Annotated in this window: 112 protein-coding genes, 1 tRNA gene, 1 rRNA gene, 1 pseudogene and 2 riboswitches (1 of these 117 cut by a window edge); of the genes and pseudogenes, 35 read left to right on the top strand and 80 right to left on the bottom strand. The window is 67.4% G+C overall.

Annotated features, from left to right (window positions below):
- The 3 genes in view from AU188_RS23240 to AU188_RS23230 are tightly spaced (at most 48 nt apart) and all read left to right on the top strand, a layout consistent with a single transcriptional unit that may run on beyond the window.
- On the top strand, positions 1-773 hold the 3' portion of the coding sequence (locus AU188_RS23240; RefSeq protein WP_172799580.1) for a 3-methyladenine DNA glycosylase. 97 nt of this gene lie to the left of the window's left edge; 773 of the gene's 870 nt are visible here — the last part of the coding sequence; the start codon falls outside the window, past its left edge; the stop codon is at positions 771-773.
- 48 nt (positions 774-821) lie between these two features.
- Positions 822-3,035 carry a malate synthase G gene (locus AU188_RS23235; protein ID WP_059165935.1) on the top strand — a complete coding sequence of 738 codons (2,214 nt, stop codon included), beginning with the start codon at positions 822-824 and terminating at the stop codon, positions 3,033-3,035.
- Positions 3,036-3,071: 36 nt separating this feature from the next.
- Positions 3,072-5,126 (top strand): vWA domain-containing protein, encoded by a 2,055-nt coding sequence (locus AU188_RS23230; RefSeq protein ID WP_059165827.1) that lies wholly within the window; start codon positions 3,072-3,074, stop codon positions 5,124-5,126.
- A 46-nt stretch (positions 5,127-5,172) separates the two neighbouring features.
- Here AU188_RS23230 and gcvP read toward each other — a convergent pair whose 3' ends face one another.
- From gcvP to AU188_RS23165, 13 genes are all read right to left on the bottom strand, one after another.
- Complete coding sequence (gene gcvP, locus AU188_RS23225) at positions 5,173-8,040, bottom strand: aminomethyl-transferring glycine dehydrogenase (RefSeq protein ID WP_172799579.1); 2,868 nt, start codon at positions 8,038-8,040, stop codon at positions 5,173-5,175.
- A 17-nt stretch (positions 8,041-8,057) separates the two neighbouring features.
- Positions 8,058-8,203: riboswitch (glycine riboswitch) on the bottom strand.
- Positions 8,204-8,301: riboswitch (glycine riboswitch) on the bottom strand.
- Positions 8,302-8,435: 134 nt separating this feature from the next.
- On the bottom strand, positions 8,436-9,071 hold the full coding sequence (locus AU188_RS23220) for a MerR family transcriptional regulator (protein ID WP_059165826.1): 636 nt from the start codon (positions 9,069-9,071) through the stop codon (positions 8,436-8,438).
- Positions 9,072-9,296: 225 nt separating this feature from the next.
- A complete protein-coding gene (locus AU188_RS23215; RefSeq protein WP_059098552.1) occupies positions 9,297-9,791 on the bottom strand; it encodes a bifunctional nuclease family protein in 495 nt (164 codons plus the stop codon).
- 60 nt (positions 9,792-9,851) lie between these two features.
- Complete coding sequence (ftsR, locus tag AU188_RS23210) at positions 9,852-10,586, bottom strand: transcriptional regulator FtsR (protein ID WP_059165825.1); 735 nt, start codon at positions 10,584-10,586, stop codon at positions 9,852-9,854.
- A complete protein-coding gene (gene garA / locus AU188_RS23205) occupies positions 10,587-11,066 on the bottom strand; it encodes a glycogen accumulation regulator GarA (RefSeq protein WP_059165824.1) in 480 nt (159 codons plus the stop codon).
- Positions 11,067-11,198: 132 nt separating this feature from the next.
- Complete coding sequence (gene gcvH / locus AU188_RS23200) at positions 11,199-11,594, bottom strand: glycine cleavage system protein GcvH (protein ID WP_059165823.1); 396 nt, start codon at positions 11,592-11,594, stop codon at positions 11,199-11,201.
- 45 nt (positions 11,595-11,639) lie between these two features.
- The gene (locus AU188_RS23195) at positions 11,640-12,452 is read right to left on the bottom strand and encodes a DUF881 domain-containing protein (protein WP_059165822.1); all 813 of its coding nucleotides are present in this window, start codon (positions 12,450-12,452) and stop codon (positions 11,640-11,642) included.
- 3 nt (positions 12,453-12,455) lie between these two features.
- A complete protein-coding gene (locus AU188_RS23190; RefSeq protein WP_059098557.1) occupies positions 12,456-12,788 on the bottom strand; it encodes a small basic family protein in 333 nt (110 codons plus the stop codon).
- 22 nt (positions 12,789-12,810) lie between these two features.
- Positions 12,811-13,725, bottom strand: a complete 915-nt coding sequence (locus tag AU188_RS23185; protein WP_059165821.1) for a DUF881 domain-containing protein — start codon at positions 13,723-13,725, stop codon at positions 12,811-12,813.
- A gap of 31 nt (positions 13,726-13,756) precedes the next feature.
- On the bottom strand, positions 13,757-14,377 hold the full coding sequence (locus AU188_RS23180; RefSeq protein WP_059165820.1) for a CDP-alcohol phosphatidyltransferase family protein: 621 nt from the start codon (positions 14,375-14,377) through the stop codon (positions 13,757-13,759).
- A gap of 9 nt (positions 14,378-14,386) precedes the next feature.
- On the bottom strand, positions 14,387-16,711 hold the full coding sequence (secA2, locus tag AU188_RS23175) for an accessory Sec system translocase SecA2 (RefSeq protein ID WP_059165819.1): 2,325 nt from the start codon (positions 16,709-16,711) through the stop codon (positions 14,387-14,389).
- Positions 16,712-16,759: 48 nt separating this feature from the next.
- Positions 16,760-17,590 carry a GNAT family N-acetyltransferase gene (locus AU188_RS23170; RefSeq protein ID WP_059165818.1) on the bottom strand — a complete coding sequence of 277 codons (831 nt, stop codon included), beginning with the start codon at positions 17,588-17,590 and terminating at the stop codon, positions 16,760-16,762.
- Between the two features lie 65 nt (positions 17,591-17,655).
- Positions 17,656-19,308 (bottom strand): acetolactate synthase, encoded by a 1,653-nt coding sequence (locus AU188_RS23165; protein WP_059165817.1) that lies wholly within the window; start codon positions 19,306-19,308, stop codon positions 17,656-17,658.
- Between the two features lie 111 nt (positions 19,309-19,419).
- Here AU188_RS23165 and AU188_RS23160 point away from each other — a divergent pair, with 111 nt between their 5' ends.
- Positions 19,420-21,336, top strand: a complete 1,917-nt coding sequence (locus AU188_RS23160; protein ID WP_502687636.1) for an ABC transporter ATP-binding protein/permease — start codon at positions 19,420-19,422, stop codon at positions 21,334-21,336.
- Here the strand turns inward: AU188_RS23160 and AU188_RS23155 are convergent.
- The 10 genes from AU188_RS23155 to AU188_RS23110 all read right to left on the bottom strand — a co-directional run bounded on the left by AU188_RS23155 (position 21,333) and on the right by AU188_RS23110 (position 30,873).
- The gene (locus tag AU188_RS23155; RefSeq protein WP_082686767.1) at positions 21,333-22,808 is read right to left on the bottom strand and encodes an FAD-binding protein; all 1,476 of its coding nucleotides are present in this window, start codon (positions 22,806-22,808) and stop codon (positions 21,333-21,335) included. The two genes, AU188_RS23160 and AU188_RS23155, sit on opposite strands and share 4 nt — an antisense overlap.
- An 8-nt stretch (positions 22,809-22,816) precedes the next feature.
- Positions 22,817-23,299: a VOC family protein gene (locus AU188_RS23150; protein ID WP_059165814.1), complete on the bottom strand. Its 483-nt coding sequence runs from the start codon at positions 23,297-23,299 to the stop codon at positions 22,817-22,819.
- Positions 23,300-23,348: 49 nt separating this feature from the next.
- Complete coding sequence (locus AU188_RS23145; RefSeq protein ID WP_059165813.1) at positions 23,349-23,987, bottom strand: SRPBCC family protein; 639 nt, start codon at positions 23,985-23,987, stop codon at positions 23,349-23,351.
- Positions 23,984-24,322 carry an ArsR/SmtB family transcription factor gene (locus AU188_RS23140; protein WP_059098567.1) on the bottom strand — a complete coding sequence of 113 codons (339 nt, stop codon included), beginning with the start codon at positions 24,320-24,322 and terminating at the stop codon, positions 23,984-23,986. The genes AU188_RS23145 and AU188_RS23140 overlap by 4 nt, the downstream gene beginning before the upstream one ends.
- Positions 24,323-24,374: 52 nt before the next feature.
- Positions 24,375-25,067: an Rv1815 family serine proteinase gene (locus AU188_RS23135; RefSeq protein ID WP_059165812.1), complete on the bottom strand. Its 693-nt coding sequence runs from the start codon at positions 25,065-25,067 to the stop codon at positions 24,375-24,377.
- A 183-nt stretch (positions 25,068-25,250) separates the two neighbouring features.
- Complete coding sequence (locus AU188_RS23130; protein WP_059165811.1) at positions 25,251-26,666, bottom strand: NAD(P)/FAD-dependent oxidoreductase; 1,416 nt, start codon at positions 26,664-26,666, stop codon at positions 25,251-25,253.
- A gap of 10 nt (positions 26,667-26,676) precedes the next feature.
- Positions 26,677-27,846 (bottom strand): cation:proton antiporter, encoded by a 1,170-nt coding sequence (locus AU188_RS23125; protein ID WP_059165810.1) that lies wholly within the window; start codon positions 27,844-27,846, stop codon positions 26,677-26,679.
- A 4-nt stretch (positions 27,847-27,850) separates the two neighbouring features.
- Positions 27,851-28,333, bottom strand: coding sequence for a cation:proton antiporter regulatory subunit (locus tag AU188_RS23120; RefSeq protein ID WP_059165809.1), 483 nt, complete (start codon positions 28,331-28,333; stop codon positions 27,851-27,853).
- A gap of 28 nt (positions 28,334-28,361) precedes the next feature.
- The gene (locus AU188_RS23115) at positions 28,362-29,246 is read right to left on the bottom strand and encodes a sterol desaturase family protein (protein ID WP_059165933.1); all 885 of its coding nucleotides are present in this window, start codon (positions 29,244-29,246) and stop codon (positions 28,362-28,364) included.
- Positions 29,247-29,316: 70 nt separating this feature from the next.
- Positions 29,317-30,873 (bottom strand): carboxylesterase/lipase family protein, encoded by a 1,557-nt coding sequence (locus tag AU188_RS23110; RefSeq protein WP_059165808.1) that lies wholly within the window; start codon positions 30,871-30,873, stop codon positions 29,317-29,319.
- Between the two features lie 76 nt (positions 30,874-30,949).
- On the opposite strand from AU188_RS23110, the gene AU188_RS23105 reads away from it, so the two are divergent.
- Complete coding sequence (locus tag AU188_RS23105; protein ID WP_059165807.1) at positions 30,950-31,282, top strand: DMT family transporter; 333 nt, start codon at positions 30,950-30,952, stop codon at positions 31,280-31,282.
- Positions 31,282-31,605, top strand: coding sequence for a DMT family transporter (locus tag AU188_RS23100; protein ID WP_059165806.1), 324 nt, complete (start codon positions 31,282-31,284; stop codon positions 31,603-31,605). Before AU188_RS23105 ends, AU188_RS23100 begins: the two co-directional genes overlap by 1 nt.
- Here AU188_RS23100 and AU188_RS23095 read toward each other — a convergent pair.
- On the bottom strand, positions 31,574-32,773 hold the full coding sequence (locus AU188_RS23095; protein ID WP_059165932.1) for an MFS transporter: 1,200 nt from the start codon (positions 32,771-32,773) through the stop codon (positions 31,574-31,576). The two genes, AU188_RS23100 and AU188_RS23095, sit on opposite strands and share 32 nt — an antisense overlap.
- 137 nt (positions 32,774-32,910) lie before the next feature.
- Between AU188_RS23095 and malQ the strand changes: the two genes are divergently transcribed.
- Both malQ and AU188_RS23085 read left to right on the top strand, forming a co-directional pair.
- Entirely contained in the window at positions 32,911-35,055 is a 2,145-nt protein-coding gene (gene malQ, locus AU188_RS23090; RefSeq protein ID WP_059165805.1) for a 4-alpha-glucanotransferase, read from the top strand.
- A gap of 77 nt (positions 35,056-35,132) precedes the next feature.
- Positions 35,133-35,543, top strand: coding sequence for a hypothetical protein (locus AU188_RS23085; RefSeq protein WP_059165804.1), 411 nt, complete (start codon positions 35,133-35,135; stop codon positions 35,541-35,543).
- Positions 35,544-35,547: 4 nt separating this feature from the next.
- Here AU188_RS23085 and AU188_RS23080 read toward each other — a convergent pair whose 3' ends face one another.
- Both AU188_RS23080 and AU188_RS23075 read right to left on the bottom strand, forming a co-directional pair.
- Positions 35,548-35,982 carry an SRPBCC family protein gene (locus AU188_RS23080; RefSeq protein ID WP_059165803.1) on the bottom strand — a complete coding sequence of 145 codons (435 nt, stop codon included), beginning with the start codon at positions 35,980-35,982 and terminating at the stop codon, positions 35,548-35,550.
- Complete coding sequence (locus AU188_RS23075) at positions 35,979-36,824, bottom strand: 1-acyl-sn-glycerol-3-phosphate acyltransferase (RefSeq protein ID WP_059165802.1); 846 nt, start codon at positions 36,822-36,824, stop codon at positions 35,979-35,981. Before AU188_RS23075 ends, AU188_RS23080 begins: the two co-directional genes overlap by 4 nt.
- Positions 36,825-36,918: 94 nt before the next feature.
- Between AU188_RS23075 and AU188_RS23070 the strand changes: the two genes are divergently transcribed.
- The 5 genes and pseudogenes from AU188_RS23070 to AU188_RS25135 form a co-directional block, all read left to right on the top strand.
- The gene (locus tag AU188_RS23070) at positions 36,919-37,818 is read left to right on the top strand and encodes a metal-dependent hydrolase (RefSeq protein ID WP_059165801.1); all 900 of its coding nucleotides are present in this window, start codon (positions 36,919-36,921) and stop codon (positions 37,816-37,818) included.
- The gene (locus AU188_RS23065) at positions 37,818-38,924 is read left to right on the top strand and encodes a PDR/VanB family oxidoreductase (protein WP_059165800.1); all 1,107 of its coding nucleotides are present in this window, start codon (positions 37,818-37,820) and stop codon (positions 38,922-38,924) included. Before AU188_RS23070 ends, AU188_RS23065 begins: the two co-directional genes overlap by 1 nt.
- 23 nt (positions 38,925-38,947) lie before the next feature.
- On the top strand, positions 38,948-40,354 hold the full coding sequence (locus tag AU188_RS23060) for a serine/threonine-protein kinase (RefSeq protein WP_059165799.1): 1,407 nt from the start codon (positions 38,948-38,950) through the stop codon (positions 40,352-40,354).
- Positions 40,351-41,226 (top strand): LLM class F420-dependent oxidoreductase, encoded by an 876-nt coding sequence (locus AU188_RS23055; protein WP_059165798.1) that lies wholly within the window; start codon positions 40,351-40,353, stop codon positions 41,224-41,226. Before AU188_RS23060 ends, AU188_RS23055 begins: the two co-directional genes overlap by 4 nt.
- A pseudogene (locus AU188_RS25135) lies at positions 41,223-41,615 on the top strand (nuclear transport factor 2 family protein); the annotation flags it as partial. The gene AU188_RS23055 and the pseudogene AU188_RS25135, both read left to right, overlap by 4 nt.
- 22 nt (positions 41,616-41,637) lie before the next feature.
- Here the strand turns inward: AU188_RS25135 and AU188_RS23045 are convergent.
- Genes AU188_RS23045 through AU188_RS23035 form a run of 3 tightly spaced genes read right to left on the bottom strand, consistent with a single transcriptional unit; the run spans position 41,638 to position 43,721 of the window.
- On the bottom strand, positions 41,638-42,129 hold the full coding sequence (locus tag AU188_RS23045) for an NUDIX hydrolase (protein WP_059165796.1): 492 nt from the start codon (positions 42,127-42,129) through the stop codon (positions 41,638-41,640).
- A gap of 56 nt (positions 42,130-42,185) precedes the next feature.
- Positions 42,186-42,377, bottom strand: coding sequence for a hypothetical protein (locus AU188_RS23040; RefSeq protein ID WP_059165795.1), 192 nt, complete (start codon positions 42,375-42,377; stop codon positions 42,186-42,188).
- A gap of 33 nt (positions 42,378-42,410) precedes the next feature.
- Entirely contained in the window at positions 42,411-43,721 is a 1,311-nt protein-coding gene (locus tag AU188_RS23035; protein WP_059165794.1) for an NAD(P)/FAD-dependent oxidoreductase, read from the bottom strand.
- Positions 43,722-43,766: 45 nt separating this feature from the next.
- Here AU188_RS23035 and AU188_RS23030 point away from each other — a divergent pair, with 45 nt between their 5' ends.
- The gene (locus tag AU188_RS23030; protein WP_059165793.1) at positions 43,767-44,552 is read left to right on the top strand and encodes a hypothetical protein; all 786 of its coding nucleotides are present in this window, start codon (positions 43,767-43,769) and stop codon (positions 44,550-44,552) included.
- Positions 44,553-44,672: 120 nt separating this feature from the next.
- On the opposite strand, the gene AU188_RS23025 is transcribed toward AU188_RS23030, so the two are convergent.
- The 4 genes from AU188_RS23025 to AU188_RS23010 form a co-directional block, all read right to left on the bottom strand.
- Entirely contained in the window at positions 44,673-45,038 is a 366-nt protein-coding gene (locus tag AU188_RS23025; protein WP_059165792.1) for a DUF732 domain-containing protein, read from the bottom strand.
- A gap of 25 nt (positions 45,039-45,063) precedes the next feature.
- Positions 45,064-45,648 carry a hypothetical protein gene (locus AU188_RS23020; RefSeq protein ID WP_082686760.1) on the bottom strand — a complete coding sequence of 195 codons (585 nt, stop codon included), beginning with the start codon at positions 45,646-45,648 and terminating at the stop codon, positions 45,064-45,066.
- Between the two features lie 84 nt (positions 45,649-45,732).
- Positions 45,733-45,915 carry a hypothetical protein gene (locus AU188_RS23015; RefSeq protein ID WP_059165791.1) on the bottom strand — a complete coding sequence of 61 codons (183 nt, stop codon included), beginning with the start codon at positions 45,913-45,915 and terminating at the stop codon, positions 45,733-45,735.
- A gap of 33 nt (positions 45,916-45,948) precedes the next feature.
- Positions 45,949-46,755: a nuclear transport factor 2 family protein gene (locus AU188_RS23010; RefSeq protein WP_059165790.1), complete on the bottom strand. Its 807-nt coding sequence runs from the start codon at positions 46,753-46,755 to the stop codon at positions 45,949-45,951.
- A 103-nt stretch (positions 46,756-46,858) separates the two neighbouring features.
- On the opposite strand from AU188_RS23010, the gene AU188_RS23005 reads away from it, so the two are divergent.
- On the top strand, positions 46,859-47,266 hold the full coding sequence (locus AU188_RS23005) for an Rv0313 family protein (protein WP_059165789.1): 408 nt from the start codon (positions 46,859-46,861) through the stop codon (positions 47,264-47,266).
- Here AU188_RS23005 and AU188_RS23000 read toward each other — a convergent pair.
- The gene (locus tag AU188_RS23000; RefSeq protein WP_059165930.1) at positions 47,263-47,709 is read right to left on the bottom strand and encodes a hypothetical protein; all 447 of its coding nucleotides are present in this window, start codon (positions 47,707-47,709) and stop codon (positions 47,263-47,265) included. The two genes, AU188_RS23005 and AU188_RS23000, sit on opposite strands and share 4 nt — an antisense overlap.
- A gap of 31 nt (positions 47,710-47,740) precedes the next feature.
- Positions 47,741-48,733 (bottom strand): alpha/beta hydrolase, encoded by a 993-nt coding sequence (locus tag AU188_RS22995; protein ID WP_059165788.1) that lies wholly within the window; start codon positions 48,731-48,733, stop codon positions 47,741-47,743.
- Between the two features lie 137 nt (positions 48,734-48,870).
- Between AU188_RS22995 and AU188_RS22990 the strand changes: the two genes are divergently transcribed.
- Positions 48,871-50,007 carry an aromatic ring-hydroxylating oxygenase subunit alpha gene (locus AU188_RS22990; protein WP_059165787.1) on the top strand — a complete coding sequence of 379 codons (1,137 nt, stop codon included), beginning with the start codon at positions 48,871-48,873 and terminating at the stop codon, positions 50,005-50,007.
- Positions 50,008-50,011: 4 nt separating this feature from the next.
- Here AU188_RS22990 and AU188_RS22985 read toward each other — a convergent pair whose 3' ends face one another.
- A complete protein-coding gene (locus AU188_RS22985) occupies positions 50,012-51,328 on the bottom strand; it encodes a lipocalin-like domain-containing protein (protein ID WP_059165929.1) in 1,317 nt (438 codons plus the stop codon).
- A gap of 94 nt (positions 51,329-51,422) precedes the next feature.
- Here AU188_RS22985 and AU188_RS22980 point away from each other — a divergent pair, with 94 nt between their 5' ends.
- Positions 51,423-52,940 carry an aldehyde dehydrogenase gene (locus tag AU188_RS22980; protein ID WP_082686759.1) on the top strand — a complete coding sequence of 506 codons (1,518 nt, stop codon included), beginning with the start codon at positions 51,423-51,425 and terminating at the stop codon, positions 52,938-52,940.
- Here the strand turns inward: AU188_RS22980 and AU188_RS22975 are convergent.
- Genes AU188_RS22975 through AU188_RS22955 form a run of 5 tightly spaced genes read right to left on the bottom strand, consistent with a single transcriptional unit; the run spans position 52,873 to position 56,944 of the window.
- Positions 52,873-53,286 (bottom strand): MaoC/PaaZ C-terminal domain-containing protein, encoded by a 414-nt coding sequence (locus AU188_RS22975; RefSeq protein ID WP_059165928.1) that lies wholly within the window; start codon positions 53,284-53,286, stop codon positions 52,873-52,875. The two genes, AU188_RS22980 and AU188_RS22975, sit on opposite strands and share 68 nt — an antisense overlap.
- A complete protein-coding gene (locus AU188_RS22970) occupies positions 53,286-53,759 on the bottom strand; it encodes an FAS1-like dehydratase domain-containing protein (protein ID WP_059165927.1) in 474 nt (157 codons plus the stop codon). The genes AU188_RS22975 and AU188_RS22970 overlap by 1 nt, the downstream gene beginning before the upstream one ends.
- A 53-nt stretch (positions 53,760-53,812) precedes the next feature.
- Entirely contained in the window at positions 53,813-54,226 is a 414-nt protein-coding gene (locus AU188_RS22965) for a nuclear transport factor 2 family protein (RefSeq protein ID WP_059165786.1), read from the bottom strand.
- A 10-nt stretch (positions 54,227-54,236) separates the two neighbouring features.
- Complete coding sequence (locus AU188_RS22960) at positions 54,237-55,814, bottom strand: AMP-binding protein (RefSeq protein WP_156426800.1); 1,578 nt, start codon at positions 55,812-55,814, stop codon at positions 54,237-54,239.
- Positions 55,815-55,828: 14 nt separating this feature from the next.
- The gene (locus AU188_RS22955; protein WP_059165784.1) at positions 55,829-56,944 is read right to left on the bottom strand and encodes a Rieske 2Fe-2S domain-containing protein; all 1,116 of its coding nucleotides are present in this window, start codon (positions 56,942-56,944) and stop codon (positions 55,829-55,831) included.
- Between the two features lie 134 nt (positions 56,945-57,078).
- Between AU188_RS22955 and AU188_RS22950 the strand changes: the two genes are divergently transcribed.
- Positions 57,079-58,317 (top strand): cytochrome P450, encoded by a 1,239-nt coding sequence (locus AU188_RS22950; RefSeq protein WP_059165783.1) that lies wholly within the window; start codon positions 57,079-57,081, stop codon positions 58,315-58,317.
- A 2-nt stretch (positions 58,318-58,319) separates the two neighbouring features.
- Here AU188_RS22950 and AU188_RS22945 read toward each other — a convergent pair whose 3' ends face one another.
- Entirely contained in the window at positions 58,320-60,620 is a 2,301-nt protein-coding gene (locus AU188_RS22945; protein WP_059165782.1) for a CaiB/BaiF CoA-transferase family protein, read from the bottom strand.
- Positions 60,621-60,725: 105 nt separating this feature from the next.
- On the opposite strand from AU188_RS22945, the gene AU188_RS22940 reads away from it, so the two are divergent.
- Both AU188_RS22940 and AU188_RS22935 read left to right on the top strand, forming a co-directional pair.
- Positions 60,726-61,535: a FadR/GntR family transcriptional regulator gene (locus AU188_RS22940; RefSeq protein ID WP_059165781.1), complete on the top strand. Its 810-nt coding sequence runs from the start codon at positions 60,726-60,728 to the stop codon at positions 61,533-61,535.
- A 10-nt stretch (positions 61,536-61,545) separates the two neighbouring features.
- Positions 61,546-62,259 carry an SDR family oxidoreductase gene (locus tag AU188_RS22935; protein WP_059165780.1) on the top strand — a complete coding sequence of 238 codons (714 nt, stop codon included), beginning with the start codon at positions 61,546-61,548 and terminating at the stop codon, positions 62,257-62,259.
- Here AU188_RS22935 and AU188_RS22930 read toward each other — a convergent pair.
- Genes AU188_RS22930 through AU188_RS22920 form a run of 3 tightly spaced genes read right to left on the bottom strand, consistent with a single transcriptional unit; the run spans position 62,252 to position 64,817 of the window.
- The gene (locus AU188_RS22930) at positions 62,252-63,391 is read right to left on the bottom strand and encodes an amidohydrolase family protein (RefSeq protein WP_059165779.1); all 1,140 of its coding nucleotides are present in this window, start codon (positions 63,389-63,391) and stop codon (positions 62,252-62,254) included. The genes AU188_RS22935 and AU188_RS22930 overlap by 8 nt on opposite strands.
- Complete coding sequence (locus AU188_RS22925; protein WP_059165778.1) at positions 63,388-64,464, bottom strand: amidohydrolase family protein; 1,077 nt, start codon at positions 64,462-64,464, stop codon at positions 63,388-63,390. The genes AU188_RS22930 and AU188_RS22925 overlap by 4 nt, the downstream gene beginning before the upstream one ends.
- A complete protein-coding gene (locus tag AU188_RS22920; protein ID WP_059165777.1) occupies positions 64,461-64,817 on the bottom strand; it encodes a Rieske (2Fe-2S) protein in 357 nt (118 codons plus the stop codon). Before AU188_RS22920 ends, AU188_RS22925 begins: the two co-directional genes overlap by 4 nt.
- 86 nt (positions 64,818-64,903) lie before the next feature.
- On the opposite strand from AU188_RS22920, the gene AU188_RS22915 reads away from it, so the two are divergent.
- Both AU188_RS22915 and AU188_RS22910 read left to right on the top strand, forming a co-directional pair.
- Complete coding sequence (locus AU188_RS22915; RefSeq protein ID WP_059165776.1) at positions 64,904-66,109, top strand: cytochrome P450; 1,206 nt, start codon at positions 64,904-64,906, stop codon at positions 66,107-66,109.
- Positions 66,106-67,263, top strand: coding sequence for a Zn-dependent alcohol dehydrogenase (locus AU188_RS22910; protein WP_059165775.1), 1,158 nt, complete (start codon positions 66,106-66,108; stop codon positions 67,261-67,263). The genes AU188_RS22915 and AU188_RS22910 overlap by 4 nt, the downstream gene beginning before the upstream one ends.
- Positions 67,264-67,350: 87 nt before the next feature.
- Here the strand turns inward: AU188_RS22910 and AU188_RS22905 are convergent, their stop codons facing one another.
- From AU188_RS22905 to AU188_RS22875, 7 genes are read right to left on the bottom strand one after another with little or no spacing between them, the layout of a single operon-like run.
- Entirely contained in the window at positions 67,351-68,859 is a 1,509-nt protein-coding gene (locus AU188_RS22905) for an acyl-CoA synthetase (protein WP_059165774.1), read from the bottom strand.
- Entirely contained in the window at positions 68,860-69,723 is an 864-nt protein-coding gene (locus AU188_RS22900) for an enoyl-CoA hydratase/isomerase family protein (protein ID WP_059165773.1), read from the bottom strand.
- A gap of 13 nt (positions 69,724-69,736) precedes the next feature.
- On the bottom strand, positions 69,737-69,973 hold the full coding sequence (locus AU188_RS22895; RefSeq protein WP_059165926.1) for a lipoyl domain-containing protein: 237 nt from the start codon (positions 69,971-69,973) through the stop codon (positions 69,737-69,739).
- Positions 69,966-70,964 (bottom strand): alpha-ketoacid dehydrogenase subunit beta, encoded by a 999-nt coding sequence (locus AU188_RS22890; protein WP_059165925.1) that lies wholly within the window; start codon positions 70,962-70,964, stop codon positions 69,966-69,968. The genes AU188_RS22895 and AU188_RS22890 overlap by 8 nt, the downstream gene beginning before the upstream one ends.
- Positions 70,965-70,975: 11 nt before the next feature.
- On the bottom strand, positions 70,976-71,956 hold the full coding sequence (locus AU188_RS22885) for a thiamine pyrophosphate-dependent dehydrogenase E1 component subunit alpha (protein WP_059165772.1): 981 nt from the start codon (positions 71,954-71,956) through the stop codon (positions 70,976-70,978).
- On the bottom strand, positions 71,953-72,279 hold the full coding sequence (locus tag AU188_RS22880) for a DUF4286 family protein (RefSeq protein ID WP_286137640.1): 327 nt from the start codon (positions 72,277-72,279) through the stop codon (positions 71,953-71,955). Before AU188_RS22880 ends, AU188_RS22885 begins: the two co-directional genes overlap by 4 nt.
- A 7-nt stretch (positions 72,280-72,286) precedes the next feature.
- Positions 72,287-73,150: a mycofactocin-coupled SDR family oxidoreductase gene (locus AU188_RS22875; protein ID WP_059165771.1), complete on the bottom strand. Its 864-nt coding sequence runs from the start codon at positions 73,148-73,150 to the stop codon at positions 72,287-72,289.
- Between the two features lie 92 nt (positions 73,151-73,242).
- On the opposite strand from AU188_RS22875, the gene AU188_RS22870 reads away from it, so the two are divergent.
- Genes AU188_RS22870 through AU188_RS22855 form a run of 4 tightly spaced genes read left to right on the top strand, consistent with a single transcriptional unit; the run spans position 73,243 to position 77,580 of the window.
- Positions 73,243-74,397, top strand: a complete 1,155-nt coding sequence (locus AU188_RS22870) for an acyl-CoA dehydrogenase family protein (RefSeq protein WP_059165770.1) — start codon at positions 73,243-73,245, stop codon at positions 74,395-74,397.
- A gap of 16 nt (positions 74,398-74,413) precedes the next feature.
- Positions 74,414-75,517: an acyl-CoA dehydrogenase family protein gene (locus tag AU188_RS22865; protein WP_059165769.1), complete on the top strand. Its 1,104-nt coding sequence runs from the start codon at positions 74,414-74,416 to the stop codon at positions 75,515-75,517.
- Positions 75,514-76,734, top strand: coding sequence for a CaiB/BaiF CoA transferase family protein (locus AU188_RS22860; protein ID WP_059165768.1), 1,221 nt, complete (start codon positions 75,514-75,516; stop codon positions 76,732-76,734). The genes AU188_RS22865 and AU188_RS22860 overlap by 4 nt, the downstream gene beginning before the upstream one ends.
- 9 nt (positions 76,735-76,743) lie before the next feature.
- Positions 76,744-77,580: an enoyl-CoA hydratase/isomerase family protein gene (locus AU188_RS22855; RefSeq protein ID WP_059165767.1), complete on the top strand. Its 837-nt coding sequence runs from the start codon at positions 76,744-76,746 to the stop codon at positions 77,578-77,580.
- On the opposite strand, the gene AU188_RS22850 is transcribed toward AU188_RS22855, so the two are convergent.
- The 4 genes from AU188_RS22850 to AU188_RS22835 form a co-directional block, all read right to left on the bottom strand.
- Positions 77,581-79,242: an FAD-binding protein gene (locus AU188_RS22850; RefSeq protein ID WP_059165766.1), complete on the bottom strand. Its 1,662-nt coding sequence runs from the start codon at positions 79,240-79,242 to the stop codon at positions 77,581-77,583.
- Entirely contained in the window at positions 79,236-80,588 is a 1,353-nt protein-coding gene (locus AU188_RS22845) for an aromatic ring-hydroxylating oxygenase subunit alpha (protein ID WP_059165765.1), read from the bottom strand. Before AU188_RS22845 ends, AU188_RS22850 begins: the two co-directional genes overlap by 7 nt.
- A gap of 372 nt (positions 80,589-80,960) precedes the next feature.
- The gene (locus AU188_RS22840) at positions 80,961-82,166 is read right to left on the bottom strand and encodes a cytochrome P450 (RefSeq protein ID WP_059165764.1); all 1,206 of its coding nucleotides are present in this window, start codon (positions 82,164-82,166) and stop codon (positions 80,961-80,963) included.
- A gap of 8 nt (positions 82,167-82,174) precedes the next feature.
- Complete coding sequence (locus AU188_RS22835) at positions 82,175-83,011, bottom strand: mycofactocin-coupled SDR family oxidoreductase (protein WP_059165763.1); 837 nt, start codon at positions 83,009-83,011, stop codon at positions 82,175-82,177.
- Positions 83,012-83,064: 53 nt separating this feature from the next.
- Between AU188_RS22835 and AU188_RS22830 the strand changes: the two genes are divergently transcribed.
- From AU188_RS22830 to AU188_RS22805, 6 genes are all read left to right on the top strand, one after another.
- Entirely contained in the window at positions 83,065-83,661 is a 597-nt protein-coding gene (locus AU188_RS22830) for a TetR/AcrR family transcriptional regulator (protein ID WP_082686756.1), read from the top strand.
- A 160-nt stretch (positions 83,662-83,821) separates the two neighbouring features.
- Positions 83,822-84,250 carry an MmpS family transport accessory protein gene (locus tag AU188_RS22825; RefSeq protein ID WP_059165762.1) on the top strand — a complete coding sequence of 143 codons (429 nt, stop codon included), beginning with the start codon at positions 83,822-83,824 and terminating at the stop codon, positions 84,248-84,250.
- Positions 84,247-87,153, top strand: coding sequence for an MMPL/RND family transporter (locus tag AU188_RS22820; RefSeq protein WP_059165761.1), 2,907 nt, complete (start codon positions 84,247-84,249; stop codon positions 87,151-87,153). Before AU188_RS22825 ends, AU188_RS22820 begins: the two co-directional genes overlap by 4 nt.
- Positions 87,150-87,497: a DUF732 domain-containing protein gene (locus AU188_RS22815; RefSeq protein WP_059165760.1), complete on the top strand. Its 348-nt coding sequence runs from the start codon at positions 87,150-87,152 to the stop codon at positions 87,495-87,497. Before AU188_RS22820 ends, AU188_RS22815 begins: the two co-directional genes overlap by 4 nt.
- A 44-nt stretch (positions 87,498-87,541) precedes the next feature.
- A complete protein-coding gene (locus AU188_RS22810; RefSeq protein WP_082686764.1) occupies positions 87,542-87,934 on the top strand; it encodes a DUF5078 domain-containing protein in 393 nt (130 codons plus the stop codon).
- A 101-nt stretch (positions 87,935-88,035) separates the two neighbouring features.
- Positions 88,036-90,903: an MMPL/RND family transporter gene (locus AU188_RS22805; RefSeq protein WP_059165759.1), complete on the top strand. Its 2,868-nt coding sequence runs from the start codon at positions 88,036-88,038 to the stop codon at positions 90,901-90,903.
- On the opposite strand, the gene AU188_RS22800 is transcribed toward AU188_RS22805, so the two are convergent.
- Together AU188_RS22800 and AU188_RS25125 are read right to left on the bottom strand one after the other, a co-directional pair.
- Complete coding sequence (locus AU188_RS22800) at positions 90,791-92,149, bottom strand: acyltransferase family protein (RefSeq protein ID WP_059165758.1); 1,359 nt, start codon at positions 92,147-92,149, stop codon at positions 90,791-90,793. The genes AU188_RS22805 and AU188_RS22800 overlap by 113 nt on opposite strands.
- 64 nt (positions 92,150-92,213) lie before the next feature.
- Positions 92,214-92,549 carry a hypothetical protein gene (locus AU188_RS25125; protein ID WP_082686755.1) on the bottom strand — a complete coding sequence of 112 codons (336 nt, stop codon included), beginning with the start codon at positions 92,547-92,549 and terminating at the stop codon, positions 92,214-92,216.
- Positions 92,550-92,749: 200 nt separating this feature from the next.
- Between AU188_RS25125 and AU188_RS22795 the strand changes: the two genes are divergently transcribed.
- Positions 92,750-93,049, top strand: coding sequence for a hypothetical protein (locus AU188_RS22795; RefSeq protein ID WP_059165757.1), 300 nt, complete (start codon positions 92,750-92,752; stop codon positions 93,047-93,049).
- Between the two features lie 298 nt (positions 93,050-93,347).
- On the top strand, positions 93,348-94,031 hold the full coding sequence (locus AU188_RS22790) for a sensor domain-containing protein (RefSeq protein ID WP_059165756.1): 684 nt from the start codon (positions 93,348-93,350) through the stop codon (positions 94,029-94,031).
- A gap of 118 nt (positions 94,032-94,149) precedes the next feature.
- On the opposite strand, the gene AU188_RS22785 is transcribed toward AU188_RS22790, so the two are convergent.
- The 10 genes from AU188_RS22785 to AU188_RS22740 all read right to left on the bottom strand — a co-directional run bounded on the left by AU188_RS22785 (position 94,150) and on the right by AU188_RS22740 (position 102,161).
- Entirely contained in the window at positions 94,150-94,470 is a 321-nt protein-coding gene (locus AU188_RS22785) for a hypothetical protein (RefSeq protein WP_156426796.1), read from the bottom strand.
- 260 nt (positions 94,471-94,730) lie between these two features.
- A tRNA-Pro gene (locus AU188_RS22780) sits at positions 94,731-94,804 on the bottom strand.
- Positions 94,805-94,888: 84 nt separating this feature from the next.
- Positions 94,889-95,803 (bottom strand): sulfite exporter TauE/SafE family protein, encoded by a 915-nt coding sequence (locus AU188_RS22775; RefSeq protein ID WP_059165754.1) that lies wholly within the window; start codon positions 95,801-95,803, stop codon positions 94,889-94,891.
- A 225-nt stretch (positions 95,804-96,028) separates the two neighbouring features.
- The gene (locus AU188_RS22770; protein ID WP_059165753.1) at positions 96,029-96,796 is read right to left on the bottom strand and encodes a sulfite exporter TauE/SafE family protein; all 768 of its coding nucleotides are present in this window, start codon (positions 96,794-96,796) and stop codon (positions 96,029-96,031) included.
- A gap of 95 nt (positions 96,797-96,891) precedes the next feature.
- Entirely contained in the window at positions 96,892-98,310 is a 1,419-nt protein-coding gene (gene der, locus AU188_RS22765; RefSeq protein WP_059165752.1) for a ribosome biogenesis GTPase Der, read from the bottom strand.
- Positions 98,307-98,990, bottom strand: a complete 684-nt coding sequence (cmk, locus tag AU188_RS22760) for a (d)CMP kinase (protein WP_059165751.1) — start codon at positions 98,988-98,990, stop codon at positions 98,307-98,309. The genes der and cmk overlap by 4 nt, the downstream gene beginning before the upstream one ends.
- Positions 98,987-99,730, bottom strand: coding sequence for a pseudouridine synthase (locus AU188_RS22755; RefSeq protein ID WP_059165750.1), 744 nt, complete (start codon positions 99,728-99,730; stop codon positions 98,987-98,989). The genes cmk and AU188_RS22755 overlap by 4 nt, the downstream gene beginning before the upstream one ends.
- Positions 99,723-100,361, bottom strand: coding sequence for an SMC-Scp complex subunit ScpB (gene scpB, locus AU188_RS22750; protein WP_286137654.1), 639 nt, complete (start codon positions 100,359-100,361; stop codon positions 99,723-99,725). The genes AU188_RS22755 and scpB overlap by 8 nt, the downstream gene beginning before the upstream one ends.
- A gap of 82 nt (positions 100,362-100,443) precedes the next feature.
- A complete protein-coding gene (locus AU188_RS22745; protein ID WP_059165748.1) occupies positions 100,444-101,292 on the bottom strand; it encodes a segregation/condensation protein A in 849 nt (282 codons plus the stop codon).
- Positions 101,289-102,161: a ParA family protein gene (locus AU188_RS22740; RefSeq protein WP_059165747.1), complete on the bottom strand. Its 873-nt coding sequence runs from the start codon at positions 102,159-102,161 to the stop codon at positions 101,289-101,291. The genes AU188_RS22745 and AU188_RS22740 overlap by 4 nt, the downstream gene beginning before the upstream one ends.
- A gap of 138 nt (positions 102,162-102,299) precedes the next feature.
- Between AU188_RS22740 and AU188_RS22735 the strand changes: the two genes are divergently transcribed.
- Positions 102,300-103,061: an O-methyltransferase gene (locus tag AU188_RS22735; protein ID WP_059165746.1), complete on the top strand. Its 762-nt coding sequence runs from the start codon at positions 102,300-102,302 to the stop codon at positions 103,059-103,061.
- Positions 103,062-103,124: 63 nt separating this feature from the next.
- On the opposite strand, the gene xerD is transcribed toward AU188_RS22735, so the two are convergent.
- The 12 genes from xerD to rrf form a co-directional block, all read right to left on the bottom strand.
- Positions 103,125-104,072: a site-specific tyrosine recombinase XerD gene (xerD, locus tag AU188_RS22730; protein WP_059165745.1), complete on the bottom strand. Its 948-nt coding sequence runs from the start codon at positions 104,070-104,072 to the stop codon at positions 103,125-103,127.
- On the bottom strand, positions 104,069-104,689 hold the full coding sequence (locus AU188_RS22725) for an NUDIX domain-containing protein (protein WP_059165744.1): 621 nt from the start codon (positions 104,687-104,689) through the stop codon (positions 104,069-104,071). Before AU188_RS22725 ends, xerD begins: the two co-directional genes overlap by 4 nt.
- The gene (pyrG, locus tag AU188_RS22720) at positions 104,682-106,445 is read right to left on the bottom strand and encodes a CTP synthase (RefSeq protein WP_059165743.1); all 1,764 of its coding nucleotides are present in this window, start codon (positions 106,443-106,445) and stop codon (positions 104,682-104,684) included. Before pyrG ends, AU188_RS22725 begins: the two co-directional genes overlap by 8 nt.
- A 165-nt stretch (positions 106,446-106,610) precedes the next feature.
- Positions 106,611-107,552, bottom strand: coding sequence for a copper transporter (locus AU188_RS22715; RefSeq protein WP_059165742.1), 942 nt, complete (start codon positions 107,550-107,552; stop codon positions 106,611-106,613).
- Between the two features lies 1 nt (position 107,553).
- A complete protein-coding gene (gene steA, locus AU188_RS22710) occupies positions 107,554-108,738 on the bottom strand; it encodes a putative cytokinetic ring protein SteA (protein ID WP_059165741.1) in 1,185 nt (394 codons plus the stop codon).
- Positions 108,739-108,820: 82 nt separating this feature from the next.
- The gene (recN, locus tag AU188_RS22705; protein WP_059165740.1) at positions 108,821-110,593 is read right to left on the bottom strand and encodes a DNA repair protein RecN; all 1,773 of its coding nucleotides are present in this window, start codon (positions 110,591-110,593) and stop codon (positions 108,821-108,823) included.
- A complete protein-coding gene (locus AU188_RS22700) occupies positions 110,593-111,516 on the bottom strand; it encodes an NAD kinase (RefSeq protein WP_059165739.1) in 924 nt (307 codons plus the stop codon). The genes recN and AU188_RS22700 overlap by 1 nt, the downstream gene beginning before the upstream one ends.
- On the bottom strand, positions 111,513-112,322 hold the full coding sequence (locus tag AU188_RS22695; RefSeq protein ID WP_059165738.1) for a TlyA family RNA methyltransferase: 810 nt from the start codon (positions 112,320-112,322) through the stop codon (positions 111,513-111,515). Before AU188_RS22695 ends, AU188_RS22700 begins: the two co-directional genes overlap by 4 nt.
- A gap of 5 nt (positions 112,323-112,327) precedes the next feature.
- Positions 112,328-112,513 carry a hypothetical protein gene (locus AU188_RS22690; RefSeq protein WP_059098670.1) on the bottom strand — a complete coding sequence of 62 codons (186 nt, stop codon included), beginning with the start codon at positions 112,511-112,513 and terminating at the stop codon, positions 112,328-112,330.
- 8 nt (positions 112,514-112,521) lie between these two features.
- Positions 112,522-113,544: an HAD-IIA family hydrolase gene (locus tag AU188_RS22685; RefSeq protein WP_059165737.1), complete on the bottom strand. Its 1,023-nt coding sequence runs from the start codon at positions 113,542-113,544 to the stop codon at positions 112,522-112,524.
- Between the two features lies 1 nt (position 113,545).
- Positions 113,546-114,328, bottom strand: a complete 783-nt coding sequence (locus tag AU188_RS22680; protein ID WP_082686753.1) for a tetratricopeptide repeat protein — start codon at positions 114,326-114,328, stop codon at positions 113,546-113,548.
- Positions 114,329-114,430: 102 nt separating this feature from the next.
- Positions 114,431-114,545, bottom strand: a 5S ribosomal RNA gene (rrf, locus tag AU188_RS22675).
- Between the last annotated feature and the right edge of the window lie 23 nt (positions 114,546-114,568).

Here is a 114,568-nt window from a genome sequence, read left to right as displayed (position 1 = left end):
CCGGCGAGACGCATCCGGTCTGGGACTTCCTGTTCACCTACTACAGCCTGCGGCCTGGACGGTTGCGGACCTGGCATCCCGGGTTCGGGATCGCGCTGGCGGGTGCGGCCGCGCAGCGATACCTGCGCCGCACGGGTTACCGGCCGGACGGCGACGCGGTGACGGTCACCGGCGACTACCTGCTGGCGCGGCTGGACACCGTCCGATTCATCGGCCGTCTGCTGCGCGCGACGGCGGCGCGCCCAGCACGGCTGAACTGCTTCGGGCTGCACGAGTGGGCGATGGTCTACCGCGCGCCGACGGTGCGCCACGACCGGGTGCCGCTGCGTCTCGGCGCCGCGGGCACCGACACGGTCGTCGAGTCGATGCCGTTGCGGTGCACCCACTTTGACGCGTTCCGGTTCTTCACCGGGCCGGCCACCCGGCGAAACGCCGAGCAGCTCACCCGGGCGGGCCAGACCGCCAGCGAACAGCCGGGCTGCCTACACGCGGCGATGGATCTCTTCAAGTGGGCGGTCAAGTTGGGACCGCTGGTCCCGTCGGAGTTCGTGATGGACTGCCTGGACCTGGCGGCCGACGCCCGCGCGCTCGACATGCAGGCCAGTCCCTATGATCTCCGCGACTACGGATTCGAGCCGATCGCGATCGAGACGCCGGCGGGTCGAGCCGAATACGTCCGGCTCCAGCAGACGGTTGCTGAGCGGGCCGCGCCGCTGCGGGCCGCCCTTGCCGATCGGTGTGACCGGCTACTGACGACCGCGGCTGGCGGATAGCGCCAGTTACCGGTGGGTAAGCTGGTTCGACAGCTTGAGGGAGGAATGATGACCGATCGCGTGACGGTTGGGAACCTGCGCGTGGCCCAGGTGTTGTACGACTTCGTCAACAACGAGGCGCTGCCGGGCACCGATATCGACCCCGACACCTTCTGGTCCGGGGTGGACAAGGTCGTCGCCGACCTGACGCCGAAGAACGACGAGCTGCTCGCCCGGCGGGACGAGCTGCAGGCCCGGATCGACAAATGGCACCGGCAGCGGGTGATCGAGCCGCTCGACCCCGACGCGTACAAGGCGTTCCTCACCGAGATCGGGTACCTGCTGCCCGAGCCCGACGACTTCACCATCACCACCGCGGGCGTCGACGACGAGATCACCACGACCGCCGGTCCTCAGCTGGTGGTGCCGATCCTCAACGCCCGCTTCGCGCTGAACGCCGCGAACGCCCGGTGGGGCTCGCTCTACGACGCGCTCTACGGCACCGACGTGATCCCAGAGGACGACGGCGCCGAGAAGGGCGGCAGCTACAACAAAATTCGCGGCGACAAGGTCATCGCCTATGCCCGCCGCTTCCTCGACGGTGCCGTGCCGCTGGCGTCCGGCTCCTGGAGTGAGGCCACCGGGCTGAAGATCGACGACGGTCAGCTGCTCGTCGATCTGGGCGACGGGAACTCGGTCGGACTCGCAACGCCCGAGCAGTTCGTCGGCTACACCGGCGAGCTGGGCTCCCCGCAGTGGTCGGTCCTGTTGCGCAACAACGGCCTGCACATCGAGGTTCTCGTCGACCCCCGGTCGCCCGTCGGCTCCACCGACGCCGCAGGCATCAAGGACGTGGTGCTGGAGTCGGCGGTCACCACGATCATGGACTTCGAGGACTCGGTGGCCGCCGTCGACGCCGATGACAAGGTGCTCGGCTACCGCAACTGGCTCGGGCTCAACCGCGGCGACCTCACCGAAGAGGTGAGCAAAGGCGGTGAGACGTTCACCCGCAAGCTCAACGAGGACCGCACCTACACCACCCCGGATGGCGGCGAGTTGACGCTGCCCGGTCGAAGCCTGCTGTTCGTGCGCAACGTCGGTCACCTGATGACCAACGACGCGATCCTCATGAAGGCGAACGGCGCCGACGGGGAGCAATACCAGGAGGTGTTCGAAGGTATCCAGGACGCGCTGTTCACCAGCCTGATCGCGATGCACGGATTGAAGGCCGACGACGACAACGGGCCGCTGGTCAACAGCCGGACCGGCTCGGTGTACATCGTCAAGCCGAAGATGCACGGCCCGGACGAGGTGGCCTACACCGTCGAGCTGTTCAGCCGCGTCGAGGACGTGCTCGGATTGCCGGCCAACACGCTCAAGATCGGCATCATGGACGAGGAGCGGCGCACCACAGTCAACCTGAAGGCGTGCATCAAGGCGGCCGCAGACCGGGTGGTCTTCATCAACACCGGTTTCCTCGACCGCACCGGCGACGAGATCCACACCTCGATGGAGGCGGGTCCGATGATCCGCAAGGGCGCGATGAAGAGCACCCAGTGGATCCAGGCGTACGAGGACCAGAACGTCGACCTCGGCCTCGCGACCGGCTTCTCCGGCAGGGCCCAGATCGGCAAGGGCATGTGGGCGATGACGGACCTGATGGCCGACATGGTCGAGCAGAAGATCGGCCAGCCCAAGGCAGGGGCCACCACCGCGTGGGTCCCCTCGCCGACCGCGGCCACCCTGCACGCCATGCACTACCACGAAGTCGACGTCTACGCGGTGCACAAGGAGCTCGAGGGCAAGAAGCGCACCAGCATCGACCAGCTGCTGACCGTGCCGCTGGCCAAGGAGCTGGCCTGGGCGCCGGAGGAGATCCGCGAGGAGGTCGACAACAACTGCCAGTCGATCCTCGGCTACGTGGTGCGCTGGATCGACGCCGGGGTCGGTTGCTCGAAGGTGCCCGACATCCACAACGTTGCGCTGATGGAAGACCGCGCCACACTTAGGATTTCGAGCCAGCTGCTGGCGAACTGGCTGCGCCACGGCGTCATCACGCCCGACGACGTGGTCGCCAGCCTCAAGCGGATGGCAGCCGTCGTCGACAAGCAGAATGAGCAGGATCCCGAATTCAAGCCGATGGCAACGGATCCGGACCACAGCATCGCGTTCCAGGCCGCGCAGGAGCTGATCCTGTCCGGCGCCGAGCAGCCGAATGGCTACACCGAACCGATCCTGCATCGCCGGCGGCGCGAATATAAGGCCGCAAGCGACGGTGCGTGATCCGGTGACTGGTCGACGTCGCGGGTAAGGGCGGAAGTGGGCAGGCACAGCAAACCGGATCCCGAAGATTCGGCAGGTGAGGACCGACACGACGAGTCCCGGACCGAGCGATTCGACCGGTTCGGCGGGATCGAACCCGAACGCGGTGCGGGCTATTTCGGGGGATTCGGTTATCCCGACGATCGTCCCGAGCACTCGGATGACCACCCGGACGACTACTCGGATCACTACGAGGACTACGAGGACGACGGCGGATCCGAGTATCCCGAGTCGCAGAGCGGCAGCGGATCGACTCCCCCACCGGGCATTCCGCCCAGGTCGGGTCCGCAGCACAGCGGCGACTGGGAGGGCGGTGAATGGACCGGCAGCCATCGCGCGGTGACCGCCGGCAGGCGCGGCGTCAGCGTCGGCGTCATCGCCGCGCTCGTCGCCGTCGTGGTCGCCGTCGGCGCGGTCATCCTGTGGCGTTTCTTCGGGGACGCGTTGTCCGACCGCAGCGATCAGGCCGCTGCGCGCTGCGTGGACGGCGAACTGGCCGTCGCGGTGGTCGCCGACCCGGCCATCGCCGCGCACATCCAGACACTGGCCGACCGCTACAACGAAACCGCTGCCCCGGTCGCCGACCGGTGCGTCAAGATCGGCGTCAAACCGGCCGAATCCGACCAGGTGGTCAACGGGTTCATCGGTTCCTGGCCCGCCGAGCTCGGCGATCGGCCGGCCCTGTGGATCCCCGGAAGCTCGGTGTCCGCCGCCCGACTCGAGGCTTCCGCGGGCGCCCAGACGATCATCGACAGCCGCTCGCTGGTCACCTCGCCGGTGCTGCTGGCCGTGCGGCCGCAACTCAAAGGCGCTCTCGCACAGCAGAACTGGTCGACGCTGCCGCGGCTGCAGGCCAGCCCGGCGTCGTTGGAGCAGTTGAACCTCCCAGGCTGGGGTTCCCTTCGCCTGTCGCTGCCGCTCAGCGGCGACAGCGATGCGTCGTATCTGGCCGCCGAGGCGGTCGCCGCGGCCTCGGCGCCGGCCGGTGCGCCGCCGAGCGACGGCACGCGAGCGGTGAACACGCTGGTGGCCAATCAGCCGAAGCTGGCGGACAAGAAGGCCTCGACTGCGATGGACGCGCTGCTCAACGCGGCTGATCCGGCCACCGCGCCGGTGCACGCCGTCGTCACCACCGAACAGCAGCTGTACCAGCGCAGCGCCGGGTTGCCGGACGCGGGCAGGACAGTTGCCTCGTGGCTGCCGCCCGGCCCACCGGCCGTCGCCGATTTCCCGACCGTGCTACTGGAAGGCGACTGGCTGTCGCAGGAACAGAAGAGCGCGGCCAGCGAATTCGCCCGGTTCATGCGCAAACCCGAGCAGCTCACCGAACTCTCCGAAGCCGGTTTCCGCGCCGAGGGTGCCACCCCGCCGGACAGCGACGTCGTCGAGTTCGCTCCGCTGCCGGCCCCGCTGTCGGTCGGCGACAACGAGATGCGGGCGACGCTTGCCAACGCGCTGACGGCACCGGCGGCGAACCCGGCCGTGACGATCATGCTCGACCAGTCGATGCCCGCCGACGAGGGCGGCCAGTCCCGGCTCGAGAACGTGGTCGGCGCGCTGACCGCCCGGCTGCAGGCGCTGCCGGCATCGGCGGCAGTGGGCCTGTGGACCTTCGACGGAACCGAGGGCCGCTCGGAAGTGAGCACCGGGCCGTTGTCCGATCAGGTCAACGGCGCCCCGCGGTCGGCGGCCCTCACCTCGGCGCTGGACGAGCAGTCCGCATCGGGCGGCGGCGCGGTGTCGTTCACCACGCTGCGCCTGGTCTACACCGAAGCGATGGCGAATTTCCGCCAGGGCCAAGAGAACTCGATCCTGGTGATCACGACGGGCCCGCACACCGACCAGAGCCTGAACGGCGATGGTCTGCAGGCCTACATCCGCGGCGCATTCGACCCGGCGCGGCCGGTAGCCGTCAATGTGATCGACTTCGGCTCAGACTCCGATCGCGAAACCTGGCAGGCCGTCGCCGAGGCCAGCGGCGGCAACTACCAGAATCTGACGAGTTCGGCGGGTCCCGAACTCACCGAGGCGATCGCCAACTTCTTGGGCTAGGTTTGCGCCGAACGTGCATCGAGCCCACGCTCGGCGGACCGGGGATCTAGGCGAAGGCCTCCACGGGCGGGCACGAGCACACCAGGTTGCGGTCGCCGTACGCCCCATCGATGCGCCGCACCGGTGGCCACACCTTCGCCCGGAAGTTCCTGCCGAGCGGATAGGCGGCCTGCTCGCGGGTGTAGGGATGATCCCACTCGGCCACCAGCAGGGACTCCGCGGTGTGCGGCGCATTACGCAGCGGATTGTCGTCGACGGGCCACTCGCCCGAGCCGACCTGGTCGATTTCGGCGCGGATGGCGATCATCGCCTCGCAGAACGCGTCGACCTCGGCCAGGCTCTCGCTCTCGGTAGGCTCGACCATCAGCGTGCCCGCGACCGGGAAGCTCATGGTTGGAGCGTGGAAACCGTAGTCCGCCAACCGTTTCGCGACATCGTCGACGGTCACCCCGGTCTGCTTGGTGATCGCGCGCAGGTCCAGGATGCACTCGTGGGCGACCATCCCGTTCTCGCCGGTGTAGAGCACCGGGTAGTACTCATCGAGGCGACGGGCGATGTAGTTGGCCGACGCGATCGCGGTCAGCGACGCCGCACGCAGCCCACCGGCCCCCATCATCCGGATGTAGGCCCACGTGATCGGCAGGATCGACGCCGACCCGTACGGCGCCGCCGACACCGCGTGCTTGCCCGCGAGTTCGCCGGCCAGCGGATGACCGGGCAGGTAGCGCGCGAGGTGTTCGCGCACCGCGACCGGGCCCACCCCGGGACCGCCGCCACCGTGCGGGATGCAGAACGTCTTGTGCAGGTTGAGGTGGCTGACGTCGCCGCCGAAGCGGCCGGGCCGGGCGAGGCCGACGAGCGCGTTGAGGTTGGCGCCGTCGACGTACACCTGCCCGCCGACGTCGTGTACGGCCGCACAGATGTCGGCGATGTCGTGTTCGTAGACGCCGTGGGTGGACGGGTAAGTGATCATCAATGCCGACAACCGATCGGCGTGCTCGGCGACCTTCGCCCGCAGGTCGTCGAGATCGACGTCACCGTTCGGCCGGCACGCCACCACCACGACCCGCATCCCGGCCAGGGCTGCCGATGCCGCATTGGTGCCGTGCGCACTCGACGGGATCAGGCAGACGTCGCGGTCCGGTTGACCGCGTTCGGCATGGTAAGCCTGGATCGCCAGCAGACCCGCGTATTCGCCCTGCGAGCCGGCGTTGGGCTGCAGCGACACCGCGTCATAGCCGGTGATGTCGGTCAGCCACTTCTCCAGATCGGCGATCAGCTTGCGCAACCCGGGGGTGTCCGAGGCCGGCGCGAACGGGTGTTGGCGGCCGAACTCCGGCCAGGTGATCGGCTCCATCTCGGCGGCCGCGTTGAGCTTCATCGTGCACGAACCGAGCGGAATCATGCTGCGGTCCAAGGCAATATCCTTGTCGGCCAGCGACCGCAGGTATCGCATCATCTCGGTTTCGGTGCGGTACCGCGTGAACGCCGGGTGGGTGAGGAACTCCGAGGTCCGCGTCGTGATGCGCGGTCCGTCGAACGCCGAGTCCACCGGTGCCGCGCCGAACGCGGCCAGCACCGCCGCCATGTGGGCCTCGGTGGTGGCTTCGTCGCACGAGACGGACACGTGATCGTCGTCGACCAGCCAGACGTTGATCCCGCGCGCCTTCGCGGCGTCACGCACCGCGCCCGCCCGCCCGGGCACTCGAGCCAGCACCGTATCGAAGAACGCGCGGTGCACGACGTCCACACCGGCCGCCGACAGGCCGGCGGCCAAGGCTCGGGCCCGCTCGTGCACGCGGGTGGCGATCCCGGTCAGTCCGTCTGCGCCGTGATAGCTGGCATACATCGCCGCCATCACCGCCAACAACACCTGCGCGGTGCAGATGTTGCTGGTCGCCTTGTCGCGACGGATGTGTTGTTCGCGGGTCTGTAACGCCAAGCGGTAGGCCGGCGACCCATCCGCATCTACGGAAACCCCGACCAGGCGCCCGGGCAGTTGCCGGGCGTGCTTGGCGTGCACGGCCAGGTAACCGGCGTGGGGTCCGCCGAATCCCATTGGCACGCCGAACCTTTGGGTGCTGCCGAAAGCGACGTCGGCGCCGACTTCGCCGGGCGGGGTGATCAACGTCAGCGCCAGCAGGTCGGCGCCGACGGCGACCAGGGCGCCGCGCTCGTGCGCCTGTGCGACCAGTGCGGTCCAGTCGTTGACGCATCCGCTGGCGCCGGGCAACTGCACGATGACGCCGAAGAAGTCGCCGTCGGGCAGGCCCCGCGTGAGGTCGGCGCTGACGATCTCGATGCCCAGCGGCTCCGCGCGGGTGGCCAGCACGGCGGCGGTCTGCCGGTACACGTCAGCGTCCACGGCCAGGCGGTGCGACGGGCCGCGCACGGCCCGGTGCATCAGGGTCATCGCCTCGGCGGCCGCCGTGCCCTCGTCGAGCATCGAGGCGTTGGCGACCTCGAGACCGGTCAAGTCGGTCACCATGGTCTGGAAGTTCAGCAGCGCCTCCAGGCGGCCCTGGCTGATCTCCGGCTGATACGGCGTGTACGCCGTGTACCAGGCGGGATTCTCAAGAATGTTGCGGCGCAACACCGGTGGCATCAGCGTGTCGAAATAGCCCTGCCCGATCATCGACACGGCCACCGTGTTCAGCGCGGCCAGCGAGCGCAGTTCGGCCAGCGCCTCCTCCTCGGTGGCGGGCGCGGGCAAGTGGTCCAGGCCGGGGGCAAGGCCGCCGGTGGACAGCGTGTCGAAGATGCCCGACGGCAGCGCCTTTTCGGCGAGTTCGTCGAGCGAACCCACACCGATGGTCTTCAGCATCGTCGCGACCGCATCGGCATCCGGGCCGATGTGGCGGTCGGCGAAGTTGGGCTGGTGGTGATCGAACACTGGGGGATGCTCCAGTCGCATAGAGAAACCGTGTGGGTTCCTCTCCCTCTGTCGTCGACCCGGACCGGGCGCCTGAGAGATTCGGCGCTTCCCGGCCCGCCGATTGCTGGCGGCGAGAAACGCCTTTCCCCATGGGCGGGTAAGCGCCCCATATCTGTGGGCTTACCGCTTTCCAGAGGCATCGGGGCCTGGCGCGGTCCGGGGGCCTGAGAGGTTGACGGAGAGGTGTTGCTCCTTCGGCGTCCGTGACTGGCGGTCACGGAACTCTCCCGCACCAGGGCGATGCACGGGCGATTCTACCGCTAGCCGCGCCCGCCTACACGCTCAGGTTTACGCCGAACAGACGCAGACTGTCCCCTTTGGGCCGCGAAACAGGGCAGTTTGCGTCTGTTCGCGAGAAAACGCGAGAGAACGGATCAGCCGATCTTGCGGTCGCGGTGCTTGCGCCGGGAGGCTAACTCATCCTCGGGCGCCGCGATCGACTCGCCGCCGTCGGCCCGCTCACCCGGGAAATCGGCGATCGCGCCGGTCAGCTCCCGCATGGCGCCCGACACCGCGATGCCGAACACGCCCTGGCCGCCCTGCAGCAGGTCGACCACCTCTTCGGCCGATGTGCACTCATACACCGTGGTGCCGTCGGAGAACAGCGTGATGTTGGCCAGATCGCGGACCCCGCGCTGGCGCAGGTGGTCGACGGCGACGCGGATGTTGTGCAGCGAGATGCCGGTGTCGAGCAGCCGCTTGACGATCTTGAGAACAAGGATGTCCTTGAACGAGTACAGCCGCTGGCTGCCCGAGCCGGCCGCGCCGCGGATCGACGGCACGACCAGCGACGTCCGCGCCCAGTAGTCCAGCTGCCGGTAGGTGATGCCCGCGATCTGGCAGGCGCTGGGTCCTCGATAGCCGACAAGCTCGTCGGGGACGGAGTCGTCGGGGAAGAGCCCCGCCTGCACGGGTTCTGATGTCGATTCCGAAGGTGCCGTCGATTCCGAATCCGCGGGGCCGCTAGCAGCAGTGAGATCCAGCTGCTCCTGACGTGGCGTGTCTCCCACTTCTCGATTCCTCTCGCCGATCGAACCCGCGTCTGTGACCTGCGTGGGCGCACATCCTGCCAAGCCCGAGTGTGTCGAGCATACGCTTTGCGCCGTGCCTTCGACTGCCCATCAGTGGTCCGGCCACCAAAGTATGGCTGCCCCGAACGTGGATCGGGAAAACGCGCGCCGCGTGTCGAAGCGACGAGACGTTTCCGTGACAAAAAGCCCAGGAAACCCCGCCGGCTAGGTCGCCTTGAAGTCGTCGGGCGAGACGCTGTCGAGGAACTCCTTGAATTTCTCCACCTCGTCCTCGCGCACCGCGCCCGCTGCCTCGTCGTCGTTCTCGTCGGGGATGATGAGGCCGGCCTCCGCGAGCACCGCCTCCTCGACGTAGATCGGCACCCCGACCCGCAGCGCGATCGCCACCGAGTCCGACGGCCGCGCCGAAACCTTGATGTCGCGGTCGAAGATCAGGTCGGCGTAGAAGGTGCCTTCCTGCAGGTCGACGATGCGTACCTCTTTGAGCGAATGACCAAGCGCGGCAATGACATCGCGGATCAGGTCGTGCGTCAGCGGCCGGGCCGGCTCGACTCCCTGCTGTTCGAGTGCGATCGCGGCCGCCTCTGACTGGCCGATCCAGATCGGCAGATACCGGTCGCCGTTGGACTCCCTCAGCAGCAGGACCGGCTGATTCTGAGGCTGCTCCACGCGAATGCCGACCACACGAACCTCACCCATCTGTGTCTGCCCTCCGCGCCGAAGAAGCCAGCCTGTTAGCCATCGCTTCGAGTCTAATCCTCAGCGATCCAGTACGTCGCGCACCGCCGACTTGATCAGGGACGTATGCAAGGTGATCGCCAGCGCCGCGACCTCACGCGCCAGGTCGTCGGCGCGGTCGCGGGCGCCGGCCTTGTTGGCCTTGACGATCGGTCCGGCGATCTGGGCGATCAGGTCGGACTGCCGGTCGGCCGCAGAGCGGAACGCCCGCAGATGCCGGGCCTCCACACCGTAGTCCGCCAGCGCGCGCGCACACTGTGCGATCACCACGGAATGCTCGTCGAAGAAGCCGCCGGGCCCGGTGGTGATGACCCCGGCCTTCACGAGCGCGCTCAGAAGTTCGTCGTCGACGCCCGAGCGGGCCAGCAGGTCCTCCCGCGAGAGCCGCACCTGCGTCGGCGCCACCGCCGACACCGCCCCGCCATCACCGTCGGCCGCTACCGGCACCAGACGCGGTACTCCGTAGGCGGTTCCGCTCTGGGGTAGCTCGCCGTCGGGCTGCGCGTCGAGCTGCGCCTTGATCACCTTCAACGGCAGGTACTGGTCACGCTGGGCGGTCAGGATGAATCGCAGGCGCGCGCAGTCGTAGGCGGTGAACCGCCGATAACCCGACGCGGTGCGCTCGGGGGTGACCAGGCCTTCGGACTCCAGGAACCGGATCTTGGAAATGGTCACGTCCGGGAAGTCCGGTCGCAGCAGATCGAGGACCGCTCCGATCGACATCCCAGTGAGCGCGGGAGTGTCGGGCGCGGTCACTTAGCTGCCCGGACCGCTGTCGTCGCTCTTGGGCCCGGTCAGAAACACCAGGCGGAATTTACCGATCTGCACCTCGTCACCGTTGGCGAGCACCGCGGAGTCCACGGGTTCGCGATTGACGTAGGTGCCGTTGAGGCTGCCGACGTCGACGACCTGGAACTCGCCGCCTTCGAGCCGGAACTCGGCGTGCCGGCGGCTCACCGTGACGTCGTCGAGGAAGATGTCGCTGTCCGGATGCCGGCCGGCCGACGTGGTGGGCTGGTCGAGCAGGAACCGGGAGCCCGCATTCGGCCCACGCTTGACGACCAGCAGCGCCGAGCCGGCAGGTAGACCTTCGACGCCTGAGACGGCGCCCTCGGTGCCCGCCGTCGCCGGGGCGTCCAGTTCGTTGAGGAAGTCGGCGCGGAAGACCGAAGTCGTTTCCACGGTGACTTCGTCAGACGTCTGGTCGGTCCCAGAATTCCGGTCGTTTTCCGTCACCCGCTGCTCCTAACTGGCTGCTGTGGCGATACCGCGTCTGATTTGACCGTACCGCGCAGTGGACGTGATTGTGCCCACCACCGCCGGATCGGCCCCTAGTTGGCGTCCGGTGTGCAGAACCCTAACAACCCGTCATTCCGTCACCGTGCTGCGGTAGCCGTCGGCATCAAGGAGCCCGCCAAGCGCGTCCGCCAATGCGGCGGCGTCGGTCTGCAACTCGACCAGCCAACCTTCGCCGTAGGGGTCGGAGTTGACCAGCTGCGGGTTACCCTCCAGATCACCGTTGACCGCAACCACTTTGGCGGTGACCGGGGCGTAGAGGTCCGACACCGACTTGGTGGACTCCACCTCGCCGAACGACTCGCCGGCGGTCACCTCGGTGCCGACGTCGGGCAGCTGGACGAACACCACGTCCCCCAGCGCCGACTGGGCATAGTCCGTGATGCCGACCCGCACGGTGTCGTCGCCGGTGCGCAGCACCCACTCGTGTTCCTCGGTGTAGTGCAGGTCGGCTGGGATTTCGCTCACGGCGCTCCTCGTTCTTAAGCGTTCGGCTTGGTTGGCCACTGACCCTCATTTGACTGGCTGAGCGTATTGGCGCTGTTTCGGTTGCCGCAAGGCGGTCACATCGACCCGGTCGGACTGTTGCACCGTCATGGTGCCGCCGACGCGTTTGACGCTGTCCATGGCGCCGCCGGGGATGGTCATCGCGGCGGCCAGGGTGGGTGGATCGCCAATGGCCAGAACGGAATACGGCGGTTTCATCGGCGTGTTGTCGACCACCAGGGCACCGGGGTCGCCGACCACCCAGGTGTCGACGCCGACGCGCACCGAGGTCTGTTGGCCGGGTCCCCCGCCGCGGATCTCCATCGCCTCGGCGCCGGCGTTGCGGAGCTCGTTGATCACGTCGAGCATTGTTTCGGCAGGGACGCCGGGCGCGGTGTCGGTGATGGTCAGCGTGACGCCGGGCCCGGTCGCGGGCACGGTGCCGATCAGGATGGAAAGTGCGGCCAGCCGGGCCTGCGCGTTCTCGATCGCCGCCTGGTCGCTGCTGCCGGACGCCTGCAGCTGCGTCAGTGTGCGCTGCAGGTCGCTCACCTCGGTGTTGAGTGCCGCCTCCCGCTGCTGGAGCGAATCGAGCAGCACCAACAGGTCGGCGGGCCGGGCGGTCTCCAGAGCATCGCCGGACTCGTTCTGCCGCACCTGGGTGACGATCGCCACGCCGAGCACGACACAGAGCAGCACCGCCAACGCCCGAAAGATCAGCTGAGACCGGGGACGCCGCCCTCCGCGCAATTCGTCGAGGTCGGGTGCGGGCGCATCGGGCGGCAACTCGTGGCGGCCGTGCTGCTCCGGCTGCTCGTGCTGCGGGGTGTGCTCACTCATGCGTCACGCGCCGAACAGCCTGCGCCGCAAGGCGGCTGCGTTTCCGAAGATCCGGATTCCGAGCACGACGATGATCGCCGTCGACAGCTGGGTACCGACGCCCAGCTGGTCACCGACATAGACAATCAGCGCGGCGACCAACACGTTGAACACGAACGACACCACGAACACCTTCGAGTCGAAGATGCGCTCCAGATACGCGCGCAGCCCGCCGAAGACGGCGTCGAGCGCGGCGACGACCGCGATCGGCAGATACGGCTGGACGAAGTCGGGAACGTCGGGGCGGAAGACCAGCCCGAGCACGATGCCGACGACCAGTGCGGCGATTCCGATCATGTGTCTGACTTCATCTCTGTGTCTACGACCCAATCTCCTTGGCGAAGTTGATTTCTCGGACGGAGGCGGCGGGCAGTTCGAGCCCGTCGCCGGTGCTTACGCTGACTCCGACGCCGTAGGAGACCTCCAACAGTCGAAGTCGTTGCAGGCCGGGGCTGCGGTCGAACACGTCCTGCATCGCGTGTGGCGGTCCGATCGCGAGGACGACGTATGGGCTGCTGATCGGTTGATTGTCGACCAGGATGCCGCCGCCCGCCTGTCGGACCGTCACATTGGGTCCGATCCGCACACCGCCCACCGACAGGGCTTCGGCGCCGCTGACCCACAGCGAGTTGACGACGAGCTGAAGATCGCGGTCCAGGATCACCTGCCGGCTGCCCGGCACCCGCTCCTTCGACACGTCGCTGAGGTCCGCGGATACGCCCGGGTCGGTGACGGTGATCGTCAGGCCGGGGCCGATGACCGGTGTGGCCGCCGCAGCGAAGTTCGCCCCGTCGAGTCGTTCCAGCAGCTGCTGGCCGCGTGCATCGCCTTCGAGGCGGTTGCGACGTTCGTCGTCCACCTCGGCGGCCAGCGTGTCCCTGCGGGCCGCCACCGCCGCGGTGTCGGCTTCGGCCGTCCGCACGCTGCCCGCGAGCACCTGTTGCGTCTCGCGGACGCCCGGGGCGGTCGCGCGAGCCTGGGCCATCGCAACCGCGAACACCACCACCAGCAGCAGCGCACCGGCCACCTGCCAGATCCACGTCTGCCACCGGGGCCGCACCTGACCGGCGGCTTTGGCCTCGGCCGCCGCCGCATACCCGGGGTCGAGGTGATCGGTCAGCAACGACCGCAGCAGCGACGGGACCGGGATCAGCGTCGGCCGGTCCGCCTCGTGGGCGTTGCGGCCCGCTTGCGGGTCGTAGCCGCCGAGCGTTCTGCGGAAGCTTTGCGTCATCGGGCGTCCCGGCTCGTCGCGCGCGCGTTCATCACGTCACCTTCGGCAGCTGTCGCACCACCATGCCCACCTGGATCAGGTACAGCAGACCGGACCACAGGTACATCACCAGGCCCCAGATCAGGAAGGCCCAGCCGATGGCCAGCACCACCCGGCTCCAGGTCGCGTCCCACTGCCCCAACAGGATCAGCGGCAGCCCGGACATCAACGCGAACGTGGCGGCCTTGCCGATGTAGGTGACCGGCAGCGCGGTCAGGCCGCGGCTGCGGAGCAACGGCAGCGTCGTGGCCAGCACGGCATCGCGGCCGATCAAGGTGAGCACGATCCACCACGGCAGTGAGCCCTGAATCGCCATGGCGATCGGGACCACGAGCATGTAGATGCGGTCGACGGCCGGGTCGAGCAACTCCCCCAGCCGCGACGACTGGTTGTCGACCAGCCGCGCGATCTTGCCGTCGGCCCAGTCGGAGAACCCACTGAACATCAGCACCGCCACCGCCCAGGCGTTGGCGTGCACGACCAGCAGCAGCCAGAGGAAGACCGGCACCAACACCAGGCGCAGCACACTGAGCACGTTGGGCACCGTGAGCACCCGGTCGCGGGCCTGACCCGCCTCGTCCGGCGAGGGCGCTTGGCGATGCGCCTCGGTCATGGACTCAACCTAGCGGAACACACCCGGCAGGCTCAGCGCCGACAGCGAGTCGTCGGCGAGCGGATTGTCGTGCACCATGTAGGTCCACGTCGAGGTCGGGCGGGCCAGTTTGGAAAGGTCGACGCCGGGTTCGTCCTCGATCGACGGCGCGGTCTCGAATGTCTGCTGGGCCGCTTCGATCGCATCGGCGGCCAGCGAGGCGAACGCGTCGACTGCCATCCGGTGGAACTCGTCGATCGGCGTCTGGTTGCCCAGCGCTCTCAGGTGGATGCTCTCCCGGATGTCGGCCAGATACGCCAGGTGGTCGGTCCACCCCCGGTCGAGGTGGTACAGCATGATCAGCCGGCAGATCTCCTCCAGCTTTTCCTCGCCGAGCCGCTCGAGAACCTCCTCGTAGCGTTTCGGCGACAGGTCGGCGAGTTCCTCACGCGCGGTCGCCGTGCGCAGCAACGTGTTTCGGCGTTCGACGATGATCGCGCGCTGCTGGGCGATCAGCTGGTTGTAGCGCCAGTTGTTGGCGTGGATGTCGAGCATCCGGCCTTCGGCGACGCGCTGCGCGTGATCCAGCAGGGTGGCCGCCTTGGGGCTCACGACACGGCCGTCCTCGTCGCTGTCCATCGGAAGCTTGTTCGGTTCCAGATGCGCCACCACCACGTCGTCTTCCCAACTGGAGAAGAACACCGACGAGCCGGGGTCGCCCTGGCGCCCGGCGCGACCGCGCAGCTGGTTGTCGAGCCGCTCGGTGTGGTGCCGGCCGGTGCCGATGACGTGCAGCCCGCCGAGCTCGGCGACCTCATCGTGGTCGGCCTCGTCGGAGCCGCCGAGGCGGATATCTGTGCCGCGGCCGGCCATCTGGGTGGACACCGTGATGCTGCCGAGCTTGCCGGCTTCGGCGATCACCGCGGCCTCCTCGGCGTCGTTCTTGGCGTTGAGCACCACCGCCGGGACACCGGCCTTCACCAGCTTCTCGTGCAGCTCTTCAGACTCGGCCACGTCGCGGGTGCCGACGAGCACCGGTTGCCGGGTCTCGTGGATCTCCTTGATGTGCTCGACGATCGCGTCGTTCTTGGCCGCCGCGGTGACGTACACGCGGTCGGTTTCGTCCTGGCGGATGTTCGGCTTGTTGGGGTCGATCGGCGAGACGCCGAGCTTGTAGAACTGGCGCAGCTGCTCGCCTGCGGCCAGCGCGGTGCCGGTCATGCCGCACACGGTCTGGTACCGGTTGACCAGCGCCTGCACCGTGATGGTGTCGAGCACCTCACCGGTCTCGGTCGTCTCGATGCCCTCCTTCGCCTCGACCGCGGCCTGCAGACCGTCGGGCCAGCGCTGCAGCTGGGCGATCCGGCCGCGGGAGGCGTTGATCAAGTGCACGGCGTCGTCGCGGACGATGTAGTGCACATCGCGTTGCAGCAGCACGTGCGCGTGCAGTGCGACGTTGATCTCGGTGAGTGTGGTGGCGACGTGCTCCTCGGAGTACAGGTCGATGCCGCCGAGCTTGGCTTCCATCTTCTGCGCGCCGATCTCGGTGAGATGCACGTTGCGGCTGTCGGTGTCGGTGTCGTAGTCGACGCCGGGCGTGAGTTCGCCGACCATCCGGATGATTTCGACCTTCGGGGTCTCGCGGTGGCTGGTGCCCGCGAGGACCAGCGGCACCAGCGCTTCGTCGACGAGCACGGAGTCGGCCTCGTCGATCAGCGCGACGTCGGGGTTCGGTGAGACGAGGGCGGCAACGTCGGTGACCAGCTGATCGCGCAGCACGTCGAAGCCGATCTCGTTGACCGAGGCGTAGGTGATGTCGCACTTGTAGGCGGCGCGGCGCTCGTCGGCCGTCGAGCTCTCGGTGATCCAACCGACGGTCAGTCCCAGCGCCTCCAGCAGAGGGCCCATCCACTCGGCGTCGCGCCGCGCCAGGTAGTCGTTGATGGTGATGACGTGCACGCGCCGGCCGCCCAGCGCATAGCCGGCCGCCGCGATCGCACCCGACAGGGTCTTACCTTCACCGGTGGCCATCTCGACCACGTCGCCGGCGAGCATCCGCAGTGCGCCCAGGAGCTGCACATCAAAAGGACGCAGCAGGGTCGCCCTTTCGGCGGCTTCCCTGGCGATCGCCAGGAACTGCGGAATGTCGGTGGACTCGGCGAGGTCGTCGAGGTTCAGCAACTTGGCGGCCTTGCGCAGTTGCTCGTCGTCGAGTGCCGCGGCCTTCTCCTCGAACTCCGCCGAGCTGCGCACCTGGTCCATCGACTGGGCCTGGTCGCGGTCGGTGCTGGCGCCGAGCAGCCGCCAGAATCTGCTGCTGACACGACCTGAATTGCGGGTCTTCGTCTTCGCCACACCGCTACCGTACGCGGCCGCCCGGGCAGCAGGCGCGCGCTGTCGCGCTCAATGGAGTGTGCGGAAATCGATGCGCACGGAGTCGGACACCGCCTCGAACCCGACCTTCTGGTAGATCGCGTTCGATGTCGGATTGGCCAGGTCCGTGAACAGCACGACGCCGGCGTCGCCGCGATCCAGCGCGGCCCGCGCGGCCGCGGCGGTGACCGCCGAGCCGTAGCCGTGTGCGCGGCGGGTCGCGGGTGTGAAGACGGGACCGATGCGCGAGACCCCGGCCGCGGCCGAGCGCAGCAGCGCCATGCTCACCGGCGTGCCGTCGACGTCCCACAGCACGAAGCGGTCACCCCGGCCCGTCGCGGCGTCGACGAACTCGCCGCCCGCTGTGTCGGGATGCCCGGGTGTCTCGGCGAAGAACATCTGCACCCAATCGGCCAGCACCGGGCGATCCCGGTCCGTCGCGATGCGAGCCGAACCCGCGACACCTGCCGGCGGCTTCAACGTCCCGAGCCGGTACAGCCGCTCCTCGAGCGTGACGACGGCTACTCGACCCGTGCTTTCACTCCAGGCGTCGGCGAACGCGGTAGCGGCGTGGCGAGCACCGCGCACACCGGTCAGGCCGGGACGCCTACCCGCGACCTCGCGGGCGACGCCATCGATGTGCTCGACGGGAATACCGTTGCACGCCAAAGGGTATGGCGGTGTCTGCAGCGCCACGCCGACGATGTCCGAGTCCCGCCACAGTGACAGCAGCAGCGCGTCGTCCGGCAGCGCGGCCCGTAGGACGGTCAACTCGATCGTGTTGGCGATCGGGTCACGGCGATAGACCGGTTCGGCGACCGCCAGGAATTCGTCGGCGGAGCCGTGAAAGCGCACCTCCATCACTCCAGCATGGGCGCGAAACTCGAACGCGTCGAATGATTTTCGTCGCACGCTCGCGCAGATGGCTACGCCAGGTTCGACCGGCGCGGGTACGCCACCGTCGGATCGGTCAGCGCGTTGACCACGGCGGGCAGGCTCGACGAAAACGCCCGCTCCAAAGCGGGTCGCAGCTCGGCGGGCGTCGTCACCAGCTCGCCGTGCCCGCCGAGAGCCGTGACCACCTCGTCGTACCGGGTACCCGGCCGCAGATCGGCCACCACCGAGTAGCCGTACAACATCTCCATCGGGTGTTTCTCCAGCGCCCAGATTCCGTTGTTGCCGATCACCGACACCACCTGAACCCCATGTCGTACCAACGTGTCCCACTCCATGCCGGAGAACCCGAACGCGCCGTCGCCCTGCAACAGCACGACCTGCCGGTCCGGCCGGGCCAGCTTGGCGGCCAGAGCGTATCCGGGTCCCGAGCCCAGACAGCCGAACGGGCCGCTGTCGAGCCAAGCGCCCGGCACGTGGCTGTCGATGAGGCGGCCCGCGTACGAACCGAAGTCGCCCGCGTCGATCACGACAATCGCGTCGCGGTCGAGCATCGTGTTGAGCTCGGCGTACACCCGCATGGGGTGCAACGGCGTGCGGTCGTCACGAAGTTCGTCAGCCTCGGCGGTGCGCGCCGCGGTCTCCACCGCACGAAGCTCCGCGATCCAGGCTTCGTGGTCGGGCGTGGCGGCCGCCGACAGCGCAGACAAGGTCGCGGTGAGGTCACCGAACAAGCCGGCGGCGACCGGTCGCGCCGGTGCCCGCTCGGGGGCGACCCGGTCGACGGAGATCAGCGCGGTGTCGGCTCCGAACACGCCTCCGAAGCCGAGGCGGAAGTCCATCGGTACGCCGATCACCAGCGCGACGTCGGCCTCCTTCAACGCCTTCGACCGTGCCCGCGAGAACGCGAGCTGGTGGTCGGCTGGCACGACGCCGCGAGCCATCCCGTTCATCAGCACCGGGATGCGCAGCGACTCGGCAAGCTTCAACAGCGCGGTCTCGGCGTGGCCCCACCAGACGTTCGTACCGGCCATGATGACCGGCCGCCGCGCCCCGGCCAGCAGTCCTACCGCGACGTCCACCCCATCCCCGTCGGCGTGCGCCTCGGCTGACGGCCGGCTCAGCGCTCCGGGCCCACCAGTGTCGGCGGTCTCACTGAACACGTGGTCCATCGGGAAGTCGACGAACGACACCCCCGATGGCGCCCCGCCGGCTCCGACAGCTGCCCGAAGCGCATCGTCGATCAATCGCCCGACGGCGTCCGGCGACTCCGCGGTGGCCGCGAACCGGGTCAACGGCGCGACGAACGGGACGTGGTCGATCTCCTGCAGGCTGCCCTGCCCCCACCGCAACGCCGGCGCGCGGCCGCCGAGGATGACCAGCGGCGACTGGTTCTGCTGCGCGGCGGCCATCGCGCTCATGCCGTTCGTGACTCCGGGACCGGCGGTCAACGCCGCCACGCCCGGCACCCGCGTCACCTTCGACCAGCCCTCGGCGGCGAACGCGGCGGTCTGCTCATGGCGGGTGTCGATCAACCTGATGTTCTGCGCCCGGCAGCCGTCGTAGATGGAGAACAGGTGGCCACCCGAGAGTGTGAAGACCGTGTCGATGCCGCTGGCCCGCAACCGCCGGGCGATCACGTGTCCCGCGTTCACCGCGTCAGGACCCGGAGCGTCGGTGCTCATGCTGGCAGCATAGAGAGCCGCAGCGCTCGCGGGTCGACGCGCGACCGGCAGTGAGGCCGGCGCAGCGCCGCCGACAGGTTGTCGAGGTACCTTGCCCGAATGGAAGAGGGAATGTTCGCCCCCACGCTGGACTGGGGCAACGAGCTTCTGGCGTCGCTGACATGGATCGGCCAGGCCTGGGCGGTCGCGGCGGTGTGCACCCTTGCGATCCTTGTGCTGATCGCCCGGTTCACGGAGTGGGGCAGACAGTTCTGGCGCATCACCGGCGACTACTTCAAGGGCCCGGAGAGCGTCAAGGTGTGGCTCTGGCTGGCGGTGATCCTGCTGTCGGTGATCGTCGGTGTTCGTCTCTCCGTGCTGTTCACGTATCAGGGCAGCGACATGATGACCAGCTTCCAGGTGGTGGCAGCGGGCATCGGCAACGGCGACGACACGATCAAGGACTCCGGCAGGGACGGGTTCTGGCTGTCGATGCTCGTCTTCTCGATCCTGGCCGTCCTGCACGTTGCACGGATCATGTTGGACCTGTTCATCACGCAACGGTTCATGCTGGCCTGGCGTGTTTGGTTGACGGACCAGATGACCGGTGACTGGCTCGACGGCAAGGCGTACTACCGGGGGCGGTTCATCGACCAGACGATCGACAACCCCGATCAGCGCATCCAGCAGGACATCGACATCCTCACCGCCGGCGTCGGCGGACTCCCCAACACCCCGAACAACACCTCGACCTCCACGCTGCTGTTCGGTGCGGTCAACGCCGTCGTCTCGATGATCTCGTTCACCGCGATCCTGTGGAACCTGTCGGGAACGCTCACCCTTCCGTTGATCGGGACCGAAGTGCCGAAGGCGATGTTCTGGATCCTGTTGGGATATGTGCTCTTTGCGTCGATCATCGCGTTCTGGGTCGGTAGGCCGATCATCTGGTTGTCGTTCAACAACGAGAAATTCAACGCCGCGTTCCGCTACGCGCTGGTGCGGCTGCGCGACGCGTCCGAAGCGGTCGCGTTCTATCGCGGTGAAATCGCCGAGCGCACCGGTCTTCGCCGACTCTTCGCCCCCGTGGTGTCCAACTACAAGCGCTACATCAACCGGATGATGGGCTTCTACGGCTGGAACCTGTCGATGGATCAGATCATCGTGGTGCCGCCGTATCTGCTGCAGTTCCCGCGGTTCTTCAACGGTGAGATCACGCTCGGCGCGATGAGTCAGACCGCGTCGGCGTTCGGCAATATCGAGCAGGGTCTGTCCTTCTTCCGCAACGCCTATGACCAGTTCGCGGGCTACCGCGCCGCGATCATCCGGCTTCACGGTCTGGTGACCGCCAACGAGCAGGGTCGGGAGCTCCCGGAGATCACGACCACCCCGAGTGCCGACGACACCGTGCGACTCGACGACATCGAGGTCCGCACCCCGGACGGCAGGCAGCTCATCAACCCGCTCGACCTGCGGCTGGAGGTCGGCGAGACGCTGGTCGTCACCGGTCCGTCCGGTGTCGGCAAGACCACGCTGCTGCGCAGCCTCGCGGAGTTGTGGCCGTTCACCTCCGGCACGCTGACTCGGCCGTGCGGGCCGAACGAGACGATGTTCCTGTCGCAACTGCCCTACGTGCCACTCGGGGACCTACGCGCCGTGGTGAGCTATCCGAACGAGGGAGGCGCGATCGAGGACCGAGAGTTGGAGCGCACGCTCGAAGCGGTGGCACTGCCGCACCTCGTCGGCCGGCTGGACGAGGTTCAGGACTGGGCCAAGGTGCTCTCCCCCGGCGAGCAGCAGCGCATCGCGTTCGCGCGCATCCTGCTGACCAAGCCCAAGGCGGTGTTCCTCGACGAGTCGACGTCCGCGCTCGATGAGGGGGTGGAGTTCCTGCTCTACCAGTTGGTGCGGACACGACTTCCCGACACGATCCTGGTCAGCGTCAGCCACCGCAAGACCGTCGAACAGCATCACAGCCATGAGCTGGAACTGCTCGGCGACGGCGAGTGGCGATTCAGTCGCATCGAGGGCGACGAACCGGTACCGGTCTAACGCTTGGCGGCGTGTGCGCCCGCGCGCCTGCCGAAGAACGAGCCCTCGCCGAGTTGCGTTCCGCTGGCGTAGCCCTTGCCGTCCTGGGCGATGTTCGACGCGCACGCGCCCGCGGCGTAGAGCCCGGGAACGGCCGAGCCGTCCTCGCGCAGCACCTCGCCGTCGATCGACACCGCCAGACCGCCCATGGTGAACCCCGAGTACATCGCCCGGCCCAGCGACAGGTCGAACACCGCGTACGGTCCGTTGTCTTGCGCGGCAACGTATTCCGGCTGTTTGTGAAAGTCCGGGTCCTCACCGCGGGCGGCGTGCTCGTTGTAGCGGTTCAGCGTCGCCACCAACTTGCCATTCGGGATGCCAAGTGCGGCTTCGACTTCCTCGATGGTCTCCCACCCGTCGAGGAACTTGATCAGCGGCATCTCCGGCATCTCCATGTGCGCCTCGTCGACGATGAGGTACGCCGTCTGCTCCGGTTGCTCCAGGACAAACGCCGATGTGCGCGAATGGTAGGAGTCTTCGGCGACGAACCGCTCACCGTTCTTGTTGACGATGATGCCCGTCAGCAGAATTTCGGGCGGGTAGGCGGCGGCGGTGATGAACAACTGGTCCAGGTTCTTGGCGACGCCGCCGGCCGAGACCCCCAACCGGATGCCCAGGCCGTCGTCGTTCGGATTGCCGAGGATGTAGGGCTCAACCTCGCCGTGGTGCTTGGTCTTTCGCTTCTGGCCCAGTGCCGGCGTGTACTGTGCCACCATCTCCGGGTTCATCGCGAACCCACCCGCGGCAATGACGACGGCCTTGGCCCGCACGACGCCCGTCTCGCTGAAGTGCTTCCACTGCACGCCCACGACGCCGCCGTCCTCGACCACCAGATTGGTCGCGCCGGTCTCGTAGCGGACCTGCACGCCGAGATCGGCGGCGCGCTTGACCAACAGGTCGATCACCATCGCCGCGCCGCCCAGTTCCCCCGGCACGGGAACCGAGTGGCCGCGCGGCGCGGGGTTGGCCTGCTCACAGAACGGCCACACCTTCTCGTTGCCCGTGTACGACAGCCCCTCGGTGCCCGGCGGAACCACCACCTTGCCGGGGTAGTAGCTGCGCTCGAACTCGAAGCCGAGGGCCTCCAACCACTCGAAGTGCTCGACGCTGCCGTCGCAGTACGCGCGGATCTTGTCGTGCTCGGGCTCGCGTGACATCGCGACGAGGTACTTGTACATCTCCTCCGGGCTGTCGTCGTGCCCGGTCGCCCGCTGCACGGCGGTTCCGCCGCCGAGATAGAAATGTCCGCCGGCCATCGACGTCGTGCCGCCCGCGTCCGCTGCCTTCTCCAGGACCAGCACCCGCGCCCCCTCGGCCGCGGCACTGACGGCCGCGCACCCGCCGGCGATGCCGAAGCCGATCACCACGACGTCGGCCTCGTCGGACCATGCCGTCACATCGGCCGCGGCGATGGTGTCGGGGGCGTCGGGAATCTGGGTGTTCACTTCTGCTCCTGTTTGATGTATTCGAAGAATGCCTTGATTTCGGCTGGGATGTAAGCGATCTCGACATACGGCACGCCGGCCGCCGGCGCCGCGACATACGCGAACCGCATCCCGCCGGGCATCACGCCCTGGGCGACGACCTCCTCGGCACCGGCAACCGCGCCGTCGAACTCCTCGACGGAAGATTTCTCGACGCAGATGTGGTGCAGCCCCGGTCCAGCGGTGTCGAGGAACTCGGTGTAGACGCTGCGCCCGGAGACCGGCGCGATGAGCTCGAGTTGCGTGTCACCGGCGTAGCTCAGCGAGATGCTCGCGACGAAGTCCGCCGGTTCACCGCGAAAGGTGCAGGCATCCGGTGCGAAGTGGACGTCGGGTATGCGGACCCACTTCTTGGCACCCAACAACGTGGTGAGCGCATGTTCGGTGGCATCGAGGTCCCGCGTCACCCACGCAATCTGGACAGGTGTCTGGGCAAGCATCGGGTCGAGGATATCCGCGCCCGGCCCCGAAGGCTAGAACGTGTTCTAGTTACTCCTCGCCGTAGTAAGCCTTCAGGCACCGATCGGCCGAGCCGCGTGCGATGCCGGGGTCTTCCCCGGCAGCGACGTTCGCGGCGAACCACTGTTCGCCGGACAGTTTGAGAAAGCGGCGCCCGTCTTCGGTGGTCGTCCACTCCTGCCCGTCGGCAGGATCGACGGATTCGCCGGTGTCCAGGTGCAGTGCCAGGCCCAGCAGCATGGAATCCCAGCCCATGCCGACGGCCCCGGGCCCGAACTGACGCCAGGTGTCGTCATCCACCTGCGCGATGTGCTCGACCACCAGGCGGGCCCGGTCGACGCCCTCGCCGACGACGCTGACGTCGATCCAGCTGACGCTGCCCATGCTTTCCCAGGTGGCGGTGAAGTTCTGCGGCGGATCGCAGGTCAGGATCGTGCCGTTGGCGTGGCCCTGCAACTGGTAAGAGCCGCCGAGTTTGAGCTCACCGGAGATCGGCAGGAACCACCGCTCGATACGTTCGGCGGTGGTGACCGCGTCCCACAGGTCCTCCTGGTCGGTGTCGTAGGCCTGGCTGATGGTCACGACGCGCGCCTCCCCCGACTCGATCGTGCGGGTCCCGACGGTGCGCCTGACCGCGTTGATTTGATGGTCGACGTCGATGTCCTTCATGGAGCCTTCCTTCGTCGTTGTCGTTTTCCGCGGGCGATCTCGGTGCCGAGCGCATTCAGCGGTGGCGTCCAGAAGCGGCGGAACGCATCGAGCCACTGGTCGACGTCCTGCAGCGCCGTGCCGTTGACCGCGTAGAGCCGGCGTTGCCCGTCCGGTCGTACGGACGTGAAGCCGTTGTCGCGCAACACTTTCAAGTGCTGCGAGACGGCCGGTTGCGTGATCGCGAACTCCTCGGAGATGGTGGCGCCGATCGCGCCGGCCGACATCTCGCCGTCGGCGAGCAGTTCGAGGATGCGGCGGCGCACAGGGTCCCCGAGGACGTCGAACGCGTGCACCACTTCAAAATAAAGACGTGGCTTATATAAGTCAAGCTTTAATAGCTTGGCCTCACGGCGCCGCGTCGCCGAGGCTCGCCGATGCGGCGGAGATGACGTCTTGGCTGGCCTGCTGCCTGGCCGTGTGCCACGACACCGCGGCGGGATACTTGCCCCACGTGCTGTTGAACATGCCGATGAGCGCCGCCCGGTTGTCAGGGGTGATGACATACACCGGCCCGCCGGAGTCGCCCTTCTGGCTGACCACGCCGTTGGCCATCGTGAACCAGCCGTTGTTGACCGCCTCGACGTTGCCGCAACTCTCACCGGTGACCACGCCGAAATGGCACACCGGTTGCCCCGGCGCAGGCACCACAGCGGGGTCCGACACCAGCACCCTGCCGCCGGGCAGCACGTTGTTGACCGCGACGTCGGGGGCCAGCGCGATCGCCTCCCAATCGGCGATCTGATGATTGGTGTCCACGGTGGCGCCGTTGGGCGTGTTGTCGCGGAACACGGTCTGCATGCCGATGAGGTTGCCGTCCCGGTCCCGGACCGGCCCGCTGCCTCGGCAGTGGCCCGCGGTGAACGCGATCCGCGCCTGCGGGTCGACATAGCCCAGCGTGCAGACGTTGGTGTCCTGGCGGATTTCCATGCCCGGGTAGACCAACACACCGGGGGTCGCCTGCGCGGACGCGGAACCGAGGGCGAGCGCCGCGATCGGGGCGGCCGCGGCCGCCAGTACGCGTTTCCATGGTCGGCGCACTGTCGCCTCCGCTCCTCGGGCCGATAAAGCCTCGGGCACCCGCGCGTTGCGGGCTCCATATACCCGGGCGAGCATGCGGAAAACCGCACCCGATACGGAGCAACCACTCGACGATGGTCCCGTCACTTGCCCATCGGCGAAGATCACCGTCGTGTTACGCCCCGGCCGCATTTTCGCCACGGGCTAGGAATCAAACCCTACGCCGAGCGCGTCAAGCGTCCGCAGGAAAACGTTGCGGTGCCCGGCTGAATGGTCGGCACGGTCCAGCGACCAGCGGGTCGCCTGGACGGCGATGCTCGCCAGCGGCTCCGGCGGAAACGGCATCGGCCGCTCGCGCACCATCTGCAGTTCCGTGCGCGCAGTGGGCCGGCCGTCGAGCAGATCGAGACACACATCGGCGGCGAATCGCGAGGCGCCCACCCCCAGCCCGGTGAACCCGTTGACGTAGGCGACGCGACCGTCCCGGGCCAGTCCCCAGTGCGCGCAGAACCGGCTGTTGGTGTCGATCGCACCGGCCCAGCGGTGGCTGAAACGGACGTCGCCAAGCTGCGGAAAGGTGAGGAAGAAGTGTGCGGCCAATCGCCGGTACGTCGCCGGCCGGTCCTCGTAGCCGGGGTCGACCCTGCGTCCGAAGTGGTAGACGGCGTCATAACCGCCCCACACGATGCGGTTGTCCATCGTGAGGCGGTAGTAGTGGAACTGGTTGGCGCAGTCGCTGATCCCCTGTCGGTTTCGCCAGCCGATGCGGTCCAGCTGGGCGTCGGTGAGCGGATCGGTGGCCAGCACGTAGTCGTACACCGGGATCGTGTGCAACCGGTTGCGCTTGAGCAGGCTCGGATAGACGTTCGTGGCCAGCACCGCCCGCCGGGCGGTGATCACCGCCGGCCCGCTGTGCACCCGAAGACCGACGCCACCGGAATCCAGCCGCGAGGCGTTGGTGTGCTCGTAGATTCGCACGCCGGCGTCCTGGCACGCCGCGGCGAGTCCGAACACCAGCTTGGCGGGGTGCACCAACGCACAGGTATCGGCGCTGAACAGCCCCGCGAGGTAGGTCGGCGAGTGCACCTGGTCTTGCACTTGCGCCCTGTCGAGGAACTGCCCTTGCCCGTCGGCCGCGGCCTGTCGTAGCCAATCGACCTGGTGAGGTTCCGTGGCTACCGTCAGCATGCCCGTGCGTTGCCATTCGGCGTCGAGACCCAGCTGCCGCAGCTCGGCCTGCATGCCGTCGAGATTGTCCCGCCCCATCGCTTCGAGCGTGTGAATCTCGTTGGGCCAGTGGGCTTTTCCATTCGCGATGCCGTGGGTGAGGCTGGCCTCCACGAAGCCTCCGTTGCGGCCGGACGCCGCCCATCCGATCCGATTGGCCTCGATCAGCACGATCCGCTGGTTCGGGTTGCGCCGCGCGGCGTGCAGCGCTGTCCACAGCCCGGTATATCCGCCGCCGACGACGACCAAGTCGCAGGTGACAGGCCGGGTCAGCGCCGGGTATTGCGGCCGCGTCGGACCGCCGGCGGTCAGCCAGACTGAACATGACGCACTCGACGCCAGCGAACGTTCTACCCGACCAGCATCGACCGCGGCGTCGAAGACGGTGTCCACCTCGCGGACACTACGACGCTGTCCGACGCGGCGCCTGTCCTTTCCGGCGCCGGCCGCGCCCGCTGAACCGGGTCAGCACGGGCCCGACGAGTGCAAGCACGAAGACGTAGGGCGTCGCGACGGCGCTCACTTGCGGGATCGACGCACCGACCAGCCCGATGATGACCAGCGAGAACTCGCCGCGCGCGATGAGCGCCGTGCCTGCGCGAAGCCGACCCGGCCTGGCCACTCCGTCACGGCGGGCGGCGAACTGCCCGGTCAGCACCTTCGTCAACGCGGTCACCACGGCGATCGCCAAGGCCGCTGGAAGCATCGGCATCAGGTCGGCCGGGTCGACCGAGTACCCGATGGCAAGGAAGAATATCGCCGCGAACAGGTCACGCAGCGGGCTCAACACCACACGGGCTCGCTCCGCGGACTCTCCGGTCAGCGCCAGGCCGACGACGAAAGCACCGACGGCGGCCGAGGCGTGTACGAACTCGGCCAGCGCGGCGACGATCAGCGTGAACCCCATGATCCGCAGCAGCAGTTGCTCGTTGTCGGGGTGCGTCACCAACCGGCCGACGTGATGTCCCCAGTGATAGGACACGATGAACGCCACCATCAACGCCGTGACGGCGACCGATATGCCGATGCCGGCCTGCCACCACGTTCCGCCGGCGGCGAGCACCGTCAGCAGCGGCAGGTAGGCCGCCATCGCGAAGTCCTCGAGCACGAGGACCGACAGCACCGCGGGGGTTTCCCGGTTACCGAGCCGACGTAGATCCGACAGCAGTCGCGCGATGAGTCCAGACGAGGAGATGTAGGTGACGCCGGCCAGCGCCAGGATTCCGACGACATCGAGGCCCAGCAGCCACCCAGCGATGGCGCCCGGGGTGGCGTTGAGGACGAGGTCCACCCAGGCCGACGGTAGATGTCTGCGCAGACTGGTGGCGAACTCGGTGATGGAGAACTCCAGACCCAACGTGAGCAGAAGCAACACGAGGCCGATTGACGCGCCGACGCGGACGAACTCGCCCGCGGCGGGGATAGGCGTGAACCCGCCTTCTCCGACCGCCAGGCCGGCAAGAAGGTACAGCGGGATCGGCGACAGCCCGATTCTGCGCGCCGCGCCGCCGAGCACCGTGAGCGCGATGAGGATGACGCCGAGCTCGAACAGCAGCGACGCCGACACCACCACCGGGTCAGCCTTTGGTCACGATGTTCTCGACACCCCGCACGCCGTCTTCGGTGCCGATGACCACCAGCACGTCCCCGACGCGCAGGAGTTCCGTCGGCGCCGGGGACGCGAGCACCGAATCGTCGCGCACGATCGCGACGATCGACGCGCCCGTGCGGGTCCGGGCGCGGGTCTCACCGAGCGGGCGGTCGACGAAGGGGCTGCCGGGTTCGAGTACCACCTGTCCGGCGTTGAGCCCCGGTATCTCGCGGGTCAGGTCGGCAAATCGTTCGGCGATGCGCGGTGCGCCAAGAATCTGCGCCAGCGCATCGGCTTCCTCCCGGTTGAGCCGGAATACGTGTTGCGCCTGATCGGGGTCGTCCACGTGGTACACGACGACGTCGAAGTCGCCGCTGCGCCGCGCGACCACCCCGACGCGTTCACCGTCCCGGGTGTCGAACTCGTAGCGTAGGCCGACGCCCGGCAGCAGAACCTCGTTGACCTCCATGGCTCCATACTGCTGGCCGGATGCCGGCTTATGCGTTAACCGCGGCGGATTCCCCCGTCACGGCGTGCCGCTTGGCGGGCGTCCACCCCGGCGGGCCGAAGATGTACCCCAGCTTGTCGCGCCAGTGGGGCGCACGCCGCACGTCGCGGGCTATCGCCACGTACTCGTGGGTTTGCAGCGTCCAGATGTTGTAGGTGTCGACCTGCTTGGTCAGTCCGTAGTGGGGGCGGACGGTTTCGGCGGCGAAACTGCCGAAGAGCCGGTCCCACACGATGAAGATGCCGCCGTAGTTCTTGTCGAGGTATTGGCGGTCCATGCCATGGTGCACGCGGTGGTGTGATGGCGTATTGAAGACGAATTCTATTGGCGCCCAGAGCTTGCCGATCCGCTCGGTGTGAATCCAGAACTGGTAGATCAGGTTGATCGAGAAGCTGGCGAAGACGATCCACGGCGGCACGCCCAACAGTGGCAGCAGCGCACGCAGGAACACGTCCCCGCTGATGTTCCACTTCTGCCGCAGCGCGGTGGCGAAGTTGAAGTACTGGCTGGAGTGGTGCGCCTGGTGCGTCGCCCAGATCAGCCGGACCCGGTGCGCCATCCGGTGATAGACGTAGTAGAGCAGATCCACGCCGACGATCGCGATCACCCACGTGTACCAGGCGTCGGCGGGCAACTGCCACGGTGCGACGTAGACGAACAACGCCGCGTAGCCCAGCAGCGCGATGAAGTTCAGCACCCCGCTGGTGCCGATCGAGACCACGCCCATCCAGATGCTGGCCCACGCGTCGGAGCGCTGATAGGCCCCGGCCGGTGCGCGCTCGGACTCCTCGTACGCAAGCCTCCGGGCGGCGGTCCACTCGATGACCAGCAGCAGCAAGAAGAACGGCACCGCGAACGTCACGGGGTCGTGCATCAGCGGTGGCAGCACGTGCGAGAAGGCAGCACTCGCGTCCACGTCGAAACCTCCGGAAAAAGCATACGGCTCAGCGGAAGCTGAGCACCTGATCGCCCCACGCGGTGCGCACGTCGTGGTCGAGATCGTCGACCACGCGGTCCTGGGCGTCGATGACCAGGGTCGCGCGGCCGGGATCGCGGTAGGGCGGCCACACCGGATCGCCCGACCCGCCGGCCGGCGTGCCGTCGACGGCGAAGTTCAGCCAGCGCCGCCGCATCCGCGCCGACACCGCCCGACCCGCCTTGAGCCCGCCGAGCTTGAAGGTGGGATCCTTCGGGCCGGCGACCAGATTGCCCCACACATAAGGCAGTTCGGTGGCGTGCGCGGCGCCGAGGCGCAGTAACCGCAGCATCGGGGTGGCGAAGTCGAACCGGTACAGGTACACCGGTGCCACCTCGCGATGGCCCTCGGCGAACCACACCGACGGCATCCGGAACCCGATGTCGCGGGCCACACCCATGCCGATGGCCTTGCCGCGGCCGCGGTAGGCGGCGCGGATACGTTGCTCCTCGGGCAGTTGCAGATCCGGCTGCTCGGCGGCGATCTCGGCGAACATCGCGCGAATCGCCTTGGGCGTGATCGGCATCAGCGGCGACCTCATCCAGCGGAACAACGCGGCTTCGTGCTTGTTGGTTCCGATGATCAACGGGACCGGATGCGTGCGGCCGTCGCGGGCCAGCTGCACCGGATGCGCCGGCACCACATCGCCGTCGATGATCGGCGCGAACGCCAGCGTGCCCGGGGTGCGCACCGGAATGTCGTCGAACACTCGCTTGGATGCCGCCAGCAGCGCCGCGGTGGGCACCGACGGCAACCGGTCGGCTTGGTCGGGTCGCACGCCGAGTTCGTCGAGGAACAGCTTCGCGACGCGCCGCGAACGCTCGCGATCGTAGATGGACGTCGCGGGTGAGCTCTGTGCGATCGCCGCTCCGAACAGCCCCGCGGCGGCCGGGCTGGCCAGCAGCGTGGTGATGATGCCGGCGCCGGCGGACTCGCCGAAGACGGTCACCCGATCCGGGTCTCCCCCGAACCCCGCGATGTTCTCGCGGACCCACCGCAACGCGAACAGCACGTCGCGCAGGCCGAGGTTGGTGGCGAACCCGTCACCGAACTCCGACAGGTCCAGGAATCCCAGCGCCCCCACCCGGTAATTCACGGTGACGATCACCGCCTCGCCGCCGGCTGCGAGTGCACGGCCGTGGTAAAGGGGCTGCGCCGACGAACCGAGGACGTAGGCGCCGCCGTGCACCCACACCATCACGGGCTTACCCGCTCCCGGCTCGGTGTCGGAGGCGGCCCACACGTTGAGGGTCAGGCAGTCGTCGCCCTGCGGGGCCCCGAGATCGAGCGGGATCCGCGGATCGGTCGGCTGCGGGCACACCGGGCCGACCCTGGTGGCGTCCACCGGCTCGGACCAGCGCGTGGGCGGTTGCGGCGGTCGCCAGCGAAGCTCACCCGCAGGCGGCGCCGCGTACCGAATTCCCTTCCACACCTTCACGGTTCCGTCGTCGATGCCGCGGACCGGACCGCTCGCGGTGTCGACGACCGGACCGTCGCCGGCGGTGCGACTGGCATCGGCCGTCATCAGGGCTCCTTGGCATCGGCGAAAACTGCCTCACCAGGCTACGCGGGGTCCTGCTCGCCTCCGATAGCTTGGTGGCGTGATCAAATGGGCGTTGCTCGCCGGGGCCATCGCCGCTGAGGTCTTGGCCACCTTGTCTTTGCGTGCCTCTCAAGATCATTCGGGGTGGTTGCTCGTGGTGGTCGTCGGCTATCTCTGCGCGTTCGTGTTGTTGACGATGGTGTTGCGCGCCGGGATTGCGGTGGGGGTGGCCTACGGCATCTGGGGCGCGTTGGGCACCGCGGGTACCGCGGTGCTGGCGGCCGTGTTGTTCGGCGACCCGTTCACCTGGCCGATCGTCGCCGGCATCGGGCTCATCATCGCCGGCGTCCTGCTCATCGAGCTCGGCTCGCATCGGGCGGCCGAGACGTGATGTGGTGGACGCTCGCGGGCGCCATCGCGATCGAGGTTGTCGCGACGCTGTCGCTGCGCGCCTCCGACGGCTTCCGCAAGAAGGCCTGGATCGCCCCTGTGGTGCTCGGCTACCTGGCGTCGTTCTACCTGCTATGGCTGACGCTGGGACTCGGGATGCCGGTCGGCATCGCCTACGGGGTGTGGACCGCGTGCGGCGTCGCGCTCGTCGCGCTGATCGCGCGGGTGTTGTTCGCGGAGCCGCTCACCTGGGTGATGGCCGCCGGCATCGCGCTGATCGTGGCAGGTGTGCTCACGATCGAGTTGGCGGGTGCCGCGCACTGAGCACGCCGGCCAGCGCGAGCACCACCACGCCGGCCACCGGAACGCTGAGCAGGCCGACCCGCAGGCTCGTCGCATCGGCGACCACCCCGACGATCAGCGGCGCGCCGAAGAACCCGATCCGCATCAGCCAGGTCAGCACCGTCAGCCCGCTGCCCGGCCGCAGGCCGGGAAGCTGATCGGCGCGGTGCATGGCGGCCGGGATCAGGGTGGCCACCCCGAAACCCGCGGCGGCGAATCCGCCGATCGTGGCGGGCACCGACGGAAACACCAGCGCCGCACCCATGCCCGCAGCGGTGAGGAGGCCGCCGGCGCGCACGACCGCGCGTTCGCCGAACCGGTCGACGAGGCGGTCCCCGATCAGCCGCCCGACGAACATCGCCCCGGCCAGCGCGATGTATCCGAAGGCGGCGACGGCGCCCGGCGCGTCCAGGCTGTCGCGCAGATACAGTGTGGCCCAGGAACTTCCGGCGTCCTCGACAGTGGCGCCCGCAACGGCGATCACCACCAAGGCGAGCAGCGCGAGGTACACCGCCGTCCCGGCGCCTCCCGTACCGGTTACGTGCGCTGCCGGATGGTCGTCGTGATCGGGTCCCTTCAGCAGATACGGATAGGCGAACGCGACCACCGCGCAGCACACTGCCGCGGCGATCGTCAGATGCGCGGCGCGGGAGATACCCAGTGCGATCGCCCCGGCGCCCATCAACCCGCCGACGATCGCGCCCGCGGACCATACGGCGTGAAACGAGTTGATGATGGACCGGCCGTAGTTGCGCTGCAGCCGCAACCCGTGGGCATTCTGTGCGACGTCGGTGACCGCATCCGATGCACCCGCGACGAACAACGCCGCAGCGAGCATCAGCGGGCTCGATGCCAGGCCGGCGGCCACGACGAACGCGGCGATCCCGACGGTGCCGACAACCGCCACCCGGGAGGAGCGGTAGCGCCGGATCAGCGCCGCCGCGGTCAGTCCGGCCACCAGCGCGCCGGCCGAGAACGCCGCGATCGCCGCGCCGTACACCGCGTTCGACAACTGCAGGTCGGTCTTGATCTCGGGATAACGCGGAAGCAGGTTGGCGAAGATCGCGCCGTTGCTCAAGAACAGCGCGGCCACCGCGATGCGGGCCCGCCGGTGCTGCGCCCGCGCCGTGTCCAACCGGTCGGCCGCCATGCGGGCGACCTTACGCGAGGACGGACAGCACAGATCACCGCCGAATGTGCGGCCGTGGTTCACGTTGGCCGCACGGCGGGTACGCACCCGATCGTGTCGATCCGCGAGTCGCTACCCCGCCAGGCAAGATTGGCGCCATGACAGTGTCGGTTGAACTGCCCGCCGCGTCGCTGGTGGAGCTGGCGCGACGCTACGGTGTCGCCGCCGAATACGAGGACTGGACGGGCACGCGCACGCCGGTTGCCGAGTCGACGCTGATCTCGGTGCTCGCGGCGCTCGGTGTCCCGGCTGCCACCGAGGCCGAGCGCGCCGCGGCGCTCACCGCGCACGACCGCGAATACTGGGCGCGGCGCCTGCCACCGACGATCGTCGGCCGCGCCGGTGTCACGACGCCGTTCTGGGTCCACGTCACGCACGGGGGCCCGGTGACACTCCGGCTCCACCTGGAGGACGGGACGGTCCGCGCGGATCTGCGTCAGCTCGAAAACAACCGGCCGCCTTACGATCTGGACGGTAGGCTGATCGGCGAGGCGACGTTCGAGTTGCCCGCCGACCTACCGATCGGATACCACCGCCTGCATCTGCACGCGGACTCGGCGGAGACGAGCACTCCGATCATCGTCTCGCCGGCGTCGTTGCAACCCACTTCCGGCCGGCAGTGGGGGCTGGCCACCCAGTTGTACAGTGTGCGGTCTGAAAGGTCTTGGGGGATCGGCGATCTGACCGACCTGACCGATCTCGCCGTATGGTCGGCGGCCCGGCACGGCGCGGGCTTCATCCTGGTCAACCCATTGCACGCGGCCGCTCCGGTCGCGCCGATGGAACCGTCGCCCTACCTGCCCACGTCGCGTCGCTTCGTCAACCCGATCTACCTGCGCGTCGAGGCGGTCCCCGAGTACGCCTACGTCCGTCGTCGCAACCGGATGCGCAAGGCGCGTGAGTACCTGCAGGCACGGGCCGGACGTATCGACCAGATCGACCGCGACGCCGCGTGGAGGGGCAAGCGCGCCGCGTTGGAGGCGGTGTACGCGGTGCCGCGTTCTGCGGGGCGCGAGTTGGCCTACGCCGCCTTCCGCGAGCGTGAGGGCAGCAGCCTGGACGACTTCGCCATCTGGTGTGCCCTGGCGGAGCGGCACGGCGCCGACTGGCATCGGTGGCCACCCGAGCTGCAGCACCCGGCGAGCGAGGCCGTCGCGGACTTCGCCGCCGAGAATGCCGCCGCCGTGGACTTCCACCGCTGGCTGCAGTGGCAGCTCGACGACCAGCTGACCGCGACACAGGCCACCGCGCTGCAGGCGGGCATGAGCCTGGGCGTCATGCACGACCTCGCGGTCGGGGTGGACCCAAACGGGGCGGATGCGTGGGCACTGCAGGACGTGCTGGCTCTCGGGGTCACCGCGGGTGCGCCACCGGACGAGTTCAACCAGCTCGGCCAGGACTGGTCGCAGCCACCGTGGCGGCCGGACCAACTCGAGAAGCTCGCCTACGAGCCGTTCCGCGCGCTGGTCAACGCCGTGCTGCGGCACGCGGGCGGGGTTCGGATCGACCACATCATCGGGCTGTTCCGGCTGTGGTGGATCCCGCAGGGCACGCGGCCCACCGAAGGCACCTATGTGCGCTACGACCATGAGGCGATGATCGGCATCGTCGCGCTGGAGGCGCACCGGGCGGGAGCCGTCGTCGTCGGCGAGGACCTCGGCACCGTCGAGCCGTGGGTGCGCGACCACCTGCGCGAGCGCGGCCTGTTCGGGACGTCGATCCTGTGGTTCGAGGCCGACCGCGACGGTGACGGTGGGCCGCTTCCCGCCGAGCGGTGGCGCGAGTACTGCCTGTCGGCGGTCACCACCCACGATCTGCCTCCGACGGCCGGTTACCTGGCCGGCGAACACGTCCGGCTCCGCGACGAACTCGGACTGCTGACCCGGCCCGCGAAGGAGGAACTGGCCGCCGACCGCGAACAGCAGGTCGGGTGGTTGAGCGAACTACGTCGAGTCGGCCTGCTGAGCGGCGACCCCGAGGACATCAGCGTCACCGAGATCGTCGAGGCGCTGCACCGCTATCTCGGTCGCACACCGTCGCGGTTGCTGGCGCTGTCGCTGACCGACGCGGTCGGTGATCTGCGCACCCAGAACCAGCCGGGTACCACCGACGAGTATCCGAACTGGCGGGTGCCGCTGAGCGGTCCCGACGGCAGGAAACTGCTGCTGGAGGACGTATTCGAGGATGCCGACGCGGCGAGACTGGGCGAGATCATGCGGGCCGCGGTGAGCCCGACGGTGTAACGCGGGCGGGTCTTCCTCCGGTTTCACATTCGAACCGTCTGCGATATGTTCGCACCGCACCGACCTAGGGAGATGCCGTGAACAAGCTTGTTGTGCTCAGCGGTGGGCTCGTCGCCGTCGGTTCCGCGGCCCTCGTCGGCGCCGGTATCGCGCTGTCCCAGCCGGCGGCGAACAACTACAACGTGGTCGGCGAGCCGTATCAGAAGGCGCTGCAGCTCCTGAAGTCGCAGGGCGTGAAAGGGTACTTCGGCGGATCGTTCGGCAGCGTGCTGCCGCAGGCGGAGTGCCTGGTCGACCAGCAGAAGATGACCTCGGGCGGCCGCATGCTGCTGATGCTCGACTGCAGCCAGAAGGCGGCCGACATGATCGCCGAGATGGGGCCGTCCGGCGGGCCCCGAGTCGGCAGCAACGGCATCACCACGGTGACGCCCACCCCCGTGGTGCCGATCCAGGGTGCACCTGGCGCGGGTGCGCCGCCGCCGGCCTGACGCGTCAGGCCTCGACCATCTGCCGCAGGCTGGCCAACGTCCTACTCATGTTGCGGCCGACCTGGCGCGCGGCGACCCGGTCCGCGATCAGTCCCAGCAGGTTTCCCGCCGACTCGTAGGACAGCCGGAAGATGACCTTCGTCCGCCCGTCCTCGGTCTCACGCAATCGGAACCGGCCGCGCTGCGACACCCCGGTGATCCCGATCCACGACAGTTCGCGCGGCGGGTCGAACTCGACGACCTCGACGGTGCCGCCGATGGGCACCGAGCCCACCTTCCAGTGCACGGTGTAGCGGGCGCCGCGTCCGGCGGGGTCGTCGGTCAGCGTCTCCCACCGTTCCAGGCTCGACATGAATTCCGGGTAGCAGCCGGGGTCGCTGACCACTTTCCACACCCGGTCCCGGTCGGCGTCGATGACGCACCGCCGCTGCACCCTCATCCGAGCACCGGGAAGCGTCGTCGCGCCGCCAGCCGGTCCACCCCGGCCTGCAGGCTGGTCAGCACCCTCTTGTCGATCACCTCGTCGTCACCGGCCGCGATGTCGTCGGCGTCGATCGGATCCTGCACCTCGATGGCGATCTTGGTCGGCAAGGGCAGCCTCGGCACCATGTCGCTGACGGTCAGGCCCCACGGCGGCGCCACCAGGATCGGCACACTCTTCAGCCGCGCCGTCTTGTCCACCATCAGCAGCTTGGCCAGCCACTGCCCGCGGTCGAGGAACAGCGCCGCCTCCTGCCCGCCGACGCTGGCGACCGGCACGATCGGCACACCGGCCTCGCGGGCGAGCTTGACATAACCCTTGCGGCCGCCGAAATCGACCTCGTGGCGCTTCCACGACGGCCGGAACACCTCGTAATCGCCCCCGGGATACACCAGCAGGGCCCCGCCCGACTTCAGCGCCAGCGTGGCGTTGTCGTGGTTGGCGGCGACGGTGCCGAACTTACGCAGCGAGCCCAGCCCCGGCATCGACACAACCAGGTTGTGGGCGAGCTGATAGAACGGTCGCTCGACGCCGAAGTACGAGCAGAACGCGAGCGTGAAGACGAAGGTGTCGGGGGGCAGGTTGCCTCCGCTGTGGTTGCCCACCAGCAGCACCGGCCCGTCGGCGGGAATGCGGTCCAAGCCGCGGACGTCGGCGCGGAAGTACAGCGACGCCAACAGCCACAGGCCCGGGAGCTGCTCCCGGATGTAGTCGGCGTCGCGTTGATCCAGATCGGCTTTCGGAACCCGGGCCGCCACCTGCTGCTTGGCCCACTCGAGAACACTCTCGATCCCCGCCATGAACGAACATATTGACAGCGCGCGCGAACCTGAAACCTGCGTTCCCAGTTACCTCTTTTAGACTGCGTACAAAGGGCTTCGACAGGAGGCTGACATGCTGCGACCACGCCGCTTCGCCCGGGAGATCGATCCAGGGCCAGTCCAGATTCAAGCCCGCAAGGTGCATTTCGACCTGTCGGACATCCCGCTGGAGTGGATCCCGGGTCATCCGGTGGCCTCCACCATGATCAACCTGTTCAACGTGGTGCTGCCGGCCGCCGAGCACTGGTTCGTCCGCACGTACAACGAGGCGTTGCCGCTCGTGCGCGATCCCAAGCTCGCCGACGACATCCGCGGTTTCATCGGCCAGGAAGCGACGCATGCCGCCGCCCACGACGACGTGATCCGAGAGTTCATCGTCGGCAACGGAGTTGACCCCGCACCGGTGCTCGACCTCGTCGAGTACATGTTCGAAAAGGTCTTGGCGCCAAAACAATCCGATGATCCCGGCCGGCGGCTGAACGACCTGTGTGAGCGGCTGTGGCTGATCGCGGCGATCGAGCACTACACCGCGGTGCTCGGCGACTTCGCGCTCAACTCGTCCTGGGACGAGCATGGCGCCCACCCGACGTTGGTCGACCTGTTCCGCTGGCACGGCAGCGAGGAAGTCGAGCACCGCTGCGTCGCCCACGACGTCGCGGTCTATTTCCACAACAGCTATCCCGACCGGATCCGGGCCATGATGCTTGCGGCGACGGCGATGTTCGCGTTCTTCCAGCGCGGCACCTGGTATCTGCTCAAGTCCGACCCGAACAACGACATCGGATGGTGGACGATGCAGCGAATGCGGATGCGCGACTCCGAACTCGGCCTGCTGCCCAAGTTCCGGACCCTGTTCGGCGTCAACACGCTGGCGTACTTCCGACCCGGCTACTCACCCGAGGAGATGGGCTCGACCGCCCAGGCCGTCGCCTACCTGGCCACCTCACCCGCCGCGCGCGCCGCGCACCTTTGATGGGTCTGCGGGAACGCTATCGGCAACTGCCGGCCAACCCGCTGCGGCAGGGCCGCCGCAGCCTGATGGTGGGGTTCGCCGACGTGGTGATCTCCGGAATGGCCACGGTGGCAGCCGCCACCCGGCGAGTCATGCCGCCGCCCGAACTGGACCGGACGCATGTGCTGCGGGTCTCCGACCGGCAGGTGGTGGCGCGCGACGAGAACGTGGTGGCGCTGACGTTGACCGCCGCCGACGGCGGGCCGCTGCCCCGGTGGCGTCCCGGCTCGCACATCGACATCACCCTGCCGAGCGGTCTGGTGCGCCAGTACTCGCTGTGCGGCGACCCCGCGCTCCGCGACGCCTACCGCATAGCCGTGCGGCGCATCCCCGACGGGGGCGGTGGTTCGATCGAGGTGCACGACGCGCTGCGGCCCGGGACGACCGTGACCTCGCACGGACCGCGCAACGCGTTCCCGCTCACCGTGCCCGGCTACGGCTCCCCTACCCAGCGGCTGCTGTTCGTCGCGGGCGGTATCGGGATCACCCCGATCCTGCCGATGCTGGGCCTGGCGCAGCGCCTCGGCGTCGACTGGTCGATGGTGTACACCGGCCGCAGTCGCGACAGCCTGCCGTTCGTCGACGAGGTCGCGGCCTTCGGCGCGCCCGTCCGCATCCGCACCGACGACGTCAGCGGCCTGCCCACCGCCGATGAACTTCTCGGCCACTGCCGACGCGGCACCGCGGTCTACGCCTGCGGGCCGGCGCCGATGTTGACCGCGATCCGCGAGCGGCTGGTCGGCCGCGACGACGTCGAACTGCACTTCGAGCGGTTCGCCGCCCCGCCCGTCGTCGACGGCCAGGCGTTCTCGGTGACTGTGGCCTCGAGCGGGGAGACCGTCGACGTCGACGCCGACGAGACCCTGCTCACCGCGCTGCGCCGGTCGGGCGTGGCTGCGCCGTATTCGTGTCAGCAGGGATTCTGTGGCACCTGTCGAACCCGCGTGCTCGCGGGCGCCGTCGACCACCGCGACGTGCTGCTCACCGATCCCGAACGCGACGGCGGGCTGATGTTGATCTGCATCTCCCGCGCCGCCGAGGGTGGCCATCTGTCGCTCGATCTGTAGCTGCGTCTCGTACTATTTCGCCCATGCCGTTGGCCGATGGTGCGACGTTCGCCGGATACACCATCGTGCGACTACTCGGTGCCGGTGGCATGGGCGAGGTTTATCTGGCCGAGCATCCGCGCCTGCCTCGCCGCGACGCGCTCAAGGTGCTTCCCACCTCGGTCTCGGCCGACGACGAGTACCGCCGGCGATTCCAGCGCGAGGCCGACATCGCTGCCACGCTGTGGCATCCGCACATCGTCGGCGTGCACGACCGCGGTGAATCCGACGGCCAGATCTGGATCTCGATGGACTACGTCGACGGCACCGATGCGGCGCGCCTGCTGCAGGAGCGGTACCCCGACGGAATGCCGCCGCGGGAGGTCGTCTCGATCATCAGTGCCATCGCCGACGCCCTCGACTACGCCCACCAGGGCGGGCTGTTGCACCGCGACGTCAAGCCGGCGAACATCCTGCTTGCCAATCCCGACTCCGGTGGCGAACGAATCCTGTTGGCCGACTTCGGGATCGCGCGTTGGGAGAACGATATCAGCGGGCTGACCGCGACGAACATGACCGTGGGCACCGTCTCCTACGCCGCCCCCGAACAACTGATGGGTGAGAAACTGGACGGGCGGGCCGACCAATACGCGTTGGCCGCCACCGCATTTCATCTATTGACCGGTTCGCCGCCGTTTCACCACTCCAACCCTGCGGTCGTCATCAGCCAGCACCTGTCGTCTGCCCCACCGGCGATCGGCGCCGACCGTCCCGACCTCGCGGGCCTGGATCCCGTGCTGGCCAAGGCATTGGCCAAGGACCCCAAAGACCGGTTCACGCGCTGCGCGGATTTCGCGAGGGCGCTAGGCCACCACCTGGGCGCGGCCTCGCCGGACGACGACGCCACCCGGTTCGCCGAAGTGGCGACCCCACCCAAGCGGTCCAAACGGCCCAACCGGCCGCTGCCGCGGGCGGGCGTGATCGTGCCGGTAGTCCTCGCCGTGCTGCTGGTCGTGGCGATCGCGGTTGCGGCGTTCGAGTACGGCCGCGCCGACGAAGAGGAAGCCGCACGCGCCGGCCCCGCCCCGACCACCACGGCGACGCCCTCTCCTGCGACCCCCACGACTCCCCCGACGACGACCGCGACGGCGACGCCGGCCGCTGCACCGGTCGCCGTGATCGGTGCCGACTGCTCCCCCGTTGGCAGCACCGGTACCACGGCGGACGGCTCGACGGCGTACTGCTCGACGCTGCAGACCACCGGCGCCTCGATCTGGTCGCTGACCGAAGGCGACATCCCGAGCCCCACGGTGACCACCGAGCCGACCGACGAACCCCTGCCGGCCGCCGAGGAATCGCCCGTGCGGGTGTGCATGCAGCAGACCGGGCAGACCCGGCGCGAATGCCGAAGGGACATCCGCGAAAGCAACGGCCTGCCGCCGCTGCCATGAAATACGCCGTCATCGCGCCCGTCGCCGCGGGTGTCACCGCCGACCCGGCGTTCATGGCCGCCTTCGCCAAGCATATGGAGCAGTGCGGGTTCGAATCGATCGTCGTTGTCGAGCACACCGTGCTCATGTCGCAGTACGACAGCGTCTACCCCTACGACGCGTCCGGTCGCGTCGAGTTGCCGGCCGACTGTGAGGTTCCGGACCCGCTTGAGCTGCTTGCCTTCCTGGCCGGGCAGACTCATCGGCTGGGCCTGGCCACGGGAGTGCTCGTGCTGCCCAACCACCACCCCGTGGTGCTGGCCAAACGGGTCGCCACCGTCGATTCGCTCTCCGATGGACGGCTGCGGCTGTGTGTGGGAATGGGCTGGCTCAAAGAGGAGATCGAGGCCTGCGGAACCGAATTCGCCAGCCGGGGCCGACGCGCCGACGAACAGCTGGCGGTGCTGCGGCTGCTGTGGCAGGACCGCCCGGAAGGAGCCGACTTCCACGGTGAGTTCTTCGACTTCGACCACGCGATGTGCTATCCGAAACCGGTAACGCACATACCGATTCACATCGGCGGCCACAGCAGGGCGGCGGCTCGGCGGGCCGGCCGGCTCGGCGACGGGTTCCAGCCGCTCGGTGTCGGCGGTGCCGAACTGGCCGAACTCGTCTCGCTGATGCGCGAGGAGGCCGGGCGATGTGGGCGCGACCCCGATGCGCTCGAACTGTCGCTCGGCCACCTGGTCACCAAGATCGACGATGAGCGGGCGGCCAAACTCTCCGAGCGCGGCGCGGACCGCCTGATCCTGGCGATGCCGCCGACGGCCGACATCGACCAAGCGCGCGACATGCTGTCGGCGTGCGCGCAGCGGTTGGGGCTGGCCTCATGATGTTGAGCACCGCCGACCGGTTGGCGCTGGCCGATCTGGTGCACATCTACGCCTCGGCGGTCGACGACCGCCGGTTCGACGACGTCGCCGAGCTGTTCACCGACAACGCCGAACTGCGCCTGCCGGACCCACCACGGACGCTGGAGCCGGTGCGCCGCCACCACGGCCGCGACGGTGTGCGAGCGGCCATGGCGTCGCTGGCGGCCGTGGCCCGGACCGAGCATGCGATCGTCGGAGAGGTGTACGCCAAGGGCGACGAACCCGACTACGCCCTGGGCCGGATCACCTGCATCGCCCACCACTGGACGCTTCGCGGCGAGCACGCCGCCGATCTGGTGTGGCATCTGCGCTACGACGACGAATACCTGCGCACGCGAGCCGGCTGGCGGATCCACGGCCGCGCGTTGACGATCAACGCGGTCGAGACCCGAGACGTTCGTCATCTTCGATTGCCGCCAGCAGAAGCTCCAGCAGCGGCCGCTGACCCTTCAACAGCTTCGACTGAGCCTGCGCCACGGAAAACCAAGCCGCCCGGTCGATTTCGGGATATTCCCTGATCTTGCCCGACCCCTTCGGCCATTCCAGCGTGAACGTATTGGAGAAAGTGTCGGCCAGGTCGAGGTCGCCGCGCACGGCGAACGCCGTGATCACCTTTCCGCTCGGCTGCTTGACGGGCGGGAAGTCGATACGCGGGCCGGGCGGCGGCGGCTTGCCGAGTTCTTCTTCGAACTCTCGGCACGCGACGGTCCACGGGTCTTCGCCCTGGGTGTACTCCCCCTTGGGGATCGACCAGGCGCCGTCGTCCTTGCGTGCCCAGAACGGCCCACCCGGATGGCCGATGAGCACCTCGACGGCGCCGTCGCTGACCCGGTACAGCAGCAGTCCGGCGCTCAGCTTCGGCACACGTCACCCTCCGGTTGAAAGCAGCACTTCGCCGCACGCCCGTTTCACGACGAGCGTCAGTATTTGCGGTCGCCCTCGCTGCTGTCGAAGAAGTCCCAGTCCCCGTCGTCGGTCTTGACCTCCATGCGCCAGCCGAGTTCGGGTTCGGCCTTCTGGTCGACGAACCAGGCGTGGGCGTCGTCGGCACTTTCGATGTCCTTGGTGTCGACGACTTCGCCCTTGGGGTTCAGCACGCGATACGTAGCCATGCCGTCACAGTTCCCCGGTTCACCCGGTTTGAATCACTCGGCTTTCGGCATGGGTATGCCCTCGCTGGCCGAGAACCGGGCGTCTTCCCGTGACGACAGTCCGAACGACACCACGGAGCGGTCCCAGAACAGGTCGGTCAGATACGCCAGTGTCACCGCCCAGCGGTTGACGCCGCGCGGGATGGCATAGACGTGGTAGGCCCGTGTGACGAGCTTGGCGGGGAAGCCGGACAACTGGATGTTGAGCGGGTTGGCCACCGCGGAGTGCGGACCCAAGTCGACGACGAGACCCATGTTGCGGTGCTTGTATTGTTTGACCTCGCCGAAGCCCAGACTGGCAGCGACGTTGCGCGCCAACACCTTTCCCTGGCGGGTGGCATGCTGAGCGGTCGGCGGGGTGATCTTGCCCGGCTCGGTGACATCGGGCACGGCGGCGGCGTCTCCCGCCGCGAACACGTCCGGATGTCCCGGCACCTGCAGTTCGGTGGTGACCTTCAGCCGGCCCCGCTCGGTGGGCAGCCCGAGCTTTTCGATCAGCGGCGCACCCGTGACGCCGGTGACCCAGGCGACGGTATGCGTGCGGATCAGCGAATCATCGCTGAGCACAACGTGTTCGGCGTGTACTTCCTTCAGCGTGACCCCGAGCCGCACGTCGATGCCGCGCGAGCGCAGCACTCGCTGTGCGGCCGCGCCCAGCTTCTCGCCGACCTCCGGCATCACCTGTTCGGCCAGGTCCAGCAGGACGAATTTCACCTCGCCCGGGTCGAAGCCCATCTGGTTGGCCGCGGCGTCGGCGAGCGCGCGCAACTGTACGGCGAGCTCGGTGCCCGAATACGACGCGCCGACCACGACGATCGTCCGCCGGGCCGCCGCCCGGCCCGGATCGTCGTCGACATCGGCGAGTTCGAGTTGTTCGAGCACGTGGTCGCGCAGGTAGAGCGCTTCGGCCGTCGACTTCAGGCCACGGGCGTGCTCGGCGAGGCCGGGCACGTCGAACAGCCGGGTCACCGAGCCCGGTGTCAGCACGAGGCGGTCCCAGTTGAGAACGCGGGACCGTTCTTCGGGGTCGGTGAAAGTGACCGTGTGCCCGTCGAAGTCCACCTCGTCCACCCGACCCCGGATCGCCTGCACCCCGCGCAGCGCATTGGCCAACGGGATCGCGACGAATCGCGCGTCGACCAGGCCTCCCGCGACGTCCGGCAGCAACGGGGTGTAGAGCATGTAGTCGACCGGCGAGATGATCGAGATCTGCACATCCGCACGCTGTCTGCGGAACTTGCGGGCCAACGCCCGCGCACACTCGAATCCGGTGAACCCGCTGCCGACGATTACCACGGAGGTCATGCGCCCGACTGTACGGAACGGCGTCGCAACGGGAATGCTGGAGTTATGACGCGTCCGGGATCGCTGCGCCGATTCGACCCGTTCCGCGCTGTCGACATGTTGACCGCGCTGTGGTCCTCGGCGGCGGTGGCGCCGGTCAGCAGCGGAGCCGCCGCGGCCTACCGCACCCTGTTCATGACCGTGCGCCGGCTGGTGGTGGGCAGGCGGGTGACAGTCAGGCTCGACAACGGGGACCTGACGTTGACGGTCACCGAGTTCGACTCGCGGCTCGACGTCCGGGGGCTGTCGGTCGGCCAACTCAACGACGTTCGGTTGGCCGCCCGCGACATCCGGTGGAACGAGGCGGAGTTCAGCCATGCGACGGCGGTGCTGCACAACGTGCACATGCGGCCGACCGCACCACCGGTGCTGGTCGCGGCTCCGGTCGAGCTGACGCTGGAGGTCCCGGCGGCGGCGCTCGACGATTTGTTCCGGTGGGTGGCGCCCCGGCTGTCCGGAGCGGTCGGCGCCGACGGGGTCGCCCGGCTGCGGTTGGCGCGCCGGCCCGCGGCCGGCCACCTGGAGGTTGACGCCCGGATGGACGGTTCGACACTCTGGCTCAAGCCGCGTGGACTGGCGTTCGGCCGGTCGCGCTGGCCGCTACCGGGCCGGACTCCCGCCTATCCCGTGCGCCTGCCAGAACTGCCGCACGGCGTACAACTGATCGGCATCGGCTTCGCGCCCGGGGTGGTGCGTCTGTCGGCCTCGGTGGCCCAATGGCGCATGGAACTGCCTCGGACCCGGCTCGAGGACATTTTGCGGCAGCTGAGCGCCGTGGGGCGCACGCTTTAGAGGGCCGCCGAACGGTACGGCTTCCGGCTCGTCGAACTGTATTGCGCGCCGTCGATGACGGACCTGGACACCTGGAGCAGCCCGCCGACCCAGGCGCCCCCGGCTGGAGCTCCTGGCGGCTTAGATTCCGAGGAACGGCAGCGGGATCGGCGACTGGCCGTTGCCGATCGACGACATCATCGCCGGGCAGAACATCGAGACTGCGATGCCGGTGAACATCGTCGCCGGTCCCAGCGACATGCCACCCATGTCGGCGACCTTGGCGGCGACGTCGGCCGCGTTCTGGCTCGGATCGGCCAACATGGGGCACACCTGCTGGCCGACGGCCACGGCGCTGCCCGGATCACTCATGACGACGCCGGCCTCGGTCACCGCGTTCAGGAACGCGTCATCGACGGGATCGGCGTGCGCAGGCGCGGTCACGACGGCCGTCGCGCCGAGAAGTCCGGCGGTCAGCGCCAGCGTCGTCAGGGATTTGCGAAGCACCCGCGAATCGTACGCTGTGCGGCCCCTAGATTCCCGTCCAGGCGGTGTCGATGGTGGCGCCCACGTCGATGACCTTGGCTTTCTTCGACGCCGGGCTGTCGATCTCGCCGGCCACGTGCGCGGCGATGAACCGCCTGATCTCGGCGTCGATACCCCCGAGGATGCGCACAACCTCGCCGCGCAGCGACTTCGACGTGACGTGGATGGAGATGTCGGAGGCCCGCGGCTTCTCCACATCGAGGATCAGCAGCAGTGGATCGGCCGCACGCGCGGTGGCGCGTAAGGCGATCTCGCCGAAGACCATGAACTTCGGTTTGTCGATCCGCAGGTCGACAACCATGTCGATCTCCAGCGGGATGCGGATGGCGAACGTGATCAGCGCGCCGACCTCGCGGGTCAGGCGCGGTTCCTGGATCCTGACCTTCGCCGTGACCTTGGCGATCTTGCCCGGCCCCTGAGCGATCGGGCCCATCTCGAACTCGTCGCCCGCGATCTCGGCGATCGCGTTGCCGACGCGTTCCTCGGTCACCGCGACCTCGAAGAATTTGCGGCCGAATTCCTCGTAGGTGATCTCGTCGGTGATCTCGTCGTCGGCAGCCATGGTGCTCATACCGTCTCACGTCCGGCGTGCCGACCACGTCCGACGCGACCGAATCGATATTTCACCTGCCGCGAACCCCGTCCGTGTCTGCTGTCAACGACCGTCGTCGCTGCGCGCCTCGGCTCCGGTCTCGCCCGCGTCGATCGCGTCGTCGGAGAACGTGCGGCCCACGTAGGTGCCGTCGTCGTCGCCTTCCTTGCCGACGCGCGAGGCTGCCACGTGGTCGTCGTCGGCGACGTCCTGTTCGCTGTTGTCGTCGTCTTCACGCGGAGTCATGCGGCGTGGTTACCCCACGCCGAGGCGATCGAATCAGCCGTCGCTGCCGGCGGAGTAATAACGGATCCGCCTGATCGCGAACGGCTTGGCCGCCACATCGGCGATCATCACGTCGCGGCCGGTGCTGCCGTCGATGCCGCAGACCAGGCTGTAACCGGAGCCGATCACCTTCCGGGGCCGGCCGCCGGTCAACCGGGACAACAGTTCGGTGCCGCTCATCGGCGTGTGGTCACCCGCCGTGATCTGCGTGCCACCGCCCAACCAACGTCGCACCCCGACCTCGTCACCGGCCCGCGCGGCGGCGAGGAACTCGCCGAAGCGCCGTTTGCCGGGCGGGCCGGTGCCGCGGAATCCGCCGAGAAAGCCGAGTGTCCCGACGACGCCTTGGTTGGTCAGCAGTCCCTTGGTCAGCGCGACTGTGGCGGGCACCGATCGGACCCCGCTGCGAAGGAACTGCCCCACCATCGCGGGCAGCTCCCAAAAAGCTGACAGCTCAGCAATTTTCAGTTCCCCACCGGTGTCTTCCAGGTGGTAGCGCAGATACGCGGGTATCCGCATCGTCAGCCCGCCCGACATCTGGACCTCGAGTTCCAGGTCGCGGATGACGGTGGCGCCGGCCACGATGTCGACGTCGCGGTGGAAGGTGATGTCACGCGGACCGATGAAGGTGTTGTAGAAGCGGGTGATCGCCGTGGTGCCGCGGTGTGGTTGCGAGCCCACGGGGTCTTCGATGAGGCCGTCGAAGGTGAACGCGGCCACCCACGCGTCGCGGTCGTGGACGGTGACCGCTGCCGGGGATCGCTCGACTGCGGCCAAGGCGTCCTCCGGTGAGATTGCCATAAGGTTGCCTACCACCTGAGGATCGCTTCAGTCGACTACTCGCAGACCTGCGGGCACACTGGGGCTTATCGCCGCACAGTGGTGCGGGGCAGGAGGAAGCACGATGAGCAGCAACGGCCCGTTCGGGTTCGATCCCGAGGAGTTCGACCGCGTTGTCCGCGAGGCGGGTGAGGGGCTGCGCGATGCGCTCGACGGCCTCGGCAGGTTTTTCAGCACCTCCGGGGAGCGCGCCGGCTGGGCCAACCTGGTCGACGAGTTCACCCGCTCCTCCCGGTCACGGCGCGAGCCGGAGACGACCGGTGAGACCGGCGACGGGGTGTGGGCGATCTACACCGTCGACGCCGACGGCGGGGCCCACATCGAGCAGGTGTATCCCACCGAGCTGGACGCGCTGCGGGCGAACAAGAACAACACCGACCCGGCCCGCAAGGTGCGGTTCCTGCCGTACGGCATCGCGGTCAGTGTGCTGGACGCATCCGCGACCGACCCCTCGCCGTCCGACGAGGATTAACGCCCGAATCTCCGGCGGATGCCGAGCAGCATCTCGCGATGCGCTTTCACCGCCTCCCGGGTGACGAACGGGGCCAGCGGTCGAGGCGCTTCGATGCAGATGCGCTCGGTCACGCGGGTGCCGCAGGGCGTCGAATCGAAGCCGACGAGGCTGCGTAGCCGTACGCCGGGGAACTGCCGGGCTTCCGCGGTCACCTCACCGGTCGCCGGAACGGTCAACCGCGCCCGGTAGGTGGTGCGCAGCGTGATCGGTCCTATCCGAATACGGTCGGTGACCCGATAGCTCTGCTGGTAGCCGTTCTCCACCTGGATGCGGGCGGTCGAGCGCACCGCACCGACCAGCGGATGGACCGTCGCGATGTTGTCGAGGTCGACATAGAACGCGCGGACATCGGCGGGTGGCGCACACACCTCCTCGGTGAGCACCCGGTCCGTGCGGGTCATCAGCCAGCGCAGGGAATTCGCCTGCGGCACCTCAGCGTTGCGCGGCAGGGCTGGCTCCCAGGACCCGCTGAATGTCGGGTTTCATCTGCTGCAGCTGCTGGCCTGCATACCCCCAGCTGTGGATGCCCGCGGGGAAGTTGAATACGCCGTTGTTGCCGCCAGCGGCGATGTAGGCGTCGACGAATGCGCGGTTGGAGTCGATCGCGAAGCCCTCGAGGAAGCCCAGGCCGGCGATGGGCGCATCGGGACTGGCCAGCGCGGAGTCGGTGGCTGTGCCGTTGCCGCAATAGATCCAGAGCCGGGTGCCGTTGGCGGCCAGCCGGCCCGCCTGCACCGTCGGATCGTTGCGGGCCCATGCCGGATCGCCCGGCGGCCCCCACATCGCGGCCGGGTCGAAGCCGCCGTTCCACATCTGGGCGATCCTGACCTGCCCCGGCCCGTTCGGCGCGGACAGGTTCAAGAAGCCCGACAGCGATCCGGCATAGCTGAAGAGCTGCGGGTGGTATGCCGCCAGGACCAGCGCAGCCGACCCGCCCATCGAGAATCCGACGACGGCGTTACGGCTCGGCCGTACCTGCTTGTTGGTTGCCAGCCAGGTCGGAAGTTCTCGGGTGAGAAACGTTTCCCACTTGTACGTGTACGTTCCGGCGTTGCTCTTCGCGGGTCCGTACCAGTCGCTGTAGAAGCTCGACTTCCCGCCCACGGGCATCACCACCGAGATCCCGGAGCCGTCATACCAGTCGAAGGCCTGCGTGTTGATGTCCCAACCGTTGAAATCCTCACCGGCCTCCATGCTGTCCAGGAGGTACAGCGCGGGCGAATCCGGCCCAGCGGAGAGGAATTCGACGCGGATGGTGCGACCCATCGCCGTCGAGGGCACCTCGAGTTGTTCGACGGGCAGGTCCGGATTCGAAAACGCCGCCGCAGTCGGGATTGTGGCCGGCGCGACGAAACCCAACGCCATGACCCCCGCCGTGGCCACGGCCCAGCACCGGCCGACCGCCGATCGCACCCTGCGCGTCATCGGTGACCTCCCGTATGTCGTCTCCCGACCTGTTGCGCACGATAGGCCGACCACGCCGGTCACCAGCGGTTTTTGACAAAGAAGGACCATCATTATAAAAATAACGAAATAGCTTCCAGCCCTTCCGAGGATCAGTGATGGACCGCGACCTGCTCATCGACCTCACCCGGCGCGCGGTCAAACTTGCTCGCGACAACACCACCGATCTCATGCCGGCCGAGTGCAGGGTGAGCGCGGACAGCTATATCTCGGCGCACCGCCATGACCAGGATGTCGCGCTGCTGAGCCGGTCCCCGCAACTGGTGGGCTATTCGTCGGAACTCCCGCGGCCCGGCACGTACTGCACCAAGACCGTCATGGGTCGCTCGGTGCTGCTCACCAGGGCGGCCGATGGCCTGGTGCGCGCGTTCGACAACGTCTGCCTGCACCGCCAATCGCGGATCGCCGACGGCTGCGGCGCCGCCCGCCGACTGGCCTGTCCGTACCATTCGTGGACCTATGACCTCAACGGTGCACTGACCGCGGTGCCGGGCCGGGAGGGCTTTCCCGAGACAGTCACGGGCACAACGACGCTGGCCGAACTTCCGGCCGCCGAATGCGCGGGATTCCTGTGGCTCTCGCTGGACCGGGATGCGACGCTTGACATCCCGGCCTTCCTCGGCCCGCTGGCCGACGAACTGGACTCCTGGGGTATCGGCCGCTGGTCGCCGCTGGGTGAGAAGGTGCTCGACTGCCCGATCAACTGGAAGCTGGCGATCGACACGTTCGCCGAGAACTACCACTTCGCGACCGTGCACAGGACCACATTCGCGACCATCGCCCGCAGCAACTGCACGGTCTTCGACTCGTTCGGCCCCCATCATCGACTCGTCTTCCCGCTCAATGGGATTCGTGATCTCGAAGACATACCCGAGGAGCAGTGGGACCCGCTACACCACATGGTGGTGATCTATGCGCTGTTCCCGAACATCGTGTTGTCCTGCACCATCGCCAACGGTGAGCTGTTCCGGATCTATCCGGGCGACGGGCCCGGGCGCTCGATCACCGTGCACCAGAACTCAACACCGCTGGACCTCACCGACGAGTCCGTCGCCGCCGGCGCTGCCGCGGTCTTCGACTACGCACACGCGACCGTCCGCGACGAGGACTATGCCTTGGTCACCGCGCTTCAAGCGAACCTCGATACCGGTGCGCGCGAAGACCTGGTGTTCGGCCGCAACGAGCCCGGCCTGCAGCACCGACACGCCAGTTGGGCCGCGGCGCTGGGGGTCTGACGGCTCAGGGCGACAGCGCCTCGACGAGGTCATCGACGAGCTGCGCGGTCGGCGGGTCAGCCCCGGGGCGTATCCGCCCGGTGAGATAGTCGATCGCCTCAGCGCGCCGGCCGGAGTCGATCAATTCGTGAAGCGGCGCGGCCGCGAACCCCCCGACCGCAGTGGCCAGCACGTCGATCAACTCCCAGTCGCGGTAGAGCGCGAGCGACCGCTCGTAGAACGCGAATCCGCTCACCGGTTCGCCGCGCAGCGTCCCGGTGTACCGATACGGACCCTCCATGTACTCCAGCGGCAGCGCATGGGCGGGTGCGGGAATCAACGGCTCGCCGGTCAGGTCGAGGTCCAGCGCGCGTGACGTCAGCCGGTGCCGGTCCGGCAGATATCGAGCCGTGCGCGGCGGCGGCACCAGCGTCCGCACCGACTCCGGCCAGCGCACGTAACCGTGCACCGTCACCTCGATGTCGTCCGCGTACTGCGGTGCGGCCGTGCCGTCGGGGAAACTGACGGTCGCACCCGAGAACGGTTGCAGTGCATTGTGTTCAGTGCGGTCGAACTGGTGCCAGATGCTGAGGTCGACGCCGTTGTCGAGGTTGATGGTGCGCCACTCGTGCGCTCGCCAGCGGATGTCACCCCCGGGCCCGCCGGCGTTGGCCACCAACGGGAACCACTGCCGGTCGACGTGGCCTGACGTTCCCGATACGCGTTCGGACACTGTGCCCCACGTCAACGTGCCCGTCATCGACATGCCGGTCTGGAAGTACGAATACGTGCCCGCCTGGCCGAAGCAGTCGATCCGGCCGTTGTGCGCGGCGGCGCCGAGTGGCACCGGTGCGCGCGATGGCGTCACATGGAGGGCCACGCGCAGCGAATGACCGGTCACCGGATCGGCGCCGACGAAATCGACATCGTAGGTGTAGGGCAACAACTCGCCGCGAGCGTCGCGGCAGGTCTGCCACGACGCAATGCCGGAGCTGCTGTCGTAGGCCAACTCGAGATGTCCGTCGGCCAGTGTGAGCTTCGGCCTCGCGCCCGGCGCCATGTTCGCCGGCGGCATGTCGTAGTCGGTATAGCTTGCGTAGAGGCCGGCGTCCAGGTCGAACACCGCCAAGGTGTAGAAGTCCGCGACGATCGACTCGCCAGGCCGGTTCTTGTTGACGATCGCCAGGAACGCATACCGCCGGGCGGACTCCGCGGTCAGCTCGCCGGCGAGAAACCAGGTGTCGGACTGGAAGTCAGGATGCACGGCCTCGGCGGCCGGGAAATCGAGCTGCGGGTCGCCGGCAACCAGTGAGAACGGATACCGACGCCAGTCCTCGCCCACCGTGTCCACTCCTCAGCGTTTTCTTGCTATGTTTGCATTAATAGCGACCTTAGTGGGCGCGCGGTCGCGCCGTGCCGGAACGAGAGGCGCAAAGATGAGATCTCTTGTCTACGATCGGCTTTTCCTCGGCGGCCGGTGGACGGAACCGTCGACCGACCGGCGGCTCCCGGTCATCTCCCCGCACACCGAGGAGCAGATCGGCGAAACGCCCGAGGCAGGTCCCGACGACGTCGACCGGGCGGTGACGGCGGCACGAACCGCGTTCGACGAGGGTCCGTGGCCGCAGATGACCGTCGCCGACCGGATGGCCGTGATCGACAAGCTCGCGACGGTCTATACCGCCCACACCGACGAGATGGCCGACCTCATCACCGCCGAGATGGGTTCACCACGCAGCTTCAGCAGGCTCGGGCAGGCGGTGGGAGCCGTCGCGCAGATGCACCTGAACCTCGCTACCGCGCGCGACTATCCGTGGCTCGAGCGGCGGCGTGGCCTGTTCGGCGACGTACAGATCCGCCGGGCGCCCGTCGGTGTCGTCGGCGCGATCGTGCCGTGGAACGTGCCGCAGTTCCTGATCATGCCGAAGATGATCCCGGCGCTGCTCGCGGGTTGCACGGTGGTGGTGAAGCCCGCGCCCGAAACCCCGATCGACGCGATGTGGCTGGCCGAGATGCTGGACGAGGTAGACCTGCCCGAAGGCGTGGTGTCGATCGTGCCGGGCGGCCGCGCGACCGGCGAGAGCCTGATCCGCCACCCCGGCGTCGACAAGATCTCCTTCACCGGGTCGTCGGCGACCGGCAGACACATCGCCGCGGTCTGCGGTGAGCAGCTCAAGCGGGTCAGCCTGGAGCTGGGCGGCAAATCGGCGGCGATCGTCCTCGACGACGCCGACATCGGCCGCACGGTCAGCCATTTGAAGACGGCGAGCCTGATGAACAACGGGCAGGCCTGCGTCGCTCAGACCCGAATCCTGGTCAGCGAACGCCGCCACGACGAGTTGGTCGACGCGCTCGCCGACATGATGTCGGGTCTGAACGTGGGTGACCCGGCCGACGAGGCCACCGACGTCGGCCCCCTCGTCGCGCAGCGGCAACAGCAACGGGTACAGGGCTACATCGAGTCAGGCCTCGACGAGGGCGCGCGAATGGTGTTGGGCGGCGCCGACTCTCCCTTCGGCCGCGGCTGGTACGTCCGGCCGACGCTGTTCGCCGACGCGACCAACGACATGCGGATCGCCCGCGAAGAGATCTTCGGCCCGGTGCTGACGGTGCTGAAGTACTCCGACGAAAGCGACGCGGTGCGGATCGCCAACGACACCGACTACGGGTTGGCAGGCTCGGTGTGGACCGACGACGTCGGGCGTGGACTGGAGATCGCCGCCCAGATCCGAACGGGCACATACGGAATCAACATGTACACCCTGGACACCACGATGCCCTTCGGCGGGTTCAAACAATCCGGCATCGGCCGCGAATTCGGCGCCGAGGGACTGAGTGAGTACGTCGAACTCCAGACCACGGTGAGCGCCGACCCGTTGCCGCACCCTAGATCGACAGCTCGAGGGTCACCTCGGCTGGACAGCACAACTCGCCGCGCTGATTCGAGACGGTGATCTCCAGGTCGACCAGTCGACGCTCCCGCTTACCGACGACGCGGCCGCGGCCGACCATCGAGTCACCCGCGTAGATCGAACCGAGCAGCGTGACCCTGCGTCGCACCACTCTGCTGCACGGCCCGGCCCAGTCCGTTGCGACCCGGTCCACGAAGCCGGCGATGTGCATGGTGTTGACGAAGATCGTGGGGTGGCCGTGCTGCCTGGCGTACACCGGATCGTAGTGCGCCGGAAAGTAATCCCATGTCGCGCCGGGGTTCATGACGACCCGCTGATAGTCGATCGGATCGATCACCTCGGGTAGCTCCGTGGGCACCGTGACGTCGGCCCAGGCGACACTGCGCATCACCGGTCGGCCCCGGGAGTGAAGCGGAACAGCGTGTTGCGGTTGACCGCGACCAGTGTGCCGTCCTGCCGGTGGAATTCGTCGCGGGTCTCGACGAAATGGCCTGAGCCAAGGCGCGTGCGCTTCTCCTCGGACACCGCCACCACCTCCTCGACGACGTGTAGGCGGTCACCCTCGACGATCGTGCAAGGGAACTCGACCTCGTTGGAGGCGTTGATGAACGTGGTGCCCGGCAAGGGAACGCGAATCGCGATCGACGACGTCGGTGGTTCGTCTGTCGGCAGCCACGGCGGCGGGATCAGCCATCCCATCAGCAGCGCCGGCGGTGCGATCAGCCCACCCCACTGCCGCAGCGCGAATTGCTCGTCCCAGTAGGACGGATTGCGGTCGCGGACCATCGCGGCGAAATGCTGGATGCGTGCGCCGCTGACCGCCGTCCCGGCGTACCTGGGTGCGGTGCGGGTGCCGACCATGCGCAACGCGTCCTCGTAGGAGCCGAAGGCGAGGTCGTATCGGATGGGTCGCGTCACACCGGTAGCGCGCTCTCGCGGGGCGCCGAGTCCCAGACCAGTGCGCGCGACGTGAAATACCATCCCCCGCGTTCATAGACCAGCCGATCGGTGTAGCAACCGGTGGCCTGTATACCGTTGCCGTACAACAGCAGCGCGACGCATCTCTGCGTCGCCTCCACGCCGTCGACCGTGATCTCGTGGTCGACGGTGATCAGCCGCCGTCCGCCGCCGCCGTCGAACGCCTCCCGCAGATCGGAAAACGACCGGCCGTCGCGGGCGTACGTCGCACCCGAATGCCGGAAGGTGGCGAGCCAACCGGCGACATCACCGGCCGTGAACAGCCGGTTGTATCGGGCATTCAGGTTGAGAATCGCCGCCCTTCCGGCCAACCCCTCCAGCACGAACTGTTGTTGGTAGCTCAGTGACACGTGGTTCTCCTCACCTGCTCAGCGTGTAGCCGTTGGTCTCGCGGTCCCACGTGCCGGCGCTCACTCCCCGGGTGCGCAGCAGATCCTTACGCACCCGGCCGATCACATTCTTCGGGAGCTCGGGCAGCACCTCGAGATAGCGCGGTACGCAGAAGTACGGCATCCGGTCGGCGCAGAAGTCGAGGAGCTCGGCGAAATCGACTGTCGCGCCCGGCTTCAGCGTCACCACCACGAGGATGTCTTGTTCGCCCAGTTCGCTGGGCACCCCCACAGCCGCCGCCTCCGCCACGGCCGGGTGGCCGAGCACCGTCTGTTCCACCTCGACCGACGACACGTTCTCGCCTCGCCGGCGCAGCGAATCCTTGGCGCGGTCGACGAACATCAGCTGCCCGTCGACCAACCGTCCGAGGTCACCGGTACGAAACCAGTCGGGATGAGGAGCGACGGTCACGCGGGTTCCACCGGGCGCGGACACCACATACCCCTCGCTCATCACATGCGCAGTCCGCGTCCGGCAGGTGATCTCACCTACGGCCCCCTCGGGCACCGTACGCCCGTCGCTGTCGACGAGGCGCACCTCGAATGCCGGATTGACCGTTCCCGATGTACCCGGAACGCCCTCGGCCGAAACACTCTTGTAGGCAAGCGGAAACGCCTCGGTCAGGCCGTACATCGTCACGACGCGGCAGCGATATCTGGCCTCGATGGCGCGATAGGAGTCGGCAGCTATCGGAGCTGCCGAGATGAACCGCAGGCCCGTCTTGGCGTCGCGCGGATCCGCAGGCAGGTTCCACAGCATCGCGACCATCGCGCCGGCGCCCGCAAAGCCCACCGCGCCACAGTCCCGTATCCGGTCCCATACCTCGGCTGGATGGAAGGCGTCGGCCAGCACGCTGGTGCCGCCGACCAGCATGGGTGCCAGCACGGTCGGCGCGGCGCTGAGATGGAACAGCGGCATCGCCGTCCAGATCACCTCACCCGCGCTGAATTCCCATGCCGCGGCCACCGTCGCGGCCGCTGTGAACAGGTAATGCCAGGTCGTGGCGACCGCCTTCGACGGTCCGGTGGTACCGGAGGTGAAGAACAGCGCGCCGACGTCGTGCGGAGCGGCAGCGGCCACCGTGGGCGCGGTGGTGCGGGCGATCGCCAACTCAGTCGACAGCGAGTCGCCGACGGCGGCAATGCATGCGAGCGAGTCGATGCCGTCGGCCACGTCGGCGAGCCGGTCCGCTCGGTCGGGATCGGTGAGCACGAACACGGCGCCGGACACCGCGAGGGCATGGGCCAGATAGTCGCCCTTGCTTGCGGCGTTGACGGCCGCGACGACCGCGCCGATGCGGGTGGCCCCCAGCCAGAAATACACCCACTCCGGGCATGTCCCGGTGAACAGCGCAATGGTCCGGCCCGGCGTGACGCCCCGGTCCAGAAGTACGTTCGCTGCCGCGCACGACCGGTCGCGCATCTGCGCGAAAGTCACGGGCTCCCCGGCGATCGACATCATCACCCGGTCACCGAACTGCTCGGCCCGGCGATCGAGCACCTCCGGCACCGTGAAACGCTCGACGCCGAACATCGCCGGCCCGGCCACCGGCTCGCTGGGCATCACGCCCGTGCTGCGGCCGGATCGGGTTGACCGTCAGCGGTATAACCGAAGTCCGTCGCCGTCGGCTGCGTGCCGGGATAGAACCTGTGCGCCCACCGCCGCAGGGCGGCGTAGTCGTGCGCCTCTTCCGGCGCCAGGTTCGGCTTCTCCAGGTACTTCATGTTCTCCCACGTGAAGAAGTCCTGTTTGATGACTTCCTGCTGCAACTGCAGGAACTTCGCGGCCCGGCCGGACGGCACGTCGCCGCTGTCGCCCGGTTCGCGGATCGACGCCTGTGTGTAGAAGTAGTCGGTGTAGTCCTCGTCGACGGGCGTCTGTCCGGTCACTTGCACGGTCGCCACCAGTTCCGAGGGGAAGCGGACGACGCCGAGGCCCAGCGAGTAGTTGTCGTAGACGATCTTGGCGTCCACCGGGCCGTTCGGCGTCAGCCACGTCTTGGCCCGTCCCCCACCGAAATTCGCGTTCACCGTCGCGTGCAGGTGGTAGCCGGAGACCTCGAACGACGCGGTGTTGGCCGGATTGGCGGCCTTGTGCACGTATTGCACGTGGTAGGGGTCCGCCGCGTTCTCGATGATCATCTGCGCGTGCACCTTGACTCGATTCACCATCCGGGTGTGCGGATGCAGCGGGTAATACTCACCGGTCTCGAGTTCCGGCAGCACGGGTGGCTGCCAATACGGCGCGCGGCCGTGCCGCTCGTGCCACACCAGAATGAAGCCGTACCACTCTGCACACGGGTAGGTCCTGATGCGCACGTTCTGCTTGCAGCCGATCTTGCTGTACGGGATGAGTGCGTTGGTGCCGTCGCCGCGCCATTGCCATCCGTGCCACGGGCAGACGATGTGCTCGCCCTCGACGGTGCCGCCCACGCCCATGTTGGCGCCCAGATGCAGGCAGTACGCGTCGAGCACGTGGACGCGTCCGCCTGCGGTTCGGAAGATCACCAACTCCTCGCCGAAGTAATGGGCACGCTTGACCTGCCCGGGCGCCAGGTCGGAGGCGAAGCCGACGATGAACCATCCGGTCGGGAACCGGTAGGTCGACAGGCTGATGCCACTGGGGCCGAATTCACGTTCGGACGGATCGAAGGTGGGGTCGTCGACCGCTTCCGTCATACCAACTCCGTCCACGCTCGCAACAGCCCAGGTCAGCGGGCCCGCCCGTTGCCTATTTTTACTATTTTAGGCATTCTAGGTCAAGCAAGCCCGGCGACGATCGCACATGGGCAGAAGAGGAGCGCCGAGGACCCATGCCGATGACAGCTTCGGTCGATCTGTCGGATCCGACGTTGTGGCAGAACGGATTTCCCGACGACCTCTTCGCCGAGCTGCGCAGGGAGCGGCCCATCTTCCACCACGACCTCACCGACAGTGTGCTGGCGACGGTCAAGCGGGATTTCTGGGTGACGACCAAGCTGCGGCACGCGCAACGCATCCACCGCGACACCGATTCGTTCACCGCGACCGACGGGCCGCTCATTCAGGGCGTCGGCCCCGTCGGCTCGTTTCCGACGATCATCAACATGGATCCGCCGGAGCTGCTGAAGCGGCGGCGGGTGATGTCGCACGCCTTCACTCCCAAGGCCATCGGCAAGCTCGAGGACGGAATTCGCACGCGCGCGGCCGCATTGATCGACGACCTGCTGGCCGCCGGGGGCGGCGACTGGATCGGCGACGTCGCCGACGTCCTGCCGATGTCGGTGATCGGCGACATCATCGGCATCCCGGAGGGCGACCGCCCGGAGGTCTTCGACACCTTCGACCGGATCTTGACGGCCAATTCGCCCGGGTCGACGATGACCGAACCTGAGCAACTCGACCTGTTCGGCCGGATCTTCACCTATGCGCTCGAGCTGACCGCCGAAAAGCGACGCGACCCGGCCGACGACATCTGGAGCACGCTGGCGTCCGCCGATGTCACCGACGAGAACGGCGAGCAGCTGTCCATCCCCGCCAACGAACTGGAGATCTTCTTCTTCGTCATCGCGTTCGCCGGCAGCGACACGACGAAGAACGCGCTGGCGTACGGGTTGCGGGCGTTCGTCGACAATCCCGACCAGATACGCCGGTACCGGACCGACGAATCGGCGCGCCGGGCCGCGGTCGAAGAGGTGTTGCGGTGGGCGACACCGGTGGCGTTCTGGACCCGCACCACCACGGCCGAGGTGGAGATGGACGGTGTCACGATCCCCGCCGGCGAACGGGTGGTGTCGATGCTGAGATCGGCCAACCGCGACGAGGAGGTGTTCGACGATCCGTTCACCTTCGACATCGGCCGACCGGAGATCCCACACGTGGCGTTCGGCGGGGGCGGTCCCCACCACTGCCTGGGCGCGATGCTTGCCCGCGCCGAGATCCGCGCGGTGCTCGACGAGTTGTTGTGCCGCGCCGACGACATCGCTCTGGGCCCCGCCACGGTGACCTACCCGAACCTGACCAACAACATGACGATCTTCGACGCGATGCCGATCTCGCTGCGGGCGCGCTGACTCTAAAGCCCTTTCGGACGGGTGCCGATCACGCCCTGGGCGGAGAGCCGCTGCAGGTCCGCGTCGGTGAGCCCGCAGATCTCGGTCAGCACCTCGGTGTTGTGCTCGCCGAGCGTCGGCGGCGTGCGCACCAGCCAGCTGTCGGCGCCCGCGAACCGGGTGAACGGCGGACAGGGATAGAGATTCACGCCGGTGCTGCGATGCTCGAGCGATTCGAAGAATCCGCGGTGCCGCAGTTGGGGGTTCTCGGTCACCAGCGTCGGAGAGATCACCGTCGCCGCCGGGATGCCATGCGCGGCAAGCTGTTCGACGGCGCCGGGTGCGGCCTGGGTGGCCAGCCAGGCCTCGAGATCTGAACCCCCGGTGATCTCGGCGATCGCGGCGTGGTGCGCGTCGCTGCAGATGGCGACGGCGATCCACTGGTCTTCGCCCGCGCAGCGGTAGACGTCCTGCTGCGCCGAGCCGTGGCCCCGGTTGCCGCGGCGCTGCATCAGCCGCCCGTACACTTCGAATTCGATTGTCTGCGCGGCGGTTACGTTGAGCACCGTCTCGATCATCGGCACCTCGAGAAGCTGCCCGCGGCCCGTGCGGTCGGTGAACTCCAGTGCGGCTAGCAACGCGAACGCGGCATGCGCACCGGCCAGGGGATCACACGCACCGCGCGGTGCGACGGGCGGACCGTCGGGCAGTCCCGTCACCCACGCCAGCCCCGCGATCTGCTCCATCGTCGGGGCGAAGCCAACCCGGTCCCGCCACGGCCCGGTCAGCCCGAAGGCCGGCATCCGCAGCATCACCAGGCGGGGGTTGAGGTCGAGCAGCACCTGCGCGCCGAGGCCGAACTGCTCCATCACGCGCGGTGAGAAGTTCTCGACCACGGCGTCGGCGTCGCTGATCAGCTGCTTGACCAACTGCAGGCCCTCGCCGGACTGCAGATCGAGGGTGACGGACCGCTTGTTGGTGTTCATCGCGTGAAAGACCCACCCGTACTCCCACCAGTCGTCGACATCCTTGCGCATGCCACCCGAGTATCTGATCCCGTCGGGGCGCTGGATCGACTCGATCTTGATCACATCGGCGCCGAACGCGGCCAGCGCGTGCGTCGCCGCCGGTCCCGCCCAGAACGCGGTGAAGTCGATGATGCGCAGGCCACTGAGCGGCAGACCGACCGCATCCGATTCACCGTGATCCCGTGGCGCCCAGAAGGTGTCACCGTCTGCTTCGCCGATGCCCGGCGCCGGTCGAATCGGCGCCGCAGCTGCCTGCGACATCAACCAGGGTGGCCGCGGTTGGCGGAAGCCGGCCGGGTTGTCGATGTACACCCCGCGCTGCACGAAGTGGTCCATGTGCGGGATGGTCGCGCCGTCGCCGATCGGCGCGAGCGGGATCCGGAACAGCTGGCCGAGCTCGACGATCTCGTCCACGGTGCGCGCACGCAGCCAGGGGTCGATGCGCTCGCGGATCCAGTCCCGGTAGTCCCATCGGCCGATCTGGAACTGCAGCTGGTCGATCTCGGTGAGCTCGGGGCATTCCACCATCGCGGCGAAGTCCAGCCACTGCTGGCCGGTGACCATGCTGATCCCGACATAGCCGTCCTTGGCGGGTTCGATCGACGGCACCTCGACCGAGCGCCGGATCGGTGGGACACGCAACAGCGCGGAATGCAGCCACTCGCTGCTCTGCATCAGCGTCACCGCTTCGAGCATCGACATGTCGAGGTGGCCGCCGGCGCCGCCGCTGCGCACCCTTCGCGACAGTGCGAGCACGGCGAACGCCGCCCACGCTCCGCCCATGTACTCCCCCACGTCGCCACCGATCGAGATCGGCGGCCCTGCGGGATCTCCGCGGAACCCGGTGAGACCCGAGGCGGCCTGCAGCGTGAACTCCGTCGCAGGACGCGCAGACCACGGTCCGGTCCAGCCGAAATCGGAGATCGTGACGACGACGCAGCCCGGCGACGCCTGTAACAGCCTGCCCAGGTGAATACCTCGCCGGCTCGCTTCAGCGCGGTCCGCGGAGAGCACCAGCACGTCTGCACCCAACAGCAGGTCATCCGGAAGGCTTGTGACGCTGCGCTTTCCGGAGTTCAGATAGCTGAACAGCGGCGAATCGGCCCCGTCCGGATTCGCGCCCGTCACCGAGACGCGGCGCAGCGGATCGCCGTCGGCGGGTTCGACCTTGACGACCTCGGCGCCCGCGTCGATGAGGAGCTTGCCGCAGTACGCGCCGGCGATCCGGTCGCTGATCTCGACGACACGCAGACCGTCCAGCGGGGTGGGTGCTGCCTCGCCCACGCACTCCTCCATCCCACGACGGCTGTCCCGCGTTTCTTTGCCATCTTAGTAACTATTGGCAGTTAGTGATCGGTACACCCCAGGTGACGGGCTTGTCACTGTTAGCATTGCCCAGTCATGACAACACTTGGAATCGGTCCCGAGGCGCGGCGGCGGCTGGGATCGCGCAGAACCGCCGAGATCGTCGCCGACGAACTCCGCCGCCAGATCATCGAGGGCGAACTCGCCGACGGTGACCTGCTGCCGCGCCAGGAGATCCTCGTCGAGCAGTTCAATGTCAGCCTGGTGTCGCTGCGAGAAGCGTTGCGAATACTGGAGACCGAGGGGCTGGTCTCGGTCCGGCGAGGTAACCGCGGCGGTGCCGTCGTCCACGCTCCGGCCAAGGCCAGCGCGGCCTACATGCTGGGCCTGTTGTTGCAGAGCGACTACGTGCCGCTCGCCGACCTCGGCACGGCGCTTCAGGAACTCGACCCGATGTGCGCGGCGCTCGCGGCCCGCCATCCCGACCGGGGCAAGTCGTTGATTCCGAAACTCAAGGAACTCAACGACGCCATGGCCGAGCACATCGAGGACGGTGCACGGTTCACCGAGATCGGTGGGCAGTTCCACGACGAGATCGTGCGCGGCTGCGGCAATCACACGATGATCGCGGTGGTGGGCAGCCTCGAAACACTGTGGACCGGTCACCTGAACTGGTGGGCCGAGGAGACGGCCGCCAAGGGCGAGTACCCGTCGATGGGCAAGCGCCGCATTGCGTTGGCCGTGCACACCAAGATCACCGACGCCATCGAGTCGGGCGACGCGGAAAGGGCCCGCAAGCTGGCCGCACGGCACGTCGCCGACACTCAGACCTATCTGCTGGAGGGCGACCCCGAACAGCGGATCGTGGCACTGTCGCCGCAGGCGCTCGCGCAGCGCCAGCGCTGAAAGGTGCGGTGTGCGAACGGCACTCATCACCGGTGGTAGCGGCGGCATCGGCAAAGCCTGCGGGCGCGTCCTGGTCGAGCGCGGCTATGACGTCGTCCTGACGGCCAGACGGGAGGGACCGTTGCGGGCGGCCGCCGAGGAGATGGGCGCGCGATACGTCGTCGCCGATGCCAGCCGGCCGGCGACGTTCGAGCCCGCCGTCGAGGCGGCCGGCGACATCGACTTGGTGGTGCACGCATCGGGCATCCTGGGCGGCACCTACGCCCGCAAGCAGACTTTCGACCAGTGGCGGGCAACGATTTCGGCCAACCTCGACTCGTGTTTCGTGGTGAGCTCCGCTGCCCTGCCCCGGATGAGGGCCGGCTCCCGGTTCGTGTTCGTCTCGTCGTCGGCCGCGCACGAGCCGATGCGTGCCCGCACCGCCTACTCGGCGGCGAAGGCAGGAATGAATGCGTTCGCGGGTGCCCTCGCGCAAGAGGTCGACCGCGACGGCATCAACGTGCACATCGTCACGCCCGGCCCGGTCGAGACCGAGATGCTGCAGGACGTGCCGTTCGAGATGTATGCGATCCGGGCCGCGGACGTGGCGAACGCGGTCGCCTGGCTCGACACGCTCGACCCGTCCGTCGACGTGCCCGAGATCCGTCTGAACGCCATCACACGCGGGCCGTCGGCGCGACCTCCGGTGGTGCCCTTGGAGGTACAGCGCCGCGCGGTCAAATGATTTCGCCGGGCAGCGCCTTGACTGTCGACGGCAGGCCGTAGAGCGCGGTCGCATTGCCGCGCATGATCCGCTCACGCTGGTCGGCGGGGAACCTCTTGATCGCCCAGTGCGGTGAGTCGTAACTCCAGTGCGGGTAGTCGGTCGAGAACATCAGGTTGTCACCGAGATCCATCATCTCCAGGTACTCGCGGTAGACCTTGGGGTTGACCTCCTCGAGCGGTTGCGTGGTGAACCGGACGTGCTCGCGGACATACTCCGACGGCCTGCGTTTGACATGTGGCAGGTCGGCCTTGCGCTGCTGCCAGATCCGGTCCATCCGCCACATCACCGGTAGCGCCCAGGTGAATCCGCCTTCGACGAACACCACCCGCAGGTCCGGATGCCGGTCGAACGCGCCGTCGAAGACCAGGCTCATCAGATGCGATACGTACAGCAGCGGCCACGACGCGAAGAAGTCGTGCCAGTGCGCCGGGTTTCCCACTGGATAGATCGGGATCAGTTCGAACGGTGTCTGCCCCATCAGATGGGTGGCGACCGGTAGTCCATGGCGCGTGGCTGCCTCGTACAGCGGATCGAAATGCTCGGCGCCGAAGGGGATTCCGCGGGACTGCGGGGTGATCAGTACCTCGGCCATGTACGGATGACCCGCCCATCGCTCGATCTCCCGGGCCGCGGCGTGCGGATCCTGCGTGGTGACGCTGATGGCCCCCCGCCACCTCCCGTGCCAGTTGTTGTCCGACAGCCACACATCGGCCAGCCAATCGTTGTGTGCGGCCTTGAGCACGTGCTCGGCCTGCGGCAGCTGCGCATCGCACATCGGTTCCAGCACAGCGATGCTCACCCCGGCGTCGACCAACAACTGCTGGGCGGCGAAATCGGGATCGCTGCCGGCGACACCGCCGCCGGGCGGGTTCGCATCCACACGCAACGACATCGTCTTGTACGAGTCGGGTGTGTCGTAGAAGTGGGCAAGCGGCGAGACGGCATTTCCCGTCGGCCACAACCTGTTCCGCCACTGCGGTGGCGCATAGGTCTTCAGCACGTCGGCGGAGACCGGAAGCGGATGCACATCGGTGTCGACGATGCTCACGGCGGTGTCCTGGGTGACGGGTGGTCGCTCGATCGTCGTCATTGCAGGCTTCCCTCCACCTGGGGCTCGAGCGCATACAGGTCACTCGCGTTGCGCCACAGCACTTTCTCGCGCTGCCGCTCGTTGAGGCCGGCCACCGCCTCGTTCGGCCGGACCGCCGACCAGTGCGGGTAGCTCGACCCGTACATCAGCAGGTCCGCCTTGTCGGTGAAGTCCAGCCAGCGCTCGGCGTGCCCCGCGTCGGTGGGCCCGTCGAACGCCGACGAGCAGAATCGCACGTGCCCTGGCAGGTACTCGCTGGGATAGCGGTCCACCCACGGCGTCTGGTCGCGCATCGACATCCAGAACGTGTCGAGGCGCCACATCAACGGGGTGAGGACGTCGTATCCGCCGTCGGTGAACACGAACCTCAGCGCGGGGTGGCGACCGAACATCCCCTCGACGATCAGCGTCGCGAGGTGGACGAAGAAGTTCAGCGGCATGAACGCCGCATATCCCGGATAGGTGTGGGTGTGGCCGGCGAACGTCGGCGCGTGGTCGACGCCGTTGCCGCCGTTGATGTGCACCGCCACCGGCAGGCCGTGCGCGGCCGCGGCCTCCCAGATCGGCTCGAACATCGGCTTGCCGTACGGTTCGCGCGACTGCAGCGGGACACCGACCTGGACCATCTTCGGATGCTCGGCCAGCCGTTCGATCTCGGTTACGGCGCCCTTGACGTCCTCGGGGTTGACGCGGATGGTGCCCCGGAACCGCCCTATGGTGTCGGGTTCGAGCCAGCGGTCGAGCAGCCAGTCGTTGACCGCCGCGCAGATGCGGCTGCCCAGCAGATAGTCGGCGATGTTGCCGCGGGTCAGCGGGTTCAAGATGGCGACGTCGACGCCGCCCTCGTCGAACAGGTGCCGAGAGACGGTCTCGGGATCGGAGCCCGGATATCCGTTGCCGTACAGGTCTGTTCGATAGTCTCCGCCGGGAGCTTGGTACCACTGCTGCTCGACGTCGGGGATGGCCCGCAACTTGTGCGGAGCCGCCAGGTACTGGCGGATCTCGGCGTTGTACCGGAAATGCGGCTGTACCGAAATGTCGACAACGGGAGTGTCGATGACCGGAGTGCTCATGCGGTGAGATACACCTGCCCGTCGTCCACGTCGACCTGATACGTGCGGACCCGCTTGGTGGGATCGGCGACGTTGACGCCGGTGGTGATGTCGAACTCCCACTGATGCCAGGGGCAGCGGGCGATCCGCCCCTCGCGGACATGCCGGATGCCGTCGGGCATCTCCGGCGCGTATTCGGTGGTACCGCTGACGTATCCCTCACACAGCGGGGCGCCCTCGTGCGAGCAGTAGTTCGCAATCGCATACAGCGAACCGCCGATGTTGTAGACGCCCACGCCGAACTGGCCCGCCGGCACCAACTTCATGCTTCCGGGCGGCAGGTCCTCGATCGCACACACCGCGTGGCGCCGCATCACATCCCCTCGGTCTCCTTGACCTAGAATACCTAAAATAGTAAAGATAGCCGAAGAGAGCCGCTACCTGCTGCCTGGGAGGCACGGTGACGATCAGCACCGATTCGAACGACCAGCTCGCCCCCGACGTGGCCATCGACCCCTACGGGTTCTTCGAATACATGCGCAACACGGCGCCGGTGTGGCGCGGAACGCTCATGGAGAGCGATTTGATGCCGCCGGAACTCAAGGTCTCCGAGAACTGGGTGTTGTTCGACTTCGAGAGCGTCTTCACAGCTTTCCGCGAGGACACCGTGTTCGCCTCCGAGATGTACAACAACACGATCGGGCTGGTCTTCGGGCCGACGATCCTCGGCATGCACGGCAAACAGCATCACGATCACCGCAGCCTGGTGTCGAAGGCCTTCCGGCAGAGCGCGCTCGCGCAATGGGAACCCGAAGTGATCGATCCGATCTGCGATCAGCTGGTCGACGAGTTCGCCGACGACGGCGAGGCCGACCTGATCAAGGCGGTGACGTTCGAGTTTCCCACCCGCGTCACGGCCGCCCTGCTCGGGCTGCCGCAGGACGATCTGGACATGTTCCGCCGCCTCTCGCTGGACTTGATCTCGATCACCGAGGACATCGAGGCCGGCCTGAACGCCTCGGTCGAACTGGGCACCTACTTCCAGGAACAGGTCGACCAGCGCCGCCGCAAAATGACCGACGACGTGATCGGTGACCTCGTCGGCGCGGAGATCGACGGTGAGAAGCTCACCGACGAGGCGATCATCTCCTTCCTTCGGCTGCTGTTGCCCGCCGGATTGGAGACCACCTATCGCTCGTCGAGCAACCTGCTGGCGCTACTGCTCACCCACCCCGATCAACTCGAGGCGCTCCAGCGGAATCGGGATCTGATCCCGGCGGCCATCGAGGAGGGCATCAGGTACGAGACGCCGCTTGTGCTGGTGGCACGCAACACCACTCGCGACGTGGAGATGCACGGCATGACCATCCCCGAGGGCGCGCAGGTCAACCTGTGCATGGGCTCGGCGAACCGCGACGCGAAGCGATGGGACAACCCGGATGTGTTCGACATCCACCGACCCCGCCGCGCGCACATTTCGTTCGCCGGTGGCATCCACAGTTGCCTGGGCATGCACCTGGCGCGGGTGGAAACCCGTGCGATGCTCAACAGCATCTTCGACCGCGTGACCGACCTTGCGCTGCTCGAGGACGAGGACACGAAGATCACCGGCATGCCGTTCCGCTCCCCCAAGCATCTGCCGGTGACATTCCGCCGAGCCTCATGAGAAGTCGCGCGGCGATCCTGCACGACATGGGCCAGCAGTGGTCCGTCGAGGACTTCGAACTCGACCCGCCGAAGGCCGGCGAGGTGCTCGTGGAGATGGCCGCCGCAGGGCTGTGTCATTCGGATGAGCACATTCGCAACGGCGACCTGTCGGCGTCCAACGAAGTCATGACAGCCTACGGCCTGCCGTCGATGTTCCCGATGATCGGCGGACACGAGGGCGCCGGCGTCATCGTCGAAACCGGTGAGGAAGTCAGCGGATTCGCGCCGGGCGACCATGTCGTGACGTCCTTTGTTGCGGTGTGCGGCCGCTGCCGGTGGTGCAACTCCGGCATGGAGTACATCTGCGACATGGGTGCACAGGTGATGGTTCCCGGTATGCCGACCGACGGCACCTTCCGCCATCACACCGCCGACGGCCGCCAACTCGGGCACCTGTCGAAGGTCGGCGCCTTCTCGAAACACACCGTGGTGTCGACGGATTCGATCGTCAAGATCCCCACGCAGCTGCCGTTGTTGCCGATGGCGTTGCTGTCCTGTGGGATTCCGACCGGATACGGCTCGGCCGAGAACCGCGCCAACGTGCGGACCGGCGATACCGTCGTGGTCATCGGGGTCGGGGGTATCGGAACCGGCGCGATCCAGGGCGCTCGGCTCAACGGCGCCGCCCAGATCATCGCCGTGGACCCGGTCGAGTTCAAGCAGAAGTCTGCGCTGAGATTCGGTGCGACACACAGTGCGGCCTCGACTGAAGAGGCCGCCGACCTGCTCAGTGAACTGACAAGCGGAGTCATGGCCGACAGCGTCATCGTCTCGCCCTCACTGATCACCAAACACGATGTGCAAGCCGCGCTCAGCTTGACGCGCAAGGGTGGCACCTGCGTGTTGACGGGAATGACCAGGCAGACCACCGGCTCCATCGCGATCAACTTGCAGGAGTTCATCCTCTGGAACAAGAACCTCGTCGGCACGGTGTTCGGGTCATGCAACCCGAGGGTCGACATACCCAGGTTTGCGCGGCTCTACGAGGCCGGTCTCTTGCAGCTCGACGAGATGATCACCCGCCGCTACCGGCTCGACGACATCAACGACGGCTACCGCGACCAGCACAACGGCGAGATCATCCGCGGCGTCATCGATTTCAGCCTGGGCTGAGACGGGGCCGAGATTCGCCGAGACCGACGAAATGGCGGGTTCGACGCACACTTTTCAACCAGAACATCGGTTTCGGCGGGGAGGTGATCAGACGATGCGCGACGTTCGGCCCTGCCAGTAGCGGTCGCGGATCCGCCGCTTGTAGAGCTTGCCGTTCGGGTCGCGTGGCAGCGCAGCATCGAAATCGACTGTGCGCGGGCATTTGTAGCCGGCGAGGCGAGCGCGACAGTAGTCGATGAGCTCTTCGGCGAGCCGCGGTCCCGGCGGCACACCCTCCCGCGGTTGCACGACCGCCTTGACCTCCTCGCCGAACTCGTCGTTGGGTACGCCGAAGACCGCCGCGTCGACCAGTTTGGGATGCATGACCAGAAGGTTCTCCACCTCCTGCGGGTAGATGTTCACCCCGCCGGAGACGATCATGAACGTCGACCGGTCGGTGAGGTAGAGGTAGCCGTCCTCATCGAGATACCCCATGTCGCCCAGTGACCGCCACCCCTGCGCATTGGCCACCGAAGCGGTCTTCTCCGGGTCCTTGAAGTACTCGAATTCCGGTCCGCCCTCGAAGAACAACTCGCCCGCCTGTCCGGTGGGCAGTTCGTCGCCGTCCTCGCCGACGACGTGCACGGGGGTGTACGGCCGGCCGACCGAACCGGGATGCGCCAGCCACTCCTGCGGCCCGATCGTCGATCCGGCGAAACCCTCGGTGCCGCCGTAGTACTCGTGGACGATCGGGCCGAACCAGTCCAAGATGCGGTGCTTGACATCCACGGGACACGGTGCGGCGGCGTGGATCACGCACTGCAGGCTCGAGACGTCGTAGGACGCCCGCACCTCATCCGGCAACTTCAACATGCGGATGAACATGGTCGGCACGAACTGGGCGTGGGTGACGCGGTGGGTTTCGATCAATCGAAGCACCGCCTCGGCATCGAACCTTCGCATCAGCACGGTCGCCGCTCCGACGCGCTGCACCGCCATCGTGTAGTTCACTCCCGCCGCGTGATACAGCGGGGCCGGTGACAGGTACACGCTGTCGGGCGTCATCGCGTACCGCCGCCGCAAGGCGTTCTCGAGAACCTTCTGCCCCCATGACCCATCGCCGTCCGTCGGCAGCGGCCGCCGCACCGCTTTGGGCCGGCCCGTCGTCCCCGACGAGTACAACATCTCCGACCCGTCGCACCGCGGTGGTGGCGCTCCCGCCGCTGCGAGCGCGTCCTCGTACCTACGCCAGCCGTCGATGTCGCCGCCGACGCAGATGCGGAGGTCGACGTCGCCTATCGGCTCGCCCAATCCAGCGAGCGAGGCGTCGACGAACACCGCCTTGGCCTCGGAGTCCCCGACGACATAAGCCACCTCGTCCGCGGTGAAATGCGTGTTGACCGCCGAGTAGTACAGTCCCGAAAGTTGGCAACCCCAAGTGATCTCGAGGAACTCGGGGCGGTTCGGCAGCACCAGCGCGACACCGTCACCGCGACGCAGTCCCGCGTCGTACAGCACCGCGGCCACCCGCCGAGCGCGCTCGGACAGCTCACCGTAGGTGACGATGCCGCCGTCGGCCACGATCAGCGCCGGCGCCGCCGGATCGGAGGTCCGCACCTACGAGGCGGCACCGTCGGTCGATGCGGCGGCCTGGCGCTGCGCCATCTCCGACGGCAGAATCTTGTCCCGGAACACGGTCTGGATCAGCTCCTGGACGTCCTTGCTGATCGAGGCGAGCGCGACGAGGTCATTCGAGCTCTGCCAGTGCACCCGCATGCCCATCAGCTCCCAGGCGCGTTTGAGGTTGGCCTTCGTCGCCAGCAGCGTGGTCATCGGTGCGCGTGCGATGTGCCGGGCGATCGCCTCCACCCGGTCGTCGAGGTCTTCGCGCTTGACCACCTCGTTGACCAGGCCGATCTCCAACGCCTTCTTCGCGTCGATCACCTCGGCCAGATACAGGTAGTACGCGGCCCGGCGCCAGTTCATGAAAACCCATGGCTCGATGGAACATTCGCCCGACGGCATCCCGAACCCCTGCAGCGGCGGGTAGGAGAAGTAGGCGTCCTCGGAGGCGATCACGATGTCGGTGGTCAGCCCCATGTGCGTACCGCCGCCCACGCAGTAGCCGTGCACCTGCGCGATCGTCGGCTTGGAGAACTCCCAGAGGTTCAGCGTCGGCTTGACGAACAGGTCCGACTGCGGTTTCCACGGGTGGCCCATCTTCATGGCGCCCTCGACGAACGCCGGATAGTCGACGGCGTTGTTGCCGATGGCGTGCCCGGAGCAGAAGCCCTTGCCGTTGGCCTTGAGCACCAGCACCTTGATGTCGTAGTCGCGGTCCGCGTCGAGCAGCGCCGCGTCCACCTCCTCGGCAAGCTTCTGATCCTGCGCGTTGGCCTTCTCCGGCCAGTTGAGGATGATGCGCGCGACCGGACCGTCCTTCTGGTAGATGATCCGCTCGCGAGTCTCGTTCAACTCCACTGGTTCTCCTTCGTTATGAGGTGATCACGCCGATCTGGGCGCCGATGTCGTAGGTCGTGCCGATCTCGCCGGTCCAGTGCACCGTGCCCGAAGCGCCCGCCTCGATCTCCTGTTCCACCTTCTCGGTGGCGATCGTGTAGATCGGGGTGCCCTCGTCGACGTGTTGGCCGGAGTCGACGAGGAATTCGGTGAGCTCTGCCTCCGATACGGCCACCGACACGCGCGGGATGCGAATGAGGAAGTCAGGCACGCACATCCGCCCCCTCGAACGTGCGCTGCGCGGCGGCGACGATCCGCGGCGCTGTCGGATAGATCTGCGCCTCGAGTCCCGGTGCCGCCGGTGTCGGCACGAACCGGGCCGCGACGCGTTCTATGGGCGCGACGAGTTCGGCGAAGCATTCGGCCTGCAGGATGGCGACGATTTCGGCGCCCGGTCCCGCGAACTGCACCGCGTCGTGGATCACCACCGCACGCCGGGTGCGCCGCACCGAGTCGACGATCGTGTCGACGTCGAGCGGGACGAGCGTGCGCAGATCGACGACCTCGGCGCTGACGCCCCGCTCGTCCAACGCCGCTGCGGCCGCGAGCGCCTCGTGCACGCTGCGCCCGTAGCTGATCAGCGTGGCATCCGAACCGGCCCTCTTGATGTCGGCGACCCCCAGCGGGATCCTGAAGCCGGGATCTGTTGGCACCAGGCCTTTCTGGGCCTGCAGCCGGATCGTCTCGACGAACAGGCAGGGATCGTCGTCGAAGATCGCCGACGTCAGCAACCCCTTGCCGTCGCGCGGGGTGGACGGCACGATCACCTTCATCCCGGGGATGTGCATGAACCATGCTTCCAGGCTCTGAGAATGCGTGGCGCCGGTGGCGAGGCCGCCGTACACCTGGGTGCGCACGGTGATCGGGGCGCTGGTCCGGCCCGCCGTCATGAACCGCAGCTTGGCCGCGTTGTTGATCAGCTGGTCGGCGGCGATGCCGATGAAGTCCATGATCATGATCTCGGCGACGGGCAGCAGACCGTCGATCGCCGCCCCGATCGCGGCGCCCAGGATCGCGGCTTCGGAGATCGGGGTGTCGAGCACCCGCTGGTGGCCGTACTTCGTCGAAAGCCCGGCGGTCGGGCCGGACGCGCCCGGGTCGGCGATGTCCTCGCCCAGCAGGAACACCCGCTCGTCGGCGGCCATCGCCTGATCCAGCGCGAGGTGCAACGCCTCGCGCATCGACATCTCTTTCTCGTCCATCGGCGTCATCCTCAGACCGGGTACCGGATCGCGGTGGCGTAGACGTCGCGGTCGAGTTCGTCCGCGGACGGCGCGTCGGCCGCCAGCACCACCGCGAGCGCGCGCTCGACCTCCGCCAGCGCGTCCTGCTCGACGCGGTCGAGCTCCTCGGCGGTGCACACGCCCGTCTCGACCAACCGGGCCCTGAAGCGTGGCACCGGATCGGCGGCCATCGCTGCCTCGAGTTGCTCGTCGGGAATGTAGGGCATCCGGTCGCCGAAGTAGTGGCCGCGGAACCGGAACGTCACGCACTCGAGCAGCGTGGGACCATCACCGCCCCTGGCCTTTTCGAGCGCGGTCTGCAGCGCAGAGGTGACCGCGAGCGGGTCGTTGCCGTCGACGCGGATCCCCGGCATGCCGTAACCGGCCGCCCGGTCGGCCACCCGGGTGAGCGCCATGGTGTCGACGGTCGGTGTCATCTCCGCGTACTGGTTGTTCTGGCAGACGAACACCGTCGGAAGGTTCCACAGCGCCGCCATGTTGGCGGCTTCGTGGAAGGACCCCGTGTTGGTGGCGCCGTCGCCGAAGCTGACCACGGTCACCCGGTCGAGGCCCCTGCGCTGAGCGGCCATCGCCAAGCCGACCGCGACCGGCGGTCCCGCGCCGACGATCCCCGTGCACAGCATCACGCCGCGCTCGGGCTTGGCGATGTGCATGGTCCCGCCTTTGCCGCGGGCTGCGCCGACGGTGCGGCCCATCATCTCGCCGTAAATCTCCTCGAGGGGAACGCCTTTGCCGATGAGGTCGTGCAGCCCGCGGTAGGTCGTCACCAGCTGGTCGTCGTCGCGCAGTGCGACACCCATGGCGGCCGCGATCGCCTCCTGGCCGCGAGACGGCCAGTACACGCACATGAACTCGCCGGTGCCGATGCCCTTGCTCAGCCGGTCGTCGGCGGCCTTCATCAACGTCATCAGCGCATAGAGCCGCCGCTGAACATCGTCGAGTTGAGTCATGTTCTGAGGGAACCGATCTCGCGGTACACCCGCGGCACCGGCGGTGGGTCCATGCTGAGGTTCTCCATGCCGGTCAGGCCGCCGCGGGCGCCGAGTTCACCCAGTCGCACGACCGCCGCGTCGAGGTCTTCGCAGTCGAGTTCGTAGATCGCCAGGAACGGACCCTTACCGTCCGTCGGCGCGAACCGCCGCGCCGACACCACACCCTCGACCGAGAGGATCTGCGCGAGATGCGTGTCGTTGTACCAGGCGTGGTACTCGGCTTCGCGGTCCGGCGATGCCGGCATGGTCTCGACGTACATGATCCCTCGCGGCACGGTCATCGCCTCCCTACGCGCCCGACCAGGGCTTGACCTTGAGGAACCCGCCTGCGTCCACACGCAACTGCTGACCCGTGATGTAGCGCGCCGCGTCCGAGGCGAGAAACAGCACCGCCTCGCTGATGTCCTCGGGCTCGACATACGGGATGGGCATGCCCTGGATCACCGGGAAGACGACCTCGGCGTCCTCACGGGTGGGCTCGGCCAGGTCCGGCCGGAACGCCCGGTACATCGGCGGGCTGTGCAGCATGTCGGTGTTGCAGTTGGTCGGGTGGACTGCGTTGACACGAATCGTGTTCGGCGCCAGCGCGAGTGCGAGATCGTTGACGTAGTGCGCGACGACCTGCTTGGCGAACGCGTAACCGGCACCGCCGGGGCCGCCGTCGATGCCGCTGGTGTTCATCGACGCCATGAACGCGGCCACCGAACCGGTCGCGATGATCGAGGCACCCTCGTGCAGGTGCTTCATGCTGGCGTGCACCAGGTTGAGGACTCCGACCAGGTCGACGTCGACCGCGTCGACGAACGCCTGCGGGGGCAGGCCCGCGGTCAGCGGACAGATGCCGGCGTTGGCGACCACGACGTCGAGGTGTCCGAACTCCGCCACCCCGCGGTCGATGGCGGCTGACAGCGCCGGCCGGTCGCGGACGTCGGCGATCTCGGTGTAGGCGCGCTGTCCCTCCTTCTCGACGAGGCGCGCGGTCTCATCGAGATCCTCGGGCCGCGCCAGTGGATACTCGTTGGTCGCGATGTCGGCGCAGATGTCGACGGCGATGATGTCGGCGCCTTCCGCGGCCAGCGTTCTGGCGTGCGACCGGCCCTGCCCGCGTGCGGCGCCGCTGACCAGCGCGACCTTGCCCGCGACCCTGCCCACTGTGGCCTCCCTCGGTTCACGCCAACTGTAAGCCCTTGACTAGCTATACTCATAAAAATAGATAAAACAGCTGTCTGACGCGACAGGACGCCGTGGACTTCTCCTACCCTCCCGACGTGGAGCAGTTCCGCAAGGAATTGCGGACGTGGCTGGCCGCGAACCTCACCGACGAGGTGGTGGCCGCCCACCGTCGACGCGCCCGCGACGGCTCGGCATTCGACGTCCTGCGCGGGTGGGACGCGACCGTCGCGGATGCGGGTTGGGGGGCGGTGTCGTGGCCGGTCGAGTACGGCGGGCGCGGCGCCACGGTGCTCGAGCAGTTGGTCTACGCGGAGGAGACGGTCCGTGCGCGAGCACCGGTGCCGCTCAACGTGATCGGAATGAACAACATCGCGCCGGCGATCATGCAGTACGGCAGCGAAAGGCAGAAGCGCGATCTGCTCCCCCGCATGGTCCGCGCCGACGACATCTGGTGTCAGGGCATGTCGGAGCCGGAGGCCGGATCGGACCTCGCCTCACTGCGCACCCGCGCGGTGCGCGAGGGCGAGCACTTCGTGGTCAACGGCCAGAAGATCTGGACGTCATTGGGCCACCGCGCCGACTGGTGTCAGTTGTATGTCCGCACCGATCCCGACGCGCCCAAGCACAGGGGCATCTCGTGCCTGATCGTCGACATGACACTCGCGGGGATCGAGGCACGCCCGCTCGTCACCCTCAACGGGGCATCCGACTTCGCCGAAGTGTTCTTCCACGATGTCCGCGTACCCGCTGAGGCCCTTCTCGGCGCCCTGAACGGCGGGTGGGCGGTGGCGACCACCACACTGAGCCACGAACGGGCCGGCGCGGCCCGCCTGTATGCCCAACTCCAGATGCAGCTCCGGGACCTCGTGACCGACCTGGCCGGCGAGACGTCCGACGGTCGTCCCGTGCTCGACGATCCATGGGTATTGCGACGCCTCGGTGAGCTGTCGGTGCGCATCGACTACCTCGAGATACTCTGCAAGCGCGTGATTTCGGCCTCGCTGCACGGCGGTGAGGGGCTGAGTACTGCCAGCCTCGCCAAGAGTGTGTGGGCCGAAGCCGGTCAGGAACTGGCCGAGCTGGCGTTCGAGCTGCTCGGATCGCGGTGCGCCGACGATCGGTGGACCGATCAGCGGTTGGCGTCGCGCTCGCTGACGATCGCGGGCGGAACCACGCAGATCAACAAGGGCATCATCGCCACGCGCGTGTTGGGGTTGCCCCGGTGATGAACGGAGCACCCGGATGAACCTGGAACTCACCGACGAGCAGCTCAGCCTTCAGGACACCGTGCGCCGATACCTGACTGAGAAGGCCGCCATCGCAACGCATGTGCGGCCGATGCTCGACGACCCGACCGGGACGACGGATGCGGTGTGGACAGGACTGGTCGACCTCGGTGTCACTGGTCTGCTCGTGCCGCAGGAGCACGGCGGCGCGGGCGCGACGCTGGTCGAGGCGGGCCTCGTCGCGGAGCAGCTCGGGGCGGCGGTGAACCCGGGACCGTGGCTGTCGTCGGCGGTCGCGGCGCCGCGCGCCTTGCTCCGCGTCGGCGCCGACCCCGCCGACCTGCTGCAGGCCGTGGCCAACGGTTCGATCGCGACGGTCGCAGCCCTACGAGGTCCGCGCCCGCACGCGATCAACGGGACGACGTTGCGCGGCGTAGCGGAGGCGGTGCCCGACGCCGCCGCGGCCGACCGGCTGCTCGTGGTGGCCGAAGAAGACCACGGCGCAGCGCTTTTCGTGGCCGACGCAACCGCCGACACCGTGGTACGCACGCCTCGTGGCCACGTCGACCCAACGCGGAAGCTGTTCGACGTCACCTTCGACGAGACCCCCGCCCAGCGGCTGGCCGACGCACCTCACGACGCGGTTCTCGCCGTGCTCGACGACGTCCTGATCGCCTCCGCCGCCGACGCGGTCGGCGCCGCGTGCGCCATCTCCAACATGGCCGTCGACTACGCGAAGGTGCGCACGCAATTCGACAAACCGATCGGCAGCTTCCAGGCGGTCCAGCACCTGTGCGCCGACATGTACGAGACCGTGGAACTCGCGCGCAGCGGGGTCCTGCACGCGCTGTGGGCCGCCGACGCTGCGGGGGCCGCCGAACGGCATCTGGCCGCCATTCGCGCAAAAGGCTTTGCGGCGCGATTGGTCACCGTCGGCGACACCGCGGTCCAAGTGTTCGGCGGCATCGGGTTCACCTGGGAACACGACGCGCATCTGTACCTGAAACGGTTGCTGAGCTTCGCCGCCATGGCCGGCGGCGCCGGCCGCTACCTCGAGGAGGTGGGCCGTCGACTGATCTCGTCGGTCACCGGCCGCCGCGGAACAGGAGACGCGCTATGACCGAAGTACTCGACGGCGTTCGCGTGGTCGAACTGGCGTCCTGGACGTATGTGCCGTCGGCCGGTGCCGCGCTTGCCGATTGGGGCGCCGACGTCATCAAGGTCGAAGACGTCAAGGCCGGCGATCCGGGCCGGGCCCTGGTGATCGGCGGGTTCACCAGGGACGCCGCCCGTGCCAAGGTCGACTTCATCCTCGAGATCGGCAACCGCGGCAAGCGCAGCATCGCCCTCGACCTCAAGTCCGACACCGGACGCGAGTATTTCGGCCGGCTGCTCGCGACGGCCGATGTGTTCCTGACGAACTGGCTGCCCGGCCCACTGGAACGGGCGCGGCTGACCGTCGAGGACATCCGGTCGTTCAACCCGAACATCATCATCGCCCGCGGCACGGGTACGGGAGTCCGTGGTCCCGACCGCAACAAGGGCGGCTTCGACGCCGCGACCTACCTGTCGCGGGGTGGCGTGTCGTACACGATGACGCCGTTCGGCACCGAGACGCCCGCGGTGCAGGGGCCCGGCTTCGGCGACCTGCAGGGCGGCATCACGCTGGCCGGCGGCGTCTGCGCCGCGCTGTTTCACCGCGAACGCACGGGCGAGCCGTCGATCGTCGACTCTTCGCTTCTGGCGCAGGCGATGTGGACGATCGCGCCGTCGATCTCGGTGGCCGACCTGTTCGGCATCGACGGCATCCCCGGTGCGCCACCGGGATTGGCAATCAACCCGTTGGTCAACCGCTACAAGACCCGGGACGAGCGGTGGATCCAACTGGTCTTCCTCCAACCGGACCGCTACTGGGCCGGCTTCTGCGGCCGAATAGGGCTGCCCGAACTGGCGACCGATGAGCGATTCGTGCCCTCGAGCAACCTGATCGCCAACGCGGAACTGGCGTGCAAGCTTGTCGGTGACCGCATCGCCGCCGAAGACCTCGGACACTGGAAGGAGGCGCTCGCCGACGAGCCCGGCGTCTGGGCGGCGCTCGCGACGCCGAAGGAAACGCTCAACGACCCGCAGGTCCGGCCCAACGGATACGTCGTCACCAATGTCGACGACCACGGCAACGACTATCAGATCGTCGCCGCGCCAGTGCAATTCAACGAGACACCGCCCGCGTCCGCGCGGGCCCCCGAGCACGGCCAGCACACCGAGGAGATCCTGCTGGAGCTCGATCTCGACTGGGAAGACATCACGGCGGCCAAGGACAGTGGCGCGATTCTCTAGGAGACGACGATGGAACAGCGCACGCTCGCATCGGTGATCTACGAGCGCGAACCGCCGATCGCGCGCATCATCCTGAACCGGCCCGATAAAGCCAACACCAAGGACGCCAGCCTGGTTCAGGAGGTCGACCAGTGCCTGCGGGAGGCCGATCGGGACAGGGACATCAAAGTCGTCATCCTCAAAGCCAACGGCAAGGGTTTCTGCGGCGGACACGTCGCGCGGTGGGGCCCCGACGAAAACCCTTACCCCGACTTCGGCGAGACGTTCGAAGATCTCTACAAGGGCACCGCGGACCTGTTCCTGTGGCCGACGCTGTACCTGTGGGAGTTCCCGAAGCCCACGATCTCGCAGATTCACGGCTACTGCATGGGCGGCGGCATCTATCTCGGCTTGCTGACCGACTTCTGTGTCGCCTCCGACGATGCGTACTTCCAGATGCCGTTGGCGCAGAGCCTGGGCGAACCGGGCGGGCACACCATGATCGAACCGTGGCTGCTGATGAACTGGCACCGCACGATGGACTGGCTGCTGCTGGCGCCGACGCTGTCGGCCCAGGAGGCGCTCGAGTGGGGACTCCTCAACAAGGTGGTACCGCGCGACGACCTCGAAAACGCCGTCGAGGAAATGGCTCGCAGGATCGGGCGAATTCCGCTCACCACGCTGATGGCGGTGAAGAACAATGTCAAGCGTGCCTACGAGCTGATGGGTATGCGGGTGCACCTTCAGGTGAGCCACATCTTGACGAACATGGTCGGCGCCGCCAGCGATGTCCAGGAACGCCGTGCTCAGCTGATCGAGTCCGGCCGCACCCCAAGGGCTTTCACCCAGAACTCCGACAAAGATTGATCAGCCCGCGGCGTGCTTGGCGGCGACGTAGCCGAACACCATCGAGTTCGCAATGCTGGCGCCCGCGCCGGGATACGTGCGGCCCATCACCGTGGCGGTCGTGTTGCCGGTGGCGTACAACCCCTCGATGATGCGGTCGTGCTCATCGAGAACCTGGGCATACTCGTTGGTGATCACGCCGCCACACGTGCCGACGTCGGCCGGAAAGACCCGGGTGGCGTAGTACGGGGCGCGGTGAAGGGGGCCAAGCGCGGCGTTGGGCCGAAAGCCGGGATCGCCGAGGCAGTCGTTGTAGGCCGACTGGCCGCGGCCGAAGTCCGGGTCGAGGCCCTTAACGGCGAACCGGTTGAACCGGGCGATCGTGGCCTCCAGTTCTCCAGGGGCAACGCCGATTTCGCGGGCCAGCCCACTGATTGTGTCGGCCCGCTTGATGACGCCCTGCTGCATCAACGCCGCGGGCAGGGTGCGCTTTCGGAACGGGTTGGCGCCCGAGACGTATCTACTGACGTAACCTTCGTCGAAGACCTGCCAACAAGGCACCGCCTTGTTCGCATACATCGCCTTGCCGACCTCCACGTAGGAATTCGACTCGTTGCAGAACCGCCTTCCGGTCGAATCGACGTAGATGGCACCGGGCCGCTGCCTGGCGACACCGAGCGATGCGGCGGCGGGGTCGGCGATGAACACCATCGGCAGCCACCAGGCCTCGTCGAGCAGGTCGGTTTTCGCGCTCAGGCGCATCGCGGCCTGCAACACCTCGCCGGTATCGCCGGCATTGGCGATGGACCACGAACCGTCGTTGGGCTGGTTGCCGCTGTAGCGGCGGCGCATGTCGGCGTTGTGGCCGAATCCGCCCGCCGCCAACAACACTCCCCTGCGCGCCTCGACGTTCACGGTCACCCCGTCGCGGGTCACGCGGGCGCCGACGACGCGGCCGTCCTCGACGACGAGGTCATCCATCGCGGTGTTGAGCCACAGCGCAGGGTCACCGTCGCCGAGACGGATCATGATCTCGAGCATCTGGCCGATCAACGACGACCCGTTGGTGAGGATGTCGCGTCGCCGCAACCGGGCGGCCATCGTCCGGGCGAACACCCGCGCGGCCGTGGCGAACGCCCGCGGCGAGCGGTTGAAGTACTGCACCGCCCGCAGTTCGTTGGTCTTGACCACGAACCCGTAGTTCCGCGCGAGCGGCGGCTGCACCTTGTCGTGCCACTCCCCGAGGGTGGCGGCGTTGAACGGCGCACCTTCCACTGCGCGTCCAGCTGCGTTGCCGCCCTTGTGATTCGGGTAGTAGTCGCTCCAGCCTGCGCACCGCACGAGTCGTACGCCCTTGCGGACCAGGAAGCCGATCATCTCGTAGCCGGCGGTCAGGAACATCTCGCGGCGTTCGGGGGACGAGGGCTGCCCGATGTCGCCGACGACGTCGGCCAGATACGCCAGGCCGTCCTCGTGTGAGTCGAGGGTGCCGTCGGCGCGCATCAACGGGTTGTTCGGCAGCCACACGATGCCGCCCGACAGGCCCGTCGAGCCGCCGACAAGGCCCTGCTTCTCGACGACCAGTGGCTCGATGCCCGCGTCGAGCGCGGTCAGCGCCGCCACCATTCCGCCACCGCCGCTGCCCACGATGAGCAGGTCGACGGACTTGTCCCACCTCACCATGCCGGAACGCGATCGCTGAGCCCGAGATCGGCGACCGGCACGTCGATCGTGGTGTTGGTCTTCTGAATTGCTGGCACCAGCCGGTCGGTGGGCAGGCCGGCGAGGAACCCGTCGATGACGCGCTCGAAGTTGGAGATCAGCCCCTCGATCCGGTCCGACAGGCGCATGTACTCGAAGCCACTGGCGTGCAACCCTTTTTGTTGACGCGGCAAGTTCGAGAAGTCCTGTCCGGGAATGGTCGGCCAGCTGGGGTCGTCAGGCGGCAACGGCTCGGGCGGCGCCGGCCTGCCCGGCGACCGGTCGTTCGGATACCGGGTGAGCGACCAGATCTCGAACAGCGTCTCCTCCGGCCCCAGGGGGCGGATCCGGTACGACGACGCGCTGCTGTACTGCGGCAGTAGGAAGTAGTGGGGGAAACAGAACCCGATCGGGTCGATGACACCGCGCCGGTCGAGATCGTTGAGGTCCGGGAAGTCGCAACCGCGTGCCCGGTGCCAGCGGGTGACGCCGTCGTTGACCGCGCTGCGCCACGCGGCCAGCGCCTCAGCCGGATCGGCGGGCAGCGGAATGTCCTGCAATCCCTCGGCGACGCGTAGGTCGTTCTCGTGCGTCATGCCGCCCATACCGGAGCCCAGTGCGCGCATGAAATACAGGCTCGCCTGCACGACCGGATGGACCGACTCGGAGTCGGGGTGAAACGACGACGGCAGCAGTTGCGGATGGGTCTGCGGAACGTGGTAGCCCTCCATGAACGCCGCGGTTGCCAGCTTCCAATTCACCGGCAGCAGGCACGACTTCCACCACTCGGTATGCAGCGCAGCGACGTTCCACTCGTCGTGCCGTGACGCGAAGGGCTCGATGCAGTCCCGCAGCGGCGGGGCGTTGTCGTCGAGGTTGATCCATGCACACCCGCCCCACGACTCGCACCGGACCGGAACGAGTGCGAGATCGCCTGCGCACAGGTTGTTTTCGCTGAACTCCTCGGAGCGAAGAACGAAGGTGCTGGCGCCGTCGAGGCTCCAGCACCAGCCGTGGAAGGGACAGACGAAGGTGCGCCGCGAACCGTGGCCCTCGACGAGTTTCATGCCGCGATGACGGCAGGAGTTGTGGTACGCGCGGACGGTACCGGCGTCGACCCTGACCACGATGACCGACTGGTCGAGAATTTCGTACTCGACGAAGTCCCCCGGCGTGGGAATTTCCTCCAACCGGCATGCCATCTGCCACACACGGGGCCAGAACATCTCGGCCTCGAGTGCGTAGAACTGCGGATCGTAGTACCGCTGCTTGGGAATCCGGTCGACAGTCTGTACCGCCCAGGGCACCGGGAGCGGCGTCCAGTCCACAGGCCCCGATCGAGGCGTCACCGATCTAAAATAGCAAAAATAGCAAGTAAGCCAAGCGCTCCGCCCGGCCAGTTCGGACCGGCCGCTAGTACTGGCCGAGCGGGCGGCAGACGTTCGTGATCGGATTCCAGTATTCTCCGGGTGGGCATGCCAGCGGTGCCGTCGCCACCGGTCCTCGACACGTATTCGCGACGGGATCCCACCACCCGTTCGGGCAGTTGAGTGGTTGCGCCGAAGCCGACGCCGGCATCACGAGCGACAAAGCCGCGAAAGGGGCAGCAACGGCTGTCATGACCATCGAACGCCGGGTGATCGTGTTCATGCGTCGAGCTTGCCCCGAACCGCGTCGTTCCAAACCGCCGGGACCGACCTTCACGGCAGCACCACCTCCAGTCGCTCCCAGCCGCGAACCGTGGACGTCGGCGCGAGTTCGGCCGTGCCGTGGTCGATGTCCCACTCGGGCCAGCGGTTGAGCAACTCATCGAGTGCGACGCGTCCCTCCAGGCGGGCGAGGTTGGCACCCAGGCAGTAGTGCACGCCCTTGCCGAAGGTGATGTGGCTGATGTTGTCGCGGTGGATGTCGAAGACGTCCGGGCGGTCGTAGCGGCGTGGATCACGGTTGGCCGACCCGAACATGAGAAGTATCGCGCTGCCCGCAGGCACGACGCGTCCGTGAGCCTCGAAATCCCTTGTCACCAAACGTGCGACATTGTGACCGGTCGGCTCGAACCGCAGTGTTTCGTCGACCACGCGTGGGAGCAGTGACCGGTCCTGCACCACTTCCCGACGCTGATCGGGATGCTCGGCGAGTACCTTCGCGAGCCAGCCGATGAGCCGCCCGGTGGTCTCGTTGCCCGCGCCCGCGACCACCTGGGTGTAGTGCAGGACCTCCCTGCGGGTGAGCTTGCGCGTCACACCGTTCTCATCGGTGAACTCGACGTTGAGAAGCGCGGTCATCAAATCGTCGGAGGGGTTCTTGGCCCGCCAGTCGACGTAGTCGGCGTAGATGCTGCCGTCGGCGATCTTGTCGGCCCGCACCACCTTCATGGGCGAACCGGGCTTGGTGCGCAGGCTGGCGTCGTTGGCATCGCGTACCGACACCTGCTCCGACTCGGGAATGCCGAGCAGCATCCCGATGACACGCATGGGCATCATCGACGCCAGCTCGGCGATGATGTCGAAGCGGTCGGCACCCACCAGCGGGTTCAGGCAGTTGACGCAGTATCGCCGGATCTGGTCCTCGATTTCGGCCATCCGCCGCGGGGTGAACACCCGCGACATGAGGCCGCGCAGCATCGTGTGGACCGGCGGATCCTCCATCATCATCACGCCTTTGGGCATGTCGAACTCCGACTGGATGAGTTCGAGGATGTCGCCCCGGCTGTTGGAGAAGGTCTGCCAGTCGAGCAACGCCCGCTCGACGTCCGCGTGCCGTGACAGCGCCCAGAAGTCGTATTGCTCGTTGTAATAGAGCGGCGCTTCCTCCCGCAGTCGCGCGTACGTGGGATACGGGTCGGCCACGATGTCCACCCGGTACGGGTCGTAATAGACCGCAGGGTCGGTGCTGATGACTGTCATGGTCTTCTCTATTTCAGACAGCTGCCTGCGTCAACGGGCAGCGGAACGCCTGTGATGTAACGGGATTCGTCCGAGGCGAGGAACAGCACCGCGTTGCTGATGTCCTCCGCCTCGACCCACGGGATCGGCAGCATGTGGAATGTCTGACAGATCGGGGCGAGGTCGTCGGGGCCGGGCTTGTCCAAGTCGGGGCGAAACATCCGATACGTCTGCTCGTTCATCAGCAGCGGCGTGTTGACGTGGGTGGGATGAACCGAGTTGACCCGGATCGAGTGCTGGCCGAGCTCGACGGCGAACGTCCGCATCAAGCCGACAACACCGTGTTTGGCCGCGGTGTAGTGCCCGGTGTGGGGATAGGCCTTCAGACCGGCAACCGAGCTCGTCAACACGATCGATCCGCCGCGCCCGCCGGCCAGCAGGTGCGGGACGCCGGCCTTCACCGACTTCCACACCCCGGCGAGGTTCACGTCGATCATCTCCCGCCAGGTGTCTTCGGCGAGCTTGTGCAGTTTCGTGCCGACGGTTCCGATACCGGCGTTGGCGACGACGATGTCGAGACGGCCCAGTTGCTCGACGCCGTCGTCGACGGCCGCCTTGAGCGCGTCGTAGTCACAGACGTCGACCTGCGCAGTGACGATCCGCCGGTCGAGGTTCTTGACCATGTCGGCGGTCTCGGCGAGGTCTGCCGGAGTGGACCCTTCCGCGGGTGAATCCTCGAACGCCCGGCACACGTCGACCGCGATGATGTCGGCTCCCTCCTGCGCCAACCGCACCGCGTGGCTGCGGCCCTGTCCCCGTGCCGCACCGGTGACGAACGCAACCTTGCCCGCTACCCGACCAGCCATCGCCGCCGCTCCCCTCGCTTGTTGGGCGATCGCCCAACACTTAGGCTGGCGCCATGTCTAGCAGCCAGGTCGGCGACCGGTCAAGGGGTGGCCGCGAGTCGGCGACTCGATCGGCACTGATCGAGGCGACCGCCCAGGTGATGCTCGACGAGGGTTACGCCGCGGCCACCTCGCGGCGGGTGGCGGCCAAGGCCGGCGTGAAGCCGGCCCTGGTGCACTACTACTTCCCGAGCATGGACGACCTGTTCCTGGCGGTGCTGCGGGAAGGCGCTGAGGCCAACCTGGCGCGGCAGCGCGAGGCGGTGGCGGCCGAGGAACCCCTTCACGCACTGTGGCGGCTCAACAGCACTCATGGCGCAAGGTTGTTCATGGAGTTCATGGCCCTGGCCAACCATCGCAAGGCCATTCGCAGCGAGATCGCCGCATACGCTGAGCGTTTCGGCGTTGTCGAAGAGAACGTCGTGGCGACGGCGATGAAGGCGCACGGCGCGGACGTGGAGGCGTTCCCGCCGATAGTCATGTCTATGATCGTCACGAGCCTCGCCCGCATCGTGCTGCTCGAACGGGGGCTCGGCATAACCCGGGGTCATGCCGAGGCCGAAGCATTCATCGAGCGCTACCTGGATCGCTTCGAGACCCAGTCATTGTGACCTGGACCACACCGTCGACGCGGTGGTGACCAGCAGCACGATGACTTGAGTTAACCTGGGGCTCAGTGAGAACTTATACGGGCTAAGTTACGCACAGCGCATGCACAGCGATGAATACGACTTGAGGGCGGATATGGGTTGCACCGGGCGGGAACGGTAGATGTTCCGACTTGCGAAAAAGGTCTGGCTCCCGATCGTCATCATCGTCGTGGTGACCATCGCCGGGTTCACCGTCAGCCGCATCCGCACCTTCTTCGGCGCCGAGGGCATCCTCGTCACCCCCAGGGTGTTCGCCGACGATCCCGAGCCGTTCGACCCGAAAGTCATCAAGTACGAGATATTCGGCAATGGGTCGTATGCGGACATCAACTATCTGGACCTCGACGCCAGACCGCAACGGATCGACGGCGCGTCGCTGCCGTGGTCGCTGACGTTGCAGACCACTGCGCCGTCGGCGGCTCCCAACATCGTCGCCCAAGGCGACGGCACCAGCATCACCTGCCGGATCACCGTCGATGACGAAGTCAAGGACGAAAGATCCTCCACCGGCGTGAGCGCCCAAACCTTCTGCTTTGTGAAGTCCGCATGAGCACCCCGACGAACGAGATCCCCACGGACGCCTTCCCGCCCGTCCGGCACGCCAAGCGGCCCTTCATCCCGCGCACCATCCGGCTGTTCGCGCTGCCGATCATCATCGGCTGGGTTGTGCTGATCGCGTTGCTCAATGTGACTGTGCCCCAGTTGGAAACGGTCGGTCAGATGCGCGCGGTCTCGATGAGCCCCGACTCGGCGCCGTCGATGATCGCGATGAAGCGCGTCGGCAAGGTCTTCGAAGAGTACGACTCCGACAGTTCGGCGATGATCGTGCTCGAGGGCGAGCAGCCCCTCGGCGAGGACAGCCGCGCCTTCTACGACCGGATGATCGACAAGCTCGAGGCCGACACGAAGCACGTCCAGAGCGTCCAGGACTTCTGGAGTGATCCGCTGACCGCCTCCGGTGCGCAGAGCAGCGACGGCAAGGCCGCCTACGTCCAGGTCTACCTGTCGGGTAACCAGGGTGAGGCGCTGGCCAACGAGTCGGTCGAAGCGGTGCAGGACATGGTCGCAGAGATGCAGCCACCACCGGGCGTGAAGGCCTACGTGACCGGTCCGGCGGCACTCGCGGCCGACCAGCACATCGCCGGCGACCGCAGCCTCCGGGTCATCGAAGCGCTCACGTTCACCGTGATCATCGTGATGCTGCTGCTGGTCTACCGGTCGATCATCACGGTGGTGCTGACGCTCGTGATGGTCGTGCTGCAGTTGTCCGCGGCCCGCGGAATGGTGGCGTTCCTCGGGTACCACGAGATCATCGGGCTCTCGACGTTCGCGAGCAACCTCCTCGTCACCTTGGCGATCGCCGCGGGAACCGACTACGCGATCTTCCTGACGGGCCGCTATCAGGAGGCCCGCGGCGCCGGGGAGGACCGCGAGTCCTCCTACTACACGATGTTCCACGGGACCGCGCATGTGGTGCTCGGCTCCGGTCTGACGATCGCCGGCGCGTTGTTCTGCCTGAGCTTCACCCGGCTGCCCTACTTCCAGACCATGGGTGTGCCGCTCGCCGTCGGCATGGTCACCTCGGTTCTGGCCGCGCTGACGCTCGGGCCGGCGATCATCAGCATCGCAAGCAGATTCGGCAAGGTGCTCGAGCCGAAGCGAGCGATGCGCGTGCGGGGCTGGCGCAAGGTCGGAGCGGCGGTCGTGCGCTGGCCCGGACCGATCCTGGTCGCGACGATCGCGCTGTCTCTGGTGGGTCTGCTCGCGCTGCCCGGCTATCGCACCAACTACAACGACCGGAACTACCTGCCCGCCGACCTGCCGGCCAACCAGGGTTACGCGGCCGCGGACCGGCACTTCTCGCCGGCCCGGATGAACCCGGAACTGCTGATGGTCGAAAGCGACCATGATCTGCGCAATTCCGCGGACTTCCTGGTGATCGACAAGATCGCCAAGCAGGTGTTCCGGGTACCGGGAATCTCCCGGGTGCAGGCCATCACCCGGCCCGACGGCAAACCGATCGAGCACACCTCGATTCCGTTCCAGATCAGCATGCAGGGCACCACCCAGCAGATGAACCAGAAGTACCTGCAGGACCGGATGGCCGACATGCTCGTGCAGGCCGAGGAGATGTCCAAAACCATCAAGAACATGGAGCGGATGTCGGCGCTCACCGAGGAGATGGCGGCCACCACGCACAGCATGGTCACCAAGATGAAGGACATGACCGTCGACGTCGCCGAATTGCGGGACAGCATCGCCAATTTCGACGATTTCTTCCGGCCGATCCGCAACTACTTCTACTGGGAACCGCACTGCTTCAACATCCCGATCTGCTGGGCGTTCCGCTCGGTCTTCGACACCCTCGACGGCATCAACACGATGACCGACGACATTCAGAACCTCCTGCCCGACATGGAGCGGCTGGACAAGTTGATGCCGCAGATGGTCACGTTGATGCCGCCGATGATCGACACCATGAAAACGATGCGAACCATGATGTTGACCATGTACTCCTCGCAGAAGGGGCTACAGGATCAGATGGCCGCGATGCAGGAGAACTCGACGGCCATGGGCGACGCGTTCGACGCATCGATGAACGACGACTCCTTCTATCTGCCGCCGGAAGTCTTCGACAACGAAGAGTTCAAGAAGGGTATGGAGAACTTCATCTCACCGGACGGCAAGTCGGTGCGCTTCATCATCGCCCACGACGGCGATCCGATGACCCCCGAAGGCATTGCGCGCATCGACGCGATCAAACAGGCTGCCAAGGAAGCCATCAAGGGCACGCCGCTGGAGGGCTCCAAGATCTACCTCGCCGGCACCGCCTCGGTCTACAAGGACATGTCCGACGGCAACAACTACGACCTCATGATCGCGGCGATCCTGGCGCTGGCGTTGATCTTCACGATCATGCTCATCCTTACCCGGGCCGTGGTCGCTGCCGCGGTGATCGTCGGCACCGTGGTGATCTCGCTGGCAGCCTCGTTCGGCTTGTCGATCCTGATCTGGCAGCACATCCTCGGTATCGAGCTGCACTGGATGGTGATGGCGATGGCGGTCATCATCCTGTTGGCCGTCGGCGCCGACTACAACCTGCTACTGGTGTCGCGGCTCAAAGAGGAACTGCACGCGGGCATCAAGACCGGGATCATCCGCGCGATGGGCGGCAGCGGTTCCGTCGTCACATCGGCCGGCCTGGTATTCGCGTTCACCATGATGTCGATGGCGGTCAGCGAACTCACAGTCATCGGACAAGTCGGAACCACCATCGGACTGGGCCTGTTGTTCGATACTCTTGTCATCCGGGCATTCATGACGCCGTCCATCGCGGCGCTCATGGGTAAGTGGTTCTGGTGGCCACAGCGGGTACGGGAACGACCGGTACCCGTACCGTGGCCCAGACCCAGAGAATTGACGCCGTCCGGTCCAGAAGGAGCCCAGTCATGAAGAGACTGATCGTCGCAGTTGCCACCGCCGCCGCGGCGTTGACGTTGGCGGTGCCCGCACAGGCGCAGGACATCGACACCGACTTCACCAACGAGCTGCACACCTACGGCATCTACGGCCAGAAGGACTACAACGCCTGGATCGGCAAGATCACCTGTAAGCGGCAGCGCAAGGGCGTCGACAGGGACGCCTTCGCGTCGGCAAACTTCGTCCGCGACCAACTGCCGCGGAGTCAGAACAGCACGGAGCAGACCTGGAAATTCCTGGCGGGGGCGCTGCGCTTCTATTGCCCCGACCTGCTGCCGATCCTGGACCAAGCACGCGATCAAGGAGTTTTGCAGTGATTCGTAAAGCGACCATCGCGTTGGCCACTTTTGGCTGCGCGGCGATGATCTTCCCGGGTGCGGCGGCCGCGGACGCCACCGACGACTACCCGATCCCGAACCGGATGCTCAGGACCACCTGCACGGTCGACCAATACATGGCCGCCGTTCGGGACAAGGACCCGTTCTATTACGAGCGGTACATGATCGATTACAAGAACAGGCCGCTCGATGTCCAAAAGGGCGCGCGCGACCGGATCTACTGGTTCTTCTCGTTGGACTACGCGGGCCGTCGTCAGTACTCGGAAAACACCGCGACGAACGTTTTCTACGAGCAGATGGCGACCCGGTGGGGTAACTGGGCCAAGCTGTTCTTCAACAACAAGGGTGTCGTCGCGCATGCGACCGAGGTCTGCATGAACTACCCACCGAGCCAGCCCGAAGTCTGGAACTGGTAGCCGCGTTCAAACGCCGACTCAGGCCAGCCCGCCGCACAGCGGGCTCTGTCCGCCTGAATTCCTGACAACCATGGGAGGAGCTCCGCCGAGGTGAATTCCTGGTGAGCACTCCGACCACGGAATTGAGTGAACAGCGCGGGCATTCCCGACGGTCCCCGCTGGCCAAGTGGATCCGGCGGTTGGCCATTCCGATCATCGTCGGCTGGGTCGCGCTGATCGCGGTGCTGAACGTGACCGTGCCGCAACTCGAAGTCGTCGGCCAGATGCGCTCGGTCTCCATGAGCCCGTCGGATGCGCCGTCGGTGATCGCGATGAAGCGCGTCGGCGAGGTGTTCGAGGAGTTCAAGTCCGACAGCGCGGCGATGATCGTCCTCGAGGGCCAAAAGCCGCTGGGCGACGACGCGCGCCGGTACTACAACGAGCTCATCGACAGGCTCGAGGCCGACGACGCGCACGTCGAGCACATCCAGGATTTCTGGGGCGACCCGCTGACCGAAGCCGCGGCGGTGTCCGCCGACGGCAAGGCGGTCTACGTCCAGGCGTATCTGGCCGGCAACATGGGCGAGGCGCTGGCCAACGAGTCGGTGGAGGCCGTCCAGAAGATCGTCGACGGCCTTCCGCCGCCGCCCGGTGTGAAGGTTTACGTGACCGGCGGGTCGGCTCTGCTGGCCGACCAGCAGATCGCCAGCGACCGCAGCGTACGGATCATCGAGTTCGTCACGTTCGCCGTCATCATCACGATGCTGTTGCTGGTCTACCGGTCGATCGCCACGATGCTCATCACGCTGGTGATGGTCTTTCTGGCGCTGGCGGCCACGCGCGGCGTGGTGGCGTTCCTGGGCTATCACGAGTTGATCGGCCTGTCGACGTTCGCGACCAACCTTCTCGTCACGCTTGCGATAGCCGCGTCGACCGACTACGCGATCTTCCTCATCGGGCGTTATCAGGAGGCGCGCACGATAGGCGAAGACCGGGAGCAGGCCTTCCACACTATGTTCCGCGGCACCGCTCACGTGGTGCTGGGCTCGGGCATGACGATCGCCGGCGCTACGTTCTGTCTCTCGTTCACCCGACTGCCCTACTTCCAGTCTCTGGGTATTCCGCTGGCGGTCGGGATGACGATCGCGGTGTTGGTCGCGTTGACGTTGGGTCCGGCGATCATCACCGTCGCGAGCCGGTTCGGGTTGGTGGAGCCCAAGCGCGCCATGCGCATTCGCGGCTGGCGGAAGATCGGTGCCGCCATCGTCCGCTGGCCGGGACCGGTCCTGCTGGCGACGGTCGCGCTGTCCCTCGTCGGACTGCTGGCGCTGCCCGGCTACCAGCCGAATTACAACGACCGCCTGTATCTACCCGCGGACCTCCCGGCGAACCAGGGCTTCGCCGCGGCCGAACGACATTTCTCTCCCGCCACCATGAACCCCGAATTGCTGCTCATCGAAACCGATCACGACCTTCGCAACTCGGCGGACTTCCTGGTGGTCGACAAGATCGCGAAGGCGATTTTCCGGGTGCCGGGCATTTCTCGGGTCCAGGCGATCACCCGCCCCAACGGCAAACCCATTGAGTTCAGCACGATCCCGGCGCAACTGAGCCTCGGCGGTGTCAACCAGGACCTGAACCGCAAGTACTCGCAGGACCGGATGGCCGACATGCTGGTGCAGGCCGACGAGATGCAGACCAACATCGACACGATGACCAGGATGATGGCGTTGATGGGCGAGATGAACGCCACGACGCACAGCATGGTCGAGAAGACCCGAACCATGACCGCCCATGTCGTCGAGTTACGTGACTACATCGCCGATCTCGACGACTTCTTGCGCCCGATCCGCAATTACTTCTATTGGGAACCGCACTGCTTCAACATCCCGGTCTGCTCCTCGATGCGGTCGATCTTCGACACGATCGACGGCATGAACCTGATGACCGACAACATCCAGGCACTGCTGCCGGACTTGGAGCGACTCGATGCGCTGATGCCGCAACTGCTGGCGCTGATGCCCGAGCAGATCGAGTCGATGAAGACGATGCGCACCATGATGTTGACCATGCACTCGAGCCAGTCCGGGATGCAGGACCAGCAGGCTGCGTTGGGCGAGAACCAGGCCGAGATGGGCGACGCGTTCAACGAGGCGTGGAATGACGACACGTTCTATCTGCCGCCGGAGATCTTCGACAACGAAGAGTTCAAGAAGGGGATGGAGAACTTCATCTCGCCCGACGGCCACGCGGTGCGGATGATCATCCAGCACGAGGGCGACCCGCTCAGCGCCGACGGCATCAAACGCATCGACGCGATCAAACTCGCCGCCAAGGAGGCCATCAAAGGCACGCCCTGGGAAGGGTCGACGATCTACCTCGGCGGAACCGCTGCCTCGTTCAAGGACATGGAGGAAGGCAACAGCTACGACCTGATGATCGCGGCGATCCTCGCGCTCGCGCTGATCTTCACGATCATGTTGATCATCACGCGCAGCCTCGTCGCGGCCGCGGTCATCGTCGGCACCGTGGTGTTGTCCCTCGGCGCGTCCTTCGGCCTGTCGATCCTGGTGTGGCAGCACATCCTCGGCATCGAACTGCAGTTCATGGTCATGGCCATGGCCGTGATCATCCTGTTGGCGGTCGGCGCGGACTACAACCTGCTGTTGGTCGCGCGGTTGAAAGAAGAGCTGCCGGCCGGCATCAACACAGCGATCATCCGCGCGATGGGCGGTAGCGGATCAGTGGTGACAGCGGCGGGCCTGGTCTTCGCGTTCACGATGATCTCGATGTCGGTCAGTGCGCTCACCGTCGTGGCGCAGGTCGGCACGACCATCGGCATGGGCCTGCTGTTCGACACCCTGGTGATCCGCGCGTTCATGACACCATCGATCGCTGCGCTGCTCGGCCGCTGGTTCTGGTGGCCGCAGCGGGTCCGGCCCCGACCCAAGCCTGTGCCGTGGCCCTCGCCATCGCAGCTGACGCGGTAAAGCAGCCCAGCATCGTCCACCCCATCCCGGGGGTCAGGCCGTTCTTGGCCAGCAGCACCAGCGCGACGCCCGCCACCATGATCAGCACACCGGCGACGGTCGAGCGCGTACCGGTCGCCCCAACGGGCGCGTCCCACCATGGAAGCCGGCGATGCTCGAGCGGCGAGAGCAGCCGGAACATCGCGAACATGACGACGGCGAACACGACCGCCCGCAGTGCGAGCCGAGGCCAAAAGCCGGATGCCTCAACGTCATACGCGTCGAGGCCCGCCAGATGCAGCGAGAACGCGGCGATGGCGATCGCCACGATGTGCCAGAGGTACAGCGTCATCGCTCCCCCGTTTCCGATCGCGACGACGTACCAGACCCGCGGCCGCTCCGCCCACCGCCGGATCGCCCCCGCGCAGGCGATGAAAACGCCAGACATCCAGGTGCAGTGCAACGCGAGCAGCAGCGTGGGCGGCGACACGTTTGACAGGTGCTCGGCGCCGGTGACGACCAGCGAGATCTCGTAGGGTCCGACGATCGCCAGCACCGTCTGGGCGGTGAGCGCGACGGCCGAGACCACGAGCGCCGTGCGCGGGCCGATCAACCGGCGCGCGTAACCGACACCGAAGACGACCGGGATCAGCCAGACGATGACGAAGTTCGCCACACCCGCCATCGGGGTTCCAACGGAGATGCGGATCGCGTCCACCGCTGCGGCGGCGGCGACCAGGCAGCCGACGACCACCGCGACGGACCGGCCGGTCGACAGGCGGGTCAGAGCCGGGACGAACCCGAGCACGACGAGGTAGACCCCGAGAAACCACAGCAGTGCGACGGATTCGCGGCCGAGATCCGCGGCGGACTCGGCACCGAGCGTCAACCGCACCGCGAGCAGTCCGACCGACCAGGCCGCGAGGTACCAGAAGACCGGTCGGCAGAGCCGCTGCGCGCGGGCGAACAACCAGGTGCCCCACGATTTGCCCGCGTGCCACCCGTACGCGCCCGCGGCACCGCCGGCCAGGAAGAACAGGGGCATGACCTGCAACACCCACGTGACCGGGGCGAGTGCGGGAATTTCACCGAGGATGTTGCCGATTCTGACGCCCCCGCCGTCGATGGTTGCCAGCAACAGCGCGCAATGACCGAATATGACGACGACGAGTGCGGCCAGGCGGGCGACGTCGACGGCGCGGTCGCGGTCCGGCGGCGTTTCGGCGGCGAGTCTGTCGGCTGCGGACACGGGCGTGGTGAGCGGCATGCAATCAGGATGCCCGGAGGTGCCGCCGGCGGGCTTGAGTAGTACTACGCGTCGGGTCCGACGCCTACCGTCCGCAACCTCTGGTGTCGAGTAGTGAGCACGGCAGAATGGGACCTCGATTGTCGGGCGGCGGGTTCGGCCCATCCCAGATCGTCAACGAGACGTTTCCCTGTCCCCAGTTGACGGTGTAGTAGCTGTGGCACACGTTCCAGTCCCAGTTCGGTGGGCCGGGGGAAACGAACGGGCCGCCGGGTCCTCCCCGAGGGTCGTCCCCCGGGCACCAGGTGTAGGGGCCCGAGGGCGGCGCCGCCTCGGCGGTACCGATCCCGAGCCCGATGCCGGCCGCCCCCAAGGCACCGAACAACAGCGCTGTTGCTGCAGATCGCGCGGCTCGATCCATGGTGAATACCTCTCGTCCGGGTGGTGGACGTCGCTGATGAGATCAGTGAACGCCGTGAGCGTGCCTACCGGTCCCAACATTGACGCGCTGCCGGAAAGTGATCGATTCCCTTGCGCTACAGCAGTTGGCTCACAATCCGGGGAGAACGAAGTAGCGTAGGCGACAGGTGTAGGAACAAGCATCACTCGGAGGGGCAGCCAATGGCAGATCGGGAGGGCGGCCAGTGGAACGTCGCTGCGAAGGGGAACGAGGTTTATCTCGAGCGCGCTTCGAAAGATGGCGAGCGGTTGTTCGATGATTCGCTGGCCCCGCACGAAGCGCGCGAACTTGCCCGGCTGCTGACGAAATTCGCGGACAGGCTCGACGAGTCCGGCGGTCGGGGCGAGTCCGGTGATCGCGACGAATCGAGCGACGAGTCCGATGACTCCCGCGGCGGCGATGATTCCGATGACTCCGACGACTCCAAAGAGTCCGATGACAGCGGCCGATCGTCGGATTGAATTCCGTCTGCCACATCGCCGTGATCAACGCAGCCGACGGCTCCGCATCTGACCTGAAACTTGTTGATATGAAATGCTTCTCGGACACCTACGAATGAGTGCAACCCTGCCGCCGACACGATCAGCAGCGATCGACGCACCGATCGTTATCGAACGTCGCACCCATCGTTATGAGAAACACCGCGAATTTCGCGCAGTCGTGAACGGCCTTGTTGCACGATTGGTCCCGAGGCACTGCGACGCAGGGGACGTCGTCACGCGTTGAACAGTTGGACACGGCCGCCATGGGGAGGAACACATGCGCCAACCAACGACCGCTCTCAGTGTTGCGATCTGCATCCTGGTCGCCGGATGCGCAAACAGCGTCGGCAATGCCCAGTCGCCGACGACCACCCGTTCGTTGATACCGCGTCCCATTGTCGAGCGTGAATTGGTCGAGCTGCTGCTCACCCCGGAGCAGGTGAACGCCGCGATGGGTGCGACGGAGATGACGGTGACCAGTACCCAGACCGCCATGTCCGACAACAGCGCCACCATGGCCCCTCCGGAGTGCCTGGCCATCGACGGCGCGGCTGAGGCCCCGGTCTACGCCAACAGCGGCTTCAGCGCCGAACGCGATCAGAGTTTCAACGACGGTAATGACTTCGCGCATTACCTCAAGCAGGCTGTCGTGCTGTATCCGCTGGTGGACAAAGCCCGCGCTTTCTTCGATGCGTCCGCCCAGAAGTGGCCGGCCTGCCGCGAGTACAGCCATCTTCAGAGCGGGACACAATGGTCCGTCGGGCCGATCACCAACGCCGATGACGTGCTCAGCACCATCGCAACTCTGCAGAACGCCGCTGCCCCTGGGTGGGGCTGCGGACACGCGCTGGCGCTCAGGAACAACGTCATCATCGACGTCAACACGTGCAGCGCTAACCCCGCTGATTCGGCGGTCAGGATTGCCAAGCAGATCGGCGAGAACGTAACGAAGCGGTGGTGAGAACGCCCGACGATGTCGACGAGCGTTTTGACGTCGCAGTCGGCGACCCGTGTACCGGAAACGGCCAGGTTGCCTTCGTAGGCGATATTGACGGAAAGACCCGCCAGGGCATCGCCCGTCAGACGATTCCGGACTCATGGAGGGTCGCGACGAGGTCGAGGATGTGCAGGAGCCCGAGGATCACAAGCACCGCGCCGGTTGCGATGAGCCACGTTCCGCCGGACGGTGGGGCCGGTGAGCGATGTTCATGTGACGTCAGCCCGTCCGGATGCAGCAGGCGACGGTCATCATCACGGTTCCAGCGAGTTCGCGCGAGGCGGCGGCTGACACCGACGACGCACAACGCCACGCCCGCGGCGGTAAACAGGGCTGCGCGGACGTTCACCTCGACGACCGCGCCATGGCGAATCGGGTCACCACTCGTCGTCGTTGTCCTCAAGCGGCGGACGCGGCTTGCGCATTACCCACACCGCCCAGATCGCCCCTCCGATCAGCGCTACGACCATCGCCAAGAAACGCCAGCTGCCCTGCCATGTAGGCCATATGAGTCCCTCTGGGGCACTTGCGCAAGATCGCCGAAGCCGGACCGCACTGAGCCCCATGCATATTCGTCAATCACCGGACCTACAGGGCCTGCCTAGATTTATGCGGACCAAATGGTGCTTGACGAGAAACGCCTGTGACCAGGCGGTTTACTAGTCGGGCTGACAGGATTTGAACCTGCGACCCCTACACCCCCAGTGTAGTGCGCTACCAAACTGCGCCACAGCCCGCGATGCCGTCGTTGTCGGCGGCAGCGGTCGAAATGCTACCTCAGCCCAATGCCGCGGTCCCAACCGCCGCATCCTGGCCGCGATCTAGGGGCCAACGCTGGCGGTGGTCGCCGCCTCGGCCCCCACCGATTCCGGCTGCGGTCCCCGCCGATACCGCCACGCCACGTAAAGCGCCGTGGCCCAAGCGATGACGATCAAGCTGTAAACGGCCGTCGACCACGGCCAGTGAATACCGAAGTAGTGCACCAGCTTCTGGCTGTTGGTCAGCACGATGACCCCGCCGACGGCCGTCCCCAGCAACGCCGGCCGGATCCGGCTGACCAGCCAGGCCGCGAACGGCGCCGCGATGACACCACCGACCGCGAGTCCGAGGACCACCGGCAGATTCTCGACGAACTCCTCGCGCAGACCGATACCGAAACCCACCGAGGCCGACGCCGCGACCAGGAATTCCGAGGCACTCACCGAACCGATCACCGTCCGCGGTGCGGTCTTGCCCCGCGACAGCAGCGTGCTCGTCGTCACCGGGCCCCACCCGCCGCCACCGGACGCGTCGATGAACCCGCCGAACAACCCAAGCGGACTGAGGAACTTCGCCGAATGCGGCGTCTCACCGTGGCGCAGCACCGGGGGGTGACGCAGCGAGAAGCGCAGCAGCACGTAGGCCCCGATCACCACGAGGATGCCCGCCATCAGCGGGGCCGCGTGTTCCGTCGACAGCGAGGACAGCACCGTTGCGCCGGCGAATGCGCCGATGGCACCGGGCCCGCCCAGCTTCAACACGATCGGCCAGTCGATGTTCTTGAACCGCCAATGCGACAACCCGGACGCCAACGTGGTGCCGACCTCGGCCAGGTGCACGGCGGCGCTGGCCTGGGCCGCGCCCAGACCGCTGAGCACCAGCAGCGTCGAAGCGGTGACGCCGAAGGCCATGCCCAGGGCGCCGTCGACCAACTGGGCGCCGACCCCGACGAGCGTGAAGATGAGAAGCGAACGCATACGTTCGGCTGCTTTCGGAAGTGGTCACCGGGCTGAGGGCGACCAGACGGACAGTGGGCGCGGATCAGATGCGCGCGCGACACCACTCGTCGAAGGCGATGACCCGCCGCGAGGGCCAGAACGGCTCCAGCGCGCAGAGGGCAGACGGCGCGGTGCGGAATCGGCGTTCGGCCACCCGGCTCCCCTCTCTGGTCAAGCGGTTCGGCGTAACCTTACCTAACTCGTCTAGACGGTCAGCAATCGATACAGCCCGATCATTCCCACGACCAAGATCACCGCCCGCAACGCGTTGGGCGAAAGTCGGCGTCCGTAGTGCGCACCGAGGAAGCCGCCGATCAACGAACCCGCTGCGATCAGGCCCGCCGCCGGCCAGCTGACCCGGTCGAACGCGACCACCGCATACGCCACCGCGGCCACCACGTTGACCACCAGTGAGAGCAGGTTCTTGGCGGCGTTCATCCGCTGCATGTCCTCGGGCAGCAAGGTGCCCATCGCGGCGATCAGCATGATGCCCTGCGCCGCGGTGAAGTAGCCGCCGTAGATCCCGATGGCGAACGTCGCCACGACGACAGCCGCCAACCGCCCCCGCGACACATGTTCGGCGGATTGTCCGGCCGCCTCGGCTCGGCGTCGCGCATACGCCTGCACCCGCGGACCGACCACCACCAGAATCAACGCCAGGACCAGCAGCACCGGCACCACCTGGGCGAACACCGTCTCCGGCAGGTGCAGCAGCAGCCACGCCCCCACCCCGGCACCCACGAACGATGCCGGGATCTGCCAGGCGAGGCGTTTCCACTGGCCCCGCAATTCGCGGCGGTAACCCCAGGTTCCCGACACCCCACCGGCCACCAGGCCGATGGCGTTCGACATGGTCGACGTGACCGGCGGATAGCCCAGCGCGACCAGGGTCGGGAACGTGATCAGCGTGCCGGAGCCCACGAGCGTGTTGATTGCGCCCGCTCCGAGGCCGGCCAACGCGATCACCACCATGTCGACGACGGGCACCAGAGGAACGCTAGTCGCCGCGATTTGTGGAGCGGCAGCGGCGCCTATCGCCGCTCAAACTCCACAAATCACCGTAAGAATCACCGTGAGCGAGACCCCCGCTTCTCCCGCACGCGGACGTTGATGCGGATCGGGCTGCCTTCGAAGCCGAACGCCTCGCGCAGCCGTCGCTCCAGGAACCGCCGGTACCCCGCCTCGAGAAACCCGGATGTGAACAGCACGAACGTCGGCGGTCGGACGGTCGCCTGGGTGGCGAACAGGATTCGCGGCTGCTTGCCTCCGCGGACCGGCGGTGGGTGCGCCGCGACGACCTCCTTGAGGAACGTGTTCAGCCGCCCCGTCGGCACCCGGGTATCCCACGACGCCAAAGACTTCTCCAGCGCGGGCACCAGTTTCTGTACCGCGCGCCCGGTCTTGGCCGAGATGTTGACCCGCGGTGCCCACTGCAGTTGCACGAGTTCGCGGTCGATCTCGCGGTCCAGCAGGTAGCGACGGTCCTCATCGACGAGATCCCACTTGTTGAAGGCCAGCACCAGCGCCCGGCCCGCCTCGATCACCATCGACAACACCCGCTGGTCCTGCTCGGTCAGCGGCTGCGATGCGTCGATCAACACGATCGCCACTTCGGCGGCGTCGATCGCGCCGTGCGTTCGCACCGACGCGTAGAACTCGTGCCCGCTGGCTTGGCCGACCTTGCGGCGCAGTCCGGCGGTGTCAACGAATCGCCAGAGCTTGCCTTCCATTTCGATCAGCGAGTCGACCGGATCGACCGTGGTGCCTGCCACGTCGTGGACTACCGACCGCTCGTCACCGGCGAGCCGGTTCAGCAGTGAGCTCTTGCCCACATTCGGCTTGCCCACCAACGCAACTCGCCTCGGGCCACCGCCGCCTGAGGCCATCTCCGACACTGCCGGCAGCGAGTCGACCACGCCGTCGAGCAGGTCGGCCACCCCGCGTCCGTGCATCGCGCTGATCGGATGTGGCTCCCCTAGCCCCAACGACCACAGCGCGGCCGCGTCGGCCTCGCCGCGTTCACTGTCGACCTTGTTCGCCGCGAGGAACACCGGCTTACCCGAGCGCTGCAGCAGTTTCGCGGCCGCCTCGTCGGCGGTGGTCGCGCCGACCACCGCGTCGACCACAAAGATGATCGCGTCGGCGGTGCGCATCGCAACCGACGCCTGCTCGGCCACCAGCTGTTGCAGGCCTTTCGCGTCGGGCTCCCAGCCTCCGGTGTCCTGCAAGACGAAGCGTCGGCCCGACCACAGCGCGTCATAGGACACCCGATCCCGGGTCACCCCCGGCACGTCCTGCACGACGGCCTCGCGGCGGCCCAGGATCCGGTTCACCAACGTCGACTTGCCGACGTTCGGCCGCCCGACGACGGCAACCACCGGCGGCGGTGCGGCAGCCTCTTCGATCGCTTCGGCGATGTCTTGCTCTGAATCCTGTGCCCAACGCTCCCAATCGGTTTCGTCGGACCAGGTGCCGTCGTCACTCATCGCTGCGCTCCCGCTCGCTCCAACACGAGCCGCTTCAAGTGCTCGATCACCTCAGGTTGCGTCATCGCGCTGGTGTCGACCACCACCGCATCGTCGGCGGGCCGTAGCGGTGACACCGCGCGCGTCGAGTCCAGATGGTCCCGCCGCTTGACATCGGCCAGCACCGCCTCGTAGTCATCGGCAAGGCCGGTCGTCTTGTTCTGCTCGTTGCGCCGCCGCGCGCGCTCTTCTGCCGATGCGGTCAGGAAGATCTTGACGTCCGCATCCGGCAGCACCACCGTGCCGATGTCGCGGCCCTCGACAACCACGCTGCCCTCACCTGCGGCCAGCGTGCGCTGCACATCGACGAGCCGGGTGCGCACCGCGGGCACCGCGGAAACCGCAGAGACGGCTTTCGTCACCGCGTCGCCGCGGATCTCCGTTGAAACGTCTTCTCCGTCAAGGTAAGAGCAGTCCTCATCGGGGTCGTACCCGACGGCCAGCTCGGCGGCCGCGGCGGTCGCGGCGACCGCATCAGCGTCCGCCAGATCGACGCCAGCGCGCAGCACCGCTAGCGTGACGATCCGGTACATCGCGCCGGTGTCCAGGTAACGCGCTTGCAGCGCACGTGCCAATCCCCGTGACACCGTTGACTTTCCGGTTCCGGCTGGCCCGTCGACAGCGACCACCAGATCCGTCACAGGCCGACCGCCTGGTACAGCTCGCCCAGCTCCTTTTGCGTCAGCACCCGGATGCTGCCCGGCCGCTGATCGCCCAACGCGACCGTCCCGATCTCGGTCCGCACCAGCTCCTGCACCGGATAGCCGACCGCCGCGAGCATCCGTCGCACGATCCGCTTGCGACCCTCGTGCAAGGTCACCCGGACGAGCGTCTTGCCGGGAACCTTGTCGACGACCGCGAAATCGTCGACGCGGGCGGGACCGTCGTCGAGTTCGACACCGTTTCGCAGCTCGCGGCCCAACCCACGCGGCACGGCGCCCAGCACGGTGGCCAGGTAGGTCTTGGGCACTTCGAACGACGGGTGCATCAGCCGGTGGGCCAGCTCGCCGTCGTTGGTCAGCAACATCAACCCCTCGGTGTCGGCATCGAGCCGGCCGACGTGAAACAGCTTCTTGTTTCCCCGGACCCGGTGCTCGACCAGATCGCCGATGCAGGGCCTACCCCGGTCGTCGGACATCGTCGAATGCATGCCCTTGGGCTTGTTGATCGCCAGGTGCACCAGCGTGTCGTCGAGCGTCACCCGCGCCCCGTCGACCCGGATCACCGACACCGCCGGATCGACGCGGCTGCCCAGCTCGGTGACGATCCGGTCGTCGACCTCGACACGGCCGTCCCTGATCATCTTCTCGGCCACTCGGCGCGATGCTATTCCGGCCTGCGACAACACTTTCTGCAGCCGTACGCCGTTGGATTCAGCCATTCGTATCGGTGTCCACATCGAAGGACAGCGGCTGCTCGGGCGCCGGGGCACCGCTGAGTTTGATGAAACGTGGGTCCTCGTCGAGTGTTTCACTGAGGTCGTCGATCACGTCGACGTCGGGCAGCAGCGGTGCGATGTCGGGCAGATCGGCCAGCGACGACAACCCCAGCCGCTCGAGGAAGAGCTCGGTGGTCGCGAACGTCACTGCGCCCGAGTCGGGATCGGTGCCCGCCTCGGTGATCAGGCCGCGCGCCATCAGCGTGCGCATCACCGCGTCGACGTTGACGCCCCGCACCGCGCTCACCCGGGCGCGGGTCACCGGCTGCCGGTAGGCGACCACGGCCAGCGTCTCCAGCGCCGCCCGGGTCAGCTTGGAGCGCGCCCCGTCGAGCAGCAGTCGCTCCACGTACGGCGCGTAGCGCGACCGCGTGTACATCCGCCAGCCACCGCCCGCCTCGCGCAGGTCGATGCCACTGCCGCGGTCGGCGAACTCCTGCGCCATCGCGGCCAGCTTGGCCGCCACCCGGTACGGCGGCTGCTCGACCACCGAAGCGAGTTGCTCGACGGTCGCCGGGGTGTCGACCACCAGCAGCAGCGCCTCGAGCACCGCGCCCAGTTCCGAGTCCTCCATCTCGGGCGGCTCGGCGACGTCGATGCCCAGGCCCTCGGGGTCGAGGTCCGTCGTGGCCTCGTGGAGGTTGTCGGGGTCTTCCCTATCCATACTGATCTTCTTCCACCGCCAGGTGTTGGTGCGTCGGCCGCTCACCGGTCCACGAAATCTGCAGCACACCAAGCGGTTCAGGTTGTTCGAATGCTACCGCTCGGGCGCGGTAGAGCTCGAGCAGCGCCAGAAACCGCCCGACGATCTCGATCGGCGCCTCACAGTCGGCCACCAGATCCCCGAAGGACGCCCACCGGCCGATCCCGCGGCTCTCCAGCAGTGCCATCAGGTTACCGATCTGCTCGGGCACCGACACTGCCGCGTGGTGGAGATGGTCGGTGCTCACCGTCGGCACGGGCCTGGGCGTGAACGCGGTCGCGGCGATCTGCGCGAAAGCCTGTGCATCGACGCCGATCATCACCTCGGGCAACAGTTCGGAGTAGCGGTCCTCCAACGCGACTGAGCGCGGGTAGCTGCGCAGCGCCGCGGCCTCCAACTCGGCGAACATCTCCGCCACATGTTTGAACGCGCGGTATTGAAGTAGCCGGGCGAACAGCAGATCGCGCACCTCGAGCAGGGCGAGGTCATCTTCGTCGTGCACCTCGCCGGCGGGCAGCAGCCGGGCGGCTTTGAGATCGAGCAGCGTCGCCGCGATCACCAGGAACGCGGTGGTCTCGTCGAGTTCCAACTCGGGCCCGATCGCCTTGGTGTAGGCGATGAAGTCGTCGGTCACCCGGTGCAACGCCACCTCGGTGACGTCGAGGCGGTGCGCGAAGATCAACTGCAGCAGCAGGTCGAACGGGCCCTCGAAATTGCTGAGCCGAACCTGGAATCCGGACGGCGAAGATTCGTCGGAATCCGGGTTTGCCGCTGTTCCGGTCTCCGTCACCGGGTCATTCACGCGCCGAACCGGGCGATGACCTCGCGAGCCAACGATCGATACCCTTGCGCCCCAGCGGATTTCGGCGCCCATGTGGTGATCGGCTCACCGGCGACGCTGGTCTCGGGGAACCGTACGGTGCGTGTGATGACGGTGTCGAACACCAGGTCGCCGAAGCGCTCCACAACTCGGGCCATCACTTCCCGGGAGTTTACGGTGCGCGGGTCGTAGCGGGTGATCAGGATGCCGCTGATCGACAGCTTCGGATTCAGCCTGTCGTGCACCTTGTCGACGGTGTCGGTGAGCAGCGCCAGCCCGCGCAGCGAAAAGAACTCGCACTCGGTCGGGATGATCACACCGTCGCTGCACGCCAGGCCGTTCACGGTGAGCAGCCCCAGCGACGGCTGGCAATCGATCAGCACGTAGTCGTAACGGTCCAACACCGGGTACAGCGCGCGGGCCAGCGACTGTTCGCGGCCGACCTCGTTGACCAGCTGGATCTCCGCTGCCGACAGGTCGATGTTGCTCGGCACCAGATCCAAGTTCTTGACCCGCGTCTTGATCAGCACGTCGTCGATCGACACCCGCGGCTCGACCAGCAGGTTGTGCACTGTGTGCTCGAGCTCGTAGTGAGGCACCCCCAGCCCCGCGGACAGCGCGCCCTGCGGGTCGAGATCCACCAGCAGCACCCGGCGGCCGTACTCGGCGAGGCTGGCACCCAGGTTGATCGTCGACGTGGTCTTGCCGACCCCGCCCTTCTGGTTGCACATCGCGATGACCTTGGCCGGGCCATGGGCCGTCTTCGGCTGCGGTTCGGGAATGTCCCGCGGTGGACGGCCGGTCAGGCTGGGTGTTTCGGGCGTGCCGCCCTGTGCTCCGTCGTCGCTCATGCCCGACCGTCGCTGGTCAGGCAATTCACAGACATGGCGGACATCCGGGCAAGTTTAACGGCAGGAACGTGCCAGGTCAGCCAGACCCGCGGGCAACTTCGGAGCCGATCGGGCCGCCTCGCGGCTTAGGGTGACGTCATGGGTCTCAAGCAACGCATGCCGCTGCTGCGGTGGTCAGTCCTGCGGATGGCAGTGGGCGCCCGCAACATCTTCACGACCGGCCAGATCGGCGACGGCCGGGAGGCGGCTGCTCGCGACTATGTGCTGGCCAACGCGAGGCAGGGCGACATCGACGACGTCATCGCCAAGATCGACCAGTACGCCTATGAGAAGTCGTTCCTGATCAACGTCGGCGACGAGAAAGGCGCAATCCTCGACGCCGCAGTCCGGCGCGCGGACCCGCGCCTGGTGCTCGAGCTCGGCACGTACTGCGGCTACGGCGCGCTACGGCTGGCCCGGGCGGCGCCTTCGGCGCGGGTCTTCTCGGTCGAACTCGCCGAAGCCAACGCCGATATCGCCCGCCGCATCTGGGCCCACGCCGGAGTGGCCGACCGCGTCACCTGCGTCGTCGGCACCATCGGTGACGGCGGCCGCACCCTCGACGCGCTGGCCGCCGAGCACGGCTTCGGTCCGGGCCTACTCGATGTGCTGTTCCTCGACCACGACAAGGACGCCTACCTGTCCGACCTGCAGAGCATGCTGGACCGCGACTGGCTGCATCGCGGCTCCATCGTGGTGGCCGACAACGTGAAGATCCCCGGGGCGCCGAAGTATCGGGATTACATGCGCCGGCAGCAGGGCAAGCTGTTCGACACCGTCGAACACAAGACGCACGCCGAGTATCAGACGTTGTTGGCCGATCTGGTGCTCGAGTCGGTTTTCCGCGGCGAGCAGACGTAAAGCGCCCGAAAATGTCGCGTTTACGAGGCAGTCTGCGTCTGCTCGCGCAAGGTCGGGCGCGAACTACCGCGCCCGCGGGTGGGCACCGGCCCAGACCTCGCGCAGCGCGTTGACCGTCACCATCGTGTAGATCTGCGTGGTCGTCACCGACGCGTGGCCGAGCAGCTCCTGCACGACGCGGACGTCGGCCCCGCCGTCGAGCAGATGCGTCGCGAAGGAGTGGCGCAGCACGTGCGGGGACACCGCGGCGCTGACGCCGGCCCGCTCGCCGGCGTCCTGCAGAACCTGCCATGCGCTCTGGCGCGACAGCCGTCCGCCCCTGGCGTTGAGAAAGATCGCGGGTGTACCCCGGCCGCGGCGCGCCAGGTCGGGACGCCCCCGGACGAAATAGGCGTCCAGCGCAGTGACGGCGGGCCTGCCGACCGGGACCAGCCGGTGTTTGCCGCCCTTGCCGCGCAGCAGCACCGACCGCGCGTGGGTGTCGACGTCGTCGATGTCGAGTCCGACCGCTTCGGAGATCCTGGCGCCCGTCGAGTACAGCAGTTCCAGCAGTGCCCGGTTGCGCAGCGTCAGCGGGTTGTCGGCCTCGCTGTCGCCGCCCGCACCTTCGAGCAGCGCCAGCACCTCGTCGATCGTCAAACTCTTGGGCAGCCGCCTGCTCGGCGTCGGCGGTTTGACCGCCGACGCGACGTTGAGTTCGGTGAGTCCTTCGGCGGCCGCGAAGCGGTGCAGTCCGCGCACCGCGATCAGCGCGCGCGCCGCCGAAACCGCCGACAGCGGTGCGGTGCCCGCCGCCGTGTCACCGCGGCGCAGTGCGACCAGGAATTCGCTGACGTCGGTCTCGACCACTTTGCTCAGGTCGTCGATACCGCGCGCGGTCAGGTGTTCGGTGTAGCGGCGCAAATCGCGACGGTAGGAACTCAACGTGTTGGCGGCCACGCCGCGTTCGATGGTCAGGTGGTCGAGATAACCCTGCACCTGACCGTCGAGCGCGGTCGCAAAGGTGGTCACGGATGCCCTTTCCGGCGGCCGAACGCGGTCGGCCGGTCGGGCCACGGCGCGTCGACGGGCCGCAGCGCCGCCCGATCACTGATGGCGTGCGCGGCCAAAATACCGCCCACCGCAAGGGAATTGACTATCTCCCCGGCCAGCACCATGCGCACCGCCTCGTCGAGCGGATACCACCGCAGCGTCAGATCCGCTTCCTCGTCTCGGCCTTTGGGGCGCCCGACGTCGGTGAGGCCGGTGGCCAGATACACCCGCACACTTTCGTCGCTGAAGCCCGGCGCCGAAATCAGGTCGACGAGCACGCACCAGTCGGTGGCCGACAGACCGGCCTCTTCCTCGAGTTCCCGCGCGGCGGTGATATGGGGCGGTTCACCGCCGAGGTCGAGCAGGCCGGCGGGCAGCTCCCACAGCCGCCGCCCCAGCGGGTGGCGGTACTGGTGCACCAGCGCGATGTTGCGGTCGTCGTCCATCGCGAGAACGGCAACGGCGCCGTAGTGTTCGACCACCTCACGGCGGGCGGTGTGGCCGCCGGGCATGCGGACCTCGTCCGCGCGCAACGCGAAGATGTTTCCGACGTACAGGGTTTCGGAGGAGACCGTCTCGAAGTCGTGGTCAGCCACGGGTCGCGGGCTCTTGCAGCAGTGCCCCGACTTCGTCGGCATGTTCGACTCCGTTGGGCCGCTGCCCGGAGATGTCCATGCCGGGAAGTCGCTCCTCCGCCTTGTAGTCGAGCGCTGCCCCGACGAACGCGACGAACAACGGATGCGGCCGGGTGGGTCTGCTTTTCAGTTCGGGGTGCGCCTGGGTGCCGACGATGAACGGATGCACATCGGACGAGTACTCGACGAACTCGACGAGGTGACCGTCCGGCGACGTCCCAGAGAACCGAAGGCCGCTCTCGGCGATGCGGTCGCGGTATTGATTGTTCACCTCGTAGCGGTGACGGTGCCGTTCGGACACCTCCGTAGCGTCGTATGCCCGCGCCACAATCGAACCCGGCTGCAGCACAGCGGGATATGCACCGAGGCGCATGGTGCCGCCGAGATCCGCGTCGCCTGCGACGGCGTCGCGTTGATCAGCCATGGTGGAGATCACCGGGTCGGGGGTCGCCGGGTCGAACTCCGCGGAGTTGGCCTCGTTGATGCCGACCGAGCGGGCCGCCTCGATCACGATGCACTGCAATCCCAAGCACAGTCCCAGCACCGGCAGGCCGCGCTTACGGGCGTACTGGATCGCGCCGATCTTGCCTTCGATGCCGCGGATGCCGAAGCCGCCGGGGATCAGCACACCGTGCACGTCGGCGAGGGCGGCGGCCGCATCGCCGTCGATCTCGCAGTCGTCGGAGGCCACCCAGCGCATCTCGACCTTGGCCCGGTGCTTGAATCCGCCCGCACGCAACGCCTCGGCCACCGACAGGTAGGCGTCCGACAAGTCGATGTACTTGCCCACCAACGCGATTCGCACGGTTTCATGCGGTTCGTGCACCCGCTGGAGAAGATCGTTCCACTGGGTCCAATCGACGTCGCGGAACGGCAGGTTCAGCCGGCGCACCACGTACGCGTCGAGTTCCTCGCGGTGCAGCACCTTGGGGATGTCATAGATCGACGGCGCGTCGGGGGTTGAGATGACGCCGTCGACGTCGACGTCGCACATCAGCGCGATCTTGTTCTTCAGCGGTTCGGGTACGTCACGGTCGCAGCGCAGGATCAACGCGTCCGGCGTGATACCGATGCTGCGCAGCGCCGCCACCGAATGTTGCGTCGGCTTGGTCTTCAGTTCGCCCGACGGCGCCATGTAGGGCACCAGCGAGCAGTGCAGGAAAAAACAGTTCTCCCGCCCGACCTCGTGACGAACCTGCCGCGCGGCCTCCAGGAACGGCAGCGATTCGATGTCGCCGACCGTGCCGCCGATCTCGGTGATCACGATGTCGGGCCGTCGGCCACTCTCATCGGGCGCCGCCATCGCCAGGATGCGGGCCTTGATCTCGTCGGTGATGTGCGGGATCACCTGCACGGTGTCGCCGAGATATTCGCCACGGCGTTCTTTGGCGATGACCGACGAATACACCTGTCCGGTCGTGACGTTCGCCGAGCCGGAGAGATTGCGGTCGAGGAAGCGTTCGTAGTGTCCGACGTCCAGATCGGTCTCGGCGCCGTCCTCGGTGACGAACACCTCGCCGTGCTGGAACGGGTTCATGGTGCCGGGATCGACGTTGAGGTAGGGGTCGAGCTTCTGCATCGTCACCTGCAGGCCGCGCGCGGTCAACAGCTGCCCGAGACTCGAAGCGGTCAGCCCCTTGCCGAGTGAGGAAACGACGCCGCCCGTGACGAAGAGGTGCTTGGTGGCTGTTTGCGGATGCTTGCGTAACGGCTTCACTTGACCGGCCAAGAGCAACCTCCGTGACGACGGGCAGGGCTTACATTTCTGGGCCGATTCCCAGTTTGGGGCCTGCCGACCCACGGAACCCCACCCTAACACCGACACCGACAAGGCGTCGCTGACGCGCCGTGCGCACGCCTGGAGCTCGGCACGGAGGCGACATCATTGCGGGACGGTGACCGATGCCGACCCCGGGCCGATGCCGTACTGGCCGGGTCGGCCGCCGTTGACCAGGTCGGCCAACGCCAGCACCGCGGTGATGCGACCGGACGCACTGTCGACGTCATCGACGGTGCTCACCGCCGAGCTCAACGCGGAGTCCGAGCGGGCCACGGCGACCGCCGCGGTGCCCGCAGCCGAGCCGTCGCGACCCACCAGCACCGTGCCCGAGCCGTGCGGGGCCAAGCCGCCGGCGAAGCGGGCGACGGTGGCGCCCCGGTTGCCGGCGTCGTCGCTCAGTGCCCCGCCGGTCACGACGAGCGCAGTGTTCGCCGCGCCCACCTGCTGGTCGCCGTAGGTGATGAAGCCGGTGTCGCGCAGGCTCGCGAGCACTGTGGCGCGCTGGGTGTCGTCGACGGCCTGCACCTTCGGGTCCCGGTTGATCAGCAGCGCGATGCCCAGCAGGTCGCCGGCCTGCGAACCCTGATCCACCGACGCGGTGCTCAGCTGCCTTCCGGCCGGCACGATCGGCGAGTTGACCACCGACAGCAACTTCTCGGCGGCGTTGGCGTCGACGAACTGCTGGGTGAGCGCCACGGTGCCGGTGACGGTCCCGCCGGCCTGGCCGACGAGCCGCGTCACTGCATCGATGTCGTCGTCGTCGGCATCGGGGGTACGGAACAACACCACCGACTTGTCGACCAGTGCCTCCCGCACGATGCGCGGGGACATCATCGCATCGAATTCGTCGGCAGCACTGAGTTTTTCGTTGAGCGCGTTCTTCTCCTCGGTGAGCGTGTTGATCTGGTCCTGCAGTCCACGCTTGTCGTCGCGCAGACCCGACAGCACGGTGTTCGACAGCAGTCCGGACCCCAGCGCGACGCCGATTGCGAGGGCGAGAAACACCGCTGCGAGCGAAATCGCGTGTGTGCGTGGTGAAATCATCCTAGGTGACCCAGCCCTGTACCCATAGCGAGAAGCGGTTCCAGTAATCGACGATCCAGTCCAGCAGCGCAGCGTCGGCGCGCGCGACCCACAGTGCGACGATCACCGCGACGAGCACGGCGAGCACCAGCATTGCGATCGCGCCGCCGGACACCCGGCTGCGGTACAGCGTGGCAACGGCTTTGGCGTCGACGAGTTTCTCGCCCACCTTCAAACGCGTCAGGAAAGTGGACGGATTACTCTGCTGGCGGGCGCGGTCGAAGAACTCCTCGATGCTGGCGGTGTGGCCGGCGGTGACGATCAGCGACGCGCCGTGATGGTCGCACAGCAGCAGCGCCAGGTCGGCTGCCGAGCCCGCCGCGGGAAACGTCATCGCTCCGACACCGAGGTCCTGGATCCGCTCCAACCCGGCGGCGTGCCCGTCGGCGTCGGCGGGCAGCACCACCTGCGCCCCGCACCGCAGCACCTCGGCACTCATCTTGTCCGGGTCGCCGACGATGAGTTGCGGCCGGTAGCCGGCCTTGCGCACCACGTCGGCGCCGGTGCCGACGCCGACCAGCACGGGTTGGTACTCCTTGATGAAGGGTTTGAGCGCCTTGAGGTCGACGGCGGCGTCGACGTCCTCGGCGACGATCACCACGTGGCGCCGGTTGAGGTCGACGTCGACGTCGGGAATGCCGATCCCGTCGATCAGCAGTGGGCTCTCACTGCGGATGAACTCGATGGTGTTGCCTGCGAACGCCTCGAGGTGCGCCACCAGGCCACTCTTGGCCTCGTGCATCAATTCATGGATCTCGTGATCGGTCCGCTCGGCCCCCGCCACCAGGCGGCGATCGCCGCTGTAGACGCCGCCTTCGTGCAACCGCACCCGCGCGCCGTCCTTGACCTTCTTGAAGACCTCCTGCCCGGTGTCGTCGATCAGCGTGATGCCGTTGGCCACCAGCACCTCGGGTCCCAGATTCGGGTACCGGCCGGAAATCGAGGGGGAAGCGTTGATCACCCCGGTGACACCCGCTTCGACCAGCGCATCCGCGGTGATCCGGTCCAGATCCAGCGCGTCGATCACAACGATGTCGCCCGGCGTGACGCGTCGCAGCAGCCGGTCGATGTCGCGGTCGACGCGGGCCGTGCCGGTGACGCCCGGCCGTGAGCTGGCATTGCGAGATAGCAGCGCTGACATCTTCATGCGCCGATTTTGTCGAGATCAGGACCCTATCTGTCGGAGGCGCGCCGTATCATCTGCCCCTTTTGTCACATCAGTAACACGGTCAGGGGGCGCCGGCGCGGTCCTTCTGCGCCGCTTCGAGCAGCTCTCGCGCATGGGCACGGCCGCTGTCCGACTCCCCCAGGCCGGCCAGCATTCGCGCCAACTCGGCCACCCGGTCCTCATCGTCGAGTCGGCGCACCTCGCTGGCGTGGTTCTTGCCGCCATTCCTCCCGCCACTGTCGACGACGAGGTGGACGTCGGCGTAGGCGGCGACCTGAGGCAGGTGGGTTACGACGATGACCTGGTGGGTGCGGGCCAACCGGGCCAGCCGACGGCCGATCTGCACCGCCGCGCGCCCGCCGACCCCCGCGTCGACCTCGTCGAACACCATCGTGGTGCCCTCGGCGGAGGCGGCCAGCACCACCTCGAGGGCCAGCATTACGCGGGAGAGCTCACCGCCCGACGCGCTCTTGTTCAGGGGCAGCACCTCGGTGCCGCGGTGCGCCGCGAAGCCGAACTCGACACTGTCGACGCCGTCGCGGCCTGCGTGCACGATGTCCCCGGACGGCAGTGTCATCGGCGCGGAGTCGTCGGCCTTGGCGGTCAGCGCGCTCACCGCCACCGTGAAGTCGGCGTCGGCCATCGCCAAGCCCGCCAGTTCGGCCGTCACCGCCTTGGCCAAACCCTTGGCCGCTTTCGTTCTGGCCCTGGTCAGTTCGGCCGCCGACGAGACGACATTGCTACGCAGCTCCTCGACGCGGGCGTCCAGTGCGGCCAGCGCCTCCTCCGAGACGTCGAGTTGCGCGAGCCGATCGCGCGACTCATTGGCCCAGTCGAGCACGCCGTCGATGTCGGCGGCATATTTTCGGGTGAGGGCGCGCAGCTCGGCCTGGCGGGCCAGCTTGGCCTCCAGGGCGCTGGCGTCGATGGGCAGTCCGGACAGGAAGGTACTCAACTCGCTGCTGACGCTGGCGATCACGGCCAGCGCCTCGGAGAGCTGTTCGGCGAGCGCAGTCAGCGCGGTGTCGCCGGTGGCCTCCAGCGCCGACTTCGCCTGTGCGACAGCATGAGTCGCCGAAATGATGTCGGGTGACGGGTCGTCCGGCCCGGCTAGCGCCGCTCGCGCGACATGGGCCGCCTCACGCAGCGCGTCGAGTTCGGAGAGCCGCCGAATGTCGTCGACGAGCGCGGCATCCTCACCGGGTTGCGGTGCGACCGCGTCGATTTCATTGAGCCCGAACTTGAGCCGGTCGGCCTCCTGCGCCAACTCCCGTGCTCGCTGTCTACGGTCGAGGAGATCCCGACGTGCGGCCAACCAGTCGTCGCGCGCCCTGCGGTACCGCTTCAGCGGCGTATCGACGTCGGCGAACCGGTCCAGCGCCGCGCGCTGTTCGTCAGGCCGCATCAGTCGCAGCTGATCGTTCTGCCCGTGCAGCGTGAGCAGTTCGGTGGTGAAGCTGCTCAGCGACTTCGCCGGCACGCTGCGGCCGCCGAGGTAGGCGCGCGACGGGCCGTCGCGGCTGACGGAGCGGGCGGCGATGACGCTGCCGTCGTCGTCGCGTTCAGCACCTGAGGAGTCGAGGATCTCGTCGACCAGCGACTGGATGCCGTCGCCGAGTTCTGTTGTCGTGAAACGGCCTTCGACAAGCGCCCGGTTGGCGCCGGACCGCACCCGGGTGGCGTCGGCACGCGCGCCGCCCAGTAGATGCAGGCCGGTGACCACCATCGTCTTGCCCGTGCCGGTCTCGCCCGTCAACACCGTCAGACCGCGGTCGAACTCGGCGGTCGCGGTGCTGATCGCACCCAGTGACTCGATACGGATCTCGGAGAGCACTACTGTCCGCGCCACCCCGTGACCGGCAACCGGAACTTGCGCACGAGGCGGTCGGTGAACGGCGCGCTGTCGAGCCGAACCCACTTCACCGGGGTTCCGCACCGGGTGACCTCGACGCGGCCCCCCGCGGGCACGACCATCTCGCGGCGGCCGTCGCAGAACACCAACGCGTCGTGGCCCCTCGCCTCCACCTCGATAGCGATGGCTGCGTCGGGGCTGGTGACCATCGGCCGGGCGAACAGCGCGTGGGCGTTGTTCGGCACCACCAGGATCGCCTCGAGGTCGGGCCACACGATCGGACCGCCCGCCGAGAACGCCCACGCCGTCGATCCGGTCGGTGTCGCCACCAGCACACCGTCGCAGCCGAAGGACGACACCGGCCGGCCGTCGACCTCGAGGACGGCTCCCAAGACGCCCAGCCGGGGCCCCTTTTCGAGGCTGGCCTCGTTGAGTGCCCATCCCCGGTCGACGATCTTGCCCTCCACGCGCACCACGACATCGAGCGTCATGCGCTCCTCGACGCGGTAGTCGCGGTCGACGACGCGGTCGAGCACTGCGTCGATGGAGTCGGCCTCTGCCTCCGCCAGAAAGCCAATGCGGCCGAGATTGACTCCTAGCACCGGGATTTCGACGTTACGGGCAAGTTCGGCGGCGCGCAGGAAGGTGCCGTCACCGCCGAGGACGAGGACGAGTTCGCAGCTCTCGGCAGCACGTTCCTCGGCGTCGACCACTTCGATCCCCGGCCCGAGCGCGCGCATGTCGTCGGGCGACAGGTGAACCGGGCCGCGGTCGACGGCTTCCGCTGACAGCACTTTGAGCCCGATCCCGTTGTCGCCGAGCACCTTCTGCACTCGCCGGGCCACTTCGCTGGCTTCGTCGCGGCCGGTGTGCACCACCATCAGGATGTTGCGTTCAGCGTTCATCGCGGACCTTCCGCGACCGCGGTGCGCACAGCGCGCTCGAGTTCGCACCCTTGGAGCCCGCTGTCGGCGCCGTAACGCAGGTGCAAGAAGTATTCGACGTTGCCGGACGGGCCGGGCAGCGGGCTCGCTTTCACTGCCACCGGGTGCCAACGCAGTTCCGCGGCCCGGCCCGCCACGGCGAGCACGGCGTCCGTGCGCAGGTCCGGATCTGAGACGACGCCGCCCGCTCCGACGCGCTCCTTACCGACCTCGAACTGCGGTTTCACCATGGGAACGATATCGGCGTCGGGCGATGCGCACGACATCAGCGCCGGCAGCACTGTGGACAGCGAGATGAAGGACAGGTCGGCGACCACCAGGTCGACGGGCCCGCCGATCGCGTCGGCGCTCAGTTCGCGCACGTTGGTGCGTTCCATCACCGTCACCCGGGGATCGGTGCGCAGCACCCAGGCCAGCTGGCCGTAACCCACGTCCGCGGCGATCACCTGACGCGCGCCGCGGTCGAGCAGCACCTCGGTGAAGCCTCCGGTCGATGCGCCGGCGTCCAGGCATCGGCGACCATCCACCACTACATCGAAGGCGTCCAGCGCGCCCACGAGCTTGTGCGCACCGCGCGACACCCAGGCGCGTTCGTCAGCGCCCTCCACGGTGAGGCTGGCCGTGACCGCAACCGCAGTCGCGGGTTTGGCGGCCGGCATGCCGTCGATGCTCACCCGCCCCGCACCGATCAGTTCGGCTGCCTGCTGGCGGGACCGGGCCAGGCCGCGTCGCACCAGCTCGGCGTCGACTCGCGCGCGCCGCGTCACGGCGGTCAGCCTTTCTCGACCGACTCGAGCGCCTGCACGAGCATGTCGTGCGCCTCTTCCAGCCGTGCCGCGAGGACCTCGATGTCGGTGTCGGCCAGGTCCGCAAAACCCGAGCCTTCTTGAGCGGGGTCGGGCAGGTCGGCCAGCAACTCCACGATCCGTGCGCGGATCTGTTCGGGATCGGTACTCATGTCGAGGTTCACGCTAGTCGATTCGGCTCGGCAAGCAGGGACCAGCGCCGCAGGGCCTGCTGCGCGGTGTCGTCACCGGCGGCCACGGTCACCGACCGGCCGTCGAGGCGGGCGTTCCACACCGCGTCGGCGGTCGCGCGCACCACCGACAGTGGGTCGGCGGTTTCGCGGCCGGTGAAGTACACCGTCGCCGCGGACGTGTCGATGTCGATGCGCCAGGCCGGGTGCGGCCCGATGCGCAGTGTGTCCGCCGGCACGTCGAGTGAACGTAGATCGGCGGCGACATAGGTCGGCCGCTGCGATGCCTCCGCTCGGACGAGGTCGCCGGCGGTGCTGACACCGGTGAGCACCAGCAGGCTGAGCAGCCCGGCCGCGTTGGCCCCGGCGATGTCGGTGTCGAGGCGGTCGCCCACCACCAGCGGCGTGTGAAACGTGCCGCGGGCCAACGCGTCGGTGAGCAGGGTGGGCTGGGGCTTACCGGCCACCTGCGGGTCGCGATCGGTGGCCGCGCGGAGGGCCGCCACCATGGCGCCGTTTCCGGGCAGCAGGCCCCGCTCGGACGGCAGGGTCAGGTCGGCGTTGGCCGCCACCCACAGCGCGCCGGCCCGGATCGCCAAGGACGCTTCGGCCAAGTCGGGCCAACCGGTCATCGGTGAGTGACCCTGAACGACGGCGACCGGTCCATCCGACCACTGTCGGACGGGTTTGAGGCCGACGCGGCTGATCTCGGCGGCCAACGCGTCGGTGCCGACGACGAGAACGATTGCACCGGGCGGCAATTGGCTGGCCAGAAGGTTCGCAGCACTTTGCGCACTGGTGACGATGTCCTCGGGCGTGGCGGCGAAACCCAGCGCGTGCAGGTGCTGGGCGACTTCGGCCGGCTCCCGCGACGCGTTGTTGGTGACGTAGAGAGTGCGCGCGCTGACGGTGGCCAGTGTCTCGACCGCACCCGCGGTGGCCTCGTGACCGCGGAACACGGTGCCGTCGAGATCCATTAGGAGGCAGTCATGTTCGCGCGCGAGAGTGCTCACGTCAGGACAGCTCCGTGATGCGCTCTTCGGCATCGGTCACACCGTCGATATCGGCGGCGGCAGCCTTGATGAACCACTGCAGCGCATCCTCGTTGCGCCCCAAGGCGAGAAGCGTCTCGGCGTAGACGTAGAACAGGCGGGCCGCGGTTTGTCCGGTGCGCGCCGGATCCAGTTGCGGTGTCGAAAGGAGCGCCAGGGCTTGCTCGTGCTGGCCGAGGTCTGACCGCGCGCCGGCCACGACGATCCGCAGCTCGTCGGCGTCGTCACCGGTGAGTTGTGCGGCCTCGGGACTGCGGGCCAGTTCGATCGCCCGCTCCGGGCGTCCGACGCCGCGTTCACAGTCGGCGATCAGCGCCAACAGCGAAGACCTGCTACCCATGCGGCGCGCGGCACGCAGTTCGGCGAGTGCTTGGGCCCAGTCGCCGCAGTGGTAGGCGGCGATTCCGACGGCTTCGCGTACCGCGGGGATGCGGGCGGCACGGGACCGGGCGGCGCGGGCATGCTCGAGCGCCGCCTGCGGGTCCTCGTCGATGAGCTGGCCGACGGCCACCAGGTGGCGGGCCACGAAGTCGGCGGTGGGACGGTCCAAGGTGGTGAGCTCGCCACGGACATCGGGTGCGAGTTGTCTGGCTTCGATGCCTTCGGGTAACGGCGGACCCGAGGGCTGACGCGCGTCGTCGTCGGGTCTGGGCTGCGACCGCCGCGCCCGGTTTGGGCCCGAGCTGCGCGGGGCCGAACGTTGCGGACGGCGCCCGTTGTCGCCGCCTCTCCTGTTCTCAGCCACGTATGCCTTTCTACCCGATGCACGATACCGCGAGAATACGTATTCGGTTGTCGTGAAATAGAATTACCCCCCACGCAATCGTGGGGGGTAATCCTAATTTGTGTTCGGCGGTGTCCTACTTTTCCGCCCGGGTTGGGCAGTATCATTGGCGCTGGCAGGCTTGGCTTCCGGGTTCGGGATGGGTCCGGGCGTTTCCCTGCCGCTATTGACCGCCGTAACTCTATTCACTTTTTTGAGTGT

This window comes from Mycobacterium sp. IS-3022, assembly GCF_001500065.1.
Classification (GTDB): domain Bacteria; phylum Actinomycetota; class Actinomycetes; order Mycobacteriales; family Mycobacteriaceae; genus Mycobacterium.
The sequence above is the reverse complement of the archived record's forward strand: the minus strand, read 5'-3'. Positions and strand labels throughout refer to the sequence as shown.

Bases quoted from the DNA above. Each gene is read 5' to 3' on its own strand.
- AU188_RS23190 (WP_059098557.1), bottom strand. From the start codon at position 12,788: ATGATCGGAATCGCCGCACTGGTCGTCGGCATCGTGCTCGGGCTGGTC.
- AU188_RS23235 (WP_059165935.1), top strand. From the start codon at position 822: ATGACCGATCGCGTGACGGTTGGGAACCTGCGCGTGGCCCAGGTGTTG.
- AU188_RS23020 (WP_082686760.1), bottom strand. From the start codon at position 45,648: ATGAGCACCATGGCTGCCGACGACGAGATCACCGACGAGATCACCTAC.
- AU188_RS22885 (WP_059165772.1), bottom strand. From the start codon at position 71,956: ATGACTCAACTCGACGATGTTCAGCGGCGGCTCTATGCGCTGATGACG.
- AU188_RS23165 (WP_059165817.1), bottom strand. From the start codon at position 19,308: ATGAGCACCGACGCTCCGGGTCCTGACGCGGTGAACGCGGGACACGTG.
- AU188_RS22835 (WP_059165763.1), bottom strand. From the start codon at position 83,011: ATGGCTGGTCGGGTAGCGGGCAAGGTTGCGTTCGTCACCGGTGCGGCA.
- AU188_RS22930 (WP_059165779.1), bottom strand. From the start codon at position 63,391: ATGACGACGATCGAGCGACCACCCGTCACCCAGGACACCGCCGTGAGC.
- AU188_RS23005 (WP_059165789.1), top strand. From the start codon at position 46,859: ATGAGCAGCAACGGCCCGTTCGGGTTCGATCCCGAGGAGTTCGACCGC.
- AU188_RS23070 (WP_059165801.1), top strand. From the start codon at position 36,919: ATGCTGCGACCACGCCGCTTCGCCCGGGAGATCGATCCAGGGCCAGTC.
- AU188_RS22945 (WP_059165782.1), bottom strand. From the start codon at position 60,620: ATGGAGGAGTGCGTGGGCGAGGCAGCACCCACCCCGCTGGACGGTCTG.
- AU188_RS23040 (WP_059165795.1), bottom strand. From the start codon at position 42,377: ATGGCTACGTATCGCGTGCTGAACCCCAAGGGCGAAGTCGTCGACACC.
- AU188_RS22860 (WP_059165768.1), top strand. From the start codon at position 75,514: ATGACCGAAGTACTCGACGGCGTTCGCGTGGTCGAACTGGCGTCCTGG.
- AU188_RS23080 (WP_059165803.1), bottom strand. From the start codon at position 35,982: ATGAGGGTGCAGCGGCGGTGCGTCATCGACGCCGACCGGGACCGGGTG.
- AU188_RS23185 (WP_059165821.1), bottom strand. From the start codon at position 13,725: ATGACGCAAAGCTTCCGCAGAACGCTCGGCGGCTACGACCCGCAAGCG.
- AU188_RS23110 (WP_059165808.1), bottom strand. From the start codon at position 30,873: ATGACGGCCGATGCCAGTCGCACCGCCGGCGACGGTCCGGTCGTCGAC.
- AU188_RS22830 (WP_082686756.1), top strand. From the start codon at position 83,065: ATGTCTAGCAGCCAGGTCGGCGACCGGTCAAGGGGTGGCCGCGAGTCG.
- AU188_RS22810 (WP_082686764.1), top strand. From the start codon at position 87,542: ATGATCTTCCCGGGTGCGGCGGCCGCGGACGCCACCGACGACTACCCG.
- AU188_RS22920 (WP_059165777.1), bottom strand. From the start codon at position 64,817: ATGCGGCGCCACGCGGTGTGTGCGATCGAGGACCTGCCGCCCGGAAGC.
- AU188_RS23160 (WP_502687636.1), top strand. From the start codon at position 19,420: ATGTTCGCCCCCACGCTGGACTGGGGCAACGAGCTTCTGGCGTCGCTG.
- der (WP_059165752.1), bottom strand. From the start codon at position 98,310: ATGAGTGACGACGGCACCTGGTCCGACGAAACCGATTGGGAGCGTTGG.
- AU188_RS22880 (WP_286137640.1), bottom strand. From the start codon at position 72,279: ATGACCGTGCCGCGAGGGATCATGTACGTCGAGACCATGCCGGCATCG.
- steA (WP_059165741.1), bottom strand. From the start codon at position 108,738: ATGAAGATGTCAGCGCTGCTATCTCGCAATGCCAGCTCACGGCCGGGC.
- AU188_RS22740 (WP_059165747.1), bottom strand. From the start codon at position 102,161: ATGAGCGACGACGGAGCACAGGGCGGCACGCCCGAAACACCCAGCCTG.
- AU188_RS22840 (WP_059165764.1), bottom strand. From the start codon at position 82,166: ATGACAGTCATCAGCACCGACCCTGCGGTCTATTACGACCCGTACCGG.
- AU188_RS22975 (WP_059165928.1), bottom strand. From the start codon at position 53,286: ATGCGCAGTGTCGCCTGGGCCGACGTCACGGTGCCCACGGAGCTACCC.
- AU188_RS22735 (WP_059165746.1), top strand. From the start codon at position 102,300: ATGGGTCTCAAGCAACGCATGCCGCTGCTGCGGTGGTCAGTCCTGCGG.
- AU188_RS23100 (WP_059165806.1), top strand. From the start codon at position 31,282: ATGTGGTGGACGCTCGCGGGCGCCATCGCGATCGAGGTTGTCGCGACG.
- AU188_RS23115 (WP_059165933.1), bottom strand. From the start codon at position 29,246: ATGCACGACCCCGTGACGTTCGCGGTGCCGTTCTTCTTGCTGCTGCTG.
- AU188_RS22925 (WP_059165778.1), bottom strand. From the start codon at position 64,464: ATGAGCACTCCGGTCATCGACACTCCCGTTGTCGACATTTCGGTACAG.
- AU188_RS22795 (WP_059165757.1), top strand. From the start codon at position 92,750: ATGGCAGATCGGGAGGGCGGCCAGTGGAACGTCGCTGCGAAGGGGAAC.
- AU188_RS23120 (WP_059165809.1), bottom strand. From the start codon at position 28,333: ATGGAGGTCAACGAGGTTCTGCTGCCGGGCGTCGGCCTACGCTACGAG.
- AU188_RS23055 (WP_059165798.1), top strand. From the start codon at position 40,351: ATGAAATACGCCGTCATCGCGCCCGTCGCCGCGGGTGTCACCGCCGAC.
- AU188_RS22690 (WP_059098670.1), bottom strand. From the start codon at position 112,513: ATGAGTACCGATCCCGAACAGATCCGCGCACGGATCGTGGAGTTGCTG.
- AU188_RS22755 (WP_059165750.1), bottom strand. From the start codon at position 99,730: ATGGCTGAATCCAACGGCGTACGGCTGCAGAAAGTGTTGTCGCAGGCC.
- AU188_RS23060 (WP_059165799.1), top strand. From the start codon at position 38,948: ATGCCGTTGGCCGATGGTGCGACGTTCGCCGGATACACCATCGTGCGA.
- AU188_RS22850 (WP_059165766.1), bottom strand. From the start codon at position 79,242: ATGGTGAGGTGGGACAAGTCCGTCGACCTGCTCATCGTGGGCAGCGGC.
- AU188_RS22800 (WP_059165758.1), bottom strand. From the start codon at position 92,149: ATGCCGCTCACCACGCCCGTGTCCGCAGCCGACAGACTCGCCGCCGAA.
- AU188_RS23180 (WP_059165820.1), bottom strand. From the start codon at position 14,377: ATGACCGAGGCGCATCGCCAAGCGCCCTCGCCGGACGAGGCGGGTCAG.
- AU188_RS22770 (WP_059165753.1), bottom strand. From the start codon at position 96,796: ATGGTGGTGATCGCGTTGGCCGGCCTCGGAGCGGGCGCAATCAACACG.
- AU188_RS22820 (WP_059165761.1), top strand. From the start codon at position 84,247: ATGAGCACCCCGACGAACGAGATCCCCACGGACGCCTTCCCGCCCGTC.
- AU188_RS22950 (WP_059165783.1), top strand. From the start codon at position 57,079: ATGCCGATGACAGCTTCGGTCGATCTGTCGGATCCGACGTTGTGGCAG.
- AU188_RS22955 (WP_059165784.1), bottom strand. From the start codon at position 56,944: ATGACGGAAGCGGTCGACGACCCCACCTTCGATCCGTCCGAACGTGAA.
- AU188_RS22855 (WP_059165767.1), top strand. From the start codon at position 76,744: ATGGAACAGCGCACGCTCGCATCGGTGATCTACGAGCGCGAACCGCCG.
- AU188_RS22825 (WP_059165762.1), top strand. From the start codon at position 83,822: ATGTTCCGACTTGCGAAAAAGGTCTGGCTCCCGATCGTCATCATCGTC.
- AU188_RS22775 (WP_059165754.1), bottom strand. From the start codon at position 95,803: ATGCGTTCGCTTCTCATCTTCACGCTCGTCGGGGTCGGCGCCCAGTTG.
- AU188_RS23215 (WP_059098552.1), bottom strand. From the start codon at position 9,791: ATGGGTGAGGTTCGTGTGGTCGGCATTCGCGTGGAGCAGCCTCAGAAT.
- AU188_RS25125 (WP_082686755.1), bottom strand. From the start codon at position 92,549: ATGGATCGAGCCGCGCGATCTGCAGCAACAGCGCTGTTGTTCGGTGCC.
- scpB (WP_286137654.1), bottom strand. From the start codon at position 100,361: ATGGAGGACTCGGAACTGGGCGCGGTGCTCGAGGCGCTGCTGCTGGTG.
- AU188_RS23095 (WP_059165932.1), bottom strand. From the start codon at position 32,773: ATGGCGGCCGACCGGTTGGACACGGCGCGGGCGCAGCACCGGCGGGCC.
- AU188_RS22940 (WP_059165781.1), top strand. From the start codon at position 60,726: ATGACAACACTTGGAATCGGTCCCGAGGCGCGGCGGCGGCTGGGATCG.
- AU188_RS22865 (WP_059165769.1), top strand. From the start codon at position 74,414: ATGAACCTGGAACTCACCGACGAGCAGCTCAGCCTTCAGGACACCGTG.
- AU188_RS22910 (WP_059165775.1), top strand. From the start codon at position 66,106: ATGAGAAGTCGCGCGGCGATCCTGCACGACATGGGCCAGCAGTGGTCC.
- AU188_RS22700 (WP_059165739.1), bottom strand. From the start codon at position 111,516: ATGAACGCTGAACGCAACATCCTGATGGTGGTGCACACCGGCCGCGAC.
- AU188_RS22890 (WP_059165925.1), bottom strand. From the start codon at position 70,964: ATGGACGAGAAAGAGATGTCGATGCGCGAGGCGTTGCACCTCGCGCTG.
- AU188_RS23195 (WP_059165822.1), bottom strand. From the start codon at position 12,452: ATGAGTGAGCACACCCCGCAGCACGAGCAGCCGGAGCAGCACGGCCGC.
- AU188_RS23065 (WP_059165800.1), top strand. From the start codon at position 37,818: ATGGGTCTGCGGGAACGCTATCGGCAACTGCCGGCCAACCCGCTGCGG.
- AU188_RS23150 (WP_059165814.1), bottom strand. From the start codon at position 23,299: ATGCTTGCCCAGACACCTGTCCAGATTGCGTGGGTGACGCGGGACCTC.
- AU188_RS23145 (WP_059165813.1), bottom strand. From the start codon at position 23,987: ATGAAGGACATCGACGTCGACCATCAAATCAACGCGGTCAGGCGCACC.
- AU188_RS23170 (WP_059165818.1), bottom strand. From the start codon at position 17,590: ATGGAGGTGCGCTTTCACGGCTCCGCCGACGAATTCCTGGCGGTCGCC.
- AU188_RS22970 (WP_059165927.1), bottom strand. From the start codon at position 53,759: ATGGTCGGCACCCGCACCGCACCCAGGTACGCCGGGACGGCGGTCAGC.
- AU188_RS23035 (WP_059165794.1), bottom strand. From the start codon at position 43,721: ATGACCTCCGTGGTAATCGTCGGCAGCGGGTTCACCGGATTCGAGTGT.
- AU188_RS22715 (WP_059165742.1), bottom strand. From the start codon at position 107,552: ATGATTTCACCACGCACACACGCGATTTCGCTCGCAGCGGTGTTTCTC.
- AU188_RS23000 (WP_059165930.1), bottom strand. From the start codon at position 47,709: ATGACCCGCACGGACCGGGTGCTCACCGAGGAGGTGTGTGCGCCACCC.
- AU188_RS23010 (WP_059165790.1), bottom strand. From the start codon at position 46,755: ATGGCAATCTCACCGGAGGACGCCTTGGCCGCAGTCGAGCGATCCCCG.
- AU188_RS22790 (WP_059165756.1), top strand. From the start codon at position 93,348: ATGCGCCAACCAACGACCGCTCTCAGTGTTGCGATCTGCATCCTGGTC.
- malQ (WP_059165805.1), top strand. From the start codon at position 32,911: ATGACAGTGTCGGTTGAACTGCCCGCCGCGTCGCTGGTGGAGCTGGCG.
- AU188_RS22815 (WP_059165760.1), top strand. From the start codon at position 87,150: ATGAAGAGACTGATCGTCGCAGTTGCCACCGCCGCCGCGGCGTTGACG.
- AU188_RS22990 (WP_059165787.1), top strand. From the start codon at position 48,871: ATGGACCGCGACCTGCTCATCGACCTCACCCGGCGCGCGGTCAAACTT.
- AU188_RS22995 (WP_059165788.1), bottom strand. From the start codon at position 48,733: ATGACGCGCAGGGTGCGATCGGCGGTCGGCCGGTGCTGGGCCGTGGCC.
- AU188_RS23030 (WP_059165793.1), top strand. From the start codon at position 43,767: ATGACGCGTCCGGGATCGCTGCGCCGATTCGACCCGTTCCGCGCTGTC.
- AU188_RS23075 (WP_059165802.1), bottom strand. From the start codon at position 36,824: ATGGCGGGGATCGAGAGTGTTCTCGAGTGGGCCAAGCAGCAGGTGGCG.
- AU188_RS22980 (WP_082686759.1), top strand. From the start codon at position 51,423: ATGAGATCTCTTGTCTACGATCGGCTTTTCCTCGGCGGCCGGTGGACG.
- AU188_RS23015 (WP_059165791.1), bottom strand. From the start codon at position 45,915: ATGACTCCGCGTGAAGACGACGACAACAGCGAACAGGACGTCGCCGAC.
- gcvP (WP_172799579.1), bottom strand. From the start codon at position 8,040: ATGCGACTGGAGCATCCCCCAGTGTTCGATCACCACCAGCCCAACTTC.